Origin of the sequence: Olsenella sp. DNF00959 (assembly GCF_001553055.1) — a bacterium.
Classification (GTDB): domain Bacteria; phylum Actinomycetota; class Coriobacteriia; order Coriobacteriales; family Atopobiaceae; genus Olsenella_I; species Olsenella_I phocaeensis.
In genome coordinates this window covers 468,645-582,525 of sequence record NZ_KQ960133.1, presented here as the reverse complement: position 1 = coordinate 582,525, position 113,881 = coordinate 468,645, and the positions used below count along the sequence as shown (strand labels likewise).

Sequence of the window (113,881 nt, the reverse complement as noted above, 5' to 3'; positions counted from 1 at the left end):
GATTACCAGTCAGAACGACACTGCTCCAAAACCTATCCTCTGGCATACTTTCCTCGACGTTCGTTGGATTACCAGTCAGAACGACACTGCTCCAAAACTTAAGGTGCGTCCCACGGCATCGCGAACGAGTTGGATTACCAGTCAGAACGACACTGCTCCAAAACCATTGAAGCAAAATTCTCCTGCAAAGAACGGCCAATCTGACTGTCGCTTGTCACTCAGCGCTCAACAAAGTCCATGTCAATGAGCCTTTTTTGCTCATGTTTGAATGCTGCCGGACTCACATTTTGTTCCAGAAGAAGCACGGGGACATTCGTAAAAAAGACATGCTCAAGGAATGCTTCCAGTCCTTTTTCTGTCAGAAAAGTTCTGAGATTCACGAACGTAATACACTGAGTGACACCCGCATCAAGTACAAATGAAAGGAAATCCATACAGTTTTCAAGGACCGACCGTTGGGGTTCGTGCCCAACCCCAAACCCAAACGTTCTGACGAACCGTTGCATGTCCCATTCTATTTCAAATCCGTACTCGGCATGCATTGTCATCGCCAATGACATGTATGCCGAAACAATGTTGGCAGCCGATTTGTCTATGAAGGCTCGCAGTTCCTCATCCTCAAGCAACGCCATCTGAAACTTCCGCGTCACCGCTCCAAGCAGGTGCTTGTTGTCCCACGGTAGCGACAAAGGGGACTCTACAAGGATAAGGGCGTCCTTTGACGACAGCTCGTTACCCTCGTTATCCCAAAGGGTGTAAGGTTCCAGCGCATCTCTCCCCCGCCCACCGCAAAGCGACAAGCAAATACGGGAGAACAACTCAGCGTTCTCGATTTCCAACGTTGTAGCTCTACCAGGCTTGATTTCCAACGGGCTGTCGAGGCCCGAGAACGACAGTCTCATATGATCAGGAGCTCTTCCATGGTGTCCACCTCGTCATATGCACTTCGGTTGCCTACTATGTACTCCATGGTTGCAAACTGACTCTCGGTCACCTTCAGAACCTGAACAAGGCCGTCGGGCGGGCGATTCTTCCTCAGGCGCATCACTGCCGCCCCCGCCATTCCGTCGTTCGTGACGAGCTTTGCATACACGGACTCTTGCAGCATGAGGTAGCCATCATGCAGAAGGAACTTGCGGAAGATGCGGTAATTCCTGCGCTGAGCAGCCGTGTCTATTGGCAGGTCGAAGAAAACGATCAATCTCATGTAACGAATTCTCGCTTCCATAATCACACGATGTCGAAGGACTCTATCTCGCCTATTGACAGACGTCTGCGCAACGCATTGAGGCAGTCCTGGACATAGAGCGAGATGACCGAGCTAACCCTGTACTTTCCGTCCCGATAGCAGATGCTCACGTTCAGTACGTCCGTGAGGAGCCTTCGCATCTCACGAGTAAAGTCTCCGTCCATGTTGTCGTAGACAAGGCGGTCCACTATAGGACGAAACGGCTCCATGAGGTCGCACGCGAGGTTGAACTGGTTGTACTCGCTCTTGTGACAGATTCCAAGGGGCGTAAGATAACCACGGGATACAATCTCGCGGCTCACAGCCGAGAGGATGATCGCGTAACCGTAGTTCAGCGCAGCATTTACGGGACAATCGGTATCACGAGAGAACCCATCGCCAAAGAGGACTGGAAAATAGAGACGCGCAGCTGCAGCTTCACGATTGGTAGTGTCTCCTGACCTCACTTCGGACGCCATCTCGCCAAGCTGATGAGAGACCTCATCGCAGCTCCGCAACTCGAGAAGCCTCGCCTGGTGAGAAATCTTATCCTTCACCACGCGCTGCCAGACGCGCTTTTTGGATGGCTCGCTCCATTCAAGCTGTTCGGAGATACGCTTACTCGTGTTATGTGCGCCATAGAGCGGTAGATACTGCCCTATGGGATTGCACTTCTCATCTGATATCACGAATGATATCTTTTCCTTTGCCAGCTCGGAAAGCAGATATGCGCTGATAAACGCTTGGGTTGACTGAAGGGTAATGGACGAGATTTCCGAGAGGTGTACCTTGACCACCTCGTCCTCCTTGCGGATGACGAGGTAGCCGCCTTTGTAGCTACATTTGCATGGACTCTCGATGAGGATGTTCCTAAAGCCCAATGCGAGTTCGCCTCTCAAACATGCCCGTCACAGACTGGTCGATAAGAACATAACTTGTAGACTTATCGTTAAGGAGCTTGTTGTGCGTAATTCTTACCTGGCCAACGTTCTTTGAGCCATTGAGGCTTGATAGATCGAGCGTGTTGGTAGCCCCATTTGTAATAGAGATTATCCCAATGATTACCTTTGCTTTATCTCTCAGAGCAGCATCTTCAAACTGCCGCAAGTATTGACCAAGCTTCAGTTGGCCATGGAGTCGCACTCCGATTGTCAGTCCTCGTTCGATGAGAGCCAAGAAGAGGTCGCTTAGCTGGCTAGAAATACTCTGTACATCAGACGCTATCTCAGATGGCACTCCCTCCCTAGCAATCTCAGAACACATAGCAACGAGGGCCGTTTCTTCCAAGGTGAAAGCAAACTCAGTTGCATTACGTACTTCCTTTGCGCCTGTAATGACTAGGCGATCTCCATTGAGTTCAAGCAACTGCTTCTTGAGGATTCTCCGACGGATAATCTTGGTAAATTCAAGCCCTTCCTGGACGGCCAGCCCACTTGCATACTCGTCAAGCTTGGAAGAATCCCTCGCAATGGCTGAAGTAACCCTTACGGGCACCTGCGCAAAGCGCAGGACAGTCTTGCTCTTCTTCGCATCTCTTGCTTCATAGATGAAGAAGTATGCAAATTGTTCCCGTGAATAGCTTCCATATTTATTAGGATCGAGATCATCTTTAAGCGGCAACTCCAGCCTCTTATTACTTCTCGGTGAATAGATGGTCTGATCCCAAAAAGCACCCGTGTCCTCAACAGGCATGCGACTTATGAAGCACTGGCGATAGTTGAGCACTCGCCTGATATCTTCGACCGCTGCCTCGGCATCCCAGAAGATTTCGCCCGTCTCCTTGTCAAATTCAGAGGTCATAAAGCTGTTGACGATGAAGCCCTTCGTATGCGCCATGGAATGCGTTTTGTTGAACTCCCCCGCCTGTTTGCGAGCGTAGTCGCGCATGACGCGCGACAGGCCAATGGGATTGGCGTACACGCTCGGATGTCGCTTCTGAATGAAGAGGCCAACCCTGCAAGCCAGGTATGCGTCATGCGCATGGTGGAAGTCATTTGCCTCACGGCACTTCACCAGATCGGCAGCCTCGCGCAAGTCATGCGAGATGTTTGCCTTGACAGGAACGATCTTAGTGTTGGGATAACGCACCTCGAGCAGCGTCTGCACAAGCTTGACCGACTGGCTCGTCTCGACGAGCTGCCTCGCCACGAAGCCCTTCAGGGTCTTGTCATCGATGCGGTCACGCATGAAGAGGTTATTAAATTTCTTGTCTCCTATAAGCTTCGCTTTATGCAGCATGCGCCAATAGTCACCCATTCGGCGCCTGATGGCAGGGTCAATAAGCATCTCGTTCGTTTTACGCTGGTTTTCTTCACGGCAGACAAGCACTTTGTTTTCGAAGCTGTCATCCTTGATATATGAGCGCGGGATGATGTGGTCGACCTCGTACTTACCCGTATGAAGCTCTTCCAGCTTGATAGGCCGCCCAGAGTACATACACTTGCCTCGCTGCATAAAGTACAAAGACAGACGCTCGTCCAAATCGTTTGGCGCCTTCCCAAGCAGCTCGCTCCAGAGCTCTTGATCCTCCGTCTTGAAGTTCTCAAGGGCATTTTTGATGTCCTCATAGCGCCTGTTCGTGCGTCTACCCTTCTTGCGTGGGTCATCTTCCTCGCGCGTTACCTCGATAAAGACGTTTGATGGCGCCTTCCCAGCAATGGACGCAATCTCGTCCACGATGCGTATGGCCTGGTTGATGCTTCTGCGGATGGCCGGAGATCCAGGGAGGTCATTGACGCTCATGAGGCCTTCGCCCTGCCCTGCAAAGTACGCCTTGTTGAAGTCGTCAATCTTCTTCTGGAAGCCAAGGTCCTCGTCACGCAGCACCTCCATGAGGACCATGGTGCGGGAGCGTTGCCCTTCGTTGGGATTGCCCTCGCGGAGTACATCCATGATTGACACTCTTCCCGTGTCGGCATCAACCTTGATGCCTGTAAGCAGCTTTCGCGAAAGCCTACCCCACCCCGTAAAGCGCTTCTTGCAGATGACTTTTATCTGCTCGTCGGTGAGCTTGCCACCATGGTGTTCGCCATAGGCCTGTTCGATCTTGCGCTTGAGAATTGCACGATCCTCGAACAGGGTGTTCCAGAGGATGATCTGTTCGATCATCGGATAGTCTGCTTCGTCCAGCGCAGCGGTCTTGAAGACGTCCTTACAAAAGAAGATGTACGAGCCGAGTTTCGACTCGAAGCTGTTCTCCCCTTGGCCACCGCGCACGTGGGCGTTTGCCCAATTTTCCTCGCGCTCGAGCCAATCAGCCACCTTATTGTAGGCCACCGAGCGTGTCTTGCGAAACAGGTCGTGAAGAATGCCCTCACGCTGAGCGACGTCGAAGCGCCGCCAGTCATCGCCATCAATCGTCCAGCGTGCTCCATTGAGCTCGTTGAGCACACAGTACTCCTCGTACAAGAGCGAGCACTTGGGCAGGACGGGCTCTCCCTGAAGATAGGTACAATCGCCTGTCATGCGCAGGATGAACTTCTCGGCGCTTTGGTCGCAGTCGATGATCTGATCCCAGTTCCAGGGAGTAATGACTGTGTCTTTCATACCAGGCCTGCGCTCCGACCACGCAAAGCGCTGTTTGCCCTTGTGGTCAAGCGAGGCATTCTTGCTGCTTAGTGGCCCAACGTAGTACGGGATTCGGAACGAGACAAGCGATTCGATCTTCTTTTCTTCCTCTAGAAGGAAGGGATGGTGCTTCCCCTGGTTCTTGAGGATGGCGCGCAGCTCCTCAAGGTGGAGCTGGTAGTAGATGCTTCCGTTATCGCTTGTCTTAAGCCTACGAAGGAACTTCTCTTCGGCAAAGCGCTTCATCATACCCTGATAACGCTTGTCTTGCTCGGCTTGAGTTCCCTTGAACAGCTTCTCTACCGACTTTTTGAAATCGTCATAGGAAGCCTTAGTAGTGCCAAGGTTGTAGCGGGTATAGCCTTGTGCTTTGTCTACGTTGTAGTCATTTGAGTCCTCGTATGTCTGTCCACGGAAGAACGCGTCGTAGTTTTCCCTCGATACATACGTACGAGCAAGATTCTTCAAAAGCTTCAAGTCCTTGCCATACTGGTCATACTTGGCAACCATGTTTGCAGAGATGGTTTGCCCTGGCGCATACGAGAGAAGCTCCTGCAGGACGTAGGCCGAGTACACAGCGCAGAGCACCTGAAAGAGCTCGCCGCTGTCATCTGGAATAGCGTCACGGATGGCCTCGACATCGTCGTCCGACGAGAGATGAATCGCCGTCTTTTCGGCGCAAAACTCGCCGAATACATCCTTCAGCTCGGTCTTGAGGCCGACGACTGCCTTTGCAAGCGCGCTGTTGCATGACTTGCTCTGCTTGGTATCTCCGCAATCGACGCCAAAAAGCTTGGCGAGCTCCTTTGCTTGGTCGGCACGCCTCTCTTTGCTGTTTGTCAAGATATCAAGTATGTGACTGTCGGCCTCTGCAAGATCATCGACACTCGTCCACGCACACACGTAGCCGCGCTCAGCGCACCAATCGTCTAACGCCTGGCGCAGGCTCCGCACAGCCTCGGCGGGGTTTGCATTATGGGAGCTGAGATTCTTGTTGTCCTCACGCAGGAAGTTGCCCCTATGCTTCACGATATTGTGGGCGGCAAGGTAGATGAGTCGAATGTCGGCTTTCTCATCAGTTTCCATGAGCCATTTGCGAAGGTGATAGATGGTGGGAAAGCGCTTGTAGTAATCCTTCTCGGTAAAGTCCGTATCGTTGAAGAGCGGCCACCTATAGCCCGCATGTCCTTCTGCGCGGTCCTCTACATGAAGGCGTGACTGGCGAAGTCTGATGAAAAACTCGGAATCAACCTTATTGACCTCATCTTGGAAAAGCCCTTGCAAGAGGTCGAGGCGCCAGCGCCTGCGCACATAACGACGACGCTGACCGCGATGCTGACGGGCACCAGCTGCAGTTTCTGCGGCATCAAAAAGTCTGCTGCCCAAGGTCGGCTTGCCCTTAAAGTGCGCCATGCTTCCATTGCTGTCCGTAACGGCCCAACCGACGGAGTTGGTGCCCAGGTCGAGACCAATGCTGTAGTCACCCGTAGCATTGCGGAGGTTCATGCGCTTTCCTCTCTCCTAGCAAGGTGCTAGACTGTCCTCGTTCTGAATTGCCAGTCAGAACGACACTGCAAGTCAAAATACGGCTTAGCCATATCTGCCCTTTTGGGCGCCGCGTAGGCGGCTACTTGACTGGCGTGACCACCCTTGGATGTACTCCAAGGGTGGTCTTTGTTTAAAGCTAACACTAGGCACGGACACAAGCGACGTGACATCGCCCGAAATACCCATGCATTCGGCCTCTGTGTGCGACATGAAAGCGTTGCGGACCGCAGCCGCGCGTGAGACGTCTTAACGGCAGCAAAAACCGCGCACAGAACGCCTCGGTTATGGAGAGGATCGGCATTTACCCGGGATTTCATCGACTGAAGGAAATCCAATGCACAGTGCCCTATGCATAGCCGTTGCACGAACGCATGGGCCGTCATTAACAGGACAGACCGCTGGGCAACCACGCTCCACACCCCCGCCTGGAAACGAGGACAATCCAGGCAACCTGCTACCCCAAAGGCCTTGTCCCAAGTACCTCCTCCGCCAAAAAGCGCGGCCCCCGGATGTCCCAGGAGCCGCGCTACGCGTTCTGCCATGTCGTCCCCGCCTTACTCGCGGAACGCGATCTCCCCCGTCTCGGAGTCCATCGACTCCACGATGGCCAGCGAGTCGACGCGGTAGCCCTTGGCCCGCAGACTGTCGCCGCCTGGCTGGAAGCCCTTCTCCACCGCGATGCCAATGCCCTCCACAGTGGCGCCCGCGGCCTCGCATATCTCTACCAGGCCGTCCATGGCGCAGCCGTTGGCCATGAAGTCGTCGATAATCAGCACGTGGTCGTCCTGACCCAGGAACTTGGCGGACACGATCACGTCGTACTCGCGCTTGTGGGTGAAGCTGGTGATGCGCGTGGAGTACACGGTGCCGTCCAGGTTCACGCTCTGGCTCTTCTTGGCGAAGACCACGGGCACGCCGAACTCCTCGGCCACGATGGCGGCGATGGCGATGCCACTCGCCTCGATGGTGAGGACCTTGTTGATGGGCGCGCCGTCGAAGTCGTGCCTCCACTGGCGCGCCATCTGACGGAAGAGCCCGATGTCCATCTGGTGGTTCAGGAACGAGTCGACCTTGAGCACCTGGTCGCTCTTTACTACACCGTCCGCCTTGATGCGCTCTTCCAGCAGCTTCACCTGCGACCCCCCCGCTGCTCGCGAATAGATTTGCAACAGGATACGACATCGCGCACGATGGCGGGTCATCCGGTGCCCAAGCCGACACAAAGCGTCCCAAAGGAGGCGGCACACAGCTTCACGCAACTATTGACCGACTTTGCTCATGACTTCGCATGGCGTCGCAAATCTAGTCGCCGTCTTGCATGTTCGAGAAAATGCATGCAGGTCATTTAGAGACTTTTTTGATGCTTTACCATCTTTCGTGAAAGGCCGTAGCGCCACTCTCACCTGGTAATACACAAATCACGTAACAATCTTGAAATATGTACGGAAACATGTTACAACGAACTTGGTCAGCGGTTGGCTCGCTAGCGGGGAAAGGTGGGTTGCCATGTCGGTCACTGGTGCTCTGGTCTTCGACTCCCTGTTCACGGTCATCGCCGTGCTGCTGCTCACGGCGGTCGTCTCTGGCATCGACGCCATCTGCCACAGGAGGCAGAACCAGTCTGGGCCCGAGGCCAACCACAGCAAGCGCTGCGACAGCTCCGCACAGCGCATCCGCCCCCAGGGGCTATATCCCCTCTAGCGCGTCGCAGGCGCTTCCGCCCAAAAACCTCGCGAGGCCGGCACGATGACCTGGCCGCGCAGACGCCCCGTGGGTCCGGCTGGCCCACGGGGCGGTTTGTTGCGCAGAAAACTGCTCGAGACACTCGCGGCAAAGAACGAAGGCTTCTCTCTTTCGTCTGCCTACTGCCGGTAATACCTCAGGAAGTCGTTGAGCTTCACCATGGCGTCCTCGAGCACCTCGATGCGCGGCAGGTAGACGATACGGAAGTAGCCCGGGGTCTCCCAGTTGAAGCCCTTGCCGTGCACGATCAGGACCTTCTTGTCTCGCAGCAGGTCGAGGGCGAAGCGCTCGTCGTCCTGGATGTTGAACTTCTTGGGATCGAGCCGGGGGAAGATGTAGAAGGCCGCCTTGGGCTTGACCACGCTGACGCCGTCCATGTCGCACAGCGCGTTGTACACGAACTCCCTCTGCTCGTAGATGCGCCCGCCCGGCACGATGTAGTCGTTCACGCTCTGGTGCCCCCACAGCGCCGTCTGCACGATGGACTGCGCCGGCACGTTGGAGCAGAGCCGCATGTTGGACAGCATGTTGATGCCCAGCATGTAGTCCTCCGCCATGTGCTTGTTGCCGCTCAGCACCATCCAGCCGATGCGGTAGCCCGCGATCATGTGGGACTTCGAGAGCCCGCTGAAGGTCACGCAGAAGAGGTCCGGCGCCAGCGAGGCGATGCTCACGTGCTCGCCGCCGTCCATGACCAGGCGGTCGTAGATTTCGTCCGAGAAGATGATCAACTGGTGCTCGCGGGCGATGTCGACGATCTCTTGCAGGACCTCGCGGGGGTACAGAGCGCCCGTGGGGTTGTTGGGGTTGATGATCACGATGGCCTTGGTGCGATCGGTGACCTTGGAGCGGATGTCGGCCATGTCGGGGTACCAGTCGCTCTGCTCGTCGCAGAGGTAGTGCACCACGGTGCCGCCGGCCAGCGTGGCGCAGGCCGTCCACAGGGGGTAGTCGGGACTGGGGATCAGGATCTCGTCGCCGGAGTCGAGCAGCGCCGACATCGAGAGGTTGATCAGCTCGCTCACGCCGTTGCCGGTATAGATGTCGTCCACCGAGACGTTGGGCAGGCCCTTGATCTGCGAGTACTGCATGATGGCCTTGCGAGCCGCAAAGAGGCCACGCGACGCGGAGTAGCCCTCGCAGTCGGTGAGCTGGTGGCGCATGTCGTGGACGACCTCGTCGGGCGTCCTGAAGCCAAAGGGCGCCGGGTTGCCGATGTTGAGCTTGAGGACGTGGGTGCCGCTCTCCTCCATGCGGTTGGCCTCGTCGACCACGGGTCCGCGCACGTCGTAGAGGACGTTGTCAAGCTTGCTGGACTTCTTGAACTGGCGCATCTTGCTTCCCTTCGAAGGCTGCGCACCGGCAGCATGGCTGTGGTCGGTCTGGAGGCTGGAGGTCGCGGGGGACGACGTTGCCGCAGATGCCGCATACGACTCGTGCGTCGTGGATGCCTCTCGCGCCGCGGATGCGTTGGACGCCGCGGATGCGACCTCCGCCGTTTCGGGCCCGAAGGCCCCCGTAGCTCGTCCCTTGCCCCGCGCGAGCCAGTCGACGTCGACGCCGAGGAGCGACGCGAGCAGCGCCATGGAGGCCGAGCGCGGCAGGGTCTTGCCGCTCACGTACTGGCTCAGTTGGCTCTTGCCGAGCTTCTCTCCCCTGTCTTCCGCCGCGCGGATGAGGTCGACTTGCTTGAGCCCGCGCTCTGCCATCGCCTGCTCGAGGCGGGCTGAGAACGCCTGGACGTCGGTCTTTCCTGCCATGTCCCTCCTCTTGTTCAATTCTCTTGTCGTGTGAAGTTCAATTTAGGGGAGAGAATAGCACTCACACAACCGGAATAGTGGCTCAAGTTCAAAATAGTTTTGAACTCCTCGTGGCGCCTATGGATCGCCGGGGCGCGAGCGGACGCGTCGGCCGCACGCCGGCACCACTCGCGTGCGCGTTGAGCACCGGTCACGTAACGACGGCATTCCTGTCAGAATGCTGTCTTTTCTCCCCGGCAACTGGTCAAACGCAAGAATCGACAGCATTCTGCAAGATTTGCTGCCTTTCCCATGCGGGACGGGTGCAATTCCGTCGGCGCGGCCAGCCCCAAGCAAAGGCGCGAACCCCCACCCCGTGCCAGAATCGTCCTTGACCCCCACGTAACGTGAGGCCGTACGCTCGTGCCAAGGAGGTGCCACAGTGGAGAAGTACACGACAAAGCAGCTGGCGGAGCTCGCAGGCACGAGCGTACGGACGCTCCACTACTACGAGGAGGTGGGCCTGCTGCACCCCAAACGCATGCCCAACGGCTACCGCAGCTATGGTCCCGCTGACGTGGAGCGCCTGAGGCAGGTCCTCGTCATGCGGGCATGTCGCATGCCACTCGCCGAGATCAGGCAGTTGCTCGACGGCAGCGACGCCGGCGCGGTCGGACTCCTCGCACGGCACCTCGAGGAACTACGCGCGCAGGAACGCCAGGTCAAGGAGGCCATCGCGCGCACGAGGGCAGCCATGGAGCTGCTGGAGGGAGTGAGCAGGATGGGAACGAAGGAAGGCTTCGAGGAGCTCAAGCAGCGTCGGCTCGAGGAATTCGAGAGCAGCTACGGCAACGAGGCGCGCAAGCGCTATGGGACTGACGTCATCGACCAGACCAACGAGCGCCTGATGGGCCTCTCGCAGGAGGAGTGGAACGAGAAGGACCGGATCGAGAAGCGCATCATCGAGCTCCTGGCGGAGGCCAAGGCAGACGGTGACCCGCGAGGCCCCAAGGCTCAGGAGCTCTGCCTGCTCCACCAGCGCTGGATCAAGATCCACTGGGGAGAGGAGAGCTACAGCACAGAGGCGCACTGCGGACTGGCCAGGCTCTACCTCGCCGACCCGCGCTTCATCGACTACTACGACGGTGCAGCGGGGACGGGGGCGACGGAGTTCCTCGTCGCCGCACTCGAGGCCAACCTCTAGGCCTCACGGCGGCGCGCGAAGTGCCCTTGAGGCTATCTGCGTGCCAAAAAACTGCGCATTGGATTTCTTTCAGGCGAATGCGACCTGGGCAAACGTCCGTCATCTCCACAATTCGGAGCTACCGTGCGCAATTTTTTTCGCGTGACGCCACGAAGACCACGCGACGGACGTAGTCGACGCCCCCGAACGATATCCGCGGGCCCGACGCACCGCCGCTCCCGATGCACTCGCTGCGCCCGACGCACCGCCGCTCCCGATGCACCCGCAGCACAAAAGGGCTGCGACCCCAGACGGAGCCGCAGCCCTTCCCCATCCCAGCCGGCACGAGGGCCGACCAACCTGCGCTACTTGGCGGGCAGGACGTCCTGTCCGTAGGTGTCGGTGAGGTACTGCTTGAAGTCGTCGGAGGTGAGCACGGCGACCAGCTTCGCGATGCACTCGTCGTCCTTCTTCTGGGGCCTGGTCACGATGTAGTTGGCGTACTGCTCGACGGCCTTGCTCTCCGCGGACTCGATGGCCACGGCGTCAGCCACGTGCAGGCCGGCCTCGATGGCGTAGTTGCCGTTGATGACGGCGAAGTCCACGTCCTGGAGCTGACGCGCGACGGCGGCTGCCTCCACCTCGACGAACTTGAGGTTGTGGGGGTTCTGGGCCACGTCGAGAGGCGTCGCGTCGAGCTTCTCGGGGTCGCTCAACGTGAGCAGGCCCTCCTGCTGCAGGAGCAGGAACGCACGACCCTCATTGGTGGGGTCGTTGGGCACGGCGATGGAGGCGCCGTCGGCTATGGCCTTGAGGTCACTCGACTTGCCCGCGTACACGCCGAAGGGCTCGTAGTGGATGGCGGCGACGCCCACGAGGTCGGTGCCGTTCTGCTCGTTGTAGTTGTTGAGGTAGTTGATGTGCTGGAAGTAGTTGCAGTCCACCTCTCCGGAGCTCACCACCTGGTTGGGAATGATGTAGTCAGTGTACTCGCGCACGTCCAGCGTCAGGCCCTGCTCCGCCAGCTTGGGGGCGGCGAAGTCGGTCAGGATCTTGGCGTGAGGCGCGGGGGACGCGGCGACGGAGAGGGTCGAGGCGTCCGCGGCGGCGGAGCCGCTGCCAGGCTTGGAGCCGCAGGCGGCAAGGCCAGCGAGGGCAAGAGCGGCGGCGGAGGCAGAGACGAAGTTCCTACGAGTGATCATCGTTGTTCCTTCCCTTTAGCTAATAATTTATTAATTGATGTGATGGAATTCGGACAGACAAGTGCGTGGCACAAGAGGTCACACTCGGGGCAACCCAGCGCCCCGAAGCCTCCCCTAGCGGTGGTCGATGCGCTTGGCCACGAGGTCGCAGCTGCTCTGGATGGCCTGCACCAGCACCACCAAAAGCACGATGGTCAGGATCATCACGCCGTCCTCGTAGCGGTAGTAGCCGTAGCGGATGGCGATGTCTCCCAGGCCGCCGGCACCCACGGCACCCACGATGGCGGTGTATCCCAGGACCGAGATGAGCGTGACCGCCACGCCGCGCACGATGGAGGGCAGGGCCTCGGGCAAAAGCGCCGAGAAGACCACGCGGGGGACGGTGGCGCCAAAGGACTCGGCCGCCTCGATGGAGTCGCGCGGGACCTCGGCCAGCGACTGCTCGATCATGCGCGCCACGAAGGGCGCGGCCGAGAGCACCAGCGGCGGGATGGTCCCCCGCACGCCCACCACCGTTCCCACCAGCGCCTTGGTCATGGGCATGACCGCGACCAGCAGGATGATGAAGGGGATGGAGCGGGTCATGTTGACGATCCATCCCAGCACGGCGTTGAGCGCGCGATGGGGCCTAAGACCTCCGGGGACCGTCACATAGAGCACGACGCCCAGGAAGGTGCCGATGAGGTAGGCGATCGCGGTGGAGAAGAACAGCATCGCGAGCGAGGCCAAGAAGCCCTGGGCGAGGAGCCCCGAGTACTGGTCGAGAAGCGACTGCAGGCTACTCATGCCAATCACCCCTTCCGAGCAGGGCGCGGGTCGTGGGATCCTGGGGGTTGGAGAAGACCTCGTCCACGGAGCCGGTCTCGACCAGCTTGCCGCGCACCAGCACGGCGACGTCCTTGCAGATGCTCTTGACGACATCCATGGAGTGGGTGATCACCAGCATGGTGACATCGGTCTCCTGGTTGACCTGGCGCAGGGTGTCCAGCACGGAGGCGGTGCTCGCAGGGTCCAGCGCCGAGGTCGCCTCGTCACAGAGGATGTACTCCGGGTCAAGGGCCAGGGCACGCGCGATGGCGACGCGCTGCGCCTGCCCGCCCGAGAGCTGGGACGGGTAGGCCCCGGCCTTGTCTGCCAACCCGACGCGGTCCAGGAGCTCGAGGGCATGTCTGCGGTCCGCCTCGGTGACACGGCCGTTGGCGGCCAGGAAGGGGAAGCAGACGTTCTGCAGCGCCGTCTTCTGCGCCAGGAGGCCGAAGCCCTGGAAGATCATGGCGACGCGGCGACGGTAGCTGCGCAGCGCGGCGCCCTGCAGGTCGGTCACGTCCTGACCGTCCACCACGATGCGACCCGAGGTCGGGCGCTCGAGGAGGTTGACGCAGCGCACGAGCGTGGACTTGCCCGCACCCGAGATGCCTATGATGCCAAAGACGTCGCCGTCGGGAATCGTGAGCGAGACGTCCCTCAGGGCGTGCTCCGCAGGGGCTCGGCCCGGTGCGTCAAAGCTCTTGCTTATGTGTTCCAGAGATATCAAATCGTCACTCCACTCGCGAGATGCATGGAGGGCAGGCCCCCTGCCAGGGACCGCCACGTGGAAAGCCCGGTCCCTATGCGCGAAGGCAAGGGCGCCCGGGCTTGGGCATCCTCATGTCCATCCCAGGGATGGCCGGGAGCGGGGTGGTATGTGAGCTTCTGTCATTCATCAGGTCCTATATCTTAGGCGGGAGGGGTACGAGTCACAAATACCAAGTTCCACTAACTGGTTATCTGCCATTTCGATAACAGGCGAGAGGAGATGGCGGCCGCACTCGAAAGCACGTCTAATCCGGCGGCACACCGTGCCTGGCAGGGCCACCTGCCTTGGCGGCATGCCAGACACGCCGACGCGGGGGGGCAGCGCGCGGCAGCAAGAAAAGCGCGCGAGCTCGACGGTGACCGTCAGCTTTTCCTCCCTCGTTCGTGTTGTTGGTAGATGGAGCCATCGAGGACATGCGGAAACGACACGCGAAGGGAGGTCCCATGAGGCAAGGAGCCAAGGGCGGGCACGAGCGCGCCGTCCAAGCGGAGGCCAGGCGCGTCGTCGATGCCTATTCGGACATGGTCCTGCGCCTGGCCATGAGCTACCTGCACTCGCTGCAGGACGGCGAGGACGTGTGTCAGGGCGTCCTTTTCAAGCTGCTCTGCCACGAGGGCGGCTTCAAGAGCCCGGAGCACGAGAGGGCCTGGGTCATACGCTGCACCGTCAACGCCTGCAAGGACCTGCTCAGAAGTGCGGGGCGCAAGAGACTGGTGCCACTTGACTCCGTGGCGGAGCCCACGGCCGCGCCAGACGAGGAGCCGGGCCGCTACGACGAGCTGCTGGAGGCGGTGCGAGAGCTGCCCGAGGCCTACCGACTGGCAGTGCACCTGCGCTACCTGGAGGGCTATGACATCGCACGAATCGCGGCGATCACGGGCGACAGCACGGCAGCCGTGACCAAGCGTCTGAGCCGCGCCCGCCAGATGCTGAGGACCAGATTGGGGGAGCATGATGAACGAGCTGTTTGACGACTACGCCAAGGGAATGGGCAAGTACTCGCTCTCTGAGGACCAGAAGGACCAGATGGCACGGCGTCTGGCAGATGCGGTGCTGGCAAGGGAGAGGGACAGCGCGAGCGCGGTGGGGACCGCATCCGGCGTCACGCGTCCTGCCACCCGCAGGCACGCCTGGTGGCGCGCCGCCGCGGCGGCCGCGGCGCTGACGGCGGCCCTGGGGCTGGGCGGGGTGGCCTATGCCACCGGCACCCTCACAGACGTCCAGGGGATCTTCGACGACATCTTTGCCGGCGCCCCTGCCGCGACCGAGGTCGTGAACAAGGTGGGACACCCCCTCGACGCAACGAGCTCGGACGGCGGCATCACCGTCACCGCCGACGCGGTCATAGGCGACCGCTCCAACTACGTCGTCGTGCTGAGCCTCGCCAAGGACGACGGCACACCCTTCGAGGGTCTGAGCGCCACCAAAGACGGCAAGCTCAACCTCATGTTCGGCACGGAGGACGTGATGGTGGACGGGGTCCGCGGCGCCTACGGCAGCAGCTACTTCTACGACCGCGACCCCAGTGACAACTCCATCCAGTTCGTGCGCCAGATCTCGCTCGTGGACAGCCAGAGCCTCGTGGGCAAGACCATGCGCGTGAGCCTGGGCGACCTGCGCCTCCTCGACGACTCGGGTTCCGTCAGCACGCTCGCTGACGCCGGCTGGAAGCTCAAGTTCAAGATGGACTACGAGGACAGCAGCATCGACCTGCCCGCAGGCCAGGGCATCGAGGTCGGTGGCATCAAGGGGCAGCTCAGGGAGGCGTCCCTCTCGTCCATCGCACTCAAGCTGGGCTACGAGCTCGACGAGGCGGCCAACGTCCCCGAGGGTCCCAGCGGCAGGATGGGCGACCAGATGTCCGCGCGCATTGACCAGCTCCTCGACCTGGGCACCGTGACGCTCAACATGAGGGACGGCACGACGGTCGAGGTCACCGACAACGGTGGCGGGAGCTTCGACGACAACTCCGCGACGTCGACCACGGTGGAGAAGAGCCTCTTCCTCCCCCAGGCCATAGACCCCACGCAGGTGGAGTCCGTCTCCCTGGCGGGAGCCACCATCCCCGTGGCGTAGGGACATGGGAGGCGGACGGGTGCCGACGTGGCAGCGCGGCAACGGCAGCACGAACGGACCCAGAGGCCAGGCGAGAGGGACCGCGCGTCCCTCTCGCTTTCCCTGTCCCAGATTCGGTGGCCTCTCCCTAGAAGATGACGGCAGAGAGGCTGACCACGCCATCCTTCCAGCCCGCCCGGATGCCGCCCTCGTACTGCTCGCAGATGCGCTGCGCGATGGAGAGGCCGATCCCGTAGCCCTGTTGGTTGCTGTGGGCCTCGTCCGCACGGTAGAAACGCTCGAAGAGGCGCGACCAGTCGTGACCCTCCCCCCGGGCAAAGCTGTTGGAGACCACGATCCTCGCGCCCCGCCTCCTGCGACCCGAGAGCGCGGCGCGCCTCACGGGGGACACCGACACCTGGATGCTGCCGCCCTCGTCGCAGTACTTGCAGGCGTTGTCCACCAGGAGGCGGACGAGCTGCACCACGCGCTCCACGTCCGCGAGGGCCATGACCCCGGGCTCGAGCTCACTCGCCAGGCTCACGCCGCGCCGCTGCGCCACCGACTCGAAGGGCTCCAGCGCCTCGCGTGCGGCGGCGGAGACGTCCACCTCGCAGAGCTCCTGGGAGTCCGCCCACTCGTCGGCGCGTGCGGTGTCAACCAGGTCCCTCACCAGACCGTCCAGGTAGTCGACCTGCCTCAGGGTCGAGCTGGTCCACTCTCCCTCGCCACCCAGGGCCTCGAGTATCTCGGTGTTGGCGCGGATCACGGCAAGCGGCGTCTTGAGCTCGTGGCTCGCATTGGTCACGAACTCGCTCTGGCGACGGGCCGCCTCGAGCTCGGGCTGGATGGCGCGACGCGAGAGGAACCACACGATCACGAACGAGAGCAAAAGCCCCGCCGCCAGGAAGTCCAGGGTGAGCGAGAGGACCTCCCTGCCCTCCCCCAGCTCCACGCTGCCGTCCACGAAGGCCACGACGTGCCCGCCGCCGTCGGCCTCGGCCACCTTGTAGTAGTAGTCGCCAATCGAGCCGGAGCGCAGGAGCGAGGGGATGACCGCCTGGGCGAGCTCCTGGGCTTTCTGGACGTCCATGTCCTCGTCGTAGCCCCCCACCAGCGAGCTCAGCCTGCCGTCGGCGTCAACGGTCACGAGCAAGTAGCGCAGGACACGCTGCGACTCAACGAGCGAGCGGCCGTCCACGGGCTCCTCGATCACGCCTCCGCCCTGGATGATGGCGTCGAGCACGCGGTCCATGCGCGACTGCGCGAGCACGATGTGGGCGCCGTTGACCAGCACGGCGATGAGGAGCATGGCCACGAAGAAGGCGGCGAGCATGATGGCGATGATCTTGATCCTGAGCCGCTGTATGGCACGTGCGCCCATCGATCGCTGCCCCCTCCTACTCCGCGCTGAGCCTGTAAGAGCCGTCCTCGCCGCGCACGATGGTGGCCTTGGACGCCACCGAGGCGAGCTTCGCGCGCAGGTACGAGACATAGAGCGCCAGGGTGTCCTCGTCCGCCTCGTCCTCCCCCTCCCAGACGCGTCCCAGGATGAAGCCGGGTCCCAGCGGTCGGTCGGCATTGAGCACGAGCAGCTGCAGGAGCTCCATCTCCTTCACGGAGAGGCGCACCGTGTTCTCGGCTGACAGCTCGAAGCTGTCAGCCCTGAGGCGCAGGTCGGCGTAGCTGAGGTCACGCGAGGAGTAGTCCGAGCGACGCTTGGTCATGGCGCGCACTCGGGCGAGGAGCTCGCGCATGGCGAAGGGCTTGGGCAGGTAGTCGTCCGCGCCTGCGTCGAGCCCCGCCACGCGGTCGTCCACCTGGGCCTTCGCCGTGAGCAGGAGGACCGGCACCACCACGCCGCGACGGCGCATCTCGGCCAGTGCGGCAAGCCCGTCCATGCGCGGCATCATGATGTCCAGGATGATCGCATCGAAGCTCTGGGACATGACCAGGTCGAGCGCCTCCTGCCCGTCGTAGGCGGGGACCACCTCGTAGCCGTTCTGTTCCAGGATCGCCTGGAGCGCGCGGTTGAGGTCGCGCGTGTCGTCCGCAACCAGGAGCCTCATCGCCCCTCCCCTCCCGCGGCGCGCTCGCCGCGGATCATGTCGCGTATGGCCTGCATCGAGAGGTCCGTCGAGGCGAGCTCGTCGGCGCAGCGCTTGAGCTCGCTGGTTATGAGCCTGAGGTCCCCGTCCAAGTCACGCTTGTACTTGAGCTGGTGCTCCAGCGAGGCCCAGGTGTCCATCGAGACGGTCCTGACCTGGACCTCGGTGAAGAGGCCCGACTCGAGCCTCAGCAGCAGATGGTAGCTGCGGTAGCCGTTGGGCTTGACGTGGCGGATGTAGTCCTTCTCGCCCACGACCTCCGCTTCCGGGAGGCGCGCGATGGCGTCACGCATGAGGTAGACGTCGCTCAGGAAAGCACAGACGACGCGCACGCCGATGATGTCCCTCACGTGGGCGAATGCAGACTCCGCGCTTGGCTCGAGGCCCTTGCGCAGGCACTTCTCGCGTATGCTCTGGGGCGTCTTGACGCGGCCCAGGCAATGCACCACCGGGTCCTCCCCACGGGAGTCCCTGAGCTCCGCGCGCAGGCGGTCGATGCGTTGGATGAGGGAGGCGAGCTCTGACTCCAGCTCGCCCAGGCGACCCCCGTAGATGGGGTCCTCCGCGGTCGTAGCCACGGCGTCGGCTTGCGTCGGGCCCTGGCCCGTGTTGGTCTGCGTCATGAATCAGCCCCCTGCGCTTGAGGTGTGAGAAGAACATACCCAAGGTCCTTGCGCCCGTGTCGGGCCAGCCGGCGAGCGATGCAATCGCCACAAGGGATAGACTGGTTGGACCCGCACCCATAGTCCGTTGGGGTCGCACCAAGAGACCATCAGGAGCCGCACCCAAGAACCGCCGGGTCCCTCACCCAGGACGCCGGGCACGCGGCCCGGCGGCATGCTTCGCAAGGAGACGCGCATGAGAATCACGCTCGCCATAGGACTTCTGCTCGCAGCCATAGGCGCCTACCTGCTGGTCACCGCCAAGAACCCACTCGCCCGCCAACGCGAGGGGGCCCTTGCCCGACAGGACCGCATCGGCGCGCGCACCAGCGGGATCATCGACCTCTCCGCTGCGGCGGGCCTCGTCGTGCTGGGAGTCTTTCCGCACGCGACGATAGCCGCCTCCGCCGTGATAATCGCCGGCTTCGCGGTGGCCTTCGTCTACCAGTCCCAAGCCCGCCGGGGCTAGGCCTCGAGGAACCACTTCCACGCGGGGACCTGTCGTATCCTCCGGTTCCCCTGGACGTAGGACGCCTCGTCGCCCCCCGCGACGACGAGCGTGGCCTCCTCGAGCCCCGTCTCCTCCAGCGCCTCCCAGAGCGCGCGAAGCTCCCTCGTGCGCGTCGTCTCGTCCTCGACGCCCACGCTGACCTGCACGAGCTCCAGCGCATCCTGGAACATCACGTCCCCCACCACGAAATCGACCTCGTAGCCGTGCCCCCTCGTGACGAAGGAGGAGACCGACTCCGCACGCGTGCCCACGTTCCTACGCCTCAGCTCGAGGTACACGGCGTCCTCCAGGCGCTGCCCGAGCTCGTTGGAGTTGGCACGCCCATTGGCGAGCGCCAGGCCCGGGTCGATCGCATAGACCTTGGGGGGCTTCCTCGTGCCCTCGGCCAGGGCATACGAGAACTCCTGAACGCGAAAGACCAGATAGGCCTGCTCGAGGTAGTCCAGCAGGGTGGCGAGGAGGGCACGACTCGTAGGAAGCCCAAGCGCCCTGAGGTCGCCCTCGGCGCGGCGGACCGAGAGCGTCTTGGCATTGGTCCCCAGCACCCGACGCGCGAACACGCTCGCCACGCGCGGACGGGCGAGGGCATGACGGTCGACGACATCCCTCACCACGACGCGCTGCACGTAGCCCTGCAGCAGCGACACGCGCTGCGCCGTGGGCAGCCCCAAGGCGGCCGGGAACCCGCCCTCCTCAAGATAGGCATCGAAGAGCCGCCGCAGGCTCAGCCGCTCGAGAGTCGAATGCGCCGGACCAAGCGAGAGCCCCGGCTCCTTCGCCCCGACGTATTCCCTGAACGAGAGGGGAAGCAGCTCGAAATCGATGGCCCGGCCCCTGAACTCCGTCGATATCTCCTGCGAGAGCATCTTGGACGACGAGCCGCTGACGTAGATGGTCGCCTTGGTCGTATCCACGACGCGTCGCAGCCACGCGCCCCAGCCATCCATCTCCTGCAGCTCGTCCAAGAAGAGGTAGGCCCCCTCCTCCAAGGCCGAGGGGCAGGTCGAATAGAACGTCTCGAGGACCTCGTCGCCTATGGCGGGCGTGACGGGGTCGAGCCTGTCATCCTCGAAGTTGAAGTAGCAGATGCGATCCCATGGCACGCCGGACTCGTGGACCCGAAGCATCTCCTGGAAGAGGCGATAGCTCTTCCCGCTGCATCGCATGCCCACGACGACCTTGACGAGGTTTCCCCTGCGTGGCGGCAGCAGATCGCCCAGGTCGAGCATGCGTTCGTGGATGGGCAGGTAGTCTGCTATGTCGAAGCCCCTGATCTGCTCGGCTATGAGTTCGTTCATGTTCATCCCTCCCTATCTGGCAATATAATCTTACCAGTTAGATTTTAAACTGGTAACTTCATCTTGCCAGTTAGGTATTATTGCAGGTAGAGATGGGCAAAAGCCGGCGTGGCGAGAGTCGCTTCGGCCCACCGCCCGGAACCGCCGCCCACATGCGCCGAGCGCGCGGTCCCTACTCGTCATCCGGGAAGCGCACGCCCGCCTGCCTGCGCGCCTCGTCCATTACGGCAAGCGAGTCCAGGGTCACCCGCTCGAAGCGGGCCACCCGTGCGAGTGCCACCTCCTCGCCCCGCGCTGCCGCGGCAAAGAGCTCCAGCTCACAGACCATGTCGTTCTGGGGCACGTCCGCACGCACCAATTCCTCGCTCCCGCCCACCGTCGAGTAGGCCATGCCCACGTCCTCGTGGTGGACGAGCCTGAGGTCGCGGGGGCAGCTCGTCTCGTCCCAGAGGAGGGTCGCCTCGTCGCCCATGACCTGGGATCCCAGGAGGTCGTCCCCCACCTTGCTGTAGCTGAGCTCTACCACCTTGTCCGCGTACTCCAGGGCAATGCTGCCCGCCAGGTCAACGCGCTGATAGGGGGACTCCGACCCCCAGGGCACGTCGATGGTGACCAGCGAGGCCCGCACCGCCTCCGGGCGACCGAAGAGGGCCACCGCCGGCTCGACGCAGTAGACGCCTATGTCTACGAGGGCGCCCTCGCCGAGCGCCGGGTCGAACTGGTTCACGTGCTCGCCGGCGCGCAGCCTTCCGATGCGCGAGGTGACCTTGCCGAAGCGCAGGCTTGCCTGGGTCACCCTGCCCAGTCGCCCCAGCGCGCCCTCGATGTTGTCGAAGCCCTGGGTGTGCAGGTTGCGCATGGCCTCCAGGCATACCGCGCCGTTGGTATGCGCGGCGTCGAAGAGCTCCTTGGCACGCCGCTGGTTGGGGGCCAGGGACTTCTCCACCAGGACGTGCTTCCCGGCGGAGGCGAGGACGAGTGCCTGCGGGACGTGCAGGCCGTTGGGAGAGGCGACGTAGACGGCGTCCACCTCGTCCGACGCCGCAAGCGCCTCCAGGTCGTCGAAGAAGAGGCGCGCGCCGCGAGGGCGACCGAAGCCCTCGGCCCGCGAGAGCTCGCGGGAAAAGGCAGCGACGTACTCGACGTCCGCCACCTCGCCCACGGCCTCGACGAGCCGCTGAGCGATGGCGGACGTTCCGATGGTGGCTATGCGTAGGGCTGGCATGGTGGCTCCTCTCGCTTGGGTGGATGGGAACGCAGCCGGGACGCGGCGAGTGCCAGCCCGGCCCGTGGCGTCACTACTAGGATGCGCCGCGGGCGGCAGCGACGGCCGCGGCCATCTTTGCCGGGTCGTTGAGACGGTCGGTCTCTATGCCCGTGTTGAGGGCGACGCCCCAGGGCGCAAGCCGGCCGATCGCGCCACCCAGGTTCTGGGACGTGAGGGCGCCGGCCAGGATGTAGGGACGGCACACGCCTCCGGCAAGCTCCCAGTCGAAGGCGACCCCTGCCTGCCATCCGCCATAGAGCACGACCAGGTCGGCCTTGCTCTGGTTGGCGCGCTCCACGTCCTCGGGGCCGGCCATGCGGATGGCCTGCACGATGGGAATGTCCACCAGCTCCCGCAGGAAGGTGATGTAGGGGTTGCCTTCGTTTCCGTGCAGCTGCACCACGTCCAGGACCTCGTCCGCGAGCTCGCTCACGTAGCCCAGGGGCTGGTCGACGAAGATGCCCACGGCGGGGATGGTGGGGTCCAGCTTGCCCACGAGCTCGCGCAGGCGGTCGCGGTCCACGTGTCGGTGGGAGCTAGGGTAGTTGACCACGAAGCCACAGAGGTCGGGCGTGAGCTCGTTGACCGTGCCGACGTCCTCGTCGCGGAAGATACCGCAGAGCTCGACCCTCGTGTAGGGGTCGGGGTTGTAGAGGATGTCGTGCGTGACGATGGTGGTGATCCTGCGGTCCAGCATGCAAAGCCCCTCTCGCCAAGAACGAAGCGTGCGCACCCCTGCATCATCGCACGAGAGGGAGCCCGGACGGGCGAGAGGGACGGGCGGCCTAGGCGCGCGGCTCCCCTCCCCTGGCGAAGAGCGCGATCATCTCGTTGGTGAGGCTCGAGTCGTCGGCGGGATCGAGGGGGACGTCGGCGCGGCGGACCCAGCCACCCAGCTGGAGCTCGTCGTGGTCGACGTGGATGGTGGGGTCTCCGTCGACGTCGCAGAAGAAACCGGCGAGGAGGGTGTCGGTGAAGGACCATGGCTGGCTCTTGTAGTAGCGGACGTTCTTGACCCTGAGACCCACCTCCTCCCTGACCTCACGCGCAACGCACTGCTCCAGAGTCTCGCCCACCTCGACGAAGCCGGCCACCAGCGCGTAGTGGTTGTAGGCGCGGCCGGCGTACTTGGTCATGACCAGCTCGTCGCCGTTGGTGATGCCCACGATCACGGCGGGGCAGATCTTGGGGTAGAGAACGTTGCCGCAGGCGGGACAGGCGAGCTCCCGGCTGGTGGCGACGTGGCCCAGCTCGCTGCCGCAGTGCCCACAGTAGCGGTTGGAATGGTACCAGTTGCGCAGCTGGTAGCCAGTTATGCCGGCGAAGGCCAGACAACGGGGCCGAAGGAAGCGGAACTGGTTCACGGGCTCGAGGCGGAAGCCCTCGGGCAGCTCCTCGCTGCCACGGGGGCGCGGGTCGCGCTCGGCCATGAAGAAGCGACGGTCGTCGATCGAGAAGAGGTAGCGTGGGGCGAGGTCGGGGGCGGAGAAACCCCAGTCGCGCAGGCGCGGGAGCTCGAGCTCGCCCGTGCCGCCATCCAGGCGCACGACCGCCTGGCCGCGACCGTAGGCCAGCACGTAGTCCTCGGGCCGCGCCTCGAGCGGTCGATAGGCGTTGTCGAAGGCGTAGCTGCCGATGTCCTGAATCACAGGTCCTCCCCCGTTGGCCGTCGGGGAAACATGATACGTCTGCCCGCGACCACGGGGGGCAGGTGTGGGAAAGCACAAGCAAATCGACGTCTTGGGGCATCTGGGGAGAGATGGCTGCGGTTTGCTTGTGGGCTGCGGCTTGCTCGTGTTTCTCAACGGTCCAAACACAAGCAAAACGGCGTCTCACGCCCCATAAAGCAGAAACGGCGCAGTTTGCTCGCGTTTCTCTCCCAATGAAACGCGAGCAGACCGCGCCACCAAGCAGTCCGCGCTACCGCAGGCAGACCGCTCCCGCGCCGTGGCCCTACAGCATCTGCCGGTAGATGTCCTTCAGCGCGGGATACATGCTGTGCCAGGTGCTGTAGTGCCCCCGATAGAGCGCGATGATCTCCTTGTTGGGAAAGACCATCTGCTCCTCCACCCGCGCGAGGCGGTGCGCGCACTCAGCCACGTCGGGAAAGGCCCCGCAGCAGACGCTCGCGAGCATGGCCGCGCCGAAGGCCGGGGCCTGGGGCGTCTGGGGAATCTGCAGGGGGATTCCCAGGACGTCGGCACAAATGGCCCTCCAGAGCGGGCTCGTGGCGCCGCCGCCGCAGATGGTCGAGGCCATGACCTCGACCTCCTCCGCACGGGCTATTTGCAGGCAGTCGCGCAGGGCGAAAGCGACGCCCTCCAACACGGCCTGGGTCATGTCGGCGCGGGTGGTGTCCATGCGCAGGCCCACGAAGGCGCCGCGCGCACGCGGGTCGTTGTGGGGGGTCCTCTCGCCCATGAGGTAGGGCAGGAAGTAGACGTCGTTCTGGCCCAGCTTGCCGCCGGCGACCAGCGCCTGCTCCGCGTCGTAGGAATCGGCACCCAGGATGTCGTCCATCCACCACTTGTTGCAGCCGGCGGCGGTGAGGATGCAGCCCATGAGGTTCCAGCCACCGTCGGCCGAGCAGAAGGAGTGCAGGGCGTTATGCTCGTCCACCACGCAGCCGTCGGTGGTCATGAGGATGGTCCCGGCGGTCCCCATCACGATGTTGCAGCGGCCCGGGCCCACGGCGCCCGTGCCGACGGCGGCGGAGGCATTGTCTCCCGCGCCGGCGCAGACCAGCGTCTCCTCGGGCAACCCCAGCTCGCGCGCCACCCCGGGAAGGAGGGTCCCCAGGGGCTCCCAGCTCTGGTGCAGCTGAGGGAGCTGCTGCTCGCGCAGGCCGCAGATAGAGAGCATCTGACGGCTCCAGCAGCGGTTGCGCACATCGAGCAGGAGGGTGCCCGAGGCATCGGAGAAGTCCGTCGCGTGCACGCCCGTGAGGCGGAAGTTGACGTAGTCCTTTGGAAGCATGACCTTGCGGATGCGGGAGAAGTTGACGGGCTCCTCCTCGCGCATCCACAGGAGCTTGGGCGCGGTGAAGCCCGCGTAAGCCACGTTGCCGGTGTAGGAGGCGATGGTCCTGCGGCCCACCTCGCGGTTGAGGTAGTCGACCTGGTAGCGGGTGCGGCTGTCGTTCCAGAGAATGGCCGGGCGGATCACCTCGTCGTCCTTGTCCAGCACGACGAGGCCGTGCATCTGGCCGCAGGCGCCGATGCCGGCCACCTGGTTGGCGTCAAAGCCCCGAAGCAGCTCGGGGATGCCCTGGCGGACGGCGTCCCACCACAGGATCGGGTCCTGCTCGCTCCAGCCCGGCTCGGGGAAGCTGATGGGATAGCTGCGGCTCCTGATGTTGAGGACCTCGCCGTCCTCGTCCATGAGCAGGAGCTTCGTCGCCGAGGTGCCGATGTCCAGTCCGATGAAGTACATGGGACGCCCCCTTAAGGCAGCTGCGGCAGATGAGCGGTGGGGCCGTGGCCTCGCCACGCCGTCCCCCATTCTATGCCTGTCGGAGCCGCGGATGCTTCTTGTGCCACACCGCGTGCGGCACCGACGAGCCCCGGACAATGGAAGACCGCCCATCCCACGCCGGAGACAGGCGGTCCCACATGGCCGCAGGGCGGCCGGAATCGCAGCTGGGAAGAGGTCCAGACTACTGTGCGTAGCTCACGACGGGCTTGCCTGCCTCAATGGCGCCAGGAGCGGTGAGCTCGACGGACGAGAGGTCGTCGGAGTTGGTGATCGCCATGATGACCACGTCGTCGTGCCCGGCCGCCTTGATCTTCTCGCTCGAGAACTTGATGAGGGGCTCGCCGGCGCTCACGTGCGCGCCCTTGCTGCCGAAGACGGTGAAGCCCTCGCCCTTCATCTCGACCGTGTCGACGCCGATGTGGATGAGCACCTCGGCGCCGTCGTCGCACACCATGCCCAGGGCATGGAAGTTGGGTGCGCCAATGGCGCTCAGGGTCCCTGCCGCAGGCGCGTAGACCGTGTCGCCTTCGGGGAGGACCCCGCAACCCTTGCCCATGGCACCGCTGCTGAACACGGGGTCGCTCACCTCGGAGAGGGAGACGGCCTTGCCGGTGACGGGAGCCAGCAGGGTGCCCGCAGGGGCGCTGACGCCCAGGGCGGCCGGCTTCGAAGGCTTCTTGAACATGTCGAACAGACCCATTGAATACCTCCTGACCCGAGGGTCCCCCCTCGTCGCGACCCCGATGGTATGGCCTCTGGCCCGATCGCTATATGGATTATCCCACTAAGTCCCCTCCCGGCGTAAGCCAAAGTGAATAACGCCGCCCATTCGACCTCTTGTGGGCAGACGGTCTTGCCACCAAAAAACTGCGCACGGAATTTGGAATCGAGAGAAGCGACCTGGGCAAACGCCGCTCGTCTCCATAATTCGAGGCTACCGTGCGCAGTTTTTGGCCGGCCCGCACGCATCAGTCGGCATCCACACGTGACAGCAGGAGGCCCGGGGCGCCAGCCCCGGGCCTCCTCGCTCACCTAACATGTCGCCCGGACGCGCTTACTCAGTCGCAGCGCCCTCCTGACCTGCTCCGTCAGCCCCAGACGTGGCAGCGGCGCCGACTGCGTCCGCGACCTTCCGCGCGGCATCCGCGACCTCGCCCAGTCCGCCTGCGTCGATGCTCACCTTGCGGTTCACCTTCGCGTCGTAGGTGTCGGCGCGCATGACGTCGGCCAGGTCGACGCCCGTCACGCTCTTCACCATGTCGAAGGCGGCCTTGATGGACTGCGGCGCCATGGACGTCACGCCCGCGGCCGGGGAGCCCTCCCCTTCGCCGCCGACGGTCGAGTAGATGTTGATGGCGTCGATGCCCTCGATGGGCTTGGAGGCCGCGGCGATGATGTCCGGCAGCACGCCGATGATCTGCTGGGCAAGGGCGGCCTGGCCGTACTTGCGCAGGGCCTCCGCCTTCTTGTCCATGGCCTCTGCCTCGGCGATGCCCTTGGCGCGGGCCGCCTGGGCCTCGGCCTCGCCCTTGGCGCGAATCGCCTCGGCGGCCTTCTGCGCGGAGTAGAGCTCTGCCTCGGCGGCCTTCTGCCTGGTCACGAGGTCCGCCTGCGCGCGCTGCTCGGCGGCGTAGCGGTCGGCGTCCGCCTGCTTGCGGATGGAGGCGTCGAGCTCCTGCTCCTTGACGGCGACCTCCTTCTGCTTCAGCTCGGCCTCGCGGTCGGCCTTGGCGATCTCGGCGTTGACCTGCTCGGTGTTGATGGCCTTCTGCTGGCGCTGCGCCTCGATGCCCTTGGCGGCGTCCGCCTTCGCGGCCGCGGTGTCCGCCTCGGTCTTGAGCGAGGCCTGGCGCAGGGACAGGGCGTTGTTCTGCTCGGCGATGGCCGTCTCGGACGTGATGCGGGCGTCGTTGGCGATCTTGTTGGCCTCGGCACGGGCGACCGCGATCTCCTTCTCGGCGTTCGCCTTCGAGATCTGGGCGTTCTTCTGGATGGCCACGGTGTTGGCGATGCCCAGGTTCTCGATCACGCCGATGCCGTCGTCGTCGATGTTCTGGATGTTGAACGACACGATGTCCAGGCCCATGCGCTGCATGTCGGTCATCGCGTTCTCCTGCACCTTCGCGGCGAAGGTCTTGCGGTCGTTCATGATCTCGGTCAGGCGCATGCCGCCGATGATCTCGCGGAGGTTGCCCTCCAGCACGTTGACCACCATGTCGTTGATGTAGTCGGAGTCGCGGTTGAGGAAGTTCTCCGCCGCCTTAGCCAGGCCGTCCTCGGTGTTCGAGATCTTAACCACGGCGACCGAGTCAACCATGATGTTGATGTAGTCGAGGGTGGGGATGGTCTTCGTGGTCTTGACGTCGACGGAGAGCATGCGCAGAGAGAGGCGGTCGACGCGCTGCAGGAAGGGGATCCTGACGCCGGACTTCCCGATGAGGTAGCGGGGCTTCTTCCCGCCGCCCGAGATGATGTAGGCCTGGTCGGGCGGCGCCTTCACGTACCCGGAGGCGATGATGACGAGCACCGCGATCACGACGATGCCGATGAGGACGAACCTTATGAGCTCCATGACGCACGCTCCCTTTCTGGAGGCAACGCCAGCCCGACGCGGGTGGCGGTCCTGGCCGGCCACGAACAGAGGAGATGTTATCTGATTGGAGAGGGGCAACGTCCCGGCCGGAAGGCCGGACCATCCGGAACCACATCTGCGCCACAGATGCCACGACCCGTCTGACCTGGTCGTTTACAGTTTCAATCGTCCACTCTGGGCCAAAATGGGGAAGGGTCGCGCAACCCGGCGCGAGCGGCCATCGATATCACGAGCCGTAGCAAAACACCATCCAAACACAATAGGAACCTCTCCCCGAAAATTAACGACTTCTTTCTTGAAATCACCCAATAATGTCGAGAAATGCCTGCTTCGTTGCGGTAAGTTAGTACAAAACATAGAAGCTAAACTTTTTGGGGATGGTCAGATGAAGGTAGGGGTACGAGACATCAGCCGCAAGACCGGCTTCTCCCCCGCCACGGTTTCCAACGCGCTCAACCACAAGCGCGGCGTGAGCAAGGAGACCGCCGAGGCCATCCTCAGGGTCGCGCAGGAGCTGGGCTACCAGCGCCCCAGCCGCCTCGACCGCATCCAGTTCGTCGTCGTGCGCAAGAGCGGCAAGGTCCTCGACGAGTCGGACTTCCACCCCGCGGTGGTGGACGGCGTCGAGCGCGAGGCGAAGCTCCACGGCCTCACCACGAGCTACGTCACCATCGACCTCGCCGACCCCGGAGCCCATTCCCAGCTGCGCGAGCTCTGCCAGGACACCACCAGCGGCATCGTCCTCCTGGGCACCGAGATGATGGAGGAGGACTACGAGCCCTTCTACGGCTCCGCCGCCCCCCTGGTCATCGTGGACGGCTGGTGCTACCACAGCTTCATCGAGTCCATCGTCATCTCCAACGAGAGCTCCGCCTACCGAGCCGTCCACTACCTCATCGGCAAGGGCCACACGCGCATCGGCTACGTCAGGGGCAACCCCGTCATCCGCAACTTCCCCCTGCGCGAGCGGGGCTGCCGCCGTGCCCTGGAGGAGGCGGGCCTCAGCTGGAACGACGACTACTGCGTGACCGTGGGCACGAGCCTCTCCACCGCCTACGCCGCCGCCAAGGAGTGGCTCGAGGGCGACCCGGAGCTCCCCACCGCCTTCTTCGCCGAGAACGACGTGATGGCCTGCGGCATGATGCGCGCCCTCCTCGAACGCGGCGTCAAGGTGCCGGAGGAGGTCTCGTTCGTCGGCTTCGACGACCTGCCCGTCGCCACCGTGATGCTCCCCGCCCTCACCACCCTGCACGTTCCCAAACACGACATCGGCGCCATGGCGGTCCAGAAGCTGATTGCGAAGGTCAAGGCCCCGAGGGACTTCACCTGCACCACCCACGTCTCCACCACCTTCGTAGAGCGGGACAGCGTGGCACAGCTGTAGGGTTTGGGCTCCCCCTGGGCTAGAATCGACTCATGCACACGACTGCGCGGACGCCGTCCGCGGGAGGAGGAGCCATGGCAGCAGAGAACACGGACTTCCAGACCTACGCTCCCGAGCCCGAGCTCGAGTTTGGCGACGCCGCGCCCGCGGCGCCCGAGCTGGACCTCGACGGCGCGACCGCGTCCGATCCCGTAACCGCCTCCCTCACCCCCCAGGAGCTGGAGAAGGTCTCGGCCTTCGTCCAGAAGATCGACATCACCGACACCGCCGGCGTCCTCGCCTACGGCGTGGGGTCGCAGCGCAAGGTCTCGGAGTTCTCGGAGCGCGCCCTCGCCGGCGTGCGCGGCCATGACCTGGGCGAGGTGGGCGACCAGATCAACTCGCTGGTGGTGACCCTCAAGAACTTCGACCCCGACCAGAAGGAGGGGGGCCTCCTGGGCCTCTTCCACAAGGCCAAGAACAGCCTCGAGGCCCTGAAGGCGCGCTACAGCGACGTGGAGAAGAACGTGCGCTCAATCTCTGACGCACTCGAGGGCCATCAGGTCACCCTGCTCAAGGACATCTCGATGCTGGACCAGCTCTACGCTCTCAACGAGTCGTACTTCAAGGAGCTGACCATGTACGTGGCGGCCGGCAAGCAGAAGCTCGAGGGGGTGCGCACGGGCGAGCTCGCCGAGCTGCAGGCCAAGGCGGCGAGGACGGGGCTCGCCGAGGACGCCCAGGCCGCCCGCGACCTTTCGCAGAAGTGCGACCGCTTCGAGAAGCGTATCTACGACCTCGAGCTCACCCGCCAGGTTGCGCTCCAGACCGCGCCGCAGATTCGCATGGTCCAGGCCTCGGACGCCGTCATGGCCGAGAAGATCCAGTCCACGGTGGTCAACACCATCCCCCTGTGGAAGAACCAGATGGTCATCGCCCTGGGCATCGAGCACGCCAACCAGGCCGCCCGCGCCCAGCGCGAGGTATCACAGATGACCAACGACCTCCTGAGGAAGAACGCCGACCAGCTCAAGGTGGCCACCGTCGAGGCCGCCAAGGAGGCCGAGCGCGGCGTGGTGGACCTCGAGACCCTGCGCCACACCAACGAGCAGCTCATCTCCACCCTGGATGAGGTCGCGCGCGTCCAGGCCGAAGGGCGCGAGAAGCGCCAGCTTGCCGAGGAGGAGCTCACGAAGATCGAGGGCGAGCTCAAGACGAAGCTCCTGGAGGCCTCGCAGCGCTAGGCTCGCCCAGTCAAGGGGCGAGGACGCAGGCGAGAGTCCCCGCATGCGAGCCCGCAAGTGCAGTCATGAGGGGCGGCGCCACGATCGCTCGTGGCGCTGCCCCTCTCGCCTGTCTCAGGCACGCCTGGTGACGCCGTCGGGCGGGTCGGCCGCCGTCAGGGACGCAGCTCGTCCCCCGTGGAGGTGAGCCCATCCTGCTCGAGCATGGTCCTCATGACCTTGAGGTCGCCCGTGAGGTCCATGCTCTGCTCCTGCAGGAGGTTGTCCAGGGTCCGGGAGAGCCCCTCGTCCACCATCTGCAGGGTCTGGGCCAACTCCGCGCGCACGGACTCGACCCCGGCACCGCCAGAGCCGCTCTGCTCGAGCTCGGCGTAGGACGCGGCGAGCTTCGAGGTCTGCGGCAGGTAGTAGTTGGCGACCCGCCTGAGCTGTGACGCGCACTCGGGATGCGACCTCAGGTACGACGAGAGCTGCTGCGTGCGCACGACGATGGACTCGAGCGAGGACCTGAGGCCCTCGTCCACGATGCGCGCGCGGGACTCCTCGACCATGCGACCGAAGTCGGAGAACACCCCCAGGAGCTCTCGAATCTCGGGAGTCAGCCCGTCGTCCACGGACTTGGCCTTCTCACCCTGGGACCCTTTCTGGCTCTCCTTGCGGCGGTTCCACTCCTTGCGAGCCCTCTTGTAGGAGCCGTCGGTGAGGTAGAGGGTCGTCCCGTCTCCCAGCGAGGCGATGTGCCCCTGCGGGATGAGTCCCCGGGAGATGGCCTCCTGAAGCAGGGGCTGCAGCTCCTTCACGGTGAGCTCGACCCTACCGCCCAGATCCCTCAGGCGCATGCTCGTCTCGTCTCCCACGGCCTTCGAGAGCGCAAGGCAGAGACGTGCGATCTTCCTGCGCCGGGCGCCCTTCGCGAAGGACTTGACCGCCCCCGTGCCCAGACCGACGAGAACCGCCAGACCAACGAGGAACGAGACGAGGCCGTCGAAGGCCATCATGATGGTCGGGACGATCATCATGATGGCCAGGTAGCCCAGGATGATCCCGCCGATCAGGTCCTTGGCGCGGACCTTCTCGTCGCCATGCCGACACACGACGTAGGGAGAAGAATCCACCTCCGCCATGCCCAGCTGCGCGGCGACGGCCGCGGCAGCGCGCTCGATGGAGCTGGCGATGCCATCGAAGTCGACCTTCGACATCAGCTCGCCCGCCTTCTCGGCGGCTGCGGGAATCTCTCTGTTGAGGACGTCACCCACCTGACGGGCGACGTCGGTGCCCTGGCGGACGAAGTCGTCCGCCGAGGTCCGGGGGTCCTTGGGGCCCCTCTCGTCCTGTGCGTCGTTGTCCATGGCGGCCATCCTCTGGGTTTGGCTGAAGTCACATGCGAGAAACCACCCTATGAAGGTACACGATGGCCGTGAATCCCGTGTGCTCGAAATGTCGGCAAGTCGTCACTGCCACGCCATGCAGGACGGCCCTGCGCCTACCGCAAGCGACGCCCGCAAAATGCAGGTCCCTGGCCTATGGCCTGAGCTCGTCCGCATCCTTGGTGAGCCCGTCCTGGGCGAGCATGGTCCTCATGACCTGGATGTCTCCCGCGAGGTCGATGCTCTGGTCCTCGATGAGCTCCTCCTGGAGCCGCGCGAAGCCGTCGTCGACCATGCGGAGGGCCTCCCTGAGCTCGCCCGTCACCTCCCGAGCGCGTTCGCCCTCGGCGCCGCTGCGCTCGAGCTCGAGGTAGGAGGCAACGAGCTTCGCCGTCTGGGGCAGGTAGTAGCCGACCGCACGCCCAAGCTGGCCAGCAAGCTCCGGATGGGCCTCCACGTAGCTCGCGATGAGGCCCGCCCTGCGCGCGATGCCCTCCATGGAGCCGCGCGCCGACTCGTCCGCCGCCTGGCTGGCCCGACCCGCAAGGACCTGGCCGAAGTCCCTGAAGGCGTCGACCACCTCGCGCTGCTCGCGGGCGAGAGGGACATCGGCCGTCGTCGTGGCAACGTCCTCCCCGAGGCCGGTGCCCCGCGGCTCGGAAGCGGAAGCGAGAACGGCGGAGAGGGCCCTCTCGTATGCCTCGCCGCTCAGGTAGAGCGCCTGCGCGGCGTTGGGAAGCGTCTTCACGCGCCCCTGGGGAAGGGAGCCCTGGCGGATGGCCTCCTCGCAGAGGCCGGCAAGATCGTCCTGCCCAATTCCCGTGCGCTCGGCGAGCTCCGCCAGGGGCACGACCTCCCGATCGGCGGCGAAGCGCGAGATCATGGCGAGCATGTCGGCGAGGCGCCTGCGACGGCGGGAGTCGAGGAGGCGCTTCGTGGCGAAGGCGAGGCCCGCCGCGCCCATGCCAAAGAGGAGGACGGAGGCGGGTACGGAGGCGCGGAGCACGGGGAAGCCCAGCACGAGGAGGAGCAATCCCATGTAGCCGAAGAACGCGACGCGGGGAAGCTCCCCGGGCCGCCAGGCAGCGTCTTCCTCGACAAGCAGGACGTAGGGCGACGCCCTCTGCGGCTCCGACGCCGGTGCCGCTTCGGCGGGAGTGCCAGTAGCTGCGTCGGTGATATCGGCAGAGGCAGAGGCGATGGCGGCGCAATGGTCGTCGGCAGGGGCAGCCGGCTCAGGTTCCGCCTCCACAGTCTCGGCGGCGACCTCCTCCGGCGCCTCGGCAGGCGCCGGTTCCGCGGTGACGTCCTCCACGTTCTGGGGAGAGGGGCTCGGCTGCGGGGCCGTGGGCGCATCGCCTTGGCGCGAGCCGAGGACGACGGGGGCCTCGTCACGTCCCGGCACCTCCTGGCGCAGCTCGTCGACGGAGGACGCGAGGCTGGCGAAGTCCACCAGGGCGAGGAGGTCAAACATGCCATGGGCGAACCGCATGCCGTCGGCGCGTGAGCCCTGGCGCGCCATCCTTGCCTCCAGCTCCCGCAAAGCCTTGTTCTCCATGAGAGTACGCCCTCCACGCGACCGGGGGCGATACTCTCGCCCGGAACCAGACGTTTTCCAGTATACGGACAAGTCACGACACCAGCCTTCGCGGGCGAGACGTGCCGCTTGCTTCTCTGCGCTTGCTGGCCCCACTCCTCTCCACCGGCCCAATCTTGTGGTTGTGGACAGAATTGCCGCCGGAGGGCAAGAAAAGTGTCCGCGTTTGCAAGATTGGACGTCGCGCTAGCAGGCAGCCACGGCCCCGACTTGTGCGTAGCGTGCGTGCCGTGGGGCTTGGGCGTGCCGTGGGGGTCCGGCTTCGCAGCCCTACGATCACCCGCTACCTCGCCAGCCAGGCGTAGACGGGGACGTCCCACCCGCATTCCTTCCCCTCCGCCTCCGCGAGGGCGCGCACGGCAAGCTCGTGGTCGAGGCCCTCGTGGAGGCCGCTCACGCAGAGCGTGGCCAGCAGAGCGCCGCGCTCGTCTCGGATGGGGAAGGCCCCGTCCACCGGACAGGCGAACTCGGGCGTGCCAAACTTGTCGGGTGTGCTGCGGTCGACGAGGTCCTGGAAGCTGCCGTCCACCTCGTGTGCCACGTCAGCCCATAGCGAGGAGTGGCCGCAAGCGAGAGACGCCCGACGCTTGCCCTGGGCGAACTCCTGGTTGCGTGGCGCCTTGTCGTCCGCGGCCCACTCGAACATCGCCAGGCCGTCCGGCTCGCGCACGACGCGCACGGTGACGCCGCGGTCGTACTCCCGTGACAGGCGCGCAACGGCGTTGCCCAGCTCGAGTGCGTCGGAACTGGTGAACTCGCCGTGCCAGCGCAGCGCCCCTTCCTGAACCTCGAGGGCGCGCAAGGCGTCCCGACCAAGCGAGAAGCGAGCCTTGACGGCGTCGACGATGCGCACGCAACGCACCGTAGCCTGGAGCGGCATCACGTCGCTCTCTTCTGCTCCGGCGGCTACGAGCTTCGTGAAGTGCAGCGCCTCTCCGTAGAAGTCGTCCACCTCGTAGGGGGCGTCTATCACGCGCGGCTCGCATCCGTCCGCGTACACCGTCGCACGCTGGCAGCGATGCAACTCCTCGATCACGACACGCCCTCTCGTGCCCACCAGCACGGCCTGGCGAGGCTTCGCACGGTCGAAGGCGCACTCGAGCGTGGCGCTCAGCCCTGCGACCTCGAGCGTGGCGCTCGCGTACATGTCGATGCCCTGGTCATTGGCGACGCCCGCGAAGGCAGTCACCTGCGCCTCTCCCGCCGGCAGGAAGTCATCGAGCCAACTCGCGCAATAGATGCCGCAGTCGAGGAGCACCCCTCCCCCCCACGGGATTGCTGTGGTACGTCTTGCCAGATCGGACGAGCTCGCGCATGTCGTTGCAGAGGATGGTCTCGACACGAACCACATCGCCTATCTCGCCTTTGTCCACCAGCTCGCGCACCGTCCGATAACAGGGGGTGAAGCGCGCCTTCATGCCCTCCATGAAGAGCGAGCCACACTCGCGTGCCACCCGCGCCACGTCGGCCGCCTCCTCGACGCCCAGGCAGGCGGGCTTCTCGCAGAGCACGGCCTTGCCGGCACGAAGCGCCCGGATGGCCCAGTCGTGGTGCAGGGCGTGCGGGAGCGAGAGGTAGACCGCGTCCACGCTGGGGTCGGCAAGCAAGGCCTCGTGGGCGGCGCCCGGCCTGCCCAGCGACTCGTCGGACAGGGCACCGGAGGGCGCGATGCCGTGCTCTTTGGCAAAGTCCTGCGCCTTGTCCGCTGAGCGACAGCTCAGCGCCACCAGCTCGGCGGCCTCCACGTTGCTCAGGCTGCTCGCGAAGCGACGCGCGATGTTGCCGGCACCCAGGATGCCCCAGCGAACGACTCCCTCTTCTGCCATGCCCGTCTGCCCCCTCCTACGCCAGCTGGCCCATGCCGTCCTCGAGGATGCGCATCTGCGCCAGGGTCTCCTCGGGGGTCACGAGCTGGGGCGCGCCGTTGGCGACGGTATGGAAGAGCGCGTCGTACCACTGCGAGTAGGAGCTTCGCTCGGAGGGCACGCGCTCCTCGTGCAGCCCGTCCTCGTCCTGGTAGCGCAGGGTCCCCCACTGCTCGGGCGCGTCCAGGCCGAAGTCGGGATGACCCGCGGGCAGGTAGAAGTGCTTGAGGTCCCGCTCCTGCTGGTCCTTCTCGAACTTGACGTACGCCCCCTTGTCACCGTAGATCTCGAAGCTCGGACGCTGGATGGCCATGCGGTAGTTCGCGTGAGCGGTGGCCTTGACGCCCAGCTCGTCGTAGTACAGGTCGTAGTCGAAGTAGTCGCAGACCATGCCCGCGCCCTGGAGCTGCCGCAGGTCGGAGTGGACGCGGTCGGGCATCCCGAACCAAGAGATGATCTGGTCGAGGCAGTGGCTCGCATGTCCGTAGGGGGCGTTGTTGACGGGGTCGTTGGCCATGCCGTCCATCATGGTCGGGCGCCAGTAGTCGTAGCTGGTGACGACTTCGAAGACCTTGCCCAGCTTGCCTGACTCCACGACCTTCCTGGCCGTGAGGTAGTCGGAGTCGAAGCGGCGGTTCTGGTAGCACTGGACCGTGACGCCGTTCTTGGCTGCCAGGTCGAAGAGCTCGGCGGCCTCCTCGTAGGTGGCCGAGAAGGGCTTGTCCACCGTCACATGCTTGCCCGCCTCGAGCGCGCGCTTGGCCATGGAGTAGTGCAGCGCCGAGGGGGTGGTGATCTCCACGACGTCGATCTGGGGGTCGCCCAGGATCGCCTCCGTGTCCGTGACGTACTCGACGCCGGGGATGGCCGCCCAGGCGGAGTGGTCGACATGGCGGGCCTGCATCGTCTTGATGCGGAACTTGTCGCTCCGGTCGAGGACGTACGGGGCATGGTAGCGATTGGCGCTCTTGCCGTTGCCGATGTAGCCGACGATGACCTTGCCGTCCTGCATGGTGAGTCCTCCCTGGGTGACGTGCTACGTACGATTCTCCTGCTTGTTGTTGCCATTGTAGGGTGCGGTCCGGCGACGACGGTCCCTACCCGCGAAGTGGGAACAGAGGTTCACGGCCTCCCGCCCCTGCAGCAAGCTTGCCGCACCTTTTTTCCAAGAGGCGATCGCATCCGAAGGCCTGCTACACCCTCTCGACGTCACCGGTGTAGGAGATGTCGAAGGGACCGTCCATGATGAAGAGCACGTCGACGTCCTCGGCGGCCGTCGCGCCGTGGAACATCGGAGTGCCCGCGTCCCACCAGACGAAACTGCCGGCGGGCAGGTCGCCCTGATCGGTGTGGAGCGTGCCGCGCAGCACGTACATGCCCTTGCCGCTTTCGTGGGTGTGAACCGAGAGCGGCATGCCCTTCTCGTAGCGCGTGAGCTGCACGTTCATACCGGTCTTGGGATCGTCGTGCAGGGTGATGGCCTGGTGCTTGGCACCCGAGCGCGGACTCACGAAGACGTGTTCTGCCGGGTTCAGGTCTTGGGGGAGAAACACCGTGACGCCGTTCTGACTCTTGCCCATTCGTTCCCCTCTCTTGGCGGAGGCGCGGACAAGATCCGTCGTCTCACGCCGATTGACGGCCGCTCAGGGCAACCAGTCGCCTTGTCACCGACAAGCCAGAGGCCCACCGGCAGGAAGCTGTCGGTGGGCCAGGAAGTTGAGCTTGTTCGGACGCTACGCCGTAGCCTTCTCGACTCCGGCCTCGGCCTGCTCCTTGGTCACGCCGAAGAAGTAGTTGATGCCGAGCGAGAGCGCGAAGCCGATGCCGCCCGCGATGGCCGCGAAGACGACGTTCATGGGCTTGTCCGGGGCGATGAAGTTGAGCAGGCTCAGGATCGAGGTGGCGCCCATGTTGTAGAAGTACACGTGCGTTATGCCGATGAACAGGCCCGCGACCGCGTTAGCGATGGAGACGCCCACCAGGCAGCGAGTGTACTTGCTTCCGGCACCTCGGCCTTCCGTGTCTTCCCTCCAGCTAGAAGATAGCCAGCAGCAAGAGGCGATCCGAAACGGTTCGCATTGCTGGACGGCAGGTCCGCAATGGGCTGGGGCAACCGTCCGATGGGCGGACATAATGTCCAGGCGGGACGCGACTCACCCCATCGCGCCTCTCGCGGCGTATTACCAAGTTCGTGCGCACTAACCAGGCGAGAGGGGCGCGCATTCGCCGCGCCGCCGGCGGGTCCTGGCGCGCGGCGGGCACGACGCGCCGGGGGGCGTGCGCATACGGCGAGGGGCCGCCCTCAGCCTGAAGCTGGAAGCGGCCCCCGGAGCGGACGCTGTGTCACTCTCGCCTAGAGGGCGAGCTCGACGAAGTAGGCGCTACTCGTCGTTGTCGCCGCCGGTCGAGGACATGGCAGCGGCACTGTTGTCCTGGTGGCCCACGACGTCACGCCAGACCCACTCGGTGAAGCGCGGGTGGTCGTAGCCGTTGTCGCAGGCGAACTGGAAGGCCTCGTCGCGGAAGGCGCGCCACTCGGCGATCTTCTCGGCGTACTTCTCGGCGTCCACGAGCTCGAGCGCGTGGGACGCGAGCGCCCAGCGGTCCATCTCGTTGAGGCGAAGCATGTCGTAGGGCGTGGTGGTAGAGCCCTCCTCCATGTAGCCGTGCACGTGGAAGTTGTCGTGGCCCGGACGGTCGAAGATCAGGCCGTGGATGGTGTGCGCGTAGGCATGGTAGGCGAAGAGCACGGGAACGTCGGTGCCGAAGAGCTCGGAGAAGCGCTCGTCGCTGATGGCGGCGTCGTTCTCGCCCGCGTTCTGGATGCTCAGCAGCTTGACCACGTTGACGAACTTGACCTTGAGGCCCATGTCCTGCAGGGCGTCGGACGCCGCGAGGAGCTCGAGGGTGGGCACGTCGCCGCAGCAGGCGAGGACGATGTCGGCCTTCTCGCCCTTCTTGACGTTGCCGGCCCACTCCCACTCAGCCACGCCCTCGGCCAGCTCGGCCTTGGCCTCGTCGATGGTCTGGAAGGTCGGCGAGGGCTGCTTGCCCGCGAAGATCGCGTTGATCTTGTTGGTGGACTTGTAGGCCTCCTCGCCCACGGCCAGCAGCATGTTGGCGTCGGCGGGATAGTAGGCCTCGACCACGTGGTCGTTGTGGAAGTTCTTGTTGAGGAGGACGTCCACGAAGCCGGGGTCCTGGTGGGAGAAGCCGTTGTGGTCCTGGCGCCAGACATGGCTAGTGAGCAGGATGTTGAGCGAGGCGATGGGCGCGCGCCAGGGAATGTGGCGCACGGTGGCCTCGAGCCACTTGGCGTGCTGGTTCACCATGGAGTCGACGACATGGATGAAGCTCTCGTAGCTCGACCAGACGCCGTGGCGACCGGTGAGCAGGAAGCCCTCGAGAAGGCCCTCGCACTGGTGCTCGGAGAGCTGCTCGATGACGGAGCCCACGGAGCTCATGTGGACGTCGTTCTCGGGGTCGGCGTTGAAGCCGGCGTCCCACTGCTTGTCGGTCAGCGAGTAGGCGGCCTGCAGGCGGTTCGAGGCCGTCTCGTCGGGGCCGAAGACGCGGAACTTGGTGAGGTTGAGCTTCATGACGTCACGGGTGTAGTCGCCGAAGACACGCGACGCCTCGGTGGTGCCGAAGCCATGGCCCTTCTCCGCCACGGGAATCTCGTAGTCGTGGATGTCGGGGAGCTCGAGCTCCTCGCGCACCAGGCCACCGTTGGCGTTGGGGTTGGCGCCCAGGCGCAGCTCGCCCTCGGGCATGAACTCGGTCACCTCGGGACGCAGGCTGCCGTCCTCGTTCCAGAGCTCCTCGGGCTTGTAGGAGCGCAGCCAGCTGCGCAGCACGCGGAAGTGCTCGTGCGTGTCCTTGGCGGACACCAGGGGCACCTGGTGCGCACGCCAGCTGTCCTGGGTCTTCTTGCCGTCGATGTACTTGGGGCAGGTCCAGCCCTTGGGGGTCTTGAAGACGATCATGGGGTACGCGGGACGCTCGGTCTCGCCGGCGAGGGCACGCCACTTGATGTCGCAGATCTCGTTGAAGACCTGCTCGAGCAGGGCGGCGAAGCGACGGTGAATCGAGATCGGCGGCTCGTCGTCGAAGCCGGCGACGAAGGTGTAGGGGTGGTAGCCCATACCGCGGAAGAACTCGTTGCGCTCCTCGTCAGAGATGCGGGCGAGGATCGTGGGGTTGGCGATCTTGTAGCCGTTGAGGTGCAGGACGGGCAGGACGATGCCGTCGGTGAGGGGGTTGACCAGCTTGTTGGTCTGCCAGGAGGTGGCAAGGGGACCGGTCTCGGCCTCGCCGTCACCCACGACGGCGAAGGCGAGGAGGCTGGGGTTGTTGAGGACCGCACCATAGGCGTGGCTCAGGGTGTAGCCCAGCTCGCCGCCCTCGTGGATGGAGCCAGGGGTCTCGGGCGCGAAGTGGCTGGGGATGCCGCCGGGGTAGCTGAACTGGCGGAAGAAGCGCTGCAGGCCGGCCTCGTCGTCCGTGATCTGGGGGTAGTATTCGCGGTAGGTCCCGTCGAGCAGGGACTGGGAGGTGCCGGCGGGTCCGCCGTGGCCCGGCCCCATGAAGAACACGACGTTCTGGCCGTGGTCGTGGATGAAGCGGTTGACGTGGCCCATCAGGAAGTTGAGACCCGGGGTGGTTCCCCAGTGGCCCACGAGGCGATGCTTGACGTCGGCGCGGCCGAAGTCGCGGGGCTGGCCGCTCTTCTCGTCCACGAAGTCGTCGCGCATGAGGGGGTTGCTGCGCAGGTAGATCTGGCCGACGGACATGTAGTTGGCGGCACGCCAGTACTTGTCGACCCAGGCCACCTCCTCCTCGGCGACGGGGGCATCGAGCTTCTTCCAGGGGGTACCCAAATCTTCTGCCATGCGGACTTCCCTTCATCCGAACGTCCAGGTGACACGTTTGCGCATAAACACGGCGAAAAAGCGAAGAACGCCAATATGCTTCGTCCATTTTAGCCTACGGGTGGATAATCGTCCCCTCATTTTGACCACTGGCCGATTGCTGCTGGCTAAATTTTGCTAAACATGGAATAGCGCGTTTAGTACCAGTGGGCGCGCCTCTCCCCCGCTTCCAAGCGGGTCGCCAGCGGCGAATTTTGCTCTGGCCAAACCATCTAAATAAAAAAGCCGCCGCGGGGCGTGGAGTGCCCGCGGCGGCATGGGGTGGAAAGGGAAGACACCCCGAAGAGAGGGACGTATTCGTTTGCGCTAGTGCTCGGTGACGTCCTGGAAGAACTCCCAGGCCTCGGAGTCGGTGGCGCCCTCGTGCACGATCATGCGGACTGCCTGCGTCATTTCCACGGGATGGGTGCTCTGGAAGATGTTACGACCCATGTCGACTCCGTGGGCGCCCTTCTGGATGACGCTGTAGGCCATGTGCAGTGCGTCGCGCTCGGGGACCTTCTTTCCTCCCGCGACAACAATGGGCACGGGGCACGCGGCGACGACCTCCTCGAAGTCCTCGCAGTCGTAGGTCTTCACGAGCTGGCAGCCCATCTCTGCAATGATGCGCGTGGCGAGCTTGAAGTAGCGACCCGTGCGCTCCATGTCCTTGCCCACGGCGCAGACGCCGAGGGTGGGAACGCTGTAGCGCATGCCGGCGTTGATGACTCGGCTGAGGTTGTCGATGCTGGAGAGCTGCCCGTCCCCGCCAATGAAGACCTGAGTGGCCATGCAGTCGGCGTTCATGCGAATGGCGTCCTCGATGTCGACGGCGACCACCTCATGGCTGAGGTCTGCCTGCAGCATGGAAGAGCCGGAGCTCACGCGCAGGGCGATGCCCTTGGTCGACTCGGGAGCGACGCAGCTGCGGATGGCTCCGCGCGTGCCCATGAACACGTCGACATAGGGAGCGAGCTTGGGCAGGAGGAGGTCAAGACGCTCGAGCCCGGCGGTGGAGCCCATGAAATAGCCGTGGTCGAAGGCGAGCATGACAGTGTTGCCGCTCTTTGCGTCGAAGATGTTGGAGAGGTGCTTCTTCATGCCCCAGTCAAGGTTGTTGGCCCCCTTGACATAGAAGCCCTCGTTGTTCGCGAAGGGCACGTCCACGTGATAGTCCTTAGCGACCTTGAGCCCGTCCAAATCTGCCATGGTTTTCCTTTCTCATAGTGGCGTGGGGCGATGCCGAGCACAGCGCTTCGGCATCGCCCCATCGATTGCCCTTGCCTAGAAGGAGTAGTCGTTCATGTTCTCCTTCGTGAAGACCAGACGCTCCGGGAGCAGCACAACGCCGTTGTTCTTGTCGGCCGTCTTGGCTCCCTCGGCGATGCTGTCGTTGGACTCGACCTCGACCTTTCCGATTCCGGGAATGTCGATGTTGTCCCCCACCTTGGCCTCGTTGCCCGCAGCGAGGTACGCAGCCACATAGCAGCCCATGGCACCCTGGACGCCGCAATCCCAGAGGCCCCAGTTGTAGATGGTCCCGTGCTCGCAGTACGACTTGATGGACATAGGCGATGCGAAGCCCGTGATGGTGATCTTAGACTGGTCGTAGCCCTTGTTCTCGGCGGCCTGAAGCTGGCCAGGAAGCGCGGTGGAGTCGTTGCAGATGATCAGGTCAATCTGGGGGAAGGCATCGAGCACGGCCTCGCCGATGGTGATCGCCTGCTCGGCGTCCTGGTTCGAGTAGTAGTTCTCGTGGACGTTCTTCCAGTTGGGGTACTTCTCCTTGATGGTCTTCTCTGCGGCGACCTGCCAGGAGTTCTGGTCGGTGACGGTGGCCTGCGAGTAGTGCCAGACGTAGGTGATCTCGTCCTTCTCGGGATCCTTGCCACGCTGCTTGAGGCCGTCGACAGACATGTCAATCAGCATCTGCCCCAGAATCTCGGGCGTACCCTGGGAAACCATGAGGGTGCGGTCCTCGGGATTGGCGTCGGAGTCCCAGGTGGTGACGACGATGCCGGCATCCGTCGCCTTCTTGAGGGCGTCGGAGACGCCGCCGGCGTCAACCGTCGAGATGCAGATGGCGTCAACGCCATTTGCGACCGCCTGGTTGATGACAGAGACCTGAGCGGACACCGAGGCGGTCGCGTCGCCGATGTAGTCGACGGTGATCCCCCAGTCCTTTGCCTTCTCCTGGGCGCCGTTGTTCGCGGACTCGAAGAATGCGTTGCCGGTCACCTTGGGGATGAACGCGACGGTCTTGCCCTTGATGTCACCAGTGGTAGCGGCTTCACTCCCTCCCGAGGATGTGTCGGAGCTCTGGCTGCCGCAGCCAGCGAGTCCAAGTCCAGCGACAGTTGCCGAAAAGCCCATTACCTTCAGGAAACTACGACGAGATACGTTCTTCATAGCGCAACCTCCATCTTTCCTGGCCTGCCTAGGCCTTGACCTTGGGGCCATTGCCCACCTTGCTTGAAACCAGCGTCCGTAGCATGGACAGGTAGCCCGTGCTACTAGCCGCAGAACGCCCAACGATGACCGCGACGAGCAAGATTCCAACGGGTATGTTCAGGTACTGGGTGCCCACCTTGAAGCAAAGGGGAAGCCCAAACTTGAGAAACGCGATGGCAAATGAGGCGAGCGCGGTGCCGATGATCGAGCCCTTGCCGCCCGTCGAGAGGGTGCCACCCAACACGACCGCGGTGATGATGTCCATGGTGAGGCTTCCGCCCAGGTCGGACTTGGCCGTGCCGAGATATGCGGTGAGCACGATGCCCGCGATGGCAGCCGCGACGGCGCTCAGGACATAGGTGGACATGATCACAAGCCTGCTGTTGATGCCAGAGAACTCGGCTGCCTGGGCATTGACGCCAGTGAGAATCACCTTGCGACCATACTTGGTCTTATGGAGCAGGATGAAGGCTATTGCGAACATGGCGACATAGATGAGCAGCTGGAAGGGGATGGCTCCAAATACCTGGTAGCTGGCGATGAACTTGAACTCTTCGGGGAAACCACCGATGCCCTGGTAGCTCTCGGTGCTGGAGAGGGTGGAGATGAGAAGTGCGATTCCCGAATAGAGGAAGCTGCCGCCCAGCGTGACCACCATGGCCTGAACCCCGCAGTACGCAATCAGGAAGCCTGAGAATGCGCCGCAGGCAATGCAGATAAGCACTGCCAAGGCGACCGCAGCCCAAATCGAGAAGCCAAAGTCCTGCCAGGCGACGCCGATGGTGATAGACGTAAGTCCCACGAGGGACGCAACCTGGATGTCGATGCCCCCCGTGACCATGACAAGGGTGACGAACAGGGCAATCATGAACACGGGCAGGTTGTCATTGATGCTGGTGAACAGCAGCGCCGGACGCAGGAACTTGGGGTTGGCAGCGCCGAACACAACAAACTCGAGTACGAGCAGGCCAATGAGAATGAGGTTCCAACTTGCCTGGCCCTTGGTGAGAAGCTGCTTGATACGCGTCATCTACGCCTCGCCTCCTTCCTGGGCCTTCTCCATTGCAGCGGCAGCCACTTCAGTGCCAGAGGAGACACGGGCGGCAAGGCGCGCGTGGCGGTTCTTGACGATGGCACGACGCTGCAGGAGGGCGTCAACCACGACGATCACGATGAGGATGATGCCGGTGATGGCGTTGTCGTAGTTGGACGAGAAGCCCATGAAGACCAGCAGGTAGCTGATCGAGGCCATGATGACAGCGCCGATGGCGGACCCCACGACGGACCCCACGCCACCCAGGAGGCTGATGCCGCCGAGCACGCAGGCGGCGATGGCCTTCATCTCGTAGCCGTTGCCGCTGGCGGGGGTGACGAAGCCGATGCGGCTGCAGAAGATGATGCCTCCGATTGCCGCCATGACTCCGCAAATGACATAGGCCAGGATCTTGGTGGTGCGGGTGGGCAGGCCCACGAGCGTGGCGCCCTGGGCGTTGTCGCCCACGGCGTGAAAGTAGCGACCGCGCTTAGTCCTGACAAGAAGGAGCTGAATAACGGCCACCAGCACGATGGTGGCGCAGTAGTAGACCGTCAGATCGCCCACGGCAGTCACGGAAGAGAAGTCCTTGAACCCCTTGGGAAGGTTCTCCACCCAGGCACCATTGGTGTAGACGTAAACGATTCCGCGAAGAACGCCATTCACGCCCAAGGTGAAGATGAGCGACGGAGCCTTCATGACGGCCACGCCCCAGGCATTGATGAGTCCGATCATGGCACCAATCACGACCCCGACGATGATGGCCAGGCCCATGGACTGGCCATCTCGCAACATGCTGCCGACAACAGCGGCGACCAGGCCGAGGTTGGCGCCGACCGAGACATCGATCTCGCCAATGAATAGCGTGAAGGCCATTCCCACGGCAACCAGCGTGTACACCACCGAGGTGTTGAAGCAGGCCGAGATGTTGGAGGGGGTCAGGAACGCCGGGTTGATGAGGCCGACCACCAAGAAGAGGATGACCAGGAACGCGAAGCTGCTCATGCTCCGCGCATGAAGGAGGTTCTTGATGCGTCCCATTAGTCGGTCACCGCCTTTGCGTCAGCCTGATACACGCCAAACGCAGCAGCGGTCAGGTTCTCCTGAACGATCTGGTCCTTGCCGAACTCCTGAACGATGCGTCCCTGGTACATGACCAGCGCGCGATCCGAGAGCTCCACGATCTCTTCCATGTCGGAAGAGATGAGGAGGATGGACACCCCCGTGTCCCTGAGCTCCTGCAGCACCGCATAGACGTCACCACGGGCCGCAGCATCAATGCCGCGGGTGGGCTCGTCGAGGATGACCACCTTGGGCGACGTGGAGAATGCCCGCCCTATGACGGTCTTCTGCTGGTTGCCGCCAGAGAGACCTCCCACCTCCTGGTCGAGTCCGGTCACCTTGGTGCGGAAGCGGTCCACGTAGCTCTGCGAGACCCTCTCCTCTTCCTTGGAGTTGAGAAAGAACCTGCCCATCCGGCTACTGGAGAGTAGGGCGCTGGTCGTGTTTTCGGCAACACCGCGAATGCGGTAGAGACCATCGTTGAAGCGGTCCTCAGGAACGTAGTTAAGTCCCATCGAGATGACCTGGCGCGTCTTGCGGCCGGTAATGTCCTGCCCGTTGAGCGTCACGCTCCCGCCGAGCACCTTGTCCCTGCCGAAGATCGTGGTCGCCATCTCCGTGCGCCCGGCACCAACGACGCCTGCCAAGCCCACGATCTCTCCGGGATAGATGTCGAAGCTGACGTCCGAGAAGCCATAGCCCGAAAAGTCCCGCACCCTAAGAACGGGCTCCTGGGAATAGTCGATCTCGCATGCGCTGTCCCCGGTCGTCGCACCATCCACGCTCGCGTCTTCCGGAAGCAGACCGCGCACCAGGTCGTCCCGGGTGAACTCGAATACGTTTCCCTGTGTGGTCACGATGCCGTCACGCAGAATCGCCACCGTCGTACCGATCTCAAAGACCTCGGAAAGGCGGTGGGTGATATAGATGATGCCAATGCCCTTCTTCTGAAGTTCCTCGACACAGGCAAGGAGGCTTTGGACCTCGTCAAAGGTGAGGGCAGAGGTGGGCTCGTCCAAGATGAGCACCTTGGGATTGCGCATGAGGCCACGCAGGATCTCGACCATGCCCTGCTCGGCGATGGAGAGCGTGGATGCCTTGCAATCAAGGTCAAGAGACCATCCGATTTCCGCCATGACGGACTTCAGACGGCTCTCCAGCTCGGAAGCTCCCTCGTCAAAGCCGATGACGACGTTCTCGCGCACGGTCATGTTGGGAAAGAGCATGGGCTCCTGAGGCACCATGTAGATGCTGTGCTCCAACGCTGCCTTGGGGTTGGAGATGTCGACCTTCTTGCCCGCAATGGTGATTTCTCCGCTGTCAGCAGAGTAAATCCCCATGATGATCTTCATCAGCGTGGACTTGCCCGCTCCGTTGCCTCCAATAAGAGCGAGCACCTGGCTTTCGCAGAGATCGAGGCTGATGCCCTTCAGAACTTCGTTGGAGCCGAAGGACTTGTAGATGTTCTGCACCGAGAGCAGCGTGTTGGGAACCTGGTAGCTAACTCTCGCTTCATCCCGCCCTACGGTGCCGTTCTGACTGTCGGCAGCTTCCACGTGGCCTCCCTTCCCTAGTGGTAAGAGAGACGAGCCCCTGGGGGGGTCCATCCCTTTATCTGGACGATAAAACCCGCTTGGCGCACGGGCCACTGACCGGAACATGAGCGGTAGAAAAGTGCCAATGAATGGCAAATTGTTTCTACTTGTGACGTTTGTTCCAACCTTGAGTACGGTTTGTGAACTAGGTGAGTTACATGTCGCCTCCACTCCGGATGAACTGCCCCAATCTGGTCGAAGTGAATCTAACCATCTTATTAACTGCTTATTTAATCTTTATCTTCGCATCGGTCCCAGCCGACCGATCCCTCCGCTCGAACAAGTCGAAATTGACTTATCGCTAGCATGGCTGTATATCTGTTTTCGAACTCCTGTCTGATATATGGACATTTGTTCTACAGCTCATCGCAAGGAGGCGAATGTCTTGTCGGAAGTCGAGTACTCTCTCACGCTCAAGGCCGCTTGGTACTACTACATGGAGAGCTATACGCAGCAAGAAATCTCGTCCCTCATGGGTATTTCTCGCGCGAAGGTGATTCGCCTTTTGGACGACGCGCGGCAGAACGGCATCATACGGTTCAACTTCCGCGAGGACGACAACGCGCGCATGAGCACCGAGAGAAACCTGGTCAAGACGTTCGGGCTGGACGACGCCATGGTCGTGCCCACGCCGGTAGACCAGTCCGCGCTTCTTGACAGCATCGCGCGTGCCGCGGCCATGTACATCACCTACCACCTCAAGCCAGGCGGCTACCTGAACATCGGCTACGGCGACACGATGGGGCTGACCCTCAGCCACCTCGCAAACAGTGGCCGAAAGGACTTCAGCGTAGTCAGCCTGACGGGAGGCGTAAGCTTCTACCTGCCCAAAGTTCCCCTGGGCTCCCTCAACATGAAGCTCTACCTAACCCCCACGCCTCTCATTCTCTCGTCAGTCGAGCTCAAGGAGGCGCTCATGAGGGAGCCGACCATCCAGGGCATCAGCCGCATGACGGAGCTGGCCGACATGACGGTCATGAGCATGGGCGCCCTCACGGAGAACGCCACCATCATGCGAAATGGGATCATCAACGCAAACGACCTTGCACTCCTGCGGATGGAGGGGTGCGTGGGTGACATCCTCAACCACTTCATTGACAGCAAGGGCGAGGTCATCCCCACCAGCATCGACAGCAGGTCCGTGAGCACGAGCCTGGAAAGCCTCTGTGCCATGAAAAACGTCGTGGGAGTTGCCGGTGGTGCCGAGAAGGTGGCCGTGCTGCGTGCGGCGCTGGCACACGACTACCTCAACGTGCTCATAACGGACGAGAAGACGGCACTGGGACTGCTCGGGAACTGACGGTCGCACGAATTAGGGGATGGTGACAATGGAAAGGTATCTATTGGCGTTGGACGCGGGAACAGGCAGCATACGCGCTGTGTTGTTCTCGACTGCGGGCGAGCAGGTTGCCGTCGCCCAACGAGAGTGGGAGCACCATGAGGACCCCCGCTGGCCAGGTAGCATGGACTTCGACTGGGTTGGGGGCTGGGACCTCGCTCGCAACTGCGTGAAGGGGGTCCTGTCCGACTCCAAGGTCGACCCCAGCAGCATCGCTGCCATTTCAACCACCTGCATGCGCGAGGGGATCGTCCTCTACGACGACCAGGGCCAAGAGATCTGGGCCTGTGCCAACGTCGACGCCCGCAGCAACGACGAGGTGGGCGAGCTCATCAGAATGAACCCCGAGCTCGAGCGCGAGATCTATCGCGAGAGTGGCCAGACCTATGCGCTCGGAGCGCTCCCTCGCCTACTCTGGGTAAAGAACAAGATGCCCGAGGTCTACGAGCGCTGTGCGCGCGTGGGTATGTTCAACGACTGGCTCATATACAAGCTCACTGGAGTCCTCGCGGTGGAGCCCAGCAATGGCAGCACCACGGGAATGATGAGCCTAGAGAGGCGGGACTGGGATCCGTCGATTGCCGAGCGCTGCGGTCTCAAGACTGACATCTTCGGCAAGGTGCTCGAGTGTGGCTCGCGCGCGGGGGAGGTAAGCGCCTGGGGTTCCGAGCAGACTGGCCTCGCCGAGGGGACGCCCGTGATAGTGGGTGGCGGAGACTGCCAGCTAGGCATGATCGGCATAGACGCCTGCGAGCCGGGACAGGCCGGGGTCTTTGGCGGAAGCTTCTGGCAGTACGAGTTCAACACTGCCAGCGCCACGACCGATCCCGACTGTCGCGTGCGCGTCAACTGCCATGCCATCCCAAAGGTATGGCAGTACGAGGCGCTGGCATTCAAGCCCGGCCTGGTGATGCGCTGGTATCGCGATGGCTTCTGCCAGGCGGAGAAGGCTGAGGCGGCGACGCTCGGCAAGGACGCCTACGACCTCATGAACGAGAGGGCCGAGAAGGTTCCTGCGGGTAGCTATGGCATGCTCTGCTGCTTCAGCGACGTAATGAACTTCATCCACTGGACTCATGCCAGCCCTACCTTCACCAACTTCGAGCTCGACCCAGAGCGCTTCGACAAGTACTGCTTCTATCGCGCCATACTCGAGAACACCGCGCTCCTCGTGCGCGGACACATCGACCTGGTGCGCGAGGCAACGGGCAACGAGCCAGACGAGCTCATCTTTGCAGGCGGCGCCTCGAAGAGCCCACTCTGGGCGCAGATCGTGGCTGACGTCTGCAACAAGGTGGTGAAGGTACCTCGGGTGAAGGAGGCAACAGCGCTGGGTGCCGCAGTGCTCGCCGGATATGGCGTGGGCATCTATCCCAGCATCGCCGACGGCGCCCACCAGGTGGTCAAGTGGGATCGGAGCTATACGCCCAACCAAGAGAACCGTACCGTCTATGACGAGCTTTACGCCAATTGGCGCAAGCTCTATGCAGAGCAGCTGCGCCTCAGCGAGCAGGGCATCACCAAGGGAATGTGGAGCGCGCCGGGCATCTAGGGCCAAAGCACGGACTCCATCACATGCCATCACGACGTTTCGGAAGGGACCATGCGCATGTTTATCGTCAACGAGAACGACTTCGAGTATCGCTTCGGCGACTCTGGACCCAAGTACCTCATGAAGGGCCCTCGCATGAACTATGCCCTCGTGCAGTTCCAGCCCGGCCAGGATTTCCAGGCTCACTTCCACAACGTGATGGAAGAGAACTTCTATATCCTCACTGGCAAGGTGGACATCGTGATTGACGGCGTTGTGCACACGCTGTCCGAAGGCGACTTCATCCACATCGAGCCCAGCGAGGTCCACTACGTGCGAAACCCTTATGACCAGGCTGTAAAGATGGTTTCGACCCTTGCTCCCTTCCAGGAATCCGACAAGGTCGAGACAGAGAACCCTGTGTACTAGGGATCAAGTGACGTCAGAATATGACCTCCAGGGGACCTTCCAGACTGAGCGGAGGGCCCCTGGCCTGTGTTTGGTCCCATGCTCTCGTTCGCACGGCCTTGGCGAAGTCCCGTCTCCTCGCCAATTGGAAAGGGACATAGTGTCGGCGGGCGCGCCTCTCCCCCGCCGACAGCCCGTGCTGCCCCGCCGAAAACCCCACCAACCACGGACGCGGACCCTCCCGTTCGCGCTAGCCTACGGGTCAGCGGGCCTACCCGCTCATGCTCATTCCTTGGGGAGAGGAGCTCCTATGCCGGTTGCCACCAGACCGTTTGGCCACTGCGAGGATGGCCGGGAGGTCCACCTGTACGAGCTTCAGAACTCCTCGGGCATGCGCGCCTGCGTCACGGACCTCGGCGCCTGCCTGCAGGCGGTCGTCGTCCCCGACGGGAGGGGCAGCTTCGTCGATGTGACCCTGGGTTACGACGGCGCGCCCGGCTACCTGCACAACGGCGCAGACTTCGGGGCCATCGTGGGCAGAAACGCCAACCGCATCGCCGGCGCGAGCTTCGAGCTGGCCGGCACGACCTACCACCTCGCGGCAAACGACGGCCCCAACAGCCTGCACTCGGGCCCGCGCTTCTGGTTCGAGCGCCTCTGGAAGCTCGCCGACGGCCCGCGCCAGAACGGGGACGGCAGCTGCCAGCTCACGCTCAACCTCCTGAGCAGGCCGGGCGACCAGGGATTCCCCGGTGCGCTCGACGTCTTTCTCACCTACCGCCTCTTCGAGGACGACCGCCTCGAGCTGAGCTTCGAGGCCACGCCCTCAGCCACCACCATCGTCAACCTGACCTGCCATGCCTACTGGAACCTCAACGGCCATGCCGCCGGCTCTGTCCTCTCGCACGAGCTCTGGCTCGACTGCGACCGCTACACCCCCTCCGACGCCCGGCTCATCCCCACCGGAGAGCTCGCCGACGTCACGGGCACCCCGTACGACTTCCGCAGCGCGAAGGCGCTGGGTCGCGACATATGGCTCGTTCCCGGAGGCTATGACACCAACTTCGTCCTGAAGAACGACGAGAGGGTGGAGAGGGTCGCCCGCCTCACGGGTGACCAGAGCGGAATCTGGATGGACGTCTGGACCGATGCCCCGGGCCTGCAGCTCTACACCGCAGGCGGGCTCGACGCCCTGGGCAAGGGCGGCGTGCATCATGGCCGCTTCGACGGCGTCGCCCTCGAGACCCAGTTCTTCCCCGACGCCATCCACCACAAGAACTTCCCCCAGCCGGTCTACGCGCCGGGACACCCCTTCGTCTCGCGCACGGTCTTCGCCTTCGGGCACGCCGAACGCTAGGGCCGCCAGCGCCGCAAGCTCCCTCATCGCATGCGCCACCCGTGCGCATGCCGCGCTCCGCCCGTGCACGAGCGCGTCCGACGCGTCCGCCTCGCGCTCGAAAGCGTCCAACGCGTGCGATACAAACGCGAAAACGTCCAACGCGTCTTTGAGCTCACCGCCAACTGGGCAAACGTGAGGCTCTCAGACGCGTTGGACGTACTCGGCGGAAATTCAGACGCGTTGGACGTACTCGGCGGGCATTCGGACGCATCGGACGTACCCGGCGGGCATTCGGACGCATCGGACGTACTCGGCTGCAGGCTGCACGCGTTGGACGCCATCGCGAGACAAAGCGCACGTGGCGCCAGGCGAGAGTCGCCCGCCTACGCCGTCGCGGGCTGCTGCTCCGCTGCGTCCTCCACGTGGTAGCGCTTGTACACGTAAGCCGTGATGAGCGGTGTCAGGATGGCCGTCACGATGGCGGCTGCCGCCACCTGCGCCGTCGCCGTGGCCAGCACGGCCCCGCCGAAGCGCTCGGCGCTGACGGAGGCCATGGCCGCCGGGGTGGCCACGTTGGCACCCGCGCAGCTCGAGATGGCCGCGCCAGCCACGCCGGTACCGCCCGTCGCACGGTCGGCGGCGACGGTCACGAGCGCGCCGCCCACGGAGCAGATGACGCCCAGCAGGATGCCGGGAAGTCCCGCCTGCACGATCTGGCTCAGGGTCATCGTGGAGCCCATCGCGAAGAAGGTCAGGATGATGATGCCGGGAAGGCCGGCCGAGAGGGTCTTCTTGAGGCTGGGGAAGCAGTTGCCCAGCACGATGCCCAGCAGGATGGGCAGCACGGCACCTAGAAGGCTCCAGCCCAAAGGCGCCTGCCCGGCGGCACCCAGCACGATCATGGTGACGGGAGGGCCGACCACCAGGGTGGTCACGGCGACGGCACCACGCTCGACCTCGGTGCCGTAGTCTCCCATGAGCCCCGCGTAGAGCGAGTTGTTCGCGCCGGAGCAGGCGGCAAGGATGACCATGGACGAGAGTCCCAGCAGGTTGTCGCCCAGAGCGAACTGCACGATGAGCGCCAGCGCCACGCAGAAGACGACCTTGGTCGCGATGATGATCGCGCCACGGACGGCGGCCTTCGGCGCTGACTCGAACGAGATTGTGGTGCCCACCATGACCAGGAAGGCGCCGACGAGCGCGCCCGTACCTCCGGTGGTCATGGCCGTGGTGAAGCTCCCCAGGGCGAAGACCTGTGGGAAGAAGGTGTTGATGGTGCAGGCGAGGAGCAGGGGCACGAGGATGTTGGCCCCGGGGATGCGGCCGAGCATCTTGAAGAAGCCGCCGCCCTTCTCCGCCTTGGTTGTTGCCTCGGACATGTGCGCTTCCCTTCGGTTTGCCTGCGCATGCTTCGGGGCCCTGGCCGAGCCGGGCCCCAATTGGTCGTACGACGTGACGTGCGCGGATGCTTACCCGTCCATCACGATTCCTCCGTCACAGTCCCCCACCTCGCCGTTGACGAAGCTCGCGAGGTCGGACGCGAAGAAGAGCACCATCTGCGCGGGCTCGGAAGGCTCGGCGGCACGGCCCAGCGGGATGATCGAGATGACCTTGTCGTGCTTGACCGGGTCCTCGCTGAGCGCGGTGGTCATGCTGGTCAGGGTGAAGGAGGGGCAGACGGCGTTGCACGAGATGCCGTACTTGCCGCCCTCCTTGGCGATGGCCTTGGTGAGACCGTTCACGCCTGCCTTGGACGAGGCGTAGGCAGCGGTGCCCAGCAGACCCCCGCCGATCTTGCCGGCCACGGACGAGACGTTGACGATACGCCCGCCGCCGTGCTCCTTGAAGTAGGGGAAGATCGCGCTGCACATGGTGAAGGTGCCCGTGAGGTTGACGTCGATGGTGCGCTTCCACTCCGCGTCGTCGACCTCCTCGAAGGGCTTGGCCGAGATGACGCCCGCGTCATTGATCAGGATGTTGATGCCCGGGACCTCATCCAGAATCTGCGCGACGGTCGCGCGCACCGCAGCGGGGTCTCCCACGTCGAGCCGGTAGTAGTGGTTGCCCTCCCCCAGCGACGCCACGAACTCCCTGCCGCGCTGCTCGTTGAGCCCGATGACAACGACGTGGCCGCCACCCTCGACGATGCCCTTGCAGATCTCGGCGCCGATGCCGCGGGTGCCGCCGGTGACGATCGCGGTCTTGCCCGTGAAGTCAAAAGCCATGCCCTGCTCCCTTCCATGTCGCAGCTTGTTTGCCGCAGAGAGCTTGGACCCTTTGGAGGCTGCATTTTATTCAGATTTGTAAACTATCGAATATTGTTCATGCGAAATTTGTATTCAGATTACTGGTCCTTTACTTCGTCCTCAAAGGTCAGCGTCCTTCTCGACAAGCACGATTCGCATGCATTCTTTTATGAGAGCCACTGCATAATTCATTCGTTCACATTTCCTACACAAGACACGCCGGCGACGCGCGACATCATGACGGATGGCTTCGAGCACCCACGACGTCAAACGCGCGTCTCTCAGCAAGAAATACGTCAAACGCGTCCGAAGCACTCACGTTTGCCCAGTTGAGCAGGCGAGAAAAAACGCGTTGGACGTAGTCGGGCATTTTTCGCACGCGTTCGACGTAGTCGAGTGTTCCTTGCACGCGTTGGACGTAGTCGGACAACTCTCGCACGCGTTGGACGTATTCGGTGGAGAGACGCGCGCGTTCGACGTCGTGGGTGGGCATCGTGGGCAACACGAGGCGGGCGCCGACCAACCTGCGGCCGACGCCCGTGCGTCAATCAAATCTTCAAAGTGGTAAGTGGTGAGACGTGGCCTACGCCAGTCGCGCCTCCGCAGCCTTCTCGGCCTCGTTCGCACGCCTGAAGTCGGCAAGCCAGGTCCTATAGCCCGCGACGTCGTCCGCATCGGGCTCGAGCGTCAGCTGCTCCATGCCCGCGAAGACGCGCTCGTCCAGGAAGCTCGGGAGCGACTGTCCCTCTGCCTTGTTGACCATGTACGAGGCGGCCACGGCCTGGCCCCAGGCGCCGCCCTCCCCTGCCGTCGCCATAACGGTGACAGGCGCCTCGAGCGCCGCCGCAAGCAGGCCCTGAGCCACCTTGGGCGTCTTGAAGATGCCCCCGTGCCCGTACAGCTTGTCGATGCGCACGCCCTCCTCGCGCAGGGCCTCGTTGCCTGCAGCCAGCGCGCCGAAGGCCGCCATGATGTGGCAGCGCATGAAGTTGGCGACGTCCAGCCGCGCGTTCTGCCTACGCAGGAAGAGGGGAAAGCCCGTCTGGACGCCCATGACCGTCTCGCCCGAGACGAAGGGCACGGACACCAGGCCACCCGCGTCCTTCTCGCCCTCCAGGGCCGCATTGAACAGGGTGGCGAAGATGCTGGCCTTGTCCGCCTCCTGGCCCATGACGCGCAGGAAGTCGGCGAGGAGGTCGACCCAGGCGTTGATGTCGGAGCTGCAGTTGTTGCAGTGGACCATGGCGACGGGGTCTCCCATAGGGGTGGTGACGAGGTCGATCAGCGGGTTGGAGGGGTCCTTGAGCGCGTGCTCGAGCACGACCATCGAGAAGACGGAGGTCCCAGCCGAGACGTTGCCCGTGCGCGGGGCCACCGCGTTGGTGGCGATCATGCCGGTGCCGGCGTCGCCCTCGGGCGGGCAGACGGGGCAGCCCGCCTCGAGGTCCCCGTCGTGGTCGAGGAAGCGCGCGCCCTCCTCGCTCAGGTGTCCCGCGACCTCCCCGGCAAGCATCACGCGAGGGAGAAGGTCCTCGGCCTTCCACACGACCCCCCTTTGGGCCACGAGCTCGTCGAACTTGGCCAGCATGCCCGCGTCGTAGTCCTTGGTCGCGGAGTCGATGGGGAACATGCCGGAGGCGTCGCCCACCGAGAGCACGTGCTCGCCCGTGAGCCTGCGATGCGCGTAGCCTGCCAGGGTGGTGAGGCTCGCGATGCGTCCCACGTGCTCCTCGTCGTCGAGCACGGCCTGGTAGAGGTGGCTCACGCTCCAGCGCTCGGGGATGTGGAAGCCGAAGAGGCCCGAGAGCTCACGGGCGGCGCGGGTCGTGGTTGTGTTGCGCCAGGTGCGGAAGGGCACCAGGAGCTCGCCTGCGGCGTCGAAGGGCAGGTAGCCGTGCATCATGGCACTCACTCCCAGGCCCGCGACGCGGCGCAGGGTCACGCCGTAGCGTGCGAGCACGTCCGCCTTGAGCGCGGCGTAGGCGGCCGCGATGCCCTCGTCCAGCTCCTCCTGGGCGTAGGTCCAGTAGCCGTCGACCAGGGAGTTCTCCCAGTCGAAGGCGCCGATGGCGACGGGCTGGTCGTCCGCGTCGTCCAGGACGGCCTTGATGCGAGTGGACCCGTACTCGATGCCCAGGGTGCACTTCCCCGCCTCGAGCTCCTGGGCGATCTGCTGTGTGGTCTTCGTCATGTCTCCTCCAAGGGAAGGACCGCAACCCACGAGGGGCTGCGGCCCAGGTCAGCCAGAGATGGGGGCGGTGGCGGGCATGTCGGCCCGCCGTCCGCGGGGCCTAGCGGTAGTACACCTCGCCCAGCTTGAGGTCGCGCTGGAAGTCGCGGAGCCTGGTGTTCTCGTCAATCACCACAGCCTCGATGCCCATGGCCTCGGCCCAGTCGACCATCTGGTCGGCCGAGAGGTCGTAGGACATGGCGGTATGGTGCGCGCCGCCGGCATAAATCCAGGCGGTGGTGCCCACCTTGAGGTCGGGGCGCGGCGTCCAGAAGACGGTGCCGGTGGGCAGGAGCGGCATGGGCTTCTCGACCTTCTTGCAGTCCACGTCCTGGATGATCAGGCGGAAGCGGTTGCCCAGGTCGACGAGGGAGGTGGCGATGGCGGGGCCGGTCTTGGCGGTGAAGATGAGGCGCGCGGGGTCCTCGCGGTCGCCCATCGAGAGCGGGGTCGCGCGGATCGAGACCTTGCCGTCGGCCACGGAGGGGTCGACCTCGGTCATGTGGGACTCGAGTATGCCCTCCTTGCCCTTGACCAGGTTGTAGGTGTAGTCCTCCATGAGCGCGGAGCCCTTGGCGCCCGCCATGCCGGCGGTCATGACCTTCATCAGGCGCACCATGGCAGGGGTCTTCCAGTCGCCCTCGGGGCCGAAGCCGTAGCCCTTCTGCATGAGGCGCTGGATGGCCAGGGACGGCAGCTGCTTGAGGCCGCCCAGGTCGCCGAAGTGGTCAGAGAAGGCGTTGTAGCCGTGCTCGACCAGGAAGCGCTCGATGCCGATCTCCTGGGCCGCCTGGACCTCGACGTGACGGCGGAACTCCTCGGGGTCACGGCCGTCCAGCACCAGGTCGTAGCTGTCGTAGTACTCGTCGGTCAGGGCCTTGGCCTCGGCGTCCGTCACGCCCTCCACGTAGGGGACGAGGTCGTTCACGGGCCAGGCGTCGACGGTCCAGCCAAACTTGACCTCGGCCTCGATCTTGTCGCCGTCGGTCACCGCGACGTTGCGCATGGTGTCGGCGAAGCGGGCCACGCGGATGTTGCGGCTCTCGTTGACGCCCACGGTCACGCGCTGCCAGGCACCGAGCTCGGCCTGGGCCTCGGGGTCCTTCCAGAAGCCGAAGACCACCTTGTGGTTCCAGCGCATGCGGGCGAAGATGTGCCCCAGCTCGCGCTCGCCGTGGGCGGCCTGGTTCTCGTTCATGAAGTCCATGTCGATGGTATCGTAGGGAATCTCTTCGTTGTACTGGGTCGCGAACTGGCAGAGCGGCTTGCGCAGGTCCTGCAGGCCCAGGATGTAGGACTTGGCGGGCGAGAAGGTATGCGCCCAGGTGATGATGCCGGCGCACTCGTCGTCCACGTTCGCGGCGTTGAAGGTGGCGCGGATGACGTCGCTGGTGAGTAGGTTGGGCTTGAGCACGACCTCGAAGGGCACGAGCTTGCTTGCGTTGAGCTCGGCCACGACCTCGGCCGCGTGTTGGGCGACGTGCTCGAGCACCTCGTCGCCATAGAGGTCCTGGGTGCAGGGGCAGAACCAGAACTTGTACTGCTTGATCTTCAGCATGAAGAGCCTCCTTTTGCGAGCCGCGTTTTCGCGGCGATGCCGTTCGGGAGGGGAGGCCCCGGGCGGGACCTCCCCGAGAGAGGGCTACTTGATGACCTGGTTGCCCTCGCGGTCGGAGAAGAGCGCCAGGAAGATGAGGAACACGACGCCCATGATGAGCTGCTTGGGGGCCGCCTCGAAGCCCATCATCGAGAGGCCGCGGTCCAGGATGCAGTAGGTCAGGACGCCCACGACGATGTTGGAGAAGCGCACCTTGGCGCCGCCCGAGATGGGCAGGCCTCCCAGGACGAGGGCGAGCATGATCTGGGTCTCCATCATGTTGCCACCGGTGGCCGTGACCGAGCCGTTGCGGATGGCCAGGATGAAGGCGGCGAATCCCGTGATGCAGCCTGCCGCCACGTAGACCAGGACCTTGGTGCGCTGGACGTCGATGCCCGCGAAGCGCGCCGCCGTCTGCCCCGCGCCGATGGCCTTGAGGTTCGAGCCCAGCGGCGTGAAGGTGAACACGGCATAGAAGACCACAAGGCAGGCGATGGTGATAGCCATGAGCAGCGTGGGGTTATTGAGGTCGGCCTGCAGGTAGCCGGCACCCTGTGCGGGCGAGTTGGTGGTGAGGAAGGCCACCACGCCGCGGAGCAGGAACATGGTGCAGATCGTGACGATGAACGAGGCTATCTGCCTCCGCACGTGGAAGTACGCGTTGACCGCGCCGATCGCGGCGCCCGTGGCGATTCCGCCCAGGACGGCCAGGACCGGGTTGACCTGCGAGAGGTAGCACACCACGATGCAGCAGACGCCAATCATGGAGCCCTGGCTGAAGTCGAGCGAGCCCATGGACATGATCATGAACACGCCGATGGCCGCGATCATGAGCACGTAGGTCGAGTTGAGGATGAGCCTGATGTTCTTGACCTGGACGAGCTTTCCGCCGGTGGCGACGGCAAAGAACAGGAAGATCAGGAGGAAGCCGAGCAGCGGCAGGATGGATCGCACGTTGATCTTGGAGAGAAGTCCAGACTTGGTCTGCTCGTCACTCTCGCCTGCCACGGTGGCAACGCCGTTGGTTTCAGTCATCTTGTTCGCCTCCTAAACCATCAGAGAGATGAGGTCTTGCTCGCTCAGGTCGCGGGAGCGCTTGAGTTCGCCGTTAATCTTGTGGTCCTTCATCACGAGGATGCGGTCGCACATGCCGATGAGCTCCATGATCTCTTCCGAGATGACGAGGATGGCCTTGCCGTCCCTGCGCATCTGGTCCATGAGGGCGTAGATGTCGGCCTTGACCTTGATGTCGATGCCGCGGGTGGGCGAGTCGAGCAGGAGGATGTCGGACTCGGCGCCCAGCCAGCGCGCCAGAACGACCTTCTGCTTGTTGCCGCCCGAGAGCGCGGAGACGAACTGGCTCACGCCGACCATCTTGACCGACATCTCCTTGGCGTAGCGCTCCGCGAACTCGCGCTGCCTCTTGGCCGAGAGGGGCAGCCCCATCTTGCGCAGCGAGGGCAGCGTGACGTTGTCCTGGATGGTGTCGGCGATGAGGAGCGATTCGTTGTCGCGGTCCTTCGAGGCGTAGGCGATGGAGTGGTCGATGGCGCAGTTGATGCTGTCGACGCTCGTGCCGTCCGAGAGCGTGACCTCGCCCGTGCGCTCGTAGGAGGCGCCGAAGAGGGCCTTGCCCACCTCGTGCATGCCGCACTCGGAGAGGCCGCCGATGCCCAGGATCTCTCCCCTGTGAAGCTCGAGCGAGACGTCCTCGAGCTGGCCGGGGACGCTGACGCCCCTCATGGAGAGGGCCACGCCGGCGGCGAGCGACTCGCCGTAGTCCTCGCGGTAGTAGTGACCGCTCATCTGGCGGCCGACCATGAGGGTCTTGAGCTCCTCCTCGGTCACGTCCTTGGCGCTGACGGTCTTGATGAACTCGCCGTCGCGCAGGATGCTGATCGTGTCGGACATCGAGAGGACCTCGGCCATGTCGTGGCTGATGAAGATCACGGTGCGACCGTCGTCGCGGACCTTGTTCATGACGCTGAAGAGCTTGTAGCGGCCGTTCTGGCTGAGGGCCGTGGTGGTCTCGTCCACGACGAGGACCTTGGGCGCGAACCAGGTGGAGCGCACGATCTCGACGAGCTTGCGGTCCTCGAAGTTGTAGTTCTCGATGGGGTCCGAGGCCTTGATGTAGTCCAGGCCGTAGTCCGCGAGGAGCTCCTGCGCCTTCTTGTACATGGCGCGGGTGTTCTTGATCCCGCCGCTGATGAACTGGTCCTCGTCGCCGAGGAACATGTTCTCGGCGACGGTGAGGCCGTCGAGGGTGCCCTGCTCCTGGACGATGACGGCGGCACCGTGGTGGTTGGCGTCGACCTGGTTCCTGGGGGCGATCTTCTGGCCGTCCAGCTCGAACGTGCCCTCGCCGATGGTGATGATGCCGGTGAGCATGTTGGTGAAGGTCGACTTGCCGGAGCCGTTCTCGCCTATGAGGGCGTGCACCTCTCCCTTGTAGAAGTCCAGGGAGACGTGGTCGACCGCGTGCGTGGGCCCGAAGCGCTTGTCGATGCCCACGGCATGGAGCATGATTTCCCTTGCCATCCTGCGTCCTCCCTTCCTACTTGACGACGGCGCCGTTGCGACGCTTGGTGGTGAGCGTGACGATGGCGAGCAGCGTCGCGCCGGTGACGATGTTGTTGACGGTTGTGGGCATGCCCAGGGCGACGAAGCCCGCGAAGATCATGGCCACGATGTACTCGCCGATGAGGATGGACACCACGGGGTGGCCGTACTTCTTGAAGGCCAGGCCGAAGAAGGTGCCCATGAGCGGCTGGAAGTTGAGCGCCTGCGAGAGCATGCCGGTCTGGGGCGTCTGCGCGGTGCCGTAGCCCAGGTAGAGGATGGACATGATGCCCATGAAGGTGCCGCAGAGCATGAAGGCGATGGCCTTGTAGCGGTCGACGTCGACGCCCATGTTCTTTGCCACGAGCTCGTTGGCTCCGATGGCGTTGGTGTAGGTGCCCACCTTGGTGTACTTGAGGATGAACCAGCAGAGCAGGAAGGCGAGCAGCGCCACCACGAGGTTCCAGGGGTAGGAGCCGAAGAGCTTGTAGGAGTCGCTCAGGCGCGTGCCGTTCACGTTGGCGATCCAGACGGAGAAGCTCTCGTAGATGAGCGAGAGGCCCGTGGTCACGATGATCGACGGGATGTGCATCTTGATGTAGGCGATGCCGTTGCAGAAGCCCAGGGCGAGGCCGACCAGGATGGGCACGACGATGACCGAGACCCAGCCGAGCTGGGGCGTCAGGGCGATGGCCGCAAGCTCCGAGACAATCAGGATGGAGCCGATGGAGAAGTCGAAGAGCCCCATGACGCAGATGAAGTACATGCCACAGCCGCCCACCGCGTAGATGAGGGCGGTCTGCAGGTACGAGGTGAGCTTGTCCGACGAGCCGAAGGTGTCGGGAGACGAGACCTTGAACACGGCCCAGATCACCGCGGCGATGAGCAGGAGCAGCCCCACCCCGTACCACTGGCTCTGCCGGGCCTTCTTCAGAAACGATTGCATCAATCGCCCCTTCCTCATGTTGCTGACAGGCGTTTCGCAGTGAATCGGAGGGAATCCGAGGACTCTCGGGCTCCCTCCGATTCGGATGCCGCTATGGTGCCGGCCTGGCCGACGTCAGGCGCTGCCCGGGCGTTGCGGGCCTAGGCGTGACGGGTCTAGGCGTGACGGGTCTAGGCGTGGCGGGTCTAGGCGTGGCGGGTCTTGACGTCCTCGATGCTGAGCGACGTGGCGGCCTTGTTGAGGTCGTCGAAGCTCTTCTCCGCGAGTGCCTTGATCTCGTCGTCGGTGTAGGGGGCGTCGTTCACGAAGTACTTCTCGTAGTCGGCGTACTCATCGGAGCTCGAGACGTAGACGTAGGGGAACTTAATCTCGGCGCCGAACTCGCCCTCCTTGACCTCGAGCTTGCCGGTGCAGGCCTGGTAGGTGAGCATGAAGGCGTACAGGGGGTCGCAGAAGTGGCCGCCGGACTCGGCGAAGATGCCGCCGGAGGTGAGCTGGTCGGCGAGGTCGGAAAGGAAGTCGGTGGAGACGACCGAGATCTTGCCCGTGAGGCCCATGTTGGCGAGCTGACCGATGGAGCCCACCAGCGGGTCGCCACCGCCGCCGGCGACGATCAGGGCGTCGATGTCCGGGTTGGTGTTGACGAACTGCTCGGTGACCTTGGCGCCCTCGGCCGAGGAGGTGTTGGCGTAGACGGGCTCGGTCATGGTCGCCTGGTCGCTGGGGTGAGCGGCGTTCCACTCCTCGAGGCCCTCCTTGTAGCCCTGCCAGCGCAGCTGGAAGGTGGCGTCGCCGACGGTCCATCCCTCGAGGCAGATGTGGCGGGCGCCGGTCTTGTTGGGGCCGCCCTTCTCGAGCAGGAGGCCCATCAGGGTCTTGCCGTTGAGGACCTCGTCCTCGTGGACGGCTCCGACGTAGTACTTGGAGCTCTTGGCCGCGGCGTAGACATCGGGCGAGGCGGTCTCGGAGATGATGCGGTAGAACTGCGTGACGTACATCTCGTTCTCGTTGCAGGTGTTGATGACGGAGGTCATCTCGGAGTCCGCGGAGTTGCAGATGATCATGCCGTTGCAGCCGGCCGCGGCGAGGGTCTCGGCGGAGGCGGTGACCTGCTCGGAGACGTGGCCCTGGTCGACGACGGTGGTCTCGACACCCAGGATGCTCGCGGCCTTCTTCACGATGTCGACCGAGAGGGAACCAAGTGCGTCGGTGGAGCTCCAGATGGAGACGCCGATCTTGACGTCCCTGCCCGACGCGTCGGAGCTGCCGGAGTCGGAGCTGCCGGACCCGCCGCTGCAGGCCGCGAGCACGGATGCCGCGCCCAGGCCCGCGCCGGTGACGCCCGAAAGCTTGAGGAAATCGCGCCTAGAGAGATTGCCCATTCCAAGTACTCCCTTCAAGAACCTTCCCGACCAAACAGTCGCCTTCGTGAGTGCCGCGGCACCCGTCTGCGGACCCTCTTGCCTGTCGTCCCCTGGCCCCTGTTGTTTAGGTCTCTGTTTACTGCCCACAAGAGAGAAAAACGACGGTCCGGACCTCGAAGAACGCCCCCCATGTAAGAAAGTGCCGCAGAACATGCGGGTCAATGTGACGTGTTTCGTTCATCGACCCTTTGCCTAACAACGTTGTAGCCTCTCTGGCACGTTCGCGAAACTCATTTGCCCGCGAACGGTTACAAAACAGTTGTGAACGGAGAAACATCAGTTAAATAGCAGTGTGTGAGGACTATTTTAGTAATTCGAAACTGAACATTTATGGATTTGTTCACCTAACAATTTGGATGGGTGCCAGAGAGTTGGTCTGGCAGGAGGAGCCCGGGAGGAGTCGGGCCCCTCTGCCCCACACGCGGCCCGCCAATACGCAACAATAGCCAGTGCAATAGAGCGCGGAAGAGAGAAGGAGCCCCATGGCAATCACCCCCGAAGAGGTCCGCGAGACCCTCGACATGGTCTCTCGCCAGAACCTCGACCTCAGGACCATCACCATGGGCGTCTCGCTCTTCGGCTGCGCCGACGAGGACATGGCGCGCATGTGCACCAAGATATACGACCGCATCACGACGACGGCCGAGCGCCTGGTGCCCGTCGCCAGCGAGCTCGAGCGCGAGTACGGCATCCCCATCGCCAACAGGCGCGTCTCGGTCACCCCCGTGGCGCAGATCGCTGCCGCCTGCCCCGACCGGGACCTCTCGCCCATCGCGCGGGCGATGAACCGCGCGGCTGAGACCCTGGGCATCGACTTCATGGGCGGCTTCTCGGCGCTCGTCCAGAAGGGCATGGGAGCCACCGACCGCCGCCTCATCGACTCCATCCCGACGGCGCTCGCCTCCACCGAGCGCGTCTGCTCCAGCGTCAACGCGGCCAGCCTGCGCGCCGGCATCAACATGGACGCCGTGCTGCTCTTGGCCCAGAAGATGGTGGAGTGCGCCGAGCTCACCCAGGACATCGACTGCTACGGCGCCGCGAAGCTTGTGGTCTTCTCCAACATGGTAGAGGACTCCCCCTTCATGGCGGGCGCCGTCCATGGCGGCGGCGAGGCCGACGCGGTCATCAACGTGGGCGTCTCGGGCCCGGGCGTGATGGCCGCAGCCCTCGGGGAGCTGCCACCGGACGCGGACCTCACCGAGGTGGCCGAGCGCATCAAGCAGACCGCCTTCAAGATCACCCGCGCCGGGGAGCTCATGTGCCGCGAGGCGGCGCGGCGCCTGGACGCCGAGAGGGGCATCGTGGACCTGAGCCTGGCACCCACCCCGTCGGCGGGCGACTCCGTGGCCCAGATCCTCGAGATCATAGGCGTGGGCGAGTGCGGGGGGCCCGGCACCACCTGCGCCCTCGCCCTGCTCAACGACGCCGTCAAAAAGGGCGGCGTCATGGCCAGCTCCATCGTGGGCGGCCTGTCCGGCGCGTTCATCCCCGTCTCGGAGGACGCGGGCATGATCCGAGCCGCCCAGGACGGGGCCCTCAGCCTCGAGAAGCTCGAGGCCATGACCTGCGTCTGCTCCGTGGGGCTCGACATGATCGCCATCCCCGGTGACACCTCGGTCGAGACCATCGCCGGCATCATCGCCGACGAGATGGCCATCGGCGTGATCAACGCCAAGACCACGGCCGTGAGGCTGATCCCCGCCATAGGCAAGCGAGAGGGCGACGTCCTCGAGTTCGGCGGCCTCTTCGGCTCCGCCCCGGTCATGCCCGTGAACCGCTTCGCGGGAGACGTGCTGGCGCATCGCGGCGGCCGCTTCCCCGCCCCGCTCAACTCGCTCAAGAACTAGCCCGGGGCTGGGATGGAGCCCAGGCCGAGGCCGAGGGGACCCAAGGGTCGCGAGCCCCTGCTCCCCTACAACTTCCTCGAGGTGTCGCTGGTGACCCTCTCCATCGCCGCCCTGAGCCTCGCCTGGCCCCTGGGTCTGGGCGAGCTCGTGGTCGGGACGCACGACGGGACCGAGGCTGCGGTCGCAGACCCCGGCGAGTCGCTGCCCTCGGACGAGTTCCTCTCGCTCGAGCTCCCCGACGCGTCCCTCACGGCTCTGGGGCATCCCCGACCGCAGACCATAGCCTGCATGAGCGCCGTCCAGGAGGAGATCGTCCGCCTCGCCGCGCAGGGGGTGGACGTGGGCTTCTGCCTGCGCGACCTCGACGGCAACGAGTTCGTGGCCTACCAGGCGAACAGGGACTTCTACACCGCGAGCAGCATCAAAGGGCCCTACGTGGCCTCGCTCCTCGAGCGACGCGTGGACGGGGGCGACCTCCCCCTGGGCGACGTCGCCCTCCGCGTGAGGAGCATCGTCCTCTATTCGGACAACGACGCCTACGCGAGCCTGGTGGACCAGTATGGCGAGGAAGGCTTCGCAGGATGGCTCGAGGAGACCGGCGTCGACACCGGCGTCTACGACGACCTCGGCGCGTACGCGGAAACGAAGTACCCCCGAAGCACCCCCTCGCAGCTGGCAGACGAGTGGGAGGGCATCCATGCCTACCTGGGCCACAGGACGAAGGCCTCCGAGCTCCTTGCGGGCCTCTTCGAGGAACGCGAGACGAGCCCCATCAGGGATGCGCTGGGCAGCGACGCGCGCAGCTGGTCGAAGGCGGGCTGGTTCCCCACGCGCGAGAGCGATCTCGTGACCCCGGCGGCCAACGACGCCGGCATCGTGCTCCACAAGAACGGGAGCGGCTACGTGCTGGCCGTCATGTCAACCTCACCAGCTGACCTCGACGCACTCGAGGGCCTCATCCGGGCGCTGGACGAGCTGAGCCTCAGCCTCTGACGGCCTGCCCGCTTCGGTCGCACCCGGAGGCGGCTAACGGCGCCGTTGCTAGCCCAGGAAGAGCACCTCGGGCTCGAGCCTCACCCCGAACTGGCGCAGGACCTCCTCCTGCACGTGCTCGATCACGGCATGGACGTCGGCCGCGGTGGCGTTGTCCACGTTGACCACGAAGCCCGCGTGCTTGGTCGAGACCTCCGCCCCACCCGAGCGCCAGCCCTGCAGGCCCGCGTCCATGATCAGCTTGCCCGCGAAGTGGCCCTCGGGGCGCTTGAAGGTCGAGCCGGCGCTGGGAAGCTCCAGGGGCTGCTTCTCCTCGCGACGGTGGGTGAGGTCGTCCATCGTCGCGCGGATCCGGGCGGGGTCCTGAGGCTCGAGGTCGAAGGTCGCGGACACGACTACCAGGTCGTCGGTGCGGATGCGGCTGGTGCGGTACCCCAGGGCGAGCTCGCCTGCGGGGATGGTGGCCAGGCTGCCGTCGGGCATGACCACGCGCACGCTCGCGAGGACGTCGGACATGCTGCCGCCGTAGGCTCCGGCGTTCATGAAGCAGGCACCGCCGATGGAGCCGGGAATGCCACAGGCGAACTCGAGGCCAGAGAGCCCCAGCTCGCAGGCCATCTCGGCCGCCTCCTTGAGGGTCACGCCTGCCTGGCAGGTCATCTGGGTGCCGTCGACGGACACGTTGACCAGGCCTTCGGCCATGGCCACGATGACGCCGCGGTAGCCCTCGTCAGAGACGAGCAGGTCGCTCCCGCGACCGAGGACGAAGTGGGGCACCCCCGCCTCGCGGCAGGCGGCGAGCACGTCACGCAGCTCCTCGACGTCCTCGGGGATGACATAGAGGTCGGTAGGCCCGCCGATCTGGAAGCTGGTGTGCCGGCTCATGGGCTCGTCTTCCAGGACGTTCTCCTCGCCCACGATGGAGCGCAGCCTCCAGGCGAGTCCCTGCAAGTGGTCGCCGCTCTCTGACATCCCGAATCACTCTCCCCGGCGCGCTCCCCGGCGCGGCTCGTCTGGCACGACGCCCTCGTGGCGCCGCCGTCGCAGCAGATTATAGGTTGCCTGGCGATGGCGGGGGCCGTTTGAGACGACCGTACTCGGACACCCCGCCAAAAACTGCGCACGGAAGCTCCGAATTATGGAGAGACGCATTGTGTACAAAGTCGCTAGCTGGACATATGCAGCAAGACGTCCCTCTTGCGAAAATCCCGTGCGCAGTTTTTCTCGGCACGAGAAGTGCTATAGTCACGCAGACAGTTTCGGGGCGGGGTGAGATTCCCCACTGGCGGTGATGGGCGCGAAGTTCGCCCGAGTCCGCGCGCCGCACAGAAAAGAGCGGCTGACCTGGTGAGATCCCAGGACCAACGGTCAAAGTCCGGATGAGAGAAACGAGGCCACCATGGCACAGGACTCCACCATGCGTCACGACACCCACTCCACCACCGAGCAGCGCGGCTGGTCGACCAAGCGCATCGCCGTCACGGCGCTCTTCTGCGCCGTCGCTGTCATCGCCACCCTCTTCCTGGAGTTCCCCATCCTCCCGGGCGTGTCCTGGCTCAAGTACGACCCCTCCGGCATCGTGGCCCTCATCGCGGGCTTCGCCTTCGGCCCCGCCACCGCTGCCGCGGTCTCCGTCATCCCCTACCTGGTGCATCTGGCGACGGCCAGCGGCATCTACGGCGTGATCATGGCCGTGCTGGCCACCTTCTCGCTCGCGGTGCCCGCTGCCCTCGTGTACCGCCGCGACACCAGCCTGCGCGGCGCCATCCTGGGCATGGTCGTGGGTGCCGTGGTCTGCCTGGTCGCCTGCATCCTGGGCAACGTCATCATCACCCCCTTCTACGCGGGCATGCCCGTCGACGCCGTCGTCGCGCTGATCGTCCCCGCGCTCCTCCCCTTCAACCTAATCAAGATCGCCCTCAACTGCGTGGTGTGCGCGCTGGTCTACAAGCCCGTCACCAAGGCCCTGGGCAACTAGGTCGCGACTTGGAATCTGCCGCCGCAAAGGACGTCACGGGCGACCCCGTGCTGAGACTCTCGCACGTCACCCTCGACTACGAGGGCGGCGTGCGAGCGCTTGACGACGTGTCTCTCAAGGTCGCGCGGGGCGAGCGGCTCTGCGTCCTGGGTGCCAACGGTTCGGGCAAGTCCACGCTCGCGAGCGTCCTCTGTGGCCTGCTCGCCCCAGACGCAGGCGACGTGGAGCTGGTGGGACAACGGGTCCTCGCGGATGGGAGGATCGACTTCCCCGCCTACAGGCAGGCGCGCCGCAGCCTGGGACTGGTCTTCCAGAACCCTGACGACCAGATCGTGACCTCCGTGGTGGCCGAGGACGTCGCCTTCGGGCCCGAGAACCTGGGCGTGCCCTCGGAGCAGATCGAGGCGCGCGTGGGACGAGAGCTCCATCGCGTGGCCCTGGACGACTACGCGCAGGCGGACCCGACCAGGCTCTCGGGCGGGCAGAAGCAGCGCGTGGCCATCGCGGGCGCCCTCGCCATGGAGCCCGAGGTCCTCGTCCTGGACGAGCCCGGCGCCCTCCTCGACGTGCGTGGGCGCCGCTCGATCATGCGCGTCATGGCGCGGCTCGCCGCGGCGGGGACCACCGTGGTCCATGTGACGCACTTCATGGAGGAGGCCCTCGAGGCCGACCGCGTTATCGTGATGTCCCACGGGAGGGTCGCTCTCGAGGGCACGCCAAGCGAGGTATTCTCTCACGCGGGAGAGCTTGCCGAGCTGGGGCTCGAGGAGCCCTTCGCGGCGCGCCTGGCGGAGGCGCTGCGCGAACGCGGGCTCGCCCTGCCCTGGACCTGCGACGGAGAGCAGCTGGCGGGGGACGTACTCAGGCTCTGCGGGCGCGGCGACCGCACGCCGCAGGATGGCGGGCGAGAGGAGCCCCGGCAGGTCTCGCCCGTACCCGCCCAGGTGGCGGACGTCGGGGAGCCGGCCGCCATCGAGCTCTTGCACGTCCGCTACTCGTACCGCGACGAGGACGCCCGCAGCGACGCGCGACCGGCGCTCGACGGGGTGTCGCTGCGCGTCGCGCGTGGCAGCACCTGCGCCATCGTGGGCCAGACCGGCTCGGGGAAGTCCACCCTCCTGCGCATCGTCTGCGGCCTGGAGGCGCCCGACGCGGGCGAGATTCGCGTCGGCGGGAGGGCCATCGCCACGCGCCGCGACCGCCTGCGGCTGCAGGGGGGCATCGGCTACGTGATGCAGCATCCCGAGCGGCAGCTCTTTGCCCAGACCGTCGCCGAGGACGTGGCCTTCGGCCCCCGCAACCTCGGGCTTCGCGGCAGGGCCCTCGACGAGAGGGTCGCGCTTGCACTCGAGATCGTGGGGCTCTCACACAAGGCCGAGGCCTCGCCCTTCGAGCTCTCGGGCGGGCAGCAGCGCATGTGCGCCATCGCGGGCGTGCTCGCCATGCAGCCGGAGGTCCTGGTCCTGGACGAGCCCACCGCAGGCCTCGACCCGAGGGGGCGCAGGAAGCTGAGGCGGCTCCTCGACGAGGTCCACGCACGAGGTGTGACCGTGGTGCAGGTCACCCACTCCATGGAGGACGCCGCCCGCTGCGAGCGGGTCGTGGTGCTCGACCGCTCCCACGTGCTGGCGAGCGGAACGCCGCGCGAGGTGTTCCGCGGCGCCAACGAGGCGCGGCTGCGCGAGGCGGGCCTGGGTCTGCCCCGCGCGCTCGAGTGGGCACGCACGCTCGAGTCGCGGGGCGTCACGGACCTGGGCGAGCCCCTCGTCCTGGACGAGCTCGCCGACCGGCTGGTCGCGCTCCTGCCGACCGGGGGAGGCGAGGCCTGATGGCGCTCAGGATACGCATGGGCCAGTACTACCCCGGAGACTCCCCCATCCATCGCCTGGACCCACGCGCCAAGGTGACCGCCGCGCTGGCCGTCATGGTCTCGGTCTTCGCCATCTCGACGCCGCTCCAACTTGCCTTCGGCTTCGCGTTCGCGCTCGCCCTCCTGGCCCTGGCGCAGGTGCCCGCGCACAAGGTCCTGGAGTCGATCCGTCCCCTGGTGGCGATGCTCCTCGTGCTGGGCCTGGTGAACCTCCTGGTCAACCGGAGCGGAGAGGTCGTGTGGCAGCTGGGCGTTCTGGCAATCACCACCGGCGGCCTGCGCGCGGCCTTCGTCTACAGCCTGCGCCTGGTCATCGCCGTGGTGGCAGCCGCCCTCATGCTGCTCACCACCACGCCCACCCAGCTCACCGACGCCTTCGACGCGGGACTCGCGCCACTCGCGCGCCTGGGGCTGCCCGGCCACGAGCTAGCCATGGTCTTCTCGCTCATGCTGCGCTTCATCCCCACCCTCGCCGACGAGACGCAGTCCATCCTGGACGCGCAGGCGTCGCGTGGCGGACGGCTCCTCGCCGGCAGCCCGGCCCGGCGGCTGCGTGCCGTGGGGGCGGTCCTCGTGGCGCTGCTCGCGAGCTCAATCCACCACGCGGAGGGCCTCTCGCGCGCGCTCGACGCCCGCTGCTACGAGGGCGGGGCCGAGCGCAGCCACTGGCACCCGCTGCGCATGCGTGGCGCGGACTGGCTCGCCGTGGGCGCCACGACGGCATACGTCGCGGTGCTGGTGGCGCTGGGACTCGCGGCGCTGTAGCTCGCGACGCCGTGGCTCGCGGCGCCGAAGCCGCCGGGACAACGCGCCTCGGTCACGCCCCCGCCGCCGGAAGCCGGGGCCGCTCCTTGCCGCTGGGAGCCAGAGTCATGCCCTTGCCGCCGGAAGCCAGATGTGGGTGGTTTTCTCGGAGAAAAAAGCCTTGAACCACCCACTTCTCCCCCTGCGGTGGCGGGAGAACCACCCACATCGGGCTCCTGGCGACAGGACTCCTGGCGGAGGATCGCGTTTGGCGGCAGAACTCCTGGCGGCAAAGCCCGTTGTCGGCGGAGCCCGTGTCGGCAAAGCGCGTGGCTGCGGAGCGCAAGGCGGGCCGTCAAGGTGGCGCGTCCCTCTCTCCCGCCCCTCTCCCCCGCCATCATTCTTTCACCCTCATGACAAGACCTCCGGCATCGCCCTTCCGCCGTCGCGCGGCGCGTATCATTGACTCGCTCGCACCTCATCGCTACAGCGACGAACTGACGGAAGGTAGGACCCATGGTCTCTCGCGTCTATGTGGAGAAGAAGCCCGGATTCGACGTCGAGGCACGGCAGCTCGAACGCGAGCTCAGGGAGATCCTGGGGGTGAGGGGGCTCGAACGCCTGCGAATCGTGAACCGCTATGACGTGGAGGGAATCTCGCGCGAGCTCTTCCGGCAGTGCATCCCCACCGTCTTCAGCGAGCCCCAGTCCGACGTCGCCAGCACGCGCCGTCCCGCCGCCGGCAAGGGCACGGCCGTCTTTGCCGTCGAGTTCCTCCCCGGCCAGTTCGACCAGCGTGCGGACTCCGCAGCGCAGTGCGTGCAGCTCATCAGCCAGGGGGAGCGCCCCCTCGTCGCGTCGGCCAAGCTCTACTACCTCGAGGGCGGCCTCTCCGACGCCGACGTCGCCGCCGTCAAGGACTACGTGATCAACCCCGTCGAGGCCCGCGAGGCCTCGCTCGAGACCCGCAAGACCCTCAGGGGCAGCTATCCCAAGCCGCCCATGGTCCAGACCCTCGACGGCTTCCGCGAGCTGGGACCCGACGGCCTCCAGGCCATGATCGACGACCTCGGCCTGGCCATGGACCTCGCCGACCTCGGCTTCTGCCAGGAGTACTTCGCCGGCGAGAAGCGCGACCCCACGATCACCGAGATACGGATGATCGACACCTACTGGTCGGACCACTGCCGCCACACCACGTTTGGAACCGAGCTTGAGGACGTCCGGATCGACGACGAGGTGGTCCGCGCCGCCTTCGACCGCTACCTGCAGATGCGCCACGAGCTGGGTCGCGACCAGAAGCCCCTCTGCCTCATGGACATGGGCACCATCGGCGCCAAGTGGCTCAAGTCCCGCGGCATCCTGAGGAACCTCGACGAGTCCGAGGAGATAAACGCCTGCACCGTGAAGGTGAAGGTCGACGTGGACGGCAACGACGAGGACTGGCTCTTCCTCTTCAAGAACGAGACCCACAACCACCCGACCGAGATCGAGCCCTTCGGCGGCGCGGCGACCTGCATCGGCGGGGCCATCCGCGACCCGCTGAGCGGCCGCAGCTACGTCTACCAGGCCATGCGCGTGACCGGCGCGGCCGACCCGCTGGTCCCCGTGAGCCAGACGCTCGAGGGGAAGCTCCCCCAGCGCAAGCTCGTGACCACCGCCGCCGCAGGCTACTCCTCCTACGGCAACCAGATCGGCCTCGCCACGGGCCAGGTGAGCGAGCTCTACCACCCCGGCTACGTGGCCAAGCGCATGGAGATCGGCGCCGTGGTGGGCGCAACGCCCGCGAGCCACGTCCGCCGCGAGACGCCCGCGCCCGGCGACAGGATCGTCCTACTGGGCGGACGCACCGGCCGCGACGGCATCGGCGGCGCGACGGGCTCCTCCAAGGCCCACAACGTCGAGTCGCTCGCCAAGGACGGCGCCGAGGTCCAGAAGGGCAACGCGCCCATCGAGCGCAAGCTCCAGCGCCTCTTTCGCCGCGAGGACGCCTGCCGCCTGATCAAGCGCTGCAACGACTTCGGCGCGGGCGGGGTCTCCGTCGCCATCGGCGAGCTCGCGGACGGCCTCCTGATCGACCTCGACGCGGTCCCCAAGAAGTACGAGGGCCTGGACGGCACCGAGCTCGCCATCAGCGAGTCGCAGGAGCGCATGGCCGTGGCGCTGGCCCCCGGCGACGTCGACGAGTTCATGGGCTATGCCGCGGAGGAGAACCTCGAGGCGACCGTGGTCGCCGAGGTAACCGAGGAGCGCAGGCTCCGCATGGGCTGGCAGGGCCAGACCATCGTGGACGTCAGCCGCGACTTCCTAGACTCCAACGGAGCGGCCAAGCACCAGGTCGTGCACGTCGAGCGCCAGGGCAGATGGGCACCGAGCTGGGAGGGGACGACCCCGGAGGAGCGCCTGCGCTCCGTCCTGCGCGACCTCAACGTCGCCTCGAACAAGGGCCTCTCCGAGCGCTTCGACTCGACCATCGGCGCGGCCACGGTGCTCATGCCCTTCGGCGGCCGCACCCAGCTCACCCCCAGCATGGCCATGGTGGCCAAGCTCCCCGTCGACGGGCGGACCACCAGCGTGAGCGGCATGGCCTGGGGCTTCAACCCCTACCTCATGAGCGCCAACCAGTTCGCGGGCGCGTACCTCTCCGTCGTGGAGTCGCTCTGCCGCCTCGTGGCCGCCGGCCTCAGGAGACAGGACGCCTACCTCACCTTCCAGGAGTACTTCGAGCGCCTGCGCGACGTGCCCGAGCGCTGGGGCAAGCCCGTCGCGGCGCTGCTCGGCGCGCTCATGGCCCAGGCGGACCTGGGCGTCGGGGCCATCGGCGGAAAGGACTCCATGTCCGGCTCCTTCGAGGACCTGGACGTTCCCCCGACCCTGGTCTCGTTCGCGACTGCGGTGGGCAAGGTCGACCGCGTGACCAGCCCCGAGCTCAAGCGCGCCGGCTCCAAACTGCTGCTGGTCAGCCCCCGCTACCAGGCCGACGGCGTCACGCCCGAGCCCGGGTCGCTCCTGGCCGCGCTCGACTTCGTCCAGGAGCGCATCGGCTGGGGAGAGGTGCTTGCGGCCTCGACCTCCGGCTACGGCTGCCTTGCCGAGACCCTGTTCAAGATGGCCGTGGGCAACCAGCTGGGCGTCCTGCTGGATGACGGCTTCGCCGCGGACGAGCTCTTCCGTCCCGCCTACGGCAGCTTCGTGCTCGAGCTGGGCGACTCCACCTTCGTGCCTGCGGGCACCGGCGAGTTCGAGCTGCGCCAGATAGGCAGCAGCTGCGAGGACTACGTCCTTGGCATCGAGGGAGGGCGCATAGGGCTCGCACCACTCCAGGAGGAGTGGGAGGCAAGGCTCGAGCCCGTCTTCCCCTACCGCGCCGCGGGCGAGGAGGTCGAGACGCCGAGCTTCGACGTCGCGCGAGCCGGCGTTACGAGGCCGGCGCCTGCCGTGAGGCTGGCGCGCCCGCGTGTGGTGATTCCCGTCTTCCCGGGCAACAACTGTGAGTACGACTCCGCGCAGGCCTTCGAGCGCGCCGGGGCCGAGGTCAGCACCCTGGTGATCCGCAACCTCTCGCCCGAGGACGTCGCCCAGAGCACCGAGGAGCTCGTGAGGCAGATTGGGCAGAGCCAGATCGTCATGATCCCCGGCGGATTCAGCGGCGGAGACGAGCCCGACGGCTCGGCCAAGTTCATCACCGCCTTCTTCCGAGCCCCCGCGGTCACCGAGGCCGTGCGCGACCTGCTGCAGGCGCGCGACGGCCTGATGCTGGGCATATGCAACGGCTTCCAAGCCCTGGTCAAGCTGGGCCTCGTACCCTACGGAGACATCCGCCCCATGGACGAGGACTGCCCCACCCTCACCTTCAACAGGATCGGACGCCACCAGAGCAGGCTCGTCCGCACCCGTGTGGCCTCGAACCTCTCGCCTTGGCTCGCAAACTGCGAGGTGGGAGACGTGCACACCATCGCGATAAGCCACGGAGAGGGACGCTTCGTCGCCTCCGACGAGCTGCTCGCGCAGATGGCTGCGACGGGACAGGTTGCCACGCAGTACGTGGACGAGGCGGGCGTGCCGGGCATGGGGCTCGACGTGAACCCCAACGGCTCGGTGCTGGCCATCGAGGGCATCACCAGCCCGGACGGCCGCATCTTCGGCAAGATGGGCCACAGCGAGCGCTACACGCAGGGCAACTTCGCAAACGTCCCCGGCAACCACTACCAGCCGCTCTTCGAGGGTGGCGTGGAGTACTTCAAGTAGGGCTTGTCTGAGCTGGAGGACATTGGGGCGGGGCACGAGGGGGTAACCTCCCGTGTCCCGCCTCCTTTGTTGCGCAAAAAGTGCGCTCGAGCGACCTATCGGACGACCGCCGGACGAGCTACCGAACAGGCAGGACCTCTGCGCAAGGAGGGCCCGTCGCCAACGCTAGGCAGATGTTCTTTACTGGCGACCTCGGATGGGAACCGACCGAGAGCGGCCCAGTAAGGAACGGATTTCGTGTCGTGCGCCCGACGGGCGTTCTTTACTGACGCCATCGGATGGGAGCCGGCCGAGTGCATCCCAGTAAAGAACAGATTCCGTGCCGCATACCCGGCAGACGTTCTTTACTGGCGGCCTCGGGGTGGATTGGCGCATATACGGGGCAGTAGAGAACAAAATCGTCCGACGCTTACACAAGCTCCCTGGCAGCGAAATCGGATTGGACGCAGAGGGACCGAGGGCCCACATCAACCGTGCGCCTCGGCATTCTTCGTACATGTGTTCCTTTCGTCCTGCGCCGTGGGTAGAATCGAGACAGGCCACGACGAGGGAGGGAGGTGCGCATGGACGACCGGAGCAACGAGGCGGAAGGCAGGCCCCGAGCCGACCTGGACACGCTCGTCCAGGACATCGTCCAGCGCGTCCTCGAGGTCGAGCGCCGCCGCGAGGGAGCGAGCTTCAGCGAGCGTTCGTACTCCGATCAGCCCATCCTCCGAAGGGGCTCCGACTGGCGCCGCGAGCGAGAGGAGCGGCCCGCCGGAGCGGGGCGGCCCACGCCAGCAGGGCAGTCCTCCTCGACAGGGCAGTCCGCCTCGGCAGAGCGGTCCGCGTCATCCGAGCGTCCCGCAAGCGCACGTCCCACCTCGGCGGGACGTCCCCTGCAGGAGCGCTCCATCGCCTCGACCCGAGCCGAGCGGGCGCGCAGGGCCTACCGGTCGCAGGCCCGCTTCGACCAGCAGCCCCTCCCACGCGACGCCCCCCGTCCCCTGCCCCATCCCGCCCTGCCCCCGACGCTCGCGCGACTCCGCTACCTCGAGGGCGGCTGTGACGACCAGGGCGTCCTCCTGCGTGGGGGCAAGCTCTTCGCCGCACAGGCCCGCCTCGCGGCGGACTTCGAGGACGACCAGCCCTACCAGGGCGCCCTCCCCTTCCGCTACCTGCCCACCTATCAGGAGCTCAGCGACCGGGAGCTACGCGGGTACTTCAGCTGGCGCACGCTCTGGCGGCGGGGCGAGGCGTCGGACGCCCCCTCCACCTTTGTGCGGCTCCTCTCCTTCGAGCTCGTCAACGGCGTGGGCGTCGAGCCCGGTACCCCCGTGGCGCTCGAGCTCCGCCGCCTCGTCGACGCCTGCCGGGACCAGGCCGCGAAGCAGCCGGGTGCCGCGGGAGGGGTCGTGCTCGACCTCGAGCGGCTGCTGCACGACTACGTGGTCTGCCACCAGCTCGACCCCGAGCTCGCCACCAGCGAGGAGGAGCGCGCCTTCGCACGGGCGGTCATGACCCTTCGCCTCGCCGAGCGGGCGCGGCTCTGCCAGGAGGGCCTCCGAGGCCTCACGTCCAAGGACCAGGAGGGTCCGACGCCCACGGACGCCGAGCTCTGGGAGGCCCTGGGAAGGGTCTCGTCCTACCCACCTGAGCGCTCGCCCTTCCTCAGGACGCACGCGGACGAGTCGGCCCAGGTGGCGGCCGGCGTCTTTGCCCGGCTGGTCCGCCACTGCGCCAAGCGGCGCAAGACCGACTTCGTCGACAGCCTGGTGGGACCCGTCCAGGAGCACGCCTACTACCCCTTCGCCGGCGTCCCCCTCGAGGACGCCCCCAAACCGGAGGGCCTGCGCGTGCGCCTCACCGCCGCAGAGACGATCACGCACCGCTTTGGCCGCTGGAAGCTGCGCAAGGACTTCTCGACCAGCGGCAGGAGCCGCGAGCTGGGAAGGATCGTCCGCGGCATCGACCGCCAGATGCGCGACGACTGGGACTTCGGCCGCCCCCTCAAGGAGAAGCGGCTTCCCGCCTATGTCGCACGCATGATCCAGAAGGAGAGCGCACTGACGCTCGAGCTCTCACAGGAGGCCGAGCGGCGCCGGATCAGCTTCGACCTCTCCAAGCTGGGCTCGATCCGCTCCGCCGCGGCCCTCACCCGCGAGGCCCTGCTGGTGGACGAGGAGCGCGACGGCTACCTGCCCGACGACCCACCCCGCGAGGCGCCGTCGTCCATCCCCGTGACGACGGTACCCCCCATGCCAGGCGAGAGGGACGCCACGTCCCCCGCCGACACGCCCCGCCCCGCGGCAGCGCCACCCGCCCCGACGGCCCAACCATCGGCCGGCACGCGGGACGGCAGCCCGGAGGGGGGCACGCCGTCCCCCTGTGGCCTCGACCCGGAGGAGCTCGGGCTCCTGCGCGCCCTGCTCGACGGGAGGCCAGGCCCCAGCGGCACCGCGCGCACGACGGAGATGCTCGCCGACTCCGCCAACGAGAAGCTCTTCGACCTCCTGGGTGACACAGCCATAGAGTTCGACGAGGAAGGTCCCCGCCTGGTCGAGGACTACGCAGAAGACCTGAGAGGAATGCTCGAGCCATGACAGAGCCCACAACGCACGTGCCCCGCCGCATCGCCGCCGTCATAGTCAACTCGCTCAAGGGCGGCGTCGTCCCGCGCGTGGGCCTCCCCTACGTCACGGTGGGCCGCGAGCGAGAGATTCAGGCCCTCCTCCACGACCTCGAGCTCGTGGCGGACGGCGGCGCGAGCTTCCGCTTCCTGGTGGGCCGCTACGGCAGCGGCAAGAGCTTCCTGCTCCAGACCATCCGCAACCACGCGATGGGCAGGGGCTTCGTGGTCTGCGACGCCGACCTCTCGCCCGAGAGGCGCTTCCAGGGCGGGAACGGCCAGGGACTCGCCACCTACCGCGAGCTCATCCGCAACCTCAGCACCAAGACGCGCCCCGAGGGAGGGGCGCTCAACCTGATCCTCGACCGCTGGGTCTCGAACGTCCAGGCGCAGGTGCAGGTCGAGGACGGCCTCGTGCCAGAGGACGCGGGATTCTCGCCCGCGATGGAGGCGCGGATCCTCTCCACCGTGCAGTCGCTCCAGGAGCTCGTGCACGGCTACGACTTCGCCCGCCTGCTCACTATGTACTGGCACGCCCACCTCGAGGGCGACGACGACACCAAGGCCAACGTCACCAGGTGGTTCCGCGGGGAGTACCGCAACAAGACCGAGGCGCGCCAGGAGCTCGGCGTCAACATCGCCATCGGCGACGACGACTGGTACGACTACCTCAAGCTCTTCGCCGCCTTCCTCAGGGGGGCCGGCTACCAGGGCCTCGTGGTGCTGGTGGACGAGCTGGTCAACCTCTACAAGATCCCCAACGCCATCAGCCGCCAGTACAACTACGAGAAGATCCTGACCATGTACAACGACACCCTGCAGGGCAAGGCGAGCCACCTGGGCATCATCATGAGCGGCACGCCCCAGACCATCCAGGACCGCCGTCGCGGACTCTACTCCTACGAGGCCCTGCGCTCGCGCCTGACGCAGGGACGCTTCGCCCAGGGCGGCTTCGCCGACCTCCTGGCGCCGGTGATCGAGCTCCAGCCCCTCACTCACGAGGAGCTCCTGGTCCTCGTCGAGAAGCTCGCGGACATCCACGCCGGGCTCTTCGGCTACGAGCGCACGATCGGCCAGGACGACCTCATGGCCTTCCTCCAGGCCGAGTTCGGCCGCGTGGGGGCCGACACCCACCTCACGCCGCGCGAGGTCATCCGCGACTTCGTCGAGCTACTCGACATCCTGTTCCAGAACCCTCAGCTCGATGCGGCGGACCTGCTGGGGAGCGAGCAGTTCCAGACCCCCGTCGCAGCCCCGCGACCAGCGCCGACGCGTCGAGCGAACATGCCGGCGGAGGCAGTGGCGCCGACCTCCCTCGCGGCGGCGGGACAGGGACACGTGTCGCCCGCACAGGCGACACCGCGGCAACAGGACGAGTTCGCAGAGTTCAAGATCTAGGACGGGAGTGCCTTGGACGTCTTCGACCGCTATGCCCCCTTCATACAGGACTTCATCTACCAGCACGACTGGCAGAGACTGAGAGCCGTGCAGGTCGCTGCTGCGGAGGCGATCTTTGGCAGCGACCAGAACGTCCTCCTCACCGCCTCGACGGCCTCGGGCAAGACGGAGGCGGCCTTCTTCCCCATCCTCACCGAGCTCTGGGAGGACCCGCCCGCGTCGGTGGGAGCCATCTACATCGGACCCCTCAAGGCCCTGATAAACGACCAGTTCATCCGCCTCGAGGACCTCTGCGCCGAGGCGCGGATCCCCGTCTGGCACTGGCACGGTGACGTGTCGCAGTCCCACAAGGCCAAGATGCTCAAGCATCCCTCCGGCATCCTCCAGATCACGCCAGAGTCCCTCGAGGCCATGCTCCTGCACCGCCACGCCGCCATCGCGCGCATCTTCTGCGACCTGCGCTACGTGGTCATCGACGAGGTCCACTCGCTCCTGCGCGGCGACCGCGGCAACCAGACCCTCTGCTGCATCGAGCGCCTCTCGCGCATCGCGGGCGTGAACCCCCGTCGCATCGGGCTCTCGGCCACCATCGGCGAGCCCGAGGCCACGGGCGCCTACCTCAGCTCGGGCACCGGGCGCGGCTGCCTCATCCCGCGCATGGACGCCCCACGCGAGAGCTGGCGCCTCAGCATGGAGCACTTCTATGTGAGCGGCCCCCAGGCGCCCGACCGCGGCGCCGACGGCCTGGGACACGGCGGGGCGTCGGTTGCGGAGGGGCCCGAGCCCAGCTACGAGATGCCCCTCTCCCCTGCCCAAGGCGAGAGAGTCCCCGCCCCCTCGGACCGGGCAGAGGACGTGGGTGCGAGGACGCCGCAGGGCCGCGACGCCACGTCCGCCAACGACACGGCACCATCCGCCGCAGAGGCGGACGACCTGCCCCCCACCCCCGAGCAGCCCGACTGGGAGCCCTCCTCCGACGTCGCCCCCGTCTTCGCCGACCCCGGCCTCGCCTACGTCTTCGAGCACACCCGCAACCGCAAGTGCCTGGTCTTCGCCAACTCCCGCGAGGAGTGCGAGGAGGTCACCACCAGCCTGCGCCAGTACTGCGAGGCCAACGGGGAGGGAGACCGCTTCCTCATCCACCATGGCAACCTCTCGTCCAGCCTCAGGCTCTCGGCCGAGGACCTCATGCGCGACGACGACCTGAGCCTCACCACCGTCACTACCTCGACCCTCGAGCTGGGCATCGACATCGGCCGGCTGGAGCGCGCCTTTCAGATCGACGCGCCGTTCACGGTGAGCTCCTTCCTCCAGCGCATGGGCCGCACGGGACGGCGCGGACAGCCCAGCGAGATGTGGTTCGTCATGCGCGAGGACGAGCCCGAGGCGCGAGCCCTCCTGCTCGAGACCATCCCCTGGAAGCTCCTGCAGGGCATCGCCCTGGTGCAGCTCTACCTCGAGGAGCGCTGGGTCGAGCCACCCAAGCTGAACGGCCTGCCCTACAGCCTCCTCTACCACCAGACCATGGCCACGCTCGCCTCCTCCGGCGAGCTGAGTCCCGCCGACCTCGCGCGGCGCGTGCTCACCCTCGCGCCCTTCTGGCGCGTGAGCCTCGACGACTACCGCGTCCTCCTCAGGCACCTCCTCGCGATCGACCACCTGCAGGAGACGGAGTCGGGTGGGCTCATCGTGGGGATCGCGGGCGAGCGCGTGACCAACAACTTCAAGTTCTACGCCACCTTCGCGGAGAACGAGGAGTTCACCGTCCGCAGCGAGTCCCAGGAGCTTGGGACCGTCGTGGCGCCGCCGCCCGTGGGCGAGCGCATCGCCATCGCCGGGGCCGTCTGGGTCATCGAGGAGATCGACTACAAGCGCCACCTCATCGAGTGCAGCCGCGTGAAGGGCAAGGTGCCCGCCTACTTCGGGATGTGCGCGGGAGACGTGCACACCCGCGTGCTCGAGCGCATGCGCCAGGCCCTGGGCGAGGAGGACGAGTACCCCTACCTCAGGCGCAACGCCCACGCGCGCCTGCTCCAGGCCCGTCATGTCGCGGCCAACGCCCACGTGGGCACGGAGCCGCTGGTCAACGTGGGAGGCACCGCCTGGTGCCTCTTCCCCTGGCTGGGGTCCTACGCCTTCCTGGCACTCGAGCGCTTCATCAAGCTGCGCTGCGCCGACGAGCTGGGGCTCAAGGGCCTCGACTCCTCGCGCCCCTACTTCATGCAGTTCACCATGAGGGCCGACGCGAGCTGGTTCTACCAGGTGCTCAAGCGCGAGGCCGCGCGGGGCGTGGACCCCATGGAGCTGGTGTATCCGGGGGAGGTGCCCCGCTTCGACAAGTACGACGAGTTCGTCCCCGACGAGCTGGTGCGCAAGGGCTTCGCCCTGGGCGTCCTGGACGTGCGGGGCATGCTCGAGCGGGTGCTCTCCTGGCCGGATGGCGCGCTCCTCTCGCCTGCGCCCCTCCCCTAGGCCCGAGGCCTCGTTCTCTATGCCGATTGCCGGGCCCCCACCCCCTTCTCTATGCATTCTCCTGAACTCACCCCTTCGCCAACAGGGATTTTGCGACCGCAGTTTCAGAGAATGGCATAGAGAACGTGGGGATGGCGGGCAGGCACGCTAGGGGCGGACGCACGCAGATGGTGGCGCGAGTCGGCAGACGGAACAACGGACGGAAGCGAAGACGCGCGGAGCATGGCAGCGAGAAGGGCTACACTCAGGCTTAGCTGCAGTGTCGCAGCGGTCGCCCCGTCCGGAAGCGCACGGGATGACGTCACCCCAGGACGGGAGGCACCCAGATGTCAGACTTCCTCACGCTCGCTCGCGAACGCTATTCCTGCCGCAAGTTCAGCGACGCCCCGGTGGAGCCCGATAAGGTCGACGCCCTGATCGCCGCTGCGGTCGCCGCCCCCACGGCCGTGGACAAGCAACCCTGGCACGCCTGGATCATCCAGAGCCCCGACGCCCTCGAGACCGTGCGAGAGAACACCCCCTACGGCTTCGGCGCCCCCCTCATCGTGGCCGTCGGTGCCAAGGAGGACGAGGCGTGGGTGCGCTCCTTCGACGGGCGCAACTTCGCCGACGTGGACGCGAGCATCGTGGCGACGCACATCATGCTCGCCGCGTACTCGCTCGACCTGGGCAGCACCTGGGTGGGCAAGTTCGACGCCGGGGCGCTGAAGCAGGCCTTCCCGCAGATGCAGGGCTACGACCTCATCGCGCTGTTCCCCCTGGGGTATCCCGCCGACGATGCCGAGCCCGCCCCGCGCCATACGATGCGCAAGCCTGCCGACGAGCTCGTGAGCCGCATCTAGCGAGCGGCAGGAGACCAGACGACCGACCACCCCCGGCAAGGGCATGGCCGGCGGAGAGGGGCCACATGTCATGAGGTCGTTACTCATCAAGGACACCACGCGCGTGGAGCGCATCCAGATCGTCCACCAGGGGCTGGACTTCTGCGGAGACTCGAGCTGCGAGAGCTGCAGCGGATGCAGCATGGGCGTGGGCTCCATAGACGCCATGTACCAGCCCTACATCGACGGCGAGATGGAACTCAGCGAGGTCAACATGCGCCACGCGGCCACCCGCTACACCCTCGGCTGAGAGCGCAAGGCGAGAGGCAACACGGCCTCAGGGCTTGGCCCAAGCTTGGTCCAAGGGCACCGCACGCGGAGAACGGACGCACCAGAGGGGGCCTTGGCGTAGCATCTTCCACCAGGAAGCGAAGATGGGAGACGCATGGGCATGGGCGAGAGGCGCCAACACGAGGAGCGGGACGGCTGGAACGAGCCTTCGGGACGTAGTGCGCGGGACGACGAGACGGCGGACAGGCGAGGTGCGGACGCCTACCACAGAGGTTCAGTGCTCCTCAGGGGCCAGATGATTCCCGAACGCACCACCACGAGCAGCCTGCTCGCACCAGACGACCCCGCCGACTGGATTCGCATGGACCCATGGCGCGTCATGCGCATAGAGGCGGAGTTCGTCGACGGATTCGACGCCCTCGCCAGGCTGGGACCGGCCGTAAGCGTCTTCGGGTCTGCCCGCACGCCGCGAAGGAGCCCCGGCTACGACGCCGCGCTCGCCATGGGACGCCTCCTCGCCGAGCGGGGCGTGGCCGTCATAACGGGCGGCGGGCCGGGCGTGATGGAGGCGGCGAACCGCGGGGCGTCAGAGGCGGGCGGGACATCCGTGGGGCTGGGCATAGAGCTTCCCCAGGAGCAGGGAATCAACCAGTGGGTCAACCTGGGCATGAGCTTCAGGTACTTCTTCGTGCGGAAGACCATGTTCGTGAAGTACTCGCAGGGCGCGATCATCTGCCCGGGCGGGTTCGGGACCCTCGACGAGGCCTTCGAGCTGCTCACCCTGGTGCAGACCCACAAGGTCGAGCGCACCCCCGTCGTCATGTTCGACCGCGAGTACTGGCAGGGGCTCTTCGAGTGGCTCAGGGGCACCGTCTCTGACTCCGGGAACATCTCGCCCCTCGACCCGTCCCTGGTCAGGCTCACCGACGACCCGGCGGAGGCGGTCGACATCGCCACGAGCGCGCTGCCCGGAAAGGGACGTGACGCGTCATGCGAGGACATCGGCGCCTCGAGTTAGACCACACACCCCCCACGTCGAGAGAACCTCACCCCTCAGCGCCAAGGGCGAAGCAAGCTGGAACATGCCGGGACATGCGTTCTCTATGCCATTCTCTGAAGCCGTCTCCTTGCCAACAGGGCTTTTGTGGGTAGGGTTTCCGAGAAGTGCATAGAGAACCAAGCGGCTTCAGGAAGATGCATAGAGAACGGCGTCCAGTCGCACGCGCGGCGGCCCCCGCCCTGCCTTGCCCTCCCCTGCCCTGCCCTATACTCTTTATGGACGGTTGCGCCCATCGCACGGCAGTAGCCTGCGCCAGGGCACAGCCATTCCAGGAAGAAGCCTGCCGTCCAGTAGACGAGGAGCACCCATGAGCGTCGAAAAGTCACCCCAGGACACCTGCGTCCTCGTCACCGGAGGCGCCGGCTTCATCGGCAGCCACACCGTGGTCGAGCTGCTCCAGGGCGGCTACCAGGTGGTCATCGTGGACGACCTCAGCAACGCCTCCGAGAAGGTGCTCAACCGCATCGACCAGATTGTGGGCGAGGAGGCGTCGGCGAGGCTCTCGTTCTATCGCGCCGACGTGAACGACCGCGACGCCCTCGAGGCGATCTTCGACGACAACGACGTCGACCGGGTGATCCACTTCGCGGGCTTCAAGGCCGTGGGCGAGTCCGTCTCCAAGCCCATCGAGTACTACAGCAACAACCTGGGCAACACCCTGACCCTGGTGGACGTCATGCGCGAGCATGGCTGCAAGTCCATCATCTTCAGCAGCTCCGCCACCGTCTACGGCGACCCCGACAGCCTTCCCATCACCGAGGCGAGCCCCAAGAAGGCCTGCACCAACCCCTATGGCTGGACCAAGTGGATGATCGAGCAGATCCTCTGCGACCTCCACACCGCCGACCCCGAGTGGAACGTCGTCCTGCTGCGCTACTTCAACCCCATCGGCGCGCACCCCTCCGGACTCATGGGAGAGGACCCCAAGGGCATCCCCAACAACCTCCTGCCCTACGTGGCGCAGGTGGCCGTGGGCAAGCGCGAGTTCGTCCACGTCTACGGCAACGACTACGACACGCCAGACGGGACCGGCGTGCGCGACTACATCCACGTGATGGACCTCGCCTCCGGCCACGCCGCCGCCCTGGCCTGGATGGACGGCCGCACGGGCGTCGAGGTCTTCAACCTGGGCACCGGTCGGGGAACCTCCGTGCTCCAGATCATCAGGGCCTTCTCTGCCGCCTGCGGGCGCGAGCTGCCCTACCAGATCGACCCGCGCCGCCCCGGCGACGTCACGGCCAACTACGCCGACTGCGCGAAGGCCAGGGAGCTCATGGGCTGGGAGGCCAAGTACGACACCGACGACATGTGCCGCGACTCGTGGAACTGGCAGTCCCACAACCCCGACGGCTACGAGGGCTAGGCGGCCCCATGCCTGACGGTCAGCTCTTCAGGGACTACCTGGCGCGGGTGCTTCCCCTCGTCGAGGGCTATCTTGCGAAGGTGGAGCCCCACGACCACGATGCGGCGTCGCATGGCCCCGAGCTGGAGCGCTACCTCTACGCTCCCTACGCGCACTTCACGCGGGCGGGCGGCAAGCGTACGCGCCCCGCGCTCTGCCTCCTGGGAGCAGAGGCCGTGGGCGGTAGAGCCGAGGCGGCACTGCCCGTCGCAGCCGCCATCGAGCACTTCCAGAGCGCGGCCCTCATCCACGACGACATCGCGGACGAGGGAGAGACGCGCCGCGGCGAGCCCTGCACCTACCTCAGCGAGGGGACGGGCCCCGCCATCAACATGGGCGACCTGGGCATCGTGACCACCTTCCGCCTCGTCCTGGACGACGGGTCCCTTGGCGCGGACACGAGGCTGCGCCTCCTAGAGGAGCTCTCGCTCATGGAGCTCAGGACCCTCGAGGGCCAGGCCCTCGACCTGGGATGGGTCCGCGACGGCCGCTGGGACGTGAGCTCCACGGACTACCTGCGCATGGCGACGCTCAAGACCGCGCACTACTCCGCCGCCGTCCCCCTGGCCGCGGGCGCCGTCTGCGCCGGAGGCAGCGAGCGGCAGGTGGAGGCCCTGCGCGCCTTCGGCCTGGACGCGGGACTCGCCTTCCAGATCCAGGACGACCTCCTCAACCTGGTGGGAGACTCCGTGGCACAGGGCAAGGACTTCAGGAGCGACGTCACGGAGGGCAAGCGCACCCTCGTGGCGACCTGGGCCCTGGAGCGACTGGAGGGAAGCAGGCGAGAGGAGCTCCAGGGCCTTCTCGACGCCCACGTCACGGACGAGGGGGCACTTGCCCGCGCGGTGCTCCTCATGGACGAGGCCGGCGCCGTCGAGCACGCCCGCTCGGTCGCACGCGAGCTCGTCGCGAGGGCAAAGGGAAGGCTCGAGGGCGTGGGACTCGAGGACGGGCCGCACGAGACGCTCCGCTCTATGGCAGACTTCTTCGTGGAGCGCAGGGGATGACACCACCAGGCCCCGGGGCACCCGTCCCGAGGCCTTCGCAACGGGAGACACGCATGGAAGCAATTCGTGAGGGCGCAAGCGGCGCCGCGGTGGAGGACATCCAGGAGCGCCTGGGAAGACTGGGCTACGAGGTGGAAGCCGCCGAGCTCGACGGCCATGCCTTCGGACCGACCACCGCGACCGCCGTGGCCAAGTTCCGGCTCGACCACCAGCTGCCCCTGGGCGGCGAGGTGGATTCCGCGACCTGGGCGGCCCTCGTCGACGCAGGCTACTCCATGGGCGACCGCACCCTCTACCTCCGCCTCCCCAACTTCCACGGCAGCGACGTGCTGGCCCTGCAGCACTGCCTCAACATCCTGGGCTTCTCGTGCGGCGAACCCGACGGCTGCTTCGGCGTCTACACCGAGAGCGCGGTGAAGCAGTTCCAGGAAAGCCAGGGCATGCTGGCGGACGGCATGGCCTTCCAGGACACCTTCGACGCCATCGAGCGCCTGCACCACGTGTGGGGCGGCAAGCCCGCCTCGGGTCCGCACCCCATGGGCGGCATGGGCTTCGCGCGGGCGGCGGGAGTGCTCGAGAGCACGCAGCTCTCCATCACCGCCGAAGACCCCATCAGCCGCAATGTGGCGGGTCGCATCTGGAACCTGGCAAGTGCCACGAGCGAGAAGAGCGGCCTCGACCTCATCGAGAGCCCCCTTGCCGCGCGCGAGGGGGACCGTGCGGTGCTGGTGCTGGCCTCCACCCCCCTGCCCGAGGGCAGCAAGATGGCCAACCTCTCGACCGACGACGTAGACTCCCTGCCCCAGCGCCTGCGCACCACCTGCGAGAGCGCCCGCGAGGAGGTCCCCGTGGTGCGCCTGGAGCTCCCCCTGGGCCTCGACTACGACGGCACCTTCACCACGGGAGACGCGCAGACCTTCGCGGTCATGCTCCTCGATGCCATCTGCGCCGCCTTCGACCTGTAGGCCGCGGGGCCCAGAGAGCTGGCGGAACACGCGGGGCCGACCTGGCTGGCAGCTGGCGCTAGTCCCAGACGGGGCAGGTCAGCACGAAGGCCTTGGTCAGGCTGCCGTAGGGCTGCTCCAGGCGGATGGCGAAGCCATGCAGCTCCGCGATGCGCCTGACTATGTAGAGCCCCAAGCCGCTCCCCTCGCCGCGCCGCGCCTCGTCCCCGCGCGAGAAGGGCTCGAAGAGGCGGTCGACGTCGCCCGCTATGGGCATCCCGTCGTCCGCCACGACGACCTCGGCGACCCCGGCGCGCCGCACGAGCCGCACGTGGACGGCCGTCCCCCTGGGGCAGTGCCTCACCGCGTTGGCGATCAGGTTGGAGACGACCCTTCCCAGCTGCACGTCGTCCGCCAGCACCTCCAACGGCTGCTCGCTCACGTCCACCTCGAGGCTCATCCCCGCCGCCTCCGCGTCCGAGTAGGCGGCCGCCGCCTCCCTCAGCACGAGCTGGGGGAGGTCGCAAGGCCTGAGGTCCAACCTGAAGCCGTCACTCTCGAGCCGCGTGAAGTCGAAGAGCACGTCAGTGAGCCTCCCCAGCCGCTCCGCCTTCGAGCGGATGGAGGCCAGGTAGCGCCTCTGGTCGGTCGCATCCCTCACCAGCCCGTCGCCCAGGGCCTGTGCAAGCGAGAGGACGCTCATCACCGGGGTCCTGAGGTCATGCGCCATGTCGGTCACCAGGAGGTTGCGTCGCGCATAGAGCCTCTCGCGCTCCTGGTCGCGCTCCTCCTGGACCTGCGCCACCCTACGCTCCACCATCCGCGCGAAGAGCATGGCGCCCACCGCGAGCGGCAGTACGAACAGCACCATTCCCAGGGCGAGCATCGCAAGGCCGAGCAGCGCCCCCAGGACGTCACCAAGGCCGCCGACCACGATTCGCTCCAGCGCCAGGGGCACCAGCGTCCCGAAGGCGAGGGGCTGCAGCAATGCCTCTGCGGCAGCCATGGGCACGGCGACCATGAGGAAGCGACGAACCAGGAAGCCGCCCAACCCAGACGACCCCGCCGACTCGATGCGCTCGCCGTTCTCGCCTTCGCCCATGTCCCCTACCCCTCGAGCCGGTAACCCAGGCCACGCACGGTGCTGATGTAGGCGCCAGGGTCGTCCGAGAGCTTGCCGCGCAGCTTGCTGATGCAGACCATCACGTTGTTGTCTGCCGCGAGGTAGCTCTCCTCCCAACCTGCCTCATAGATCTGTTGCTTGGTGAAGACCCTGCCCGGATGCGACATCATGAGCTCCATGATCCGGTACTCCACGGGGGTGAGCTCGACCGCCTTTCCCGCCCGTGTGAGGCGGCAGGCGTCGACGTCCAGCTCCAGGTCACGCACGACCAGCCTGGGCGAGACGGGCAGGGGCGTCGCAGCCCCCACCATCCCCCCGCTTGAGGGCAGCGGGCGGGCGTCCATGTTGTAGACGCGGCGCATGAGCGAGTTGACCCGCGCCACGGCCTCAAGCGGGTTGAAGGGCTTCACCAGGTAATCGTCGGCCCCGAGGTCGAGACCCAGGACCTTCTCGGCATCCTGGCCCTTGGCGGAGATGAGCACCACCGGCGTGGGTCGCTCCGCGCGCAGCCGCCTCAGCACCTCGTAGCCGTCAGCCTCGGGCATCATGATGTCCAGGAGGCAGATGTCGATGGGCCCCTCGCGCAGCTGCCGTAGGGCCTCGCCGCCGTCCGCCGCTTCGACGACGTGGTAGCCAGCGTTCTGCAGGTAGAGGCGCAGCACCTCGCGTATCTCGTCCTCGTCGTCGGCGACGAGGACCGTGTGGAGTCCGTCCCCGGCCATCCCTGCTCCCTTCGCGCGCGCCGCCCGGACCTCGAGTCCGGGCGGCCTTGGACATTCGATGGTAGCGCTGGCAGGCTAGCCCTGCAGCCCCTCAGGCGCGACGGGTGAAGACTGGTCGGGTGCGACAGGCGCGGCCTCGTCGGACGCCACCGGCAGCACGCGGGAGTCGCTCCCGTAGCGCAGCGCCTCGTAGAGGGCGGCGTAGGTCATCTGCCTGTAGGGCGCCACATAGAAGACGTCCAGAATGCCCAGGGTCGCGAGCGAGAGCAGGTCCCAGCCCAAGAACGAGAGGTCGAGCACGAAGGCCTTCCACTTGTTGCCGTCCATGAGGGCCTTGCTCTGGGCGAAGGCCTCCTCGCGGGTCAGCTTGGGGTCGTCGGCGAGCAGGTACGGGATCATGCGGTACTCGTAGCTCTTGACGATGCCGGGGACCACGAGCAGGAGGCTCCACAGGAAGACGTAGAGCTCGCGGAAGAAGAGGGTCTTCACGTTCTCCGCGTAGTTGCGGTCGAAGCCCCGCCCGCACTCGCCCACCTCGGCGCGCTGGTTGAGGTTCCTCAGGAAGAAGCGGGACGTGCCCACCAGCAGGGGCTGAAGGACCAGGATGTCCAGGGCGATTATGGCCACGACCACCAGCAGCATGAAGAGGCAGAACAGGATCACCAGGGGCAGGAACACCGCCGCCATCTGCGCGGAGCCGAGCTCCTCGCCCGCGTCCTGGCGCTCTGCCACCGGGGTGGAGGAGACGATACCGGAGTCCCTTCCGGCGGACGCCGACGCGTCGTTCCTGCCCGCGGCGGAATCCGTGCCTTCCTCGTGTCCGTGCTCGGCCTCGGTGCTCTCCTCCAGCTCATAGTGCTGCTCCGAGGTCGAGGCGGCGGGCCCGAGCCCCATGAGGGCGGCCATGCCGCTCGCCGCCGAGCTGAACGCGCTGGCTCCCCCGGCGCCGCCGCCGATCACGAAGGTTGCGACGATCGCCACCAGGACGGTCTTCCAATAGTTGGCCTTGAGGCTGGCCTTGCCCTTCTCCTTGAGCTCGCTACGCTCCCACATGTCGTCTCCTTGGACGTGGTCCCTCGATTGCAAGTCCCATGATGGGCTGCGACCCTGAGGGAAACGTGAGTCAAACCATAACGTTGCCTTAAGACACGAGCCCCAAGCGACTACGTAAACGCTTGGGGCTCGCTGATGACACTTCAAGGCAGCCGCCACTACGATCGACAAAGTACCCTTCTGCCCAGTTCCAGACAACCAAGGATTCCCTGGTTGCCACCGCAGCCTGCCTCTATGATGTAGGACTCCATGCTTCCCAGGTCATTCGTCGAGATGTAACCGTTTAAGTTCTTGAGCGCTTTTGCACGGACCAGAGGGAAGAGCTGGGACTGCTTCATTACCCCACCACCCAGCACGATACGCTGGGGAGAGTAGCAAAGCACATAGTTGGCAATTGCTTGAGCAAGATAGTCACTCTCGAGCTCCCATACTTCAACCCTATCTGCAAGTGCGTTGGCGGGCTCCCCCCACCGCGCTTCGATGGCAGGACCAGATGCCAGCCCCTCCAGGCAACTCAAATGGTAGGGGCAGACACTTTGTAACTCATCTTCGGGCTGGCGCGCCACTAACATGTGACCAGCCTCGGGATGCAACAAACCATGCAGGAGCTTTCCGTCGACGAGCACTCCCGCGCCGATTCCCGTGCCAACTGTTATGTAGACCACATGGGTTAGTCCTTGGGCTGCTCCAAACCTAGCCTCACCCAAGCAGGCAACGTTCACGTCAGTATCATAGCCAATGGGGACGTCTAGGCCTTTCTTGAGCTCTCCGTAGAAGTCGTAGCCCTTCCAACCAGGCTTGGGGGTATCCAGCACGTAACCAAAGTCTGCCGCTTCAGGATTTACACGTGTTGGGCCAAAAGCGCCGACTCCCAGTGCATCCACTTTGCGCGCATGGAACCAACCGATCATATGCGGCACGCACTCCTCGGGAAGGGTCGTTGGAATCTCCGCCCTTTCCATGATTTCCCCGTCGGCAGTTCCCACGGCAAGAACCATTTTCGTGCCGCCCGCTTCAAGTGCCCCAATGCGAGGCGCGGAGGCAGACTCTATTCCGCTCTGGATGAGCGCCATATTTAGCCTTCCAATCCCTCATTGATGAGCATGGCAATTGCAGCGGGATCCGCAGACCGCCTCACGGCCTCTCGGAACTCCTCCTTCATCAGTAGAACGGCAGTCTGGGAAAGAAGCTTGAGGTGTGTCGTTCCGGCCTCAATCTCGGGCACGTATAGAGCGATGCAAATATCAACAGGCTGATCATCAAAGGAGGGCCAGTCCATCGGTTCCTTGGTGCGAGCAACAACGACGCCGGCACTTGTGATGACCTTGTCCTTGGCATGGGGAATTGCAAAGCCGTTTGTAAGCCCGGTTGTACCCTCCTCCTCGCGGAACTTGAAGGCTGACAGAGTTTCCTTCACGGAATCCGCCAGACCCAGCTCAACAGCCTTGCGCGAGAGGAACTCAAGCATTTCCTCCCTGCTTTTTATATCCAAATCAAGGAAGACGTTTGCCGCGCTCATGAACTTACTCATGGTCACATCACTCGCTTTCTCTATATAAAAATGGAGCCCCGACGCGCAGGCGAGGAGGCCCCATCAAGCATATGGGAAGCTAGTTCAGCTTCTGCCTCCACTGAGCAATACCCGCCTCACGGTAGAGCGCAGCCTTACCCACGCTGTCAAAAAGCTCCATCTTGTGCTTGAGCACCTGCTTGCCCGCCTCAATGCACTCGGGGAAGAGGTTGTTGGGATCCCAACCTGAATTAGGCTGAGAAAGAATCTCACGCGCCTTGGCAAAGAACGCATGCTTGTAGTCAGAGGAGATGTTGACCTTCTGGATGCCTACGCGCACCGCCTCGGCAATCTCGGCGTCAGGGTTGCTGGAACCGCCATGCAGCACCAGAGGGATGTCAACTACCTCCTTGATCTGCTCGAGGACGTCGATGCGAATCTTTGGAGTAACCCCCTCGGGATAGATGCCATGGCAGGTGCCAATGGCAACAGCCAGTGTGTCGACGCCCGTCTCCGCGATAAAACGCTTCGCATCAGCGGGATCCGTGTATTGCACCTCGGTGACACCGCCCTCGATGGTCACGCCAGTGTTTCCGATGGTGCCCAGCTCACCCTCCACTGACACATCAACCATATGGCAGTAGCGAACTACCTCTGCGGTCTTCGTGATGTTCTCCTCGAGGGGAAGCAGAGAAGCATCAATCATCACGGAGCTGAAGCCCACATGAACAGCACGCATGATGCTCTCAATCGAGTCGCCGTGATCCATATGAATCACGAATGGCACAGGGCTGTTGGAGACGCGGGCGACCATGTACTTCACGAAGTCATCCTTGCAATAGGCAAGCTCCGTAGGATGCACCGCAATGATCGCCGGCGAATCATTCTCCTCGGCTGCCTCCACAACGGTACGGAAGAGGTTGGATTCGGAGACGTTATAGGCCCCCACCGCAAAGTGATTCTGCTTGGCAACCTCAAGCATTTGGCTCATATTCAACAGCATGTGCGTCTTCTTTCTCTTAATTATGTCTAACGTGCCGTCTTTGCGTTCCACAAGCAGGAGCGTCTATACGTGACTTGCAACGGCCTAGGCCTTGTTGGCAGATCCCGCAAGCTCGATATATCGCTTGAGAACCTCCCCGCCCGCCTCTGCAGCTCGCGTAGCAAGGCTCGGATAGTCCAATTCGGGGTCTGCAGCAAGGGCTTGGCGTACGAACTCACGCTGGGCATTCATGTAGTCGGTACCGACGTTGATTTTGTTGATGCCCACCTCAAGCGAGCGCTTTATGTTCTCAGCACCAGCGCCAGAGCCGCCGTGCAGTACCAGCGGGCAACCCGTGGCCTCCTTAATCCTCTCCACTATGTCAAAGTGGAAGGTTGGCACATAACCCTCTGGATAGTTACCGTGCGTCGAACCATACGAGACGGCAAGCGCATCGACACCCGTCTCTTTGATAAAGCTGATGGCAGCTTCTGGTTCGGTATACATGTCCGCGTCGGTAAATCCAGAGCCCTCGCCCACTAGACCCATGTTGCCAACTTCTGCTTCGACGCTTGCCCCATAGGGCTCCGCGAAGCTCACCACATCACGCGTCACGCGGACGTTATCCTCAAAGGGAAGTGCCGAAGCGTCAACCATGACACTGGAAAACCCCTCGTGCACGCAACGCTTGAGATGCCGCACATCGCTTCCGTGATCAAGATTGAGGGCAACGGGAACAGGTGAATCCTGTGCCATACGGATGATGGGATTCGTGATGAGGTTGCAATCGACAATGCTCTTCAGATGATCTTGCAGCAGGTCAATGATGATGGGAGACCTCATTGCCTCTGCAGCCTGGATGATGCCATGAGCGCTCTCGATGTTGAAGGCGTTAATTGCCATCACCGCATATGAGCCTTCATTTGCCTTTCGGAGCATTTCGCGCATGGAAACATACATGAATTTGATGTCCTCTCTATGCTCAATATGCGGACGGTCGGTCTAGTGAGGGCGTGAGGCCACTTACCTCACGCCCCATTGCCACTACTCGAAGCTCAGGCTAGAAAGATCGACTTCCTCTTCCTCCACCAGCTTCTCCTTCTCGGGATCGACACGCTTCTTGAGGAGGATCAGGAGGACGGCGGTTACAGCAGAGCCTGCCGCCAGGGCAACCAGGGCCCAGCCGGGATTAGTCATTGCGGGCACCACGAACATGCCGCCGGAGGGAACGCGGGACTCCACTCCCATGGAGAAGGCAATGGCACCACACGTTGCATCACCAAGAGCAGTAGCAATAACGGTGCGAACCAGATCATTCATGGCGATGGGAATGACGCCTTCGGTAATCATGCAGATTCCCATGGGGAAGGCAACCTTGATGTTCTCTTCTTCCTCCTTGTAAAAGATGGGCTTCTTAATGGCCTTGGAGAGCACGAGCGCGAGTGCCACGCCAAAAGGAGGAACCATGGAGCCAAGGACCTTGACTGCCTCGGGGCCATAAATTCCATCTGCCATCATGCCGTCACAGATGAGGTTGGGAACCTTGGAAATTGCACCGCCGTAGTCAAGGTGCTGAATAAGGCCCAGAATGAAACCGTAGGCAAGCTTCTGGCTCTGGTCAAGCCCCTTGATGAAGGAGGTGAGAGCTGCAGTCAGGGCAGAAATGGGACCTCCCAGCAGGAAGATCATCAACAGGCCCGCGCAGATTGCCGTAAGGGTGGGAACGATCATCATGGGCATGAGTGCCTGGGCCCACTTGGGAGGCTTGATGTAGGTCTCACAGATGAGCGCAATATAACCGGCAAGGATGCCGCCAATCAAACCACCCAGGAAACCGGCGCCCAGAACATTGGCAACCATACCCATGATGAAGCCAGGAGCAATACCGGGGCGGTCCGCAATGGCAAAAGCGGTATAACCCGAGATGAAAGCGGGCAGCAGCCCCATGCCTAGGACGCCCATGGTGGTCAGTGCGCTAGGAACGGTCATCGCTGCCAAGAGGTCAGAGACCGTCTTGATGTTCTCGCCATCAATGGTGAGGTTCTGCCCACCCGCAAGGTTACCAATGGCGATGAGCAGGCCAGAAGCGACGACCAACGGAAGCAGGTATCCAATGGCAGTAAGTATTGCCGCCTTTATGTCGACTTTCTTCAATTCCGAAGCCATTACATATCCTTCCTCTATGTATGAGCAATGCCTGTGAACGACTTCTTTTACATGCGCAGACGTCTAAGCCTGCTTAGAGAGCTCCTCATGAAGCTTCTGGATAATCTGCTTTGGCGCCTTAATCGCGAGGTCCGTTGGAATCTTCATGACCTTCTTGCTGCTGAAGCGCTCCGTGCCCTCAACGTGCACGTCGACACACAGAAGCACGCAATCTGCCTCGGCAATTTGCTCCGCAGTCAGCTCGTTTTCAACGCCAATAGTGCCCTGGGTCTCCATGTGAATCTCGTCGCCAGCTGCCTGCGCGGCACTCACAATTGCCTCTCTCGCCATGTAGGTGTGTGCGATACCACTGCAGCACGCACAGATGCCAACGATCTTCATAATCGTCTCCTCTCCCCTGTACACAATTACCCTCTGAAGCTGAGTGCACGTCGACTATGCAACCCCTGCAAATGGGTTTGTGAAACTGTGTTTCACTATATTTTATTTTTTGGAATATTGTACCATCACGAATATGGGAGATGTCAGCGGTCAACTTTTCCCGACGAGCGGTTTCCGTTGGCAACAGGAACTATGAGAGGCGTTGCCAGCTAGCCAATGGTCACCGGCAAATCCTTGTCGAAACCTAAGCTCTTGTGCTCGATCTGCGTGCGTTCGGAGGCAAACTGTACGCTCGAAAGCGTCAGAGCAAAGATAGTCTCTGCAAGAAAGTCGAAGGGAACATGAGAGGAGAACTGAACGCCAGAGAGCATTTGATCCCCAGACACAGCCTGCAAAACAACGGTGCTTCGCTCCGCAAGCGACGAAGTGGGGTTCGAAGTGATGAAAATGACTGGAGCATTGGCATCCTCTGCATTGTCCACCATAACCTCCAGGCGCTTCGAATAGCCCGAGGAGGAGATTAGGATGAGCACGTCGTCATGCCTTAGTGCCATCGAAGAAAGAATCATCGACTCCGATGTGGCCCCACAGAAGGATCGAATGCCTATCTGCCCAAACTTGAAGGAGAGATTCTCACAGATGGGTATTGAATTTCCTACAGCCCCGAACACCACGTTGTTTGCGTTGAGAATGAGCTGAATTGCTCTCTTCATTTCATCCTCATTGATGGCTGCCACAGTCGAGCGAAGCTCTTGGACTTTTGTCGCAAGGATGAACTCCACCGACCCGCGAATGTCATCTGCGGTGACTTCCTTTGCGACATCTGCAGCAGGGGCCTCCGAAGCGCGAGATGCCTCCGCAGCAAGCGCAAGCCTGAGATCGGCAAAGCTATCGAAACCGAGGCTCTTGACAAAGCGTGACACTGTTGCAGGGGATGACATGCTCTCTCTTGCGATCTCTCGCACAGAGAGATAAGTGGTCTCGACCAGATGTCGCACGATGTAATCGGCCACACGCTGCTCAGTCTCCGTTAGGGCGCCATACATTCCATAGATCTGATCGACGATGCCCAGGTTTCTATTCATAAGAAGGCTTTCCCGTAGAGACTTCTGACGGGACAACCTTATCCCCTTGGCAATAAATTAGTTTGTACGAATAGGATACGCGGGTGGTTTCCTTGGTTGAATCGCAGTAATCCGACATACGGCATTAGGAATGAGCGTCAGACAACAGTAGCCGATTCCATGTCTGCCTTCGAAAGAGCAGTAACGTATTGAATTCGATGCGCCGTATGACACAACGTTGGTCACTCAGTCCGAACCTGTCAGTCGCTTTCCAATAATCCTTGCACGCCGCCAGCCCAAGCGTCCTACTGCAGCAGGGGCGGGTCCCCCGCGCCGGGAACGCGGCAGTAGGTCCGGGTGAGCTCGAGGAGCCGCTCCTCCAGCTCCCGAGTCAGGGCCCCCTCTCGCATGCGCCAGCTCCAGTTGCCGCCCAGGGTCGACGGCACGTTGATGCGTGCCTCGTTGTCCAGGTCGAGGAGGTCCTGCATGGAATAGATGCAGGTGTCGCTCACGGACGCGGCGATGCCGCGGTTCATCGCCGCAGACAGCGGCTCGCCGGGCGCCTGGTGCAGGTAGCGCCGCGCCTGGGCGAGCTGCTCGGCGCTGGCCGCGTCCCGTTCCCAGCCGCGCGCGGTCATGTTGTCGTGCGTGCCAACGTAGGCCACGGTGTTGCTCGCGTAGTGATGCGGGAGGTAGTACGAGTCGTTCCGGCCGTCGAAGCCAAACTGCAGGATCTTCATGCCGGGATAGCCCGTGGCATCGCGCAGGGCCAGGACCTCCGGCGTCAGGAAGCCCAGGTCCTCGGCGATGATGGGGAGCTCCCCCAGCTCCTGCCTGACGCGCTCGAAGAGGGCCATCCTCGGGTCCCTGCGCCAGGAGCCCGCAGCCGAGCTCGCCACCCCGAAGGGCACGCCCCAGTACGACTCGAAGCCCCGGAAGTGGTCGATCCTCACCAGGTCGTAGAGCTCGAGGCTCGACCTGAGGCGCTCCACCCACCACGAGTAGCCGTCCTCCCGCATGCGCTCCCAGTCGTAGATGGGATTGCCCCAGTACTGGCCCGTGGCCGAGAACTGGTCGGGCGGCGTCCCCGCGACCAGCGTGGGCGCGCCCGTCTCGTCCGTCATGAAGAGCTCGGGGGCAGACCACATCTCGGCCGAGTCGCGCGAGACGTAGATGGGGATGTCGCCTATGACACGCACGCCGCGCTCGTTGGCATGGCGCTTGAGCCCCTGCCACTGGGTGAAGAAGAGGTACTGGGTCATCTGGTGGTAGAGGTGGCGCTCGCGTCTCCCGTCACAGAGGGCGCGGACCGCGGACCCCGGGCGGCGGAACTCCTCCGGCCACTCCCAGAAGGGCCTCAGGCCAAACTCCTCCTTTGCCACCATGAACTGGCAGTAGGGGGCGAGCCAGGACTCGTTGCGGCGGGCGAAGCCGTCGAGGCCCTCCGGCGGCCGGGCAGCGAAGCGCGGCAGGACGCGCTCCAGGAGGGCGCGCCGCCCGTGGAAGACGGCGCCGTAGTCTATGCGGCAGGGGTCGTCCCCCAGCTCCGCAGCGGCGAGCTCGCCCTCCTCGAGCCAACCTCGGCACACGAGGTCCTCCAGGTCTATGAGGTTGGGGTTTCCCGCATGGGCCGAGAACGACTGGTAGGGCGAGTCGCCGTAGCCCGTGGTGGTGAGCGGGAGCAGCTGCCAGTAGCGCTGGTCGCTCTGGGCGAGAAAGTCCACGAACTCCCTCGCGGCCCGCCCGAAGCCGCCGATGCCCCCTGGTCCGGGCAGGGAGAACACCGGCATCAGGATTCCGCTCGCACGCTCCATGTCCCAGCTCTTCTCGCCGCCCTGGACCCACGATAGCGGGACGCAGATGACGTCATCGCGTCGGTTTTTTCGAACGGTTTGGTCCCGGCCCGTCCATCCGGGCCGGGACCCTCGAGCCGAGCCGCACAGAGAGTGGCGGCTACGACCTGACGAGATTCTTGCTGCTCTCCTTGTCAAAGAGGTGGATGGCGTTCTGGTCGAACTTGAAGCTGATGCGCTCGCCGTCGGCAAAGCTGCCGCCCTCGCGTTCGAAGTCGACCGTGGGGATGACCAGGACGAGCTCGCTGCCCTCGACCGTCACATGCACGTGGACCGTGGAGCCCATGAGCTCCGAGACCTCCACCGTGCCCGAGATGGCGTCAAGGTCGTCCTCGCGTGCGAGCGAGATCTGCTCCGGGCGCACGCCGGCGACGACCTCGGAGGTGCCGTCGACCCAGGACTCGGAGAGACGGTTGCAGGTCTGGGGAGCGAGCGCTATGTCGTGGTCGCTCGTCTCGAGGTGGTACTCGTTGCCCACATGCACCAGATGGGCGTCGAAGAAGTTCATCTGGGGCATGCCGATGAAGCCGGCCACGAAGAGGTTGGCGGGGTGGTTGAAGACCTCCTGCGGCGTGCCGATCTGCTGGACGTAGCCGTCCTTCATGATCACGATGCGGTCGCCCAGGGTCATGGCCTCGGTCTGGTCGTGCGTGACGTAGATGAAGGTCCCGCTCACCTTGTGGCGCAGCTTGATGAGCTCGGCGCGCATCTGGTTGCGCAGCTTCGCGTCGAGGTTGGAGAGGGGCTCGTCCATGAGGAAGACCTTGGGGTCGCGCACGATGGCACGGCCGATGGCCACGCGCTGGCGCTGACCGCCCGAGAGCGCCTTGGGCTTGCGGTCGAGGTAGGGGGTGATGCCCAGGGTCTCGGCGGCGTCGCGGACCTTGCGGTCTATCTCGGCGGGGTCGACCTTCTTGAGCTTGAGGGTGAAGGCCATGTTCTCGTACACCGTCATGTTGGGATACAGGGCATAGCTCTGGAAGACCATGGCGATGTCGCGGTCCTTGGGGGCCACGTCGTTCACGCGATGGCCGTCGATGAGCAGGTCGCCGGAGCTGATGTCCTCCAGACCGGCGATCATGCGCAGGGTGGTGGACTTGCCGCAGCCCGAGGGGCCCACCAGCACCACGAACTCGCCGTCGCCCACCGTGAGGTCGAGGTCCTGCACGGCCACGACGCCCTCGGAGGTGACCTCCAGGTTGCCCTTGCGCTCCTCCTCGCGACGCCTCCCGAAGAGGCCGCTGCGAGCCCTCTCGTTGGGGTAGACCTTCTTGATGCCCTTGAGGACGATCTGTGCCATCTTCCTTGCCTTTCTGCCCTGCGCCCGCATCCGGGCGCCCGTGGTAGTTGCGAGACTAGCCCTTGACCGCGCCCGAGACCACGCCGCTGATGATGTAGCGCTGGCAGACCAGGTACACCACGACGATGGGGACGATGACCATCATGATGCAGGCCATCATGGGCCCTAGCTCCACGTGGCCGTAGCCGCCGCGGAAGTACTGGATCAGGATGGGTATGGTCTTGTACTTGGTGCTGTCCAGAACCAGGTAGGGCAGGAGGTAGTCGTTCCACACCCACATGGTCTCGAGGATTCCTACCGAGATGTAGGTGGGCTTCATGATGGGGAGCACCACGTGGAAGAAGGTCTGCACGGGGTTGCAGCCGTCGATGGTGGCCGCCTCCTCGATCTCGAGCGGGATCGTCTTGACGAAGCCCGCGAACATGAAGACCGCCAGGCCCGCGCCGAAGCCCAGGTAGATGAAGCAGATGTTGAACGGCGTGTTGAGGCCCATGGAGTCGGCCACGTTGGAGAGGGTGAACATGAGCATCTGGAAGGGCACGACCATCGAGAAGACGAAGAGGTAGTAGAGGCCCTTGCAGAGTCGGCTGTTCACGCGCACCACGTACCAAGCGCACATTGAGCAGCACACGAGGATCAGCGCGACCGAGGTCACGGTGATGACGAGCGAGTAGGCGAAGGCGGAGGCGAAGCCCTGCTTCGAGAGGGCGCTCACGTAGTTCGCAAGCCCCGCCGCGTTCTGGGGTCCCACCAGCTCGAAGGCCGTGCTGGTCCCGATGCTCGACTCGTCCTTGAGCGAGTTCATGAGGATCATGAACATGGGGTACACCCACGCCAGGCTCAGCACGGTGAAGAAGGCCGAGAGCACGCGGTTGATGGTTCTCTCCCTTTGCATTACTGCTGCACCTCCTTGGACTTGGTGAGCCTGAGCTGGACGAGCGAGATGGCGATGACCAGAAGGCAGAAGATGACGGCCTTGGCCTGCCCGATGCCCATCCACTTGGCTCCTGCCCTCGAGTAGAAGGTGCTGTAGATGTTCAGGGCGAGGAGCTCGCTCAAGCGGCTCGGCTCTCCGCCCGTGAGCGCGAGGTTCTGGTCGAAGAGCTTGAAGCCGTTGGTGATGGTGAGGAAGAGGCAGATGGTGATGGTGGGCATGAGGTTGGGGATCTTGACCTTCCACAGCGTCTGCCAGGCGTTGGCCCCGTCCACCTTGGCCGCCTCGAGGTAGTCGCTGGGGATGGACTGCAGGCCGGCGATGTAGATGATCATCATGTAGCCGATCTGCTGCCAGAGGGTGAGGATCACCAGGCCCCAGAAGCCAGCGTGGGTATTGAGGGCCAGGAGCTGCTGGCCCACGTTAGCCAGGACGCAGTTGATGAGGATCTGCCAGATGTAGCCCAACACGATGCCGCCGATGAGGTTGGGCATGAAGAACACCGTGCGGAAGACGTTGGTGCCCCTGAGGTGGCTGCGCGTGAAGGCCAGCGCGATGGCAAGGGCGATGACGTTGACCAGCACGGTGACCGTCACGGTGAAGAGCGCCGTGAGCCAGAAGGCGTGGGCGAACTGCGGGTCCGAGAGCGCCGCCACGTAGTTGCCCACGCCGACGAAGGTCGGGTTCGAGATGCTGATGAACTGGCAGAACGAGAGGTAGGCGCCCTCGGCGAACGGGATGACGAAGCCGAAGACGAACGAGAGCGCCGTGGGCAGCACGAAGAGCGGCCACCACTTCCTGAGTGACTTAACCATGCGCGCGTTCCCTTCGCAGGTCGCAGGGGGCGGACGGCGCGCGGGCCGCCCGTCCCGGGAATGACGTCGTCAGCAGAGAGGGGACGGCCTAGGCGGTCGCGGCCTTCTCCCTTGCCCAGCCGTCGACGAAGGCTGCCTGGACGCCGTCCCAGCCGGCGGTTCCGGCGGCGTAGGCGGTCAGCGCGCTGGAGAGGCCCTTCTTCCACTCCTCCGAGGGGATGTGGACGAAGGCCCAGGTGACGGGCTCCTTGCCGTCCTCGACGGCCTTCTTGGCAATCTTGGCGAAGGGGTTGGCGGTCTCCTTGGCGGAATTGAAGGGGCAGGTGAAGCCCATGCCGTCGGCGAGGGCGGTGGTGCCCTTGTCGGAGGTGACGACCCAGTAGAGGAAGTCGAAGGTAGCCTGCTGGTCGTCGGCGGAGGCCTGGCTGTTCACGCACCAGTAGTTCTCGCCGCCGGAGCACATGCCCTGCTTCTCCTCGCCCGCAGCGCCGATGTAGAGGGGCAGCATGCCCAGCTTGTCGTCGCCCAGGGACTTGACGTCCTTGTAGGACCAGGTGCCGTTCTGGTAGAAGACGGCCTCGCCATTCACGAACTCGTTGACCGCGTCGTCGCCGGTCTTGGAGGCGAGCTGAGCGGGGTCGACGGTGCTATCGGTGATGTAGAGGTCGAAGATGTCCTTGTAGTTGGGCAGGTAGGTGCCCTTGATGGCGTCGGTGTCCTCCTCGCCGTCGGCCTTGAGCTCGTAGTAGATGGGCATGTTGGCGAGGTGGGTGGTGTAGCGCCAGTTGGAGCTGGAGTCCATGCCCGCGCTGGTGAAGGCGCCCTTCACGCCCAGCTCGTCCCTGCGGGCCTGGATGTCGTCGGCAATCTTCTTCAGGCTCGCGAAGCTGGTGATGTCGGCCTCGGAGTAGCCTGCCTTCTGGAGCAGCTCCTTGTTGTAGATGATGCCGTAGTCCTCCTCGACGTAGTCGATGCCGTAGACCTTGCCGTCCGCCTTGAGCGCGAGGGCCGGGTTAGAGAGCTCGCCGTAGACCTGGCTGCCGCTGAGGTCTATGCAGTAGTCCTTCCAGTTCTGCAGGCCCACGGGACCGTTGACCTGGAAGAGGGTGGGGGCGGAGCTCTTGGACATCTCGCTCTGGAGCTTCTCCTCGTAGGTGTCGGACGCGGCGGTCACGACGGACACGGGAATTCCCGTCTCCTCCGTGTATGCCTTGGCCAGGGCCTGCCACTGCTCGTCCGCCTCGGGCTTGAAGTTGAGGTAGTAGACCGAGCCCTTCTTGGCGTCGCCACTGCCGGAGCTTGCGCTGCCGGCGTCGCCCGACTTGCCACAGCCCGCGAGCGCGAGGCCAAGGAGCCCCGTCGCGCCCATGCCGATGAAGCCACGCCTGCTGATGTCGTTCGCCTTCATGTCTCTCTCCTCTTCAGCACCCGCACCGGCACGCCCTGGCACCGGCATCCGCACGTCCTGGGACGCCTTGCGTCCCTCTTGCCTAAGGACGCCTCGCGTCCCTCTTGACTGCAAATATAGCTAGCCTGTACTACTTGTTTGAACAACTTAGACCTGAACGGTCGATTCTGCCGATAAACGGACTAAACGAGCTTTAGTGGACGTCTAGCCTAGGCGGGGGCGGACCCTGTCGCGCTACCATCTTCTGCAGTTTTGGAAGCCCTGGGTTGGATGTGCGCGGCGTCCGTCGCCGCAGAGTTAGGCTAGGGTGCGCGACGCGGACGGCGAGACGAGCAGGGAGAGTGGCATGCCAAGGGCGATCTTCGAGGGGATCTACCGTGACCTCAAGGGCAAGATCCAGGAGGGGAGCTATGCCTACCAGGAGTTTCTTCCCCCCGAGAGCACCCTCACCGAGGAGTACGGCTGCTCCCGCAACGCCCTGAGGCGCGCCCTCTCGATGCTCGCGGACGACGCCTACGTGCAGCCCATGCACGGCCGTGGTGTGCGCGTCATCTGGCAGCGCAAGGACCACAGCACCCAGGGCGTGCTCGAGGGCGTGGAGTCCTTCGGCGAGTACGCACGACGCAACGGTCTCGAGCCCAGCACCTCGGTCAAGTCATTTGAACATGTTGTCTGCAGCGCGGGGCTCGCGCATCGCACGGGCTTCGCCGAAGGCACGGAGCTCCTGCGCGTCGTCCGCGTGAGGTCGCTCGACGGGGTGGCACGACAGGTGGACCACGACTACTTCCTGGCCTCCGCCGCCCCCGGCCTCACCGCAGAGGTGGCCGAGGAATCGGTCTACTCCTTCCTGGAGGAGCGACTGGGCATGCGCATCCTCACCAGCAGACGCAGCATCACGGTGCAGCTCGCCACGGACGAGGACTGCAGCTACCTCGAGCTCGGCCCCTACAACTGCGTGGCGGTGGTGGAGAGCCAGTCGTACAACTCCGACGGCGTGATGTTCGAGTACACGCAGGTCAGGCACCATCCGGACGCCTTCTGCTTCAACACGGTCTCGAGGCGCTAGGGGCAGGTCCGAGGGCGCGGGGGCGGAATCGGCGAAATCGGCGAAACTCCCCGCGCGGGAGGGTGGCGGCGTCCCCGCGAAACTTCCCGCGCGAGAGGGCCGAAGTGGGTGGCTTGCGGAGGAGAGAAGCGCCCACAACGGGCTTGCGGCGGTTACTCTCACCCACATCGCCCCTGTGGCGGCAGGGAGGTCCACCCACATCATGTCTCCCGCGGCATGGCACATGAGCGAGAGGCGCGCGCAACCCCCGTATCGACGTCAGCCCTCGATGAGGTCGCAGAGGCGTTCGAGCACCGTCGCCACGGAGAGCCCCACCACGACCTGCAGCGCCTGTCCGCGGCGCATGACGCCGACGGCCCCGGCACGCACGAACTCATCGTCCGCGGCGACGAGCGCAGGGTCTGCCACGCTCACGCGCAGGCGGGTGGCGCAGCAGCTCACGTCCTCCACGTTCTGCGGCCCTCCCAGGAGCTCGAGGAGGCGCGCCGCCAGCTCGTCTCGGTCGTCAGAGGGGACCGCCGGCTGCTCCATGCCGTGGAGCGAGCGGAAGGCGCCCTTGCTTCCAAGCTCGAACTCGGGCCCCACTCCCCTGCCGGGAGTCAGGAAGTCGAAGTGCAGGATGAGCGCACGGAACGTGACGAAGTACAGCAGGGCGAAGCAGACACCCACGCCAAGGGCCGCGAGGTAGGAGCCTCCGTGGGTGGCGGCGAGGGGGACGAAGTTGAAGGACGACATCTCTATCAGGCCACCCGAGAAGACTCCGACGACCCCCAACAGGTTGATCGCCATCGAGAGCAGGGCCGCGAGGGCGGCGTGCATCACGAAGAGCGGCGGGGCCACGAAGAGGAAGGTGAACTCTAGCGGCTCCGTCACGCCGCAGAGCACGGCCGTGAGCGTGGCAGGCACGAGGAGCGCCAGGAGGCGTCGGCGGTTCTGGGGCCGGGCGGTGACGTACATGGCGGCGGCGATGCCCGGCGTCCCGAAGAGCTTGGACCAGCCCGTGGCCGTGATGGCGGCCCAGGGCGCGAGCTCCTTGAGCGGGGCCGTGCTGGCCGCGAGCTGGGGAAGGGCGTTGGCCCAGGCGGCATAGATGCCCCCGCCCACCACTACGTTGTCGTAGTATGCCGGCGCATAGAGGAGATGGTGCAGCCCAAAGGGGATGAGCACCCTCTCGAGGAAGACGAAGGCCCCCACCCCCAGCGTGCCCGCGCCAACGATGGCCGCCTGCAGCAGGCACATTCCTGCCTGGATGCGCGGCCAGACGAGCACCGCCACGTCGGCCAGGGGCAGCATGGCGCAGAACGAGAGCATGTACACGAAGGTCGAGCCCGAGAAGACGCCCAACCACTCCGGCAGACGGGTGTCGAAGAAGCGGTCGTGCAGGGCTATGACGATGCCCGAGACCACGAGGGCACCCACCATGCCCATGTCGAGGGTCTTGATTCCCGCCACGAGCGCGAGGCCGGAGGCGCCGCCCGGCTCGGCGGCGAAGTCGACGCCCAGCTCCGGACCCCAGGCGCCTAGGATCGCACTGACGAAGTAGTTGAAGCTGAGGTAGCCGACGAGCGCCTCCATGCAGCAGCGGCTCGCCTGCTTGCGGGCGAGCCCTATGGGCAGCGATGCCGCAAAGAGCAGGGGGAGCTGGTTGAAGACGGTCCAGCCGCCGGCGAGGACGACCCGTCAGAACTGTCCCCAGGCACTGGACTCCGCGGCGAGGGGACCCATGAGGCTGGACGTGGTGAAGAGCGTGCCAAGGCCTATGACCACCCCCGCGAAGGTGAAGAGCATCACGGGAACGAACATGGTGCCGCCGAAGCGCTGGATCGCCTTCATCATGAGCCACCGGCCCCCTGCCCCTGGCGCGTCCGACCCCTGTGCCCGGACGTCCACACCTCGAACATAGCATGGGGAGAGGCCCGTCGGCACGAACTCGCGAATCGCAACGACGACGCGCGGCGAGCGGACCGGTCGGCACGTCCTGGCACGTCCTGGCACGTCCAGGCAGGAGCGCCCATGCCCGTCTGGCGGACCGTCTGCCCAGCTGCTACAATCTGCCTGCTACACCTTGCTTGCGTGACTGGGGCGAAGCAAGCCCAGCGCGGCGAGCGCACTGGGGTATCGTCCAACGGTTAGGACACGGGTTTTTGGTGCCTGGAATGTGGGTTCGAATCCTACTACCCCAGCCAACGCGGCATCGGCGGCGGAGGGAAGGCCTCTCTCCGCCGCCTTTTTTGTTTCCTTTTGCCCCCCCCGCCCGTCCGCACGATGTGCCCCTGCCCGCACGCACGGTGCCACCATGGACGGGACGAAACGGCAAGGCGAGAGGAGCGCGGCATGCGCATGTTCAAGAACGACTACTCCGAGGGCGCGGCACCCCAGATCCTGGACGCCCTCGTTCGCAGCAACGACGAGCAGTGCGTGGGATACACCGAGGGAGACCCTCACTGCGAGCGGGCCCGCGAGCTCATTCGCGCCGAGGTGGGCCGCGACGACGTGAATGTGGAGTTCTGCATCGGCGGCACCTCGGCTAACGTTGTGGGCGTGACCGGCATGCTGCACGACTGGGAGGGCGTCATCTGCACCAAGGACGCCCACATCAACGTGCACGAAACCGGCGCCATCGCCGCCTGTGGACGCACCGTGCTACCCACCCAGGACGCAGACGGCTTCCTCTCGGTAGAGCAGGCCGAGCAGGTGTACGCGCGACAGACCCTCACCGGGCGGCACATGACCCTTCCCAAGTTGGTCTACATCACCAACTCGACCGAGTTCGGGGGCGTGTGGAGTCGCGAGCGCTTCGACGCCATCTGCGACTGGGCCCAGGGACACGAGCTCAAGGTCTTCGTCGACGGGGCGCGGCTGGGCAGCGCCCTCACCAGCAAGGGCAACGACCTCAGCCTGACGCACATCGCCGAGTGCGCGAGTGCCTTCTACATCGGAGGAACCAAGAACGGCATGCTCTTCGGCGAGGCGATGGTCATCGCCGACCCCGAGCTCAAGCGGAGCTTCCCCTATCTGGTGAAGGAGAGGGGCGGCCTCATGGCCAAGGGACGCCTCCTGGGCGTTCAGTTCGAGGCAGCCTTCGAGCGCGACGGGAGCGGGGAGGCCCTCTACTGGAGGCTGGCGCGGCAGGCCAACACGTGCGCGGCGCGCCTCAGGGAGGGCATGGCCGGGCTGGGCTTCAGGAGCTACCTGGACTCCCCCACCAACCAGCAGTTCTTCGTGGTCTCGCCCGAGCAGGCGCGCGCCTTCGACGAGGCCGTCGGCTCCGAGACCTTCGCCGTCCTGCCCACGGGCGAAGAGGTCATCCGCTTCGTCTGCTCCTGGGCCACGCGACAGGAGGACGTGGACGAGCTGTTGGGGTTTGCTGCGACCCTGGCGTAGCTGTTGGGCGCAGCGGCCGCGAGGGCGTGCTCTTCTCCGCAGCGATGGCGTCTCGCACGTGCGAGGCTCGCAGCGATAGCGCCCGGCGCGCGTCTCTCGGCGCCGGCGGCGTCACGCGCACGTCTCTCGGCGCCGTGCACGCCGAGCGCGTGCGACGGCAGCTCGACGACGTCAAATGCGTCTCTCTCCGCATCGAGAGCGTCGAACACGTCTCCGTTTGCACCGAGAGCGCCCAACGCGCGCGGCGGCGTCGCGCCAACTGGGGCGATGCGGAGCGACAAGACGCGTTGGACGTTTTCGCGCTAATTCGAGACGCGCTGGACGTTGTCGAACAGGAGAGAGACGCATTAGACGTTTTCGGGCGCGCCAGAGACGCATTAGACGTTTTCGGGCGCGCCAGGGACGCGCCGGACGTTGTCGAACAGGCGCGAGACGCATCCGGCGACGTCAACGCTGGACGCGAGGCGCGTCATGCACGCTCAACGCCGCAAGATCCTGGGGGCGGGAGCCCGTTCGGGCCCAGTCCGAAGCCTAGCCCAATCGCCAGCCCTCGGCCTGGGCACGTGCCTCCACGAAGTCGCGGTAGAGCCCCTCTCGCTCCAGAAGCTCCCGGTGCGTGCCCCGCTGCACTATGCGACCCTGGTCCATGACCAGGATCTGGTCGGCCTGCTCCACCGTGGGCAGGCGGTGCGCGATGACCACGACAGTCTTGTCGCGCGTCAGCTCCGTGAGCGCGAGCTGCACCAGCCTCTCGTTCTCGGGGTCCATGCTGGCGGTCGCCTCGTCGAGGATGACGATGGGAGCGTCCTTGAGCAGGGCTCGCGCGATGGAGACGCGCTGGCGCTCGCCGCCCGAGAGGGCACTCCCACCCTCTCCCACCACCGTGTCGTAGCCCTGCGGCAGCTGGCTCACGAACTCGTCGCACCGCGCGCGCCGCGCCGCCTTGACCACCTGCTCGTGCGTGGCCCCCTCGCACCCGAAGGCGATGTTCGCCTCTATCGTGTCGTCGAAGAGGTAGACGTCCTGGAACACCATCGAGAAGTTCTGCAGAAGGCTGTCGCAGGTGAACTCGCGCACGTCGTGTCCGCCCACGCACACCCTGCCGGAGTCGACGTCCCAGAAGCGCGCCATGAGGCTCGAGACGGTGGTCTTGCCCGAGCCGCTCGGCCCCACAATCGCGCAGGTCGATCCCTCCGGGACGTCCAGGCTCACGTCGTGCAGCACCTCTCGCCTGACGCCGTCGCGTCCCTCGTACGAGAAGCTCACGTGCTCGAGGCGTATGTCGTGGCGCTCCGGCACCACGTCCCGCCCGTCCCCGTCGATGAACGGGGCCTTCTCTATGCGCTCCAGGCGGTCGAGCACGTCATCGAGGTCGGCGAACATGTGGGCGGCGTCGGTCAGCCGTCCGATGGCACCGAAGATGGTGGTCGAGAAGAGCGCTATGCCCACGAAGCTCCAGAGCGGCACCTCCCCCGCCAGCGCCCCTGCGGCGGCGACCCCCAGCAGCGCCACCGAGGCGACTTCCAGGATGCCCTTGTGCAGCGCGTTGATGGGCGTGAAGGCCTTCTCTATGGAGACGCGCGTGTCGCTCAGTGCGTCGACGTCGTCCGAGAAGGGCCTCAGCACGGCACCCGCATGTCCGTAGGACTTCGCCATGCCCAGCCCCCTGAAGAGCTCCACGACCGAGCCGGACAGGCGCTCCTGGTCGGCATGCGCCCGGGCGGCGAGGCGGGCGCTCGCGCGGTTGACCGCCCTCAGGGTGGGGAGGGTAGCCAGGACGGCGCACACCGACACCATGCCGCACCAGGGGCTCACCGAGAAGAGCCACGCCGTGATGACCGCGGCAGAGAGGTAGCCGCCCACTGCGGCGTCGGCCTGGCGCACGCCCTCCAGCTCGAGGGTCGAGAGGTTGGTGGTCACGGTCGAGAGTATGTCACCTGTGCTCACCCGCGAGAAGTATCCCAGGGGCACGCGCTTGAGCACGTCGCCGACCTCTATGCGGACCTCCGGCGCGCGCTCGTAGCCCACGCTCTCCTGGATGCGGTTCTTCGCGTAGGAGACCGCGAAGCGCAGGAGCACGCAGGCCAGGATCGCGAGCGCGCTCTGCCACACCAGGGAGGGGTCGGGCGGGGCTCCTCCCTGGGCGTCCTCGACCACACGCCCCATGGTAAGCGCCGCCACGAAGGCGGGCGACGCGATGGCAATCGCGCTCAGGACAGAGATGGCCATGCCCAGGTAGACGCGCCAGCCATACGAGCCACACCACGCGACGATCCTCCTGATGACCCTCAGCATGACCGGTCATCCCCCTTCTTGTCCGACGCTTCCGAGGCACCCGCTGCACCGCGCGACCCCGCCGCCCAGGAGCTGGCCCCCACGTGCGCCTGCCACATGCCCCGATACAGCTCGCAACCCTCCAGGAGCTGCTCGTGGGTGCCACGCGCAACTATCGCCCCCTCGCTCACCACGGCGATCTGGTCCGCCCCCGTGATGGTCGAGAGGCGGTGCGCGATGACCACCAGGGTCTTTCCCCTGGCCAGACGGGCCACCGAGGCCTGAATGCGCGCCTCGTTCTGGGGGTCGGCGAAGGCAGTCGCCTCGTCGAAGACGACGATCGGCGCGTCCTTGAGAATCGCCCGCGCGATGCAGATGCGCTGCCGCTCCCCGCCCGAGAGGGCATGGCCCGCCTCGCCCGCCGGCGTCTGCCACCCCTGGGGCAGGCGAGAGACGAACTCCTCGCAGCTCGCGGCCCGTGCGGCAGCCAGGACCTCCTCGTCCGTGGCGCCCGGCCTCCCCAGGCGCACGTTGTCGAGCAGGGTCCCTGCCAGCAGGTAGTCGTCCTGCGACACGTAGCTCACCAGCTCCGAGAGCTGGTCGAGCGGCATGTCGCGCACGTCTCGCCCACCTATGCGCACCGAGCCCGCAATGACGTCCCAGTGGCGGGCGACGAGCCGCGCGATGGTCGACTTGCCCGAGCCGGAGGGGCCAACCAGGGCCAGGAACTCGCCCTCCCCCACCTCCAGGTCGACGCCGTGCAGCACCTCGTCGCGACCTTCCCCGTACGAGAAGCGCACGCCCTCGAGGACGAGTCCCCGCCCCCGCACGTCCGCACGGGCGCTGGGCTGGGGGAGCTCGGGAAGGTCGAGGAACTCCCTCGCGTCCGCGATGGCGTAGGAGACGTTGTTGGCGACGTTGAAGCTGGCGCCCAGGTAGGTGACGGGCATGACCACGGCCAGGGCGAGCACGCAACAGAGGGCGAACTGGGCGGCGTCGAGACTGCCTTCGAGGTAGAGCGCAAGGCCGGCGGGCACCACGCCCAGGAGCGTGGTGGGAATGACCGCCAGGGCGAGGTTCTGCGTGACCCAGGTCGCCTTGAACCATCCCAGCGTGTAGTCGCGAAACGCCCGCACGGCGTCCGCATAGCGCCTGTAGGACCCCGAGGTCTGGTTGAAGGCCTTCACCACGCGGATGCCCTCTATGTACTCGACCATCACGCTGTTGACGTGGTCGCTCGCCTCCATGTAGCCGGCGTACATCCTGTTGTAGCTGGCAAAGCCGCTCGCGAACACGAGGAAGCCCACGGGGACGGTCGCCGCGCAGGCCAGGGCCATGCGCCAGTCCACCGCCCACAGCCACGCGAGGATGCCCAGCGAGAGCAGCAGGTTGCCCGTGAGCTCGGGGATCATGTGGGCGAGAGGCACCTCGATGGACTCGATGCGGTCCACGAGCAGGTTTTTGAGCGATCCCACGCCCTTGGAGGTGGCGGTGCCCAGCGACGCGCGCATGAGCTTCCTCGCCACGTCATAGCGCAGGTCGGCCAGGATGGTGTAGGCGGAGATGTGCGAGAGGAGCGTGGAGCCCGCGAAGAGCAGGCGTGTGGCGACGTGGGCCACGACCGCCACGACGAGCCAGGGCACGACCCCGTCCCAGCCGCCCCCCAAGAGCACCACGTCGAGCACGCGATAGATCGCATAGTAGGGCACCAGTCCCGCCCCCACGCTCAGGAGCGAGAGCAGCACCGAGGCCGCCATCTTGCCCCGACAGCGTCCAGCGTACGAGAGGAGCGTGGAGACCCAGCCACGCGTGTCCCTTCTCCGTCCCTTTCCGCCCCCACCGTCAGGGACGCCAATCCTGCCACCGCTTCCGCTGGCCTCTGCCATACAGGCACCTCCATCGCCTCAGGAAGCCCGCCGACGTCTGCGGCGGGACAAGGAATCCGTCCTGACAGGGAACTCTATGTGCTTGGAGCTGGCACTTCCGCCCCATGTGGCCTCGAATGGCCCGTCCGGACAGGAAAGTTCCCGGGCCTGTGCCGCGACACGTGCCCTACTGCCCCCGGCGGTAGGACGTGGGGGTGAGCCCCATGACCGCCTTGAAGGCCGCGGTGAACTTGGACGGGCTGTCGTAGCCCACCTGGGCGCCGATGGCCGCGACGGACAGCTTGCCCGACCGCAGCAACGCGGCCGCCCGCTCCATGCGATACGAGCGCAGGTAGGCATAGGGCGGCAGGCCGAAGACGCCCTTGAAGCAGGCCTTGAAGGCCGTCGTCGGCATGCCGACGCAAGCCGCCAGCTCTCCCACGGTATGGATGCTCATGAGGTCCGCCACCATGATGCGGCGGGCCTCCTTGACCTTCTGCACCTGCGCGCACGTGAAGTACTCGACGGCATGGCAGGACTCGTCGTACTCCAGCTGCGAGAGCAGGAGCAGCAGCTCGAGCGCCCGGAGGCGGGCGAAGGGCCTGCGGATGGCCGGGCGCACGTGGTAGAGACCCGCGAAGACCTCCTCCGCCTCCGTGAAGTCATGCAGCACGTAGGGGCTCCCCCCGCGGCAGAATCGGCGGCGGAGCTCCGAGACGTCCGGGGCCTGGTTCCCGAGAGCCTCCCTCACGCCGTCGCTGCAGGCCGCGACGTCGAAGCCGATGCTGATGCCGTGGTAGTGCTCGACGGGGAAGACGTAGTTCCCCGCATGGTGCGAGATGTCGTCGAGCTTGAGGTCACCCGCCGAGGTGTAGGAGTAGGTCCCGCCGGGCATGAGCTGCTCGAGGCGCCCCTCGCGGCAGTGGTTGACGCTCAGGTAGTCGGAGCTCCGCGAGAACCCCGAGTAGCACTCGGCCATGTGGAAGTCGTTGTAGGTGAGAATGACGCCGGGCATGACCTCGTAGAAGAGCATCGACCCCGTGCCGGAATCGCTCTTCACCGTGATGCGGCAGCCCTCCCCCTCCCTGCTCACGCTCATGTTGTCGGCCTGGTCGAGCTCGTCCATCAGGAGCCGCATCGCGTCGTCCCCGTCACCCCGCCATTCCATCGCCCCGTCCCTCCAGCCTGAAGACCCGGTCGCAGCACCTGTCAAGAAGCTCCCAGTCGTGCGTCGCCACGAGCACGGCCGTCCCCGCGTCAGCGAGCCTCCTCATGAGGGCGCTCACCTCGATCATGTGACCGAGGTCCAGGCCGCTCGTCGGCTCGTCGAAGAGTGCGACGGGCCTGCCCGAGAGCATCGCGCAGGCTATTGCCAGGCGCTGCTTCTGACCGCCGGAGAGCGACATGGGGTGTCGCTCGGCGAGGTCCGTGAGGTCCAGCGACCGGAGCACGGCGTCGACGCCACCGTACTCCCCACGGTCGTCCAGGTCCCCGCGCGCCCGGCAGGAGAGCTCGCACTCCCCGCGCACGCTGTCGCTGAACAGCTGGTGGTTGACGTCCTGCATGACCATGGAGCAGCGCCTGCGCCGCCTGCGCCCCGACTGCGGGACGCCGTCGAGCGTCACGCGGCCCTGGGTCCGTCGCTCGAGGCCGGCCAGGGCGCGCAGGAGGGTGGACTTGCCGGCGCCGTTGGCACCCACGATTCCCGTGACCATGCCACGGGGAGCGTCGAGGCTCAGGGGAGAGAAGACCTGCCTGCCATGACGCAGCACGGAGAGGCCGCGAAGGGAGAGGCCCTCTCCCAGCGCCGGGGCGTCCTCGGACGGCACCGGGGCCACGTGGGGCGCGGGGACCTGGCTCGGCAGCGTCGCCCTCAGCCCCAGGGCCAGCCTCTCTCCCTCGGTGAGGGAGGCGAGCTCGCCCGCGCCCATCTCTCGCACGATGCGTCCGTCCTCGACCAGGAGCGCCCTGGTGACGAGGTCAGAGAGGAAGGCCAGGCGATGCTCGGCCACCACGACGGTCTTGCCCCGCGCGAGGACGGCGGCGATCTGGTCGTGGAGCACCGACGTCGCCCGTTCGTCCAGGTTGGCGGTGGGCTCGTCCAGGACGTAGAGCTCCGGGTCGGCCACGGCGACGGAGGCGAACACGAGCGCCTGCCTCTCTCCCCCGCTCATGCGGGACACGTCGCGGTCCAGGAGGCGTTCCAGACCCATGTCCGACACCACCTCGCGCACGCGCGCGGCGATGCGGGCCGCGTCGGTCCCGCGGTTCTCGAGGCCGAAGGCGAGCTCGTCGGTCGACGTGAGGTGGTAGAACTGGGACCTCGGGTTCTGGAAGACGGATCCGACCACGCGCGCGAGCTCCCAGGTCTCGCACGACAGGGGCTCCATGCCCAGGACGCGTAGCTCGCCCGTGCGCTCGAGCCCCGGCTCGAGCGCGGGGACGAGGCCGTTCATGCACTTGGTGAGGGTGGTCTTGCCGGAGCCGGAGCGCCCGCAGAGCAGGACGCACTCGCCGGGCCCGACGTCGAGGCACACGTCCGCCAGGAGGGCCCTCTTTCCTGCGAGGCAGCCGACGTCCCGCAGCGACGCCACGGGGACCGGCGCGCTCACAGGAGCACCCCGCTGCGCACCACGGCCACCGCGAGCGCCGCCGATGCGAGCGCAGCCCAGTCGGCCATGCGCATGCGCAGGCCATCGGTGTCCGTCACGCGCGAGGGGTCCTCGATGCCCCGGCACACCGCCGCACGCGAGAGGTCGTCGGCCGTGTTGGTGGCGCAGACCATGAGGGGCACCACGAAGGCCTCGAGGCGCTCGAGAGGAGGGATGTCGCGCAGGGCCATGGCGTCGCGGATGTGGCCGGCGTCCCGCACGAGAGTCGGGAAGTAGCGCAGGGTGGTGGAGAACGGAATGATGAGGGGCTCGGGCGCATGCAGGGCACGCAGCGCTGCTGCGGCGCGATGCACGCTGCACTCCGCGACGATGAGGGCGCAGCACATGCCGCACAGGAAGACGGAGCGTGCAAGCGAGAGGGAGTAGGTGAACGCCGAGACGAACACGATGCCCAGCCGGGCCAGCACGAGGTCGAGCGTAGCGACCACGACGACATACGTCACGACGGAGCGCACGGCGAGCGCCGCATGTCCGCAGGCCGCCTGGAGGAGGGCAAGCACAAGGACGAGGGTCGCCTCGAGCCACAGGGGAAGCCCGAGGAACGAGAGCAGCGTCGAAGCCACGAGGAGCCCCAGGAGCGTGCGCGGGTCGAGCCTCAGGAGCCCGCCGCGCCCCTCTCCCCCATGCCCCTGCCGCGAACGCGAGGTGGCAGGGAGTCCCACTATACGAGCCCCGCCCTCTCGAAGTGCTTCCTGAACAGCGCGCGCGTGAGCAGGGAGCCAAGGCACGCGCACGCGACGGTCGCCCCTATGCAGGCCGCCATCCAGATGGGGTCGGAGACCGAGACGAGCTGCGCGACGTACTCGGCCGGCATGCCCGCCTGCGCGATGTGGGCCGCGAAGGCGTCGTGGAAGAGCCAGATGGGCAGGGGCGACCCCAGCCAGCCCAGGGAGAAGAACGCGAAGGCGACGGCGTTGCCCAGGTAGCGCTCGTAGTGGGTCAGGTAGCGCGCGAGCTCCGCCAGGAGAGCGCCGCCCACGAAGAGCCCCACGATGAGGGGCGTGAAGCTGCCTGTGAGGGTGATGAGGCACATCACCGAGCCCATGATGAGGATGGCGAAGGGCTTCCGCACGCGCGAACACAGCAGCATGAAGGGAACGGACCCCAGGATGGCTGCCATGGCGGGGAAGAACGCCCAGACCATGGGGTGGATGCCCGAGACGAACATGGGAATCATGGTCAGCGCGAAGTAGAGGGCCGTGAAGATGCCGATGGTTATGAGGTCGCGCCCCTTGAGGCCCAGGTCTGTGGAGGGGGTGGTGGAGGCGGCGCCGGCGTTTGCGTCGCCGTTTGCGGGTATGCGTGCGCTCATGAGTCTTCCTTTCCGAGAAGCCCTGCGAGCCAGCCCGATGGGACTCGCAAGGAGTTAGCTTAGGGTTACTGTTGGAAGAGCTTAGCATCTTGCCTCGCACCTCCCTAGTCCGTTAGGACGCGAATGGTCCATTTGGACAGGAAGCGCGAGTAGCTCGCACGCGGAGGCGCTACGAGTTGCTTCCTCGTTCTCCGCCGCGGGGCCTGTCGCGGGGCGTCCGACGCGTGCGGAGGCTGTCGCGGGGGCGCCCGACGCGCGCCACTCGACGCCGGCGGCGTTTCGTGCGCGCCACTCGACGCCGTGCACGCCGAACGCGTGCGATGGCGCCTCTGCGACGTCCAATGCGCCTCTCTCCGCGTCGAGAGCGCCGAACGCGTCTCCGCTTGCGCCGAAAGCGCCCAACGCGCGCGACTGTCGCGCGCCAACTGGGGCGATGCGGAGCGACAAGACG

At 65.1% G+C, this 113,881-nt stretch carries 92 protein-coding genes, 1 tRNA gene, 2 pseudogenes and 1 riboswitch; of the genes and pseudogenes, 29 read left to right on the top strand and 66 right to left on the bottom strand.

Going from position 1 to position 113,881, the window contains the following annotated elements; all coding sequences use genetic code 11:
• Positions 1 to 218: 218 nt before the first annotated feature.
• The 5 genes from csn2 to HMPREF1868_RS09425 all read right to left on the bottom strand — a co-directional run bounded on the left by csn2 (position 219) and on the right by HMPREF1868_RS09425 (position 7,476).
• A complete protein-coding gene (gene csn2, locus HMPREF1868_RS09445) occupies positions 219 to 902 on the bottom strand; it encodes a type II-A CRISPR-associated protein Csn2 (RefSeq protein WP_062531803.1) in 684 nt (227 codons plus the stop codon).
• A complete protein-coding gene (gene cas2, locus HMPREF1868_RS09440) occupies positions 899 to 1,207 on the bottom strand; it encodes a CRISPR-associated endonuclease Cas2 (protein ID WP_062531802.1) in 309 nt (102 codons plus the stop codon). Before cas2 ends, csn2 begins: the two co-directional genes overlap by 4 nt.
• A gap of 23 nt (positions 1,208 to 1,230) precedes the next feature.
• The gene (gene cas1 / locus HMPREF1868_RS09435; protein WP_062531801.1) at positions 1,231 to 2,109 is read right to left on the bottom strand and encodes a type II CRISPR-associated endonuclease Cas1; all 879 of its coding nucleotides are present in this window, start codon (positions 2,107 to 2,109) and stop codon (positions 1,231 to 1,233) included.
• Entirely contained in the window at positions 2,099 to 6,301 is a 4,203-nt protein-coding gene (cas9, locus tag HMPREF1868_RS09430) for a type II CRISPR RNA-guided endonuclease Cas9 (RefSeq protein ID WP_062531800.1), read from the bottom strand. The genes cas1 and cas9 overlap by 11 nt, the downstream gene beginning before the upstream one ends.
• Positions 6,302 to 6,897: 596 nt before the next feature.
• A complete protein-coding gene (locus HMPREF1868_RS09425; RefSeq protein ID WP_062531799.1) occupies positions 6,898 to 7,476 on the bottom strand; it encodes a xanthine phosphoribosyltransferase in 579 nt (192 codons plus the stop codon).
• A gap of 373 nt (positions 7,477 to 7,849) precedes the next feature.
• Between HMPREF1868_RS09425 and HMPREF1868_RS09420 the strand changes: the two genes are divergently transcribed.
• Positions 7,850 to 8,044: a hypothetical protein gene (locus tag HMPREF1868_RS09420; RefSeq protein ID WP_062531798.1), complete on the top strand. Its 195-nt coding sequence runs from the start codon at positions 7,850 to 7,852 to the stop codon at positions 8,042 to 8,044.
• A gap of 161 nt (positions 8,045 to 8,205) precedes the next feature.
• Here the strand turns inward: HMPREF1868_RS09420 and HMPREF1868_RS09415 are convergent, their stop codons facing one another.
• Positions 8,206 to 9,846: an aminotransferase class I/II-fold pyridoxal phosphate-dependent enzyme gene (locus HMPREF1868_RS09415; RefSeq protein ID WP_082719620.1), complete on the bottom strand. Its 1,641-nt coding sequence runs from the start codon at positions 9,844 to 9,846 to the stop codon at positions 8,206 to 8,208.
• 421 nt (positions 9,847 to 10,267) lie between these two features.
• On the opposite strand from HMPREF1868_RS09415, the gene HMPREF1868_RS09410 reads away from it, so the two are divergent.
• Positions 10,268 to 11,029: a MerR family transcriptional regulator gene (locus HMPREF1868_RS09410; RefSeq protein WP_062531797.1), complete on the top strand. Its 762-nt coding sequence runs from the start codon at positions 10,268 to 10,270 to the stop codon at positions 11,027 to 11,029.
• A gap of 344 nt (positions 11,030 to 11,373) precedes the next feature.
• Here HMPREF1868_RS09410 and HMPREF1868_RS09405 read toward each other — a convergent pair whose 3' ends face one another.
• From HMPREF1868_RS09405 to HMPREF1868_RS09395, 3 genes are all read right to left on the bottom strand, one after another.
• Positions 11,374 to 12,210 carry a MetQ/NlpA family ABC transporter substrate-binding protein gene (locus HMPREF1868_RS09405; protein ID WP_062531796.1) on the bottom strand — a complete coding sequence of 279 codons (837 nt, stop codon included), beginning with the start codon at positions 12,208 to 12,210 and terminating at the stop codon, positions 11,374 to 11,376.
• Positions 12,211 to 12,324: 114 nt separating this feature from the next.
• Positions 12,325 to 12,996 carry a methionine ABC transporter permease gene (locus HMPREF1868_RS09400; protein WP_009278646.1) on the bottom strand — a complete coding sequence of 224 codons (672 nt, stop codon included), beginning with the start codon at positions 12,994 to 12,996 and terminating at the stop codon, positions 12,325 to 12,327.
• The gene (locus HMPREF1868_RS09395; protein ID WP_009278645.1) at positions 12,989 to 13,744 is read right to left on the bottom strand and encodes a methionine ABC transporter ATP-binding protein; all 756 of its coding nucleotides are present in this window, start codon (positions 13,742 to 13,744) and stop codon (positions 12,989 to 12,991) included. The genes HMPREF1868_RS09400 and HMPREF1868_RS09395 overlap by 8 nt, the downstream gene beginning before the upstream one ends.
• A 485-nt stretch (positions 13,745 to 14,229) precedes the next feature.
• Between HMPREF1868_RS09395 and HMPREF1868_RS09390 the strand changes: the two genes are divergently transcribed.
• Together HMPREF1868_RS09390 and HMPREF1868_RS09385 are read left to right on the top strand one after the other, a co-directional pair.
• The gene (locus HMPREF1868_RS09390) at positions 14,230 to 14,757 is read left to right on the top strand and encodes an RNA polymerase sigma factor (protein WP_009278644.1); all 528 of its coding nucleotides are present in this window, start codon (positions 14,230 to 14,232) and stop codon (positions 14,755 to 14,757) included.
• Positions 14,741 to 15,862: a DUF4179 domain-containing protein gene (locus HMPREF1868_RS09385; RefSeq protein ID WP_062531795.1), complete on the top strand. Its 1,122-nt coding sequence runs from the start codon at positions 14,741 to 14,743 to the stop codon at positions 15,860 to 15,862. The genes HMPREF1868_RS09390 and HMPREF1868_RS09385 overlap by 17 nt, the downstream gene beginning before the upstream one ends.
• 127 nt (positions 15,863 to 15,989) lie before the next feature.
• Here HMPREF1868_RS09385 and HMPREF1868_RS09380 read toward each other — a convergent pair whose 3' ends face one another.
• The 4 genes and pseudogenes from HMPREF1868_RS09380 to HMPREF1868_RS09370 all read right to left on the bottom strand — a co-directional run bounded on the left by HMPREF1868_RS09380 (position 15,990) and on the right by HMPREF1868_RS09370 (position 18,572).
• Entirely contained in the window at positions 15,990 to 17,225 is a 1,236-nt protein-coding gene (locus HMPREF1868_RS09380) for a sensor histidine kinase (protein WP_062531794.1), read from the bottom strand.
• Between the two features lie 16 nt (positions 17,226 to 17,241).
• Complete coding sequence (locus tag HMPREF1868_RS10230; RefSeq protein ID WP_369817538.1) at positions 17,242 to 17,568, bottom strand: winged helix-turn-helix domain-containing protein; 327 nt, start codon at positions 17,566 to 17,568, stop codon at positions 17,242 to 17,244.
• Between the two features lie 15 nt (positions 17,569 to 17,583).
• A pseudogene (locus HMPREF1868_RS10225) lies at positions 17,584 to 17,910 on the bottom strand (response regulator transcription factor); the annotation flags it as partial.
• Positions 17,907 to 18,572: a GTP pyrophosphokinase gene (locus tag HMPREF1868_RS09370; protein WP_062531792.1), complete on the bottom strand. Its 666-nt coding sequence runs from the start codon at positions 18,570 to 18,572 to the stop codon at positions 17,907 to 17,909. The pseudogene HMPREF1868_RS10225 and the gene HMPREF1868_RS09370, both read right to left, overlap by 4 nt.
• Before the next feature lie 235 nt (positions 18,573 to 18,807).
• Here HMPREF1868_RS09370 and HMPREF1868_RS09365 point away from each other — a divergent pair, with 235 nt between their 5' ends.
• Entirely contained in the window at positions 18,808 to 19,080 is a 273-nt protein-coding gene (locus tag HMPREF1868_RS09365) for a hypothetical protein (protein ID WP_009278639.1), read from the top strand.
• Here HMPREF1868_RS09365 and HMPREF1868_RS09360 read toward each other — a convergent pair.
• The 7 genes from HMPREF1868_RS09360 to HMPREF1868_RS09330 form a co-directional block, all read right to left on the bottom strand.
• Complete coding sequence (locus HMPREF1868_RS09360) at positions 19,077 to 20,420, bottom strand: ATP-binding protein (protein WP_062531791.1); 1,344 nt, start codon at positions 20,418 to 20,420, stop codon at positions 19,077 to 19,079. The genes HMPREF1868_RS09365 and HMPREF1868_RS09360 overlap by 4 nt on opposite strands.
• Positions 20,421 to 20,592: 172 nt before the next feature.
• Positions 20,593 to 21,645 (bottom strand): Gfo/Idh/MocA family protein, encoded by a 1,053-nt coding sequence (locus tag HMPREF1868_RS09355; protein WP_062531790.1) that lies wholly within the window; start codon positions 21,643 to 21,645, stop codon positions 20,593 to 20,595.
• 76 nt (positions 21,646 to 21,721) lie between these two features.
• Positions 21,722 to 22,384: a phosphoribosylanthranilate isomerase gene (locus tag HMPREF1868_RS09350; RefSeq protein ID WP_062531789.1), complete on the bottom strand. Its 663-nt coding sequence runs from the start codon at positions 22,382 to 22,384 to the stop codon at positions 21,722 to 21,724.
• 88 nt (positions 22,385 to 22,472) lie between these two features.
• Positions 22,473 to 23,336 (bottom strand): NAD(+) diphosphatase, encoded by an 864-nt coding sequence (nudC, locus tag HMPREF1868_RS09345; RefSeq protein WP_062531788.1) that lies wholly within the window; start codon positions 23,334 to 23,336, stop codon positions 22,473 to 22,475.
• A 304-nt stretch (positions 23,337 to 23,640) separates the two neighbouring features.
• Complete coding sequence (gene xylB, locus HMPREF1868_RS09340) at positions 23,641 to 25,119, bottom strand: xylulokinase (RefSeq protein ID WP_062531787.1); 1,479 nt, start codon at positions 25,117 to 25,119, stop codon at positions 23,641 to 23,643.
• A gap of 223 nt (positions 25,120 to 25,342) precedes the next feature.
• Positions 25,343 to 25,861 (bottom strand): PTS sugar transporter subunit IIA, encoded by a 519-nt coding sequence (locus HMPREF1868_RS09335; protein ID WP_009278633.1) that lies wholly within the window; start codon positions 25,859 to 25,861, stop codon positions 25,343 to 25,345.
• A 354-nt stretch (positions 25,862 to 26,215) separates the two neighbouring features.
• Positions 26,216 to 27,733 (bottom strand): flotillin family protein, encoded by a 1,518-nt coding sequence (locus tag HMPREF1868_RS09330; RefSeq protein WP_062531786.1) that lies wholly within the window; start codon positions 27,731 to 27,733, stop codon positions 26,216 to 26,218.
• A 406-nt stretch (positions 27,734 to 28,139) separates the two neighbouring features.
• Between HMPREF1868_RS09330 and HMPREF1868_RS09325 the strand changes: the two genes are divergently transcribed.
• Both HMPREF1868_RS09325 and HMPREF1868_RS09320 read left to right on the top strand, forming a co-directional pair.
• The gene (locus tag HMPREF1868_RS09325; RefSeq protein WP_062531785.1) at positions 28,140 to 29,138 is read left to right on the top strand and encodes a LacI family DNA-binding transcriptional regulator; all 999 of its coding nucleotides are present in this window, start codon (positions 28,140 to 28,142) and stop codon (positions 29,136 to 29,138) included.
• 74 nt (positions 29,139 to 29,212) lie between these two features.
• Positions 29,213 to 30,361, top strand: a complete 1,149-nt coding sequence (locus HMPREF1868_RS09320) for a toxic anion resistance protein (protein WP_062531784.1) — start codon at positions 29,213 to 29,215, stop codon at positions 30,359 to 30,361.
• A gap of 155 nt (positions 30,362 to 30,516) precedes the next feature.
• On the opposite strand, the gene HMPREF1868_RS09315 is transcribed toward HMPREF1868_RS09320, so the two are convergent.
• The 13 genes from HMPREF1868_RS09315 to HMPREF1868_RS09255 form a co-directional block, all read right to left on the bottom strand.
• The gene (locus HMPREF1868_RS09315) at positions 30,517 to 31,710 is read right to left on the bottom strand and encodes a 5-bromo-4-chloroindolyl phosphate hydrolysis family protein (RefSeq protein WP_062531783.1); all 1,194 of its coding nucleotides are present in this window, start codon (positions 31,708 to 31,710) and stop codon (positions 30,517 to 30,519) included.
• Between the two features lie 172 nt (positions 31,711 to 31,882).
• Positions 31,883 to 33,286: a hypothetical protein gene (locus tag HMPREF1868_RS09310; protein ID WP_062531782.1), complete on the bottom strand. Its 1,404-nt coding sequence runs from the start codon at positions 33,284 to 33,286 to the stop codon at positions 31,883 to 31,885.
• 322 nt (positions 33,287 to 33,608) lie between these two features.
• A complete protein-coding gene (locus HMPREF1868_RS09305; protein WP_062531781.1) occupies positions 33,609 to 34,583 on the bottom strand; it encodes a heme-binding protein in 975 nt (324 codons plus the stop codon).
• Positions 34,540 to 35,151, bottom strand: coding sequence for a Gfo/Idh/MocA family protein (locus HMPREF1868_RS09300; protein ID WP_062531780.1), 612 nt, complete (start codon positions 35,149 to 35,151; stop codon positions 34,540 to 34,542). Before HMPREF1868_RS09300 ends, HMPREF1868_RS09305 begins: the two co-directional genes overlap by 44 nt.
• A 16-nt stretch (positions 35,152 to 35,167) precedes the next feature.
• The gene (locus HMPREF1868_RS09295) at positions 35,168 to 36,202 is read right to left on the bottom strand and encodes a Gfo/Idh/MocA family oxidoreductase (protein WP_062531779.1); all 1,035 of its coding nucleotides are present in this window, start codon (positions 36,200 to 36,202) and stop codon (positions 35,168 to 35,170) included.
• 181 nt (positions 36,203 to 36,383) lie between these two features.
• On the bottom strand, positions 36,384 to 36,770 hold the full coding sequence (locus tag HMPREF1868_RS09290; RefSeq protein WP_009278624.1) for a cupin domain-containing protein: 387 nt from the start codon (positions 36,768 to 36,770) through the stop codon (positions 36,384 to 36,386).
• Between the two features lie 153 nt (positions 36,771 to 36,923).
• Positions 36,924 to 37,169 (bottom strand): hypothetical protein, encoded by a 246-nt coding sequence (locus tag HMPREF1868_RS09285; RefSeq protein ID WP_009278623.1) that lies wholly within the window; start codon positions 37,167 to 37,169, stop codon positions 36,924 to 36,926.
• A 402-nt stretch (positions 37,170 to 37,571) separates the two neighbouring features.
• A complete protein-coding gene (locus HMPREF1868_RS09280) occupies positions 37,572 to 40,082 on the bottom strand; it encodes a phosphoketolase (RefSeq protein WP_062531778.1) in 2,511 nt (836 codons plus the stop codon).
• Between the two features lie 345 nt (positions 40,083 to 40,427).
• Complete coding sequence (gene lsrF / locus HMPREF1868_RS09275; RefSeq protein WP_062531777.1) at positions 40,428 to 41,309, bottom strand: 3-hydroxy-5-phosphonooxypentane-2,4-dione thiolase; 882 nt, start codon at positions 41,307 to 41,309, stop codon at positions 40,428 to 40,430.
• Between the two features lie 75 nt (positions 41,310 to 41,384).
• Positions 41,385 to 42,509 carry a substrate-binding domain-containing protein gene (locus HMPREF1868_RS09270; RefSeq protein WP_062531776.1) on the bottom strand — a complete coding sequence of 375 codons (1,125 nt, stop codon included), beginning with the start codon at positions 42,507 to 42,509 and terminating at the stop codon, positions 41,385 to 41,387.
• Between the two features lie 28 nt (positions 42,510 to 42,537).
• Positions 42,538 to 43,581 carry an ABC transporter permease gene (locus HMPREF1868_RS09265; RefSeq protein WP_129583275.1) on the bottom strand — a complete coding sequence of 348 codons (1,044 nt, stop codon included), beginning with the start codon at positions 43,579 to 43,581 and terminating at the stop codon, positions 42,538 to 42,540.
• On the bottom strand, positions 43,582 to 44,625 hold the full coding sequence (locus HMPREF1868_RS09260) for an ABC transporter permease (RefSeq protein ID WP_062531775.1): 1,044 nt from the start codon (positions 44,623 to 44,625) through the stop codon (positions 43,582 to 43,584).
• Positions 44,625 to 46,202 carry a sugar ABC transporter ATP-binding protein gene (locus HMPREF1868_RS09255; protein ID WP_231782287.1) on the bottom strand — a complete coding sequence of 526 codons (1,578 nt, stop codon included), beginning with the start codon at positions 46,200 to 46,202 and terminating at the stop codon, positions 44,625 to 44,627. The genes HMPREF1868_RS09260 and HMPREF1868_RS09255 overlap by 1 nt, the downstream gene beginning before the upstream one ends.
• A 424-nt stretch (positions 46,203 to 46,626) precedes the next feature.
• On the opposite strand from HMPREF1868_RS09255, the gene HMPREF1868_RS09250 reads away from it, so the two are divergent.
• The 4 genes from HMPREF1868_RS09250 (at position 46,627) to HMPREF1868_RS09235 (ending at position 50,876) form a co-directional block, all read left to right on the top strand.
• Entirely contained in the window at positions 46,627 to 47,541 is a 915-nt protein-coding gene (locus HMPREF1868_RS09250) for a sugar-binding transcriptional regulator (protein WP_062531774.1), read from the top strand.
• A 19-nt stretch (positions 47,542 to 47,560) separates the two neighbouring features.
• On the top strand, positions 47,561 to 49,132 hold the full coding sequence (gene lsrK, locus HMPREF1868_RS09245) for an autoinducer-2 kinase (protein WP_369817535.1): 1,572 nt from the start codon (positions 47,561 to 47,563) through the stop codon (positions 49,130 to 49,132).
• A gap of 51 nt (positions 49,133 to 49,183) precedes the next feature.
• The gene (locus tag HMPREF1868_RS09240; RefSeq protein ID WP_231782285.1) at positions 49,184 to 49,540 is read left to right on the top strand and encodes a cupin domain-containing protein; all 357 of its coding nucleotides are present in this window, start codon (positions 49,184 to 49,186) and stop codon (positions 49,538 to 49,540) included.
• Between the two features lie 289 nt (positions 49,541 to 49,829).
• On the top strand, positions 49,830 to 50,876 hold the full coding sequence (locus tag HMPREF1868_RS09235) for an aldose epimerase family protein (RefSeq protein ID WP_062531772.1): 1,047 nt from the start codon (positions 49,830 to 49,832) through the stop codon (positions 50,874 to 50,876).
• 365 nt (positions 50,877 to 51,241) lie between these two features.
• On the opposite strand, the gene HMPREF1868_RS09230 is transcribed toward HMPREF1868_RS09235, so the two are convergent.
• The 8 genes from HMPREF1868_RS09230 to HMPREF1868_RS09195 form a co-directional block, all read right to left on the bottom strand.
• Positions 51,242 to 52,237: a 2-keto-3-deoxygluconate permease gene (locus HMPREF1868_RS09230; RefSeq protein ID WP_062531771.1), complete on the bottom strand. Its 996-nt coding sequence runs from the start codon at positions 52,235 to 52,237 to the stop codon at positions 51,242 to 51,244.
• A gap of 90 nt (positions 52,238 to 52,327) precedes the next feature.
• Complete coding sequence (locus tag HMPREF1868_RS09225; protein WP_062531770.1) at positions 52,328 to 53,083, bottom strand: SDR family NAD(P)-dependent oxidoreductase; 756 nt, start codon at positions 53,081 to 53,083, stop codon at positions 52,328 to 52,330.
• Between the two features lie 604 nt (positions 53,084 to 53,687).
• Positions 53,688 to 55,295, bottom strand: a complete 1,608-nt coding sequence (locus tag HMPREF1868_RS09220; RefSeq protein ID WP_062531769.1) for a xylulokinase — start codon at positions 55,293 to 55,295, stop codon at positions 53,688 to 53,690.
• Positions 55,296 to 55,395: 100 nt separating this feature from the next.
• The gene (gene araA / locus HMPREF1868_RS09215; protein WP_062531768.1) at positions 55,396 to 56,892 is read right to left on the bottom strand and encodes an L-arabinose isomerase; all 1,497 of its coding nucleotides are present in this window, start codon (positions 56,890 to 56,892) and stop codon (positions 55,396 to 55,398) included.
• An 84-nt stretch (positions 56,893 to 56,976) separates the two neighbouring features.
• A complete protein-coding gene (locus tag HMPREF1868_RS09210; protein WP_062531767.1) occupies positions 56,977 to 57,966 on the bottom strand; it encodes an ABC transporter permease in 990 nt (329 codons plus the stop codon).
• Positions 57,967 to 57,978: 12 nt separating this feature from the next.
• Positions 57,979 to 59,472, bottom strand: coding sequence for a sugar ABC transporter ATP-binding protein (locus HMPREF1868_RS09205; protein ID WP_062531766.1), 1,494 nt, complete (start codon positions 59,470 to 59,472; stop codon positions 57,979 to 57,981).
• 16 nt (positions 59,473 to 59,488) lie between these two features.
• On the bottom strand, positions 59,489 to 60,439 hold the full coding sequence (locus HMPREF1868_RS09200; RefSeq protein WP_082719613.1) for an ABC transporter permease: 951 nt from the start codon (positions 60,437 to 60,439) through the stop codon (positions 59,489 to 59,491).
• Positions 60,440 to 60,624: 185 nt separating this feature from the next.
• The gene (locus HMPREF1868_RS09195; protein ID WP_009278613.1) at positions 60,625 to 61,821 is read right to left on the bottom strand and encodes a sugar ABC transporter substrate-binding protein; all 1,197 of its coding nucleotides are present in this window, start codon (positions 61,819 to 61,821) and stop codon (positions 60,625 to 60,627) included.
• A 524-nt stretch (positions 61,822 to 62,345) separates the two neighbouring features.
• On the opposite strand from HMPREF1868_RS09195, the gene HMPREF1868_RS09190 reads away from it, so the two are divergent.
• Positions 62,346 to 63,710, top strand: coding sequence for a PFL family protein (locus tag HMPREF1868_RS09190; RefSeq protein WP_062531765.1), 1,365 nt, complete (start codon positions 62,346 to 62,348; stop codon positions 63,708 to 63,710).
• A gap of 12 nt (positions 63,711 to 63,722) precedes the next feature.
• Positions 63,723 to 64,703 carry a serine hydrolase gene (locus HMPREF1868_RS09185; RefSeq protein WP_062531764.1) on the top strand — a complete coding sequence of 327 codons (981 nt, stop codon included), beginning with the start codon at positions 63,723 to 63,725 and terminating at the stop codon, positions 64,701 to 64,703.
• Between the two features lie 48 nt (positions 64,704 to 64,751).
• On the opposite strand, the gene murB is transcribed toward HMPREF1868_RS09185, so the two are convergent.
• Positions 64,752 to 65,675: a UDP-N-acetylmuramate dehydrogenase gene (murB, locus tag HMPREF1868_RS09180; RefSeq protein ID WP_062531763.1), complete on the bottom strand. Its 924-nt coding sequence runs from the start codon at positions 65,673 to 65,675 to the stop codon at positions 64,752 to 64,754.
• Between the two features lie 279 nt (positions 65,676 to 65,954).
• Positions 65,955 to 66,098: riboswitch (FMN riboswitch) on the top strand.
• 4 nt (positions 66,099 to 66,102) lie between these two features.
• On the opposite strand from murB, the gene HMPREF1868_RS09175 reads away from it, so the two are divergent.
• The 13 genes from HMPREF1868_RS09175 to HMPREF1868_RS09115 all read left to right on the top strand — a co-directional run bounded on the left by HMPREF1868_RS09175 (position 66,103) and on the right by HMPREF1868_RS09115 (position 85,567).
• Complete coding sequence (locus HMPREF1868_RS09175; RefSeq protein WP_062531762.1) at positions 66,103 to 66,681, top strand: ECF transporter S component; 579 nt, start codon at positions 66,103 to 66,105, stop codon at positions 66,679 to 66,681.
• A gap of 8 nt (positions 66,682 to 66,689) precedes the next feature.
• Entirely contained in the window at positions 66,690 to 68,510 is a 1,821-nt protein-coding gene (locus HMPREF1868_RS09170; RefSeq protein WP_062531761.1) for an ABC transporter ATP-binding protein, read from the top strand.
• Positions 68,510 to 69,316, top strand: coding sequence for an energy-coupling factor transporter transmembrane component T family protein (locus tag HMPREF1868_RS09165; protein ID WP_062531760.1), 807 nt, complete (start codon positions 68,510 to 68,512; stop codon positions 69,314 to 69,316). The genes HMPREF1868_RS09170 and HMPREF1868_RS09165 overlap by 1 nt, the downstream gene beginning before the upstream one ends.
• A gap of 495 nt (positions 69,317 to 69,811) precedes the next feature.
• Positions 69,812 to 73,543, top strand: coding sequence for a phosphoribosylformylglycinamidine synthase (locus HMPREF1868_RS09160; RefSeq protein WP_062531759.1), 3,732 nt, complete (start codon positions 69,812 to 69,814; stop codon positions 73,541 to 73,543).
• Between the two features lie 563 nt (positions 73,544 to 74,106).
• Positions 74,107 to 76,125: a TerB N-terminal domain-containing protein gene (locus tag HMPREF1868_RS09155; RefSeq protein ID WP_062531758.1), complete on the top strand. Its 2,019-nt coding sequence runs from the start codon at positions 74,107 to 74,109 to the stop codon at positions 76,123 to 76,125.
• Positions 76,122 to 77,549 carry an ATP-binding protein gene (locus HMPREF1868_RS09150; protein ID WP_062531757.1) on the top strand — a complete coding sequence of 476 codons (1,428 nt, stop codon included), beginning with the start codon at positions 76,122 to 76,124 and terminating at the stop codon, positions 77,547 to 77,549. Before HMPREF1868_RS09155 ends, HMPREF1868_RS09150 begins: the two co-directional genes overlap by 4 nt.
• Before the next feature lie 12 nt (positions 77,550 to 77,561).
• Entirely contained in the window at positions 77,562 to 80,021 is a 2,460-nt protein-coding gene (locus HMPREF1868_RS09145) for a DEAD/DEAH box helicase (protein WP_062531756.1), read from the top strand.
• Between the two features lie 326 nt (positions 80,022 to 80,347).
• Entirely contained in the window at positions 80,348 to 80,863 is a 516-nt protein-coding gene (locus HMPREF1868_RS09140; protein WP_009278602.1) for a nitroreductase family protein, read from the top strand.
• 70 nt (positions 80,864 to 80,933) lie between these two features.
• Positions 80,934 to 81,152 carry a hypothetical protein gene (locus tag HMPREF1868_RS09135; RefSeq protein WP_009278601.1) on the top strand — a complete coding sequence of 73 codons (219 nt, stop codon included), beginning with the start codon at positions 80,934 to 80,936 and terminating at the stop codon, positions 81,150 to 81,152.
• Positions 81,153 to 81,293: 141 nt separating this feature from the next.
• Positions 81,294 to 82,151 carry a TIGR00730 family Rossman fold protein gene (locus HMPREF1868_RS09130; RefSeq protein ID WP_062531827.1) on the top strand — a complete coding sequence of 286 codons (858 nt, stop codon included), beginning with the start codon at positions 81,294 to 81,296 and terminating at the stop codon, positions 82,149 to 82,151.
• Positions 82,152 to 82,500: 349 nt separating this feature from the next.
• Positions 82,501 to 83,556, top strand: a complete 1,056-nt coding sequence (galE, locus tag HMPREF1868_RS09125; protein ID WP_062531755.1) for a UDP-glucose 4-epimerase GalE — start codon at positions 82,501 to 82,503, stop codon at positions 83,554 to 83,556.
• Positions 83,557 to 83,564: 8 nt separating this feature from the next.
• Positions 83,565 to 84,602, top strand: a complete 1,038-nt coding sequence (locus HMPREF1868_RS09120; protein WP_062531754.1) for a polyprenyl synthetase family protein — start codon at positions 83,565 to 83,567, stop codon at positions 84,600 to 84,602.
• A 53-nt stretch (positions 84,603 to 84,655) separates the two neighbouring features.
• Positions 84,656 to 85,567: a peptidoglycan-binding domain-containing protein gene (locus HMPREF1868_RS09115; RefSeq protein WP_062531753.1), complete on the top strand. Its 912-nt coding sequence runs from the start codon at positions 84,656 to 84,658 to the stop codon at positions 85,565 to 85,567.
• A 58-nt stretch (positions 85,568 to 85,625) separates the two neighbouring features.
• Here HMPREF1868_RS09115 and HMPREF1868_RS09110 read toward each other — a convergent pair whose 3' ends face one another.
• From HMPREF1868_RS09110 to HMPREF1868_RS09040, 15 genes are all read right to left on the bottom strand, one after another.
• Entirely contained in the window at positions 85,626 to 86,648 is a 1,023-nt protein-coding gene (locus tag HMPREF1868_RS09110) for a sensor histidine kinase (RefSeq protein ID WP_009278596.1), read from the bottom strand.
• Between the two features lie 5 nt (positions 86,649 to 86,653).
• Positions 86,654 to 87,391, bottom strand: coding sequence for a response regulator transcription factor (locus HMPREF1868_RS09105; RefSeq protein WP_062531752.1), 738 nt, complete (start codon positions 87,389 to 87,391; stop codon positions 86,654 to 86,656).
• Positions 87,392 to 87,466: 75 nt separating this feature from the next.
• Positions 87,467 to 88,444 (bottom strand): DUF975 family protein, encoded by a 978-nt coding sequence (locus HMPREF1868_RS09920; protein ID WP_062531751.1) that lies wholly within the window; start codon positions 88,442 to 88,444, stop codon positions 87,467 to 87,469.
• Positions 88,445 to 88,602: 158 nt separating this feature from the next.
• Positions 88,603 to 89,517, bottom strand: a complete 915-nt coding sequence (locus HMPREF1868_RS09095) for an ROK family protein (protein ID WP_062531750.1) — start codon at positions 89,515 to 89,517, stop codon at positions 88,603 to 88,605.
• Positions 89,518 to 89,519: 2 nt separating this feature from the next.
• Positions 89,520 to 89,975, bottom strand: coding sequence for a PTS sugar transporter subunit IIA (locus HMPREF1868_RS09090; RefSeq protein WP_062531826.1), 456 nt, complete (start codon positions 89,973 to 89,975; stop codon positions 89,520 to 89,522).
• Positions 89,976 to 90,054: 79 nt separating this feature from the next.
• Positions 90,055 to 90,957, bottom strand: a complete 903-nt coding sequence (locus tag HMPREF1868_RS09085) for a ketose-bisphosphate aldolase (RefSeq protein WP_062531749.1) — start codon at positions 90,955 to 90,957, stop codon at positions 90,055 to 90,057.
• Positions 90,958 to 91,041: 84 nt separating this feature from the next.
• A complete protein-coding gene (locus HMPREF1868_RS09080; protein ID WP_062531748.1) occupies positions 91,042 to 91,896 on the bottom strand; it encodes a class II fructose-bisphosphate aldolase in 855 nt (284 codons plus the stop codon).
• Positions 91,897 to 91,980: 84 nt separating this feature from the next.
• The gene (locus HMPREF1868_RS09075; protein ID WP_197414996.1) at positions 91,981 to 93,102 is read right to left on the bottom strand and encodes a PTS fructose transporter subunit IIC; all 1,122 of its coding nucleotides are present in this window, start codon (positions 93,100 to 93,102) and stop codon (positions 91,981 to 91,983) included.
• A gap of 63 nt (positions 93,103 to 93,165) precedes the next feature.
• Complete coding sequence (locus HMPREF1868_RS09070; RefSeq protein ID WP_062531747.1) at positions 93,166 to 93,483, bottom strand: PTS fructose transporter subunit IIB; 318 nt, start codon at positions 93,481 to 93,483, stop codon at positions 93,166 to 93,168.
• 209 nt (positions 93,484 to 93,692) lie between these two features.
• Positions 93,693 to 94,568, bottom strand: a complete 876-nt coding sequence (locus HMPREF1868_RS09065; RefSeq protein ID WP_062531746.1) for a MurR/RpiR family transcriptional regulator — start codon at positions 94,566 to 94,568, stop codon at positions 93,693 to 93,695.
• A 284-nt stretch (positions 94,569 to 94,852) separates the two neighbouring features.
• Positions 94,853 to 96,361: a 4-alpha-glucanotransferase gene (gene malQ, locus HMPREF1868_RS09060; RefSeq protein WP_062531745.1), complete on the bottom strand. Its 1,509-nt coding sequence runs from the start codon at positions 96,359 to 96,361 to the stop codon at positions 94,853 to 94,855.
• Positions 96,362 to 96,500: 139 nt separating this feature from the next.
• A complete protein-coding gene (locus HMPREF1868_RS09055) occupies positions 96,501 to 97,700 on the bottom strand; it encodes an ABC transporter ATP-binding protein (protein WP_062531744.1) in 1,200 nt (399 codons plus the stop codon).
• 55 nt (positions 97,701 to 97,755) lie between these two features.
• On the bottom strand, positions 97,756 to 98,595 hold the full coding sequence (locus HMPREF1868_RS09050; RefSeq protein WP_009278589.1) for a carbohydrate ABC transporter permease: 840 nt from the start codon (positions 98,593 to 98,595) through the stop codon (positions 97,756 to 97,758).
• Positions 98,595 to 99,449: a carbohydrate ABC transporter permease gene (locus tag HMPREF1868_RS09045; RefSeq protein WP_062531743.1), complete on the bottom strand. Its 855-nt coding sequence runs from the start codon at positions 99,447 to 99,449 to the stop codon at positions 98,595 to 98,597. Before HMPREF1868_RS09045 ends, HMPREF1868_RS09050 begins: the two co-directional genes overlap by 1 nt.
• An 88-nt stretch (positions 99,450 to 99,537) precedes the next feature.
• Complete coding sequence (locus tag HMPREF1868_RS09040) at positions 99,538 to 100,857, bottom strand: ABC transporter substrate-binding protein (protein WP_062531742.1); 1,320 nt, start codon at positions 100,855 to 100,857, stop codon at positions 99,538 to 99,540.
• Positions 100,858 to 101,203: 346 nt separating this feature from the next.
• On the opposite strand from HMPREF1868_RS09040, the gene HMPREF1868_RS09035 reads away from it, so the two are divergent.
• Positions 101,204 to 101,923 carry a GntR family transcriptional regulator gene (locus HMPREF1868_RS09035; protein ID WP_009278586.1) on the top strand — a complete coding sequence of 240 codons (720 nt, stop codon included), beginning with the start codon at positions 101,204 to 101,206 and terminating at the stop codon, positions 101,921 to 101,923.
• A 258-nt stretch (positions 101,924 to 102,181) separates the two neighbouring features.
• On the opposite strand, the gene HMPREF1868_RS10150 is transcribed toward HMPREF1868_RS09035, so the two are convergent.
• The 3 genes and pseudogenes from HMPREF1868_RS10150 to HMPREF1868_RS10070 all read right to left on the bottom strand — a co-directional run bounded on the left by HMPREF1868_RS10150 (position 102,182) and on the right by HMPREF1868_RS10070 (position 103,759).
• Complete coding sequence (locus tag HMPREF1868_RS10150) at positions 102,182 to 102,658, bottom strand: glucose PTS transporter subunit EIIB (RefSeq protein WP_255353953.1); 477 nt, start codon at positions 102,656 to 102,658, stop codon at positions 102,182 to 102,184.
• A 78-nt stretch (positions 102,659 to 102,736) separates the two neighbouring features.
• Positions 102,737 to 103,576: pseudogene (locus HMPREF1868_RS10145) on the bottom strand (PTS transporter subunit EIIC); the annotation flags it as partial.
• Between the two features lie 27 nt (positions 103,577 to 103,603).
• Positions 103,604 to 103,759 carry a hypothetical protein gene (locus tag HMPREF1868_RS10070; RefSeq protein ID WP_231782284.1) on the bottom strand — a complete coding sequence of 52 codons (156 nt, stop codon included), beginning with the start codon at positions 103,757 to 103,759 and terminating at the stop codon, positions 103,604 to 103,606.
• Positions 103,760 to 104,034: 275 nt separating this feature from the next.
• On the opposite strand from HMPREF1868_RS10070, the gene HMPREF1868_RS09025 reads away from it, so the two are divergent.
• Both HMPREF1868_RS09025 and HMPREF1868_RS09020 read left to right on the top strand, forming a co-directional pair.
• Positions 104,035 to 104,109, top strand: a tRNA-Gln gene (locus HMPREF1868_RS09025).
• A 148-nt stretch (positions 104,110 to 104,257) separates the two neighbouring features.
• Complete coding sequence (locus tag HMPREF1868_RS09020) at positions 104,258 to 105,307, top strand: threonine aldolase family protein (RefSeq protein WP_062531741.1); 1,050 nt, start codon at positions 104,258 to 104,260, stop codon at positions 105,305 to 105,307.
• 531 nt (positions 105,308 to 105,838) lie between these two features.
• Here HMPREF1868_RS09020 and HMPREF1868_RS09015 read toward each other — a convergent pair.
• From HMPREF1868_RS09015 to HMPREF1868_RS08990, 6 genes are all read right to left on the bottom strand, one after another.
• Positions 105,839 to 107,602: an ABC transporter ATP-binding protein gene (locus HMPREF1868_RS09015; RefSeq protein WP_062531740.1), complete on the bottom strand. Its 1,764-nt coding sequence runs from the start codon at positions 107,600 to 107,602 to the stop codon at positions 105,839 to 105,841.
• Positions 107,596 to 109,467 carry an ABC transporter ATP-binding protein gene (locus tag HMPREF1868_RS09010; RefSeq protein WP_197414994.1) on the bottom strand — a complete coding sequence of 624 codons (1,872 nt, stop codon included), beginning with the start codon at positions 109,465 to 109,467 and terminating at the stop codon, positions 107,596 to 107,598. The genes HMPREF1868_RS09015 and HMPREF1868_RS09010 overlap by 7 nt, the downstream gene beginning before the upstream one ends.
• 166 nt (positions 109,468 to 109,633) lie before the next feature.
• A complete protein-coding gene (locus tag HMPREF1868_RS09005; RefSeq protein WP_009278579.1) occupies positions 109,634 to 110,614 on the bottom strand; it encodes a helix-turn-helix domain-containing protein in 981 nt (326 codons plus the stop codon).
• A complete protein-coding gene (locus tag HMPREF1868_RS09000; RefSeq protein ID WP_009278578.1) occupies positions 110,598 to 112,058 on the bottom strand; it encodes an ABC transporter ATP-binding protein in 1,461 nt (486 codons plus the stop codon). The genes HMPREF1868_RS09005 and HMPREF1868_RS09000 overlap by 17 nt, the downstream gene beginning before the upstream one ends.
• Complete coding sequence (locus tag HMPREF1868_RS08995; RefSeq protein WP_062531739.1) at positions 112,055 to 112,780, bottom strand: energy-coupling factor transporter transmembrane component T; 726 nt, start codon at positions 112,778 to 112,780, stop codon at positions 112,055 to 112,057. Before HMPREF1868_RS08995 ends, HMPREF1868_RS09000 begins: the two co-directional genes overlap by 4 nt.
• Complete coding sequence (locus tag HMPREF1868_RS08990; RefSeq protein WP_009278576.1) at positions 112,780 to 113,430, bottom strand: MptD family putative ECF transporter S component; 651 nt, start codon at positions 113,428 to 113,430, stop codon at positions 112,780 to 112,782. The genes HMPREF1868_RS08995 and HMPREF1868_RS08990 overlap by 1 nt, the downstream gene beginning before the upstream one ends.
• Positions 113,431 to 113,881: the final 451 nt, after the last annotated feature.

What these genes read in the sequence shown, in the direction of transcription:
- HMPREF1868_RS09385 (WP_062531795.1), top strand. Translation starts at nt 14,741, where the DNA reads ATGAACGAGCTGTTTGACGACTACGCCAAGGGAATGGGCAAGTACTCG.
- HMPREF1868_RS09365 (WP_009278639.1), top strand. Translation starts at nt 18,808, where the DNA reads ATGAGAATCACGCTCGCCATAGGACTTCTGCTCGCAGCCATAGGCGCC.
- HMPREF1868_RS09020 (WP_062531741.1), top strand. Translation starts at nt 104,258, where the DNA reads ATGCGCATGTTCAAGAACGACTACTCCGAGGGCGCGGCACCCCAGATC.
- HMPREF1868_RS09105 (WP_062531752.1), bottom strand. Translation starts at nt 87,391, where the DNA reads ATGGCCGGGGACGGACTCCACACGGTCCTCGTCGCCGACGACGAGGAC.
- HMPREF1868_RS09095 (WP_062531750.1), bottom strand. Translation starts at nt 89,517, where the DNA reads ATGGCGCTCATCCAGAGCGGAATAGAGTCTGCCTCCGCGCCTCGCATT.
- HMPREF1868_RS09270 (WP_062531776.1), bottom strand. Translation starts at nt 42,509, where the DNA reads ATGAAGAACGTATCTCGTCGTAGTTTCCTGAAGGTAATGGGCTTTTCG.
- HMPREF1868_RS09325 (WP_062531785.1), top strand. Translation starts at nt 28,140, where the DNA reads ATGAAGGTAGGGGTACGAGACATCAGCCGCAAGACCGGCTTCTCCCCC.
- HMPREF1868_RS09045 (WP_062531743.1), bottom strand. Translation starts at nt 99,449, where the DNA reads ATGGTTAAGTCACTCAGGAAGTGGTGGCCGCTCTTCGTGCTGCCCACG.
- HMPREF1868_RS09085 (WP_062531749.1), bottom strand. Translation starts at nt 90,957, where the DNA reads ATGCTGTTGAATATGAGCCAAATGCTTGAGGTTGCCAAGCAGAATCAC.
- HMPREF1868_RS09140 (WP_009278602.1), top strand. Translation starts at nt 80,348, where the DNA reads ATGTCAGACTTCCTCACGCTCGCTCGCGAACGCTATTCCTGCCGCAAG.
- HMPREF1868_RS09420 (WP_062531798.1), top strand. Translation starts at nt 7,850, where the DNA reads ATGTCGGTCACTGGTGCTCTGGTCTTCGACTCCCTGTTCACGGTCATC.
- HMPREF1868_RS09185 (WP_062531764.1), top strand. Translation starts at nt 63,723, where the DNA reads ATGGAGCCCAGGCCGAGGCCGAGGGGACCCAAGGGTCGCGAGCCCCTG.
- lsrK (WP_369817535.1), top strand. Translation starts at nt 47,561, where the DNA reads ATGGTGACAATGGAAAGGTATCTATTGGCGTTGGACGCGGGAACAGGC.
- HMPREF1868_RS09380 (WP_062531794.1), bottom strand. Translation starts at nt 17,225, where the DNA reads ATGGGCGCACGTGCCATACAGCGGCTCAGGATCAAGATCATCGCCATC.
- HMPREF1868_RS09110 (WP_009278596.1), bottom strand. Translation starts at nt 86,648, where the DNA reads ATGGGCGAAGGCGAGAACGGCGAGCGCATCGAGTCGGCGGGGTCGTCT.
- HMPREF1868_RS09040 (WP_062531742.1), bottom strand. Translation starts at nt 100,857, where the DNA reads ATGAAGGCGAACGACATCAGCAGGCGTGGCTTCATCGGCATGGGCGCG.
- HMPREF1868_RS09150 (WP_062531757.1), top strand. Translation starts at nt 76,122, where the DNA reads ATGACAGAGCCCACAACGCACGTGCCCCGCCGCATCGCCGCCGTCATA.
- HMPREF1868_RS09190 (WP_062531765.1), top strand. Translation starts at nt 62,346, where the DNA reads ATGGCAATCACCCCCGAAGAGGTCCGCGAGACCCTCGACATGGTCTCT.
- HMPREF1868_RS09205 (WP_062531766.1), bottom strand. Translation starts at nt 59,472, where the DNA reads ATGGCAAGGGAAATCATGCTCCATGCCGTGGGCATCGACAAGCGCTTC.
- HMPREF1868_RS09065 (WP_062531746.1), bottom strand. Translation starts at nt 94,568, where the DNA reads ATGAATAGAAACCTGGGCATCGTCGATCAGATCTATGGAATGTATGGC.
- araA (WP_062531768.1), bottom strand. Translation starts at nt 56,892, where the DNA reads ATGCTGAAGATCAAGCAGTACAAGTTCTGGTTCTGCCCCTGCACCCAG.
- HMPREF1868_RS09330 (WP_062531786.1), bottom strand. Translation starts at nt 27,733, where the DNA reads ATGGAGCTCATAAGGTTCGTCCTCATCGGCATCGTCGTGATCGCGGTG.
- HMPREF1868_RS09195 (WP_009278613.1), bottom strand. Translation starts at nt 61,821, where the DNA reads ATGGGCAATCTCTCTAGGCGCGATTTCCTCAAGCTTTCGGGCGTCACC.
- malQ (WP_062531745.1), bottom strand. Translation starts at nt 96,361, where the DNA reads ATGGAGCGTGCGAGCGGAATCCTGATGCCGGTGTTCTCCCTGCCCGGA.
- csn2 (WP_062531803.1), bottom strand. Translation starts at nt 902, where the DNA reads ATGAGACTGTCGTTCTCGGGCCTCGACAGCCCGTTGGAAATCAAGCCT.
- HMPREF1868_RS09400 (WP_009278646.1), bottom strand. Translation starts at nt 12,996, where the DNA reads ATGAGTAGCCTGCAGTCGCTTCTCGACCAGTACTCGGGGCTCCTCGCC.
- HMPREF1868_RS09355 (WP_062531790.1), bottom strand. Translation starts at nt 21,645, where the DNA reads ATGCCAGCCCTACGCATAGCCACCATCGGAACGTCCGCCATCGCTCAG.
- HMPREF1868_RS09010 (WP_197414994.1), bottom strand. Translation starts at nt 109,467, where the DNA reads ATGGCAGAGGCCAGCGGAAGCGGTGGCAGGATTGGCGTCCCTGACGGT.
- cas9 (WP_062531800.1), bottom strand. Translation starts at nt 6,301, where the DNA reads ATGAACCTCCGCAATGCTACGGGTGACTACAGCATTGGTCTCGACCTG.
- HMPREF1868_RS09090 (WP_062531826.1), bottom strand. Translation starts at nt 89,975, where the DNA reads ATGAGTAAGTTCATGAGCGCGGCAAACGTCTTCCTTGATTTGGATATA.
- HMPREF1868_RS09405 (WP_062531796.1), bottom strand. Translation starts at nt 12,210, where the DNA reads ATGATCACTCGTAGGAACTTCGTCTCTGCCTCCGCCGCCGCTCTTGCC.
- cas2 (WP_062531802.1), bottom strand. Translation starts at nt 1,207, where the DNA reads ATGAGATTGATCGTTTTCTTCGACCTGCCAATAGACACGGCTGCTCAG.
- HMPREF1868_RS09295 (WP_062531779.1), bottom strand. Translation starts at nt 36,202, where the DNA reads ATGCAGGACGGCAAGGTCATCGTCGGCTACATCGGCAACGGCAAGAGC.
- HMPREF1868_RS09210 (WP_062531767.1), bottom strand. Translation starts at nt 57,966, where the DNA reads ATGACTGAAACCAACGGCGTTGCCACCGTGGCAGGCGAGAGTGACGAG.
- HMPREF1868_RS09080 (WP_062531748.1), bottom strand. Translation starts at nt 91,896, where the DNA reads ATGTATGTTTCCATGCGCGAAATGCTCCGAAAGGCAAATGAAGGCTCA.
- HMPREF1868_RS10070 (WP_231782284.1), bottom strand. Translation starts at nt 103,759, where the DNA reads ATGATGAAGGCGATCCAGCGCTTCGGCGGCACCATGTTCGTTCCCGTG.
- HMPREF1868_RS09225 (WP_062531770.1), bottom strand. Translation starts at nt 53,083, where the DNA reads ATGGCTTTTGACTTCACGGGCAAGACCGCGATCGTCACCGGCGGCACC.
- HMPREF1868_RS09390 (WP_009278644.1), top strand. Translation starts at nt 14,230, where the DNA reads ATGAGGCAAGGAGCCAAGGGCGGGCACGAGCGCGCCGTCCAAGCGGAG.
- HMPREF1868_RS09005 (WP_009278579.1), bottom strand. Translation starts at nt 110,614, where the DNA reads ATGGAATGGCGGGGTGACGGGGACGACGCGATGCGGCTCCTGATGGAC.
- HMPREF1868_RS09120 (WP_062531754.1), top strand. Translation starts at nt 83,565, where the DNA reads ATGCCTGACGGTCAGCTCTTCAGGGACTACCTGGCGCGGGTGCTTCCC.
- murB (WP_062531763.1), bottom strand. Translation starts at nt 65,675, where the DNA reads ATGTCAGAGAGCGGCGACCACTTGCAGGGACTCGCCTGGAGGCTGCGC.
- HMPREF1868_RS09415 (WP_082719620.1), bottom strand. Translation starts at nt 9,846, where the DNA reads ATGGCAGGAAAGACCGACGTCCAGGCGTTCTCAGCCCGCCTCGAGCAG.
- HMPREF1868_RS09015 (WP_062531740.1), bottom strand. Translation starts at nt 107,602, where the DNA reads ATGCTGAGGGTCATCAGGAGGATCGTCGCGTGGTGTGGCTCGTATGGC.
- HMPREF1868_RS09350 (WP_062531789.1), bottom strand. Translation starts at nt 22,384, where the DNA reads ATGCTGGACCGCAGGATCACCACCATCGTCACGCACGACATCCTCTAC.
- HMPREF1868_RS09050 (WP_009278589.1), bottom strand. Translation starts at nt 98,595, where the DNA reads ATGCAAAGGGAGAGAACCATCAACCGCGTGCTCTCGGCCTTCTTCACC.
- HMPREF1868_RS09135 (WP_009278601.1), top strand. Translation starts at nt 80,934, where the DNA reads ATGAGGTCGTTACTCATCAAGGACACCACGCGCGTGGAGCGCATCCAG.
- HMPREF1868_RS09260 (WP_062531775.1), bottom strand. Translation starts at nt 44,625, where the DNA reads ATGGGACGCATCAAGAACCTCCTTCATGCGCGGAGCATGAGCAGCTTC.
- HMPREF1868_RS09360 (WP_062531791.1), bottom strand. Translation starts at nt 20,420, where the DNA reads ATGAACGAACTCATAGCCGAGCAGATCAGGGGCTTCGACATAGCAGAC.
- HMPREF1868_RS09290 (WP_009278624.1), bottom strand. Translation starts at nt 36,770, where the DNA reads ATGGGCAAGAGTCAGAACGGCGTCACGGTGTTTCTCCCCCAAGACCTG.
- HMPREF1868_RS09130 (WP_062531827.1), top strand. Translation starts at nt 81,294, where the DNA reads ATGGGCGAGAGGCGCCAACACGAGGAGCGGGACGGCTGGAACGAGCCT.
- HMPREF1868_RS09055 (WP_062531744.1), bottom strand. Translation starts at nt 97,700, where the DNA reads ATGGCACAGATCGTCCTCAAGGGCATCAAGAAGGTCTACCCCAACGAG.
- HMPREF1868_RS09320 (WP_062531784.1), top strand. Translation starts at nt 29,213, where the DNA reads ATGGCAGCAGAGAACACGGACTTCCAGACCTACGCTCCCGAGCCCGAG.
- HMPREF1868_RS09075 (WP_197414996.1), bottom strand. Translation starts at nt 93,102, where the DNA reads ATGGCTTCGGAATTGAAGAAAGTCGACATAAAGGCGGCAATACTTACT.
- HMPREF1868_RS09315 (WP_062531783.1), bottom strand. Translation starts at nt 31,710, where the DNA reads ATGGACAACGACGCACAGGACGAGAGGGGCCCCAAGGACCCCCGGACC.
- HMPREF1868_RS09035 (WP_009278586.1), top strand. Translation starts at nt 101,204, where the DNA reads ATGCCAAGGGCGATCTTCGAGGGGATCTACCGTGACCTCAAGGGCAAG.
- HMPREF1868_RS09160 (WP_062531759.1), top strand. Translation starts at nt 69,812, where the DNA reads ATGGTCTCTCGCGTCTATGTGGAGAAGAAGCCCGGATTCGACGTCGAG.
- HMPREF1868_RS09920 (WP_062531751.1), bottom strand. Translation starts at nt 88,444, where the DNA reads ATGTGGGAGCGTAGCGAGCTCAAGGAGAAGGGCAAGGCCAGCCTCAAG.
- HMPREF1868_RS09230 (WP_062531771.1), bottom strand. Translation starts at nt 52,237, where the DNA reads ATGTCCGAGGCAACAACCAAGGCGGAGAAGGGCGGCGGCTTCTTCAAG.
- HMPREF1868_RS09240 (WP_231782285.1), top strand. Translation starts at nt 49,184, where the DNA reads ATGCGCATGTTTATCGTCAACGAGAACGACTTCGAGTATCGCTTCGGC.
- HMPREF1868_RS09155 (WP_062531758.1), top strand. Translation starts at nt 74,107, where the DNA reads ATGGACGACCGGAGCAACGAGGCGGAAGGCAGGCCCCGAGCCGACCTG.
- HMPREF1868_RS10150 (WP_255353953.1), bottom strand. Translation starts at nt 102,658, where the DNA reads ATGTCGTCCTTCAACTTCGTCCCCCTCGCCGCCACCCACGGAGGCTCC.
- galE (WP_062531755.1), top strand. Translation starts at nt 82,501, where the DNA reads ATGAGCGTCGAAAAGTCACCCCAGGACACCTGCGTCCTCGTCACCGGA.
- HMPREF1868_RS09175 (WP_062531762.1), top strand. Translation starts at nt 66,103, where the DNA reads ATGGCACAGGACTCCACCATGCGTCACGACACCCACTCCACCACCGAG.
- xylB (WP_062531787.1), bottom strand. Translation starts at nt 25,119, where the DNA reads ATGTACTTCATCGGACTGGACATCGGCACCTCGGCGACGAAGCTCCTG.
- lsrF (WP_062531777.1), bottom strand. Translation starts at nt 41,309, where the DNA reads ATGGCAGATTTGGACGGGCTCAAGGTCGCTAAGGACTATCACGTGGAC.
- HMPREF1868_RS10230 (WP_369817538.1), bottom strand. Translation starts at nt 17,568, where the DNA reads ATGACCAAGCGTCGCTCGGACTACTCCTCGCGTGACCTCAGCTACGCC.
- HMPREF1868_RS09115 (WP_062531753.1), top strand. Translation starts at nt 84,656, where the DNA reads ATGGAAGCAATTCGTGAGGGCGCAAGCGGCGCCGCGGTGGAGGACATC.
- HMPREF1868_RS09370 (WP_062531792.1), bottom strand. Translation starts at nt 18,572, where the DNA reads ATGACGCAGACCAACACGGGCCAGGGCCCGACGCAAGCCGACGCCGTG.
- HMPREF1868_RS09300 (WP_062531780.1), bottom strand. Translation starts at nt 35,151, where the DNA reads ATGGCAGAAGAGGGAGTCGTTCGCTGGGGCATCCTGGGTGCCGGCAAC.
- HMPREF1868_RS09070 (WP_062531747.1), bottom strand. Translation starts at nt 93,483, where the DNA reads ATGAAGATCGTTGGCATCTGTGCGTGCTGCAGTGGTATCGCACACACC.
- HMPREF1868_RS09200 (WP_082719613.1), bottom strand. Translation starts at nt 60,439, where the DNA reads ATGCAATCGTTTCTGAAGAAGGCCCGGCAGAGCCAGTGGTACGGGGTG.
- HMPREF1868_RS09235 (WP_062531772.1), top strand. Translation starts at nt 49,830, where the DNA reads ATGCCGGTTGCCACCAGACCGTTTGGCCACTGCGAGGATGGCCGGGAG.
- HMPREF1868_RS08990 (WP_009278576.1), bottom strand. Translation starts at nt 113,430, where the DNA reads ATGAGCGCACGCATACCCGCAAACGGCGACGCAAACGCCGGCGCCGCC.
- HMPREF1868_RS09335 (WP_009278633.1), bottom strand. Translation starts at nt 25,861, where the DNA reads ATGGGTCTGTTCGACATGTTCAAGAAGCCTTCGAAGCCGGCCGCCCTG.
- HMPREF1868_RS09265 (WP_129583275.1), bottom strand. Translation starts at nt 43,581, where the DNA reads ATGACGCGTATCAAGCAGCTTCTCACCAAGGGCCAGGCAAGTTGGAAC.
- HMPREF1868_RS09165 (WP_062531760.1), top strand. Translation starts at nt 68,510, where the DNA reads ATGGCGCTCAGGATACGCATGGGCCAGTACTACCCCGGAGACTCCCCC.
- HMPREF1868_RS09220 (WP_062531769.1), bottom strand. Translation starts at nt 55,295, where the DNA reads ATGACGAAGACCACACAGCAGATCGCCCAGGAGCTCGAGGCGGGGAAG.
- HMPREF1868_RS09310 (WP_062531782.1), bottom strand. Translation starts at nt 33,286, where the DNA reads ATGGAGAACAAGGCTTTGCGGGAGCTGGAGGCAAGGATGGCGCGCCAG.
- HMPREF1868_RS09280 (WP_062531778.1), bottom strand. Translation starts at nt 40,082, where the DNA reads ATGGCAGAAGATTTGGGTACCCCCTGGAAGAAGCTCGATGCCCCCGTC.